Raw genomic sequence first — 115343 nt, 5'->3', positions numbered from 1 at the left:
CCTGGGGCGCATCCAGCTCCAGCAGGCGTTCATGAAGGCGTTCATCAACCAGGTCAAGGACGTGGGCGTCTTCAGCAGCCCCAAGAAACTCCTGGACCTCGCGGACGCCGGCACGAAGGCGATCACTCCCGACTCCGAGCTCGACTCCGTGAACGAGCTGATGGGCTTCGCCAAGGGGCTCAGCGCCCTGGGCGCCGAGGACGTCGACATGATCACGATGCCCGTGAAGTACGACCCGAACGACCCCAACCGCGTCATCCCGGTCGAGGCCGGCGCCGATCAGGTGTGGAGGGCGCTGAAGCGGGACAGGCCGATCCCCGCCTCCGCGGTCGAGGACTCGGCCGGCGACAAGGGCGGTGCCGCGTCCGTCGTGGGCAGCGAGTAGCCACTCGACTGCGCCCCGGTGCGAGAACCGGCGCGAAGAGACGCTCATACCCGCTCCAGCCCCCAGGAATACTTCCGCTCCCACCCCGGTTTTGGGAGATACGGCCAGTCCTGGCAGACTGGTACGTCGGCCCCGGTTCACGTACGAGCAATCCGCACGTGCGACCCGGTGCCCTCCCGAAACTAGGAGACACCTTGAAGCGCGACATCCACCCCGAGTACGTCGAGACCCAGGTCAGCTGCACCTGCGGTGCGTCGTTCACCACCCGTAGCACGATCCAGAGCGGCAACATCCGCGCCGAAGTCTGCTCCGAGTGCCACCCGTTCTACACGGGCAAGCAGAAGATCCTCGACACCGGTGGCCGTGTGGCCCGCTTCGAGGCCCGCTTCGGCAAGGCTGCTGCCAAGAAGTAGCGCGCCACTGCGCCGGCCCTCGGCCGTCCCCTTCCGCGGGGCGTCCGAGGCCGGCGCTTTGTCCGTTCTGAGCAGCCACCCACGCGTACTGAAACCAGGAGCCCCCGAATGTTCGAGGCGGTCGAGGAACTGATCGGCGAACACGCCGATCTCGAGAAGAAGCTCGCCGACCCTTCGGTCCACGCCGACCAGGGAGCCGCGCGCAAGCTGAACAAGCGCTACGCCGTGCTGACGCCCATCGTCGGCACGTACCGCTCCTGGAAGCAGACCGGTGAGGACATCGAGACCGCCCGTGAACTCGGCGCCGACGACCCGGACTTCGCCGCCGAGGTGAAGGTGCTGGAGAAGCAGCGCGAAGAGCTCACGGAGAAGCTGCGGCTGCTGCTGGTCCCGCGCGACCCCAGCGACGACAAGGACGTCATCCTCGAGGTCAAGGCGGGTGCGGGCGGCGACGAGTCCGCTCTGTTCGCCGGCGACCTGCTGCGCATGTACCTGCGCTACGCGGAGCGCGTCGGCTGGAAGACCGAGATCATCGACGCCACCGAGTCCGAGCTGGGCGGCTACAAGGACGTCCAGGTCGCCGTGAAGACCAAGGGCGGCCAGGGCGCGACCGAGCCCGGGCAGGGCGTCTGGGCGCGGCTGAAGTACGAGGGCGGGGTGCACCGCGTGCAGCGCGTGCCCGCGACCGAGTCCCAGGGCCGTATCCACACCTCCGCGGCCGGTGTGCTCGTCACGCCGGAGGCCGAGGAGATCGACGTCGAGATCCACGCCAACGACCTGCGTGTCGACGTCTACCGCTCGTCGGGGCCCGGCGGCCAGTCCGTCAACACCACCGACTCCGCGGTGCGCATCACGCACCTGCCGACCGGCATCGTCGCCTCCTGCCAGAACGAGAAGAGCCAGCTCCAGAACAAGGAGCAGGCCATGCGTATCCTGCGCTCCAGGCTGCTCGCCGCGGCGCAGGAGGAGGCCGAGAAGGAGGCCGCGGACGCCCGCCGCAGCCAGGTCCGCACGGTGGACCGTTCCGAGAAGATCCGGACGTACAACTTCCCGGAAAACCGGATCTCGGACCACCGGGTCGGCTTCAAGGCGTACAACTTGGACCAGGTGCTCGACGGAGAGCTGGACGCCGTGATCCAGGCTTGCGTCGACGCGGACTCCGCGGCGAAGCTCGCGGCCGCGCAGTAACCACCCCCTGCAGTGCTCGGAGGACCGACGTGCAGTCACACTCCGGGGGCCGACCCCCAGGCCCCCGCACCTTGCTGCTCGCCGAGGTGGCCCAGGCCACCCAGCGGCTGGCCGACGCCGGCGTGCCGTCGCCGCGCTTCGACGCGGAGGAGCTCGCCGCCTACGTCCACGGCGTGAAGCGGGGAGAGCTGCACAACGTCAAGGACGCGGACTTCGACGCCCGCTACTGGGAGGCCGTCGCCCGCCGCGAGGCGCGCGAGCCGCTCCAGCACATCACCGGGCGTGCCTTCTTCCGCTACCTGGAGCTGCAGGTCGGCCCCGGCGTCTTCGTGCCCCGGCCCGAGACCGAGTCGGTCGTCGGCTGGGCGATAGAGGCCGTGCGGGCCATGGACGTCGTCGAACCGCTGATCGTCGACCTGTGCAGTGGCTCCGGCGCCATCGCGCTGGCCATGGCGCAGGAGGTGCCGCGTTCGCGCGTGCACGCGGTGGAGCTGTCCGAGGACGCGCTGCAGTGGACCCGTAAGAACGCGGAAGGCTCCAGGGTCACCGTCCACCAGGGCGACGCGCTCTCGGCGCTCCCCGAGCTCGACGGCCAGGTCGACCTCGTCATCTCCAACCCGCCGTACATCCCGCTCACCGAGTGGGAGTACGTCGCGCCGGAAGCCCGCGACCACGACCCGCAGATGGCCCTGTTCTCCGGCGAGGACGGCCTCGACACCATCCGCGGCATCGAGCGCACCGCGCACCGGCTGCTGCGGCCCGGCGGGCTCGTCGTCATCGAGCACGCGGACACGCAGGGTGGTCAGGTGCCGTGGATCTTCAACGAGGAATCCGGCTGGGCCGACGCCGCCGACCACCCCGACCTGAACAAGCGGCCGCGGTTCGCGACCGCCCGCAAGGCAACGCCATGACCAGGTACACGCACGAGGAGGCCCGCTGATGGCTCGGCGATACGACTGCAACGACGCGACGGATCGCATCACCGGCCTGCGCGAGGCCGCATCCGCCGTCCGCCGCGGCGAGCTTGTCGTGCTGCCCACCGACACCGTCTACGGCATCGGTGCGGACGCCTTCACCTCCGAGGCCGTCGCGGACCTCCTCGACGCCAAGGGGCGCGGCCGCAACATGCCCACCCCTGTCCTCATCGGCTCCCCGAACACCCTGCACGGGCTGGTCACGGACTTCTCCGAGCAGGCGTGGGAGCTCGTCGACGCCTTCTGGCCTGGTGCGCTGACGCTGGTCACCAAGCACCAGCCGTCCCTGCAGTGGGACCTGGGGGACACCCGCGGAACCGTCGCCATCCGGATGCCGCTGCACCCCGTCGCCATCGAACTGCTCACCGAGGTCGGCCCCATGGCCGTCTCCAGCGCCAACCTGACGGGGCACCCCTCTCCCGAGGACTGTGACGCCGCGCAGGCGATGCTCGGCGACTCCGTCTCCGTCTACCTGGACGGCGGCCCCACCCCCGGGATCGTGCCGTCCTCGATCGTCGACGTCACGGGCAAGGTGCCGGTGCTGCTGCGAGAAGGAGCTCTCTCCGCGGACGAGCTGCGCAAGGTGGTACCAGACCTCGAGGTGGCCAATTGACCGCCCCGCAGGGGCGTGGCATAGCGGAAACCGGCAGTACGGCATCGACCTTCCGCATCCTCCACGTCAGCACCGGCAACGTCTGCCGCTCGCCCATCACGGAGCGGCTGACCCGCCATGCCCTGAGTGACCGCCTCGGCGATCCCCTCACGGGCGGCCTGATCGTGGAGAGCGCGGGCACCTGGGGCCACGAGGGCGCCCCCATGGAGGCCAACGCCGAGATCGTCCTCGCCGACTTCGGTGCGGACGCGAGCGGGTTCATGGGGCGCGAGCTGCTCGACGAGCACGTCATCCGCGCGGACCTGGTCCTCACCGCGACCCGCGATCACCGGGCGCAGGTCATCTCGATGGGCCACTCGGCGGGCCTGCGGACCTTCACCCTCAAGGAGTTCACCCGCCTCGTCCGGGCCATAGACCCGGCGACCCTCCCGGACCCCCGGGAGGACGGGGTGGTGGAGCGTGCGCGCGCGCTGGTGCGCGCGGCGGCGGCGCTACGCGGGTGGCTGCTCGCGCCGAGCCCGGACGCGGACGAGGTGTTCGACCCGTACGGTGCGCCGATCACGTTCTTCCGCTCGATCGGCGACGAGATCCACCAGGCGCTGGACCCGGTCGTCACAGCGCTGACGGGAGTCCCGGCGCGGCCGTGACACTGCGGTAGCCGCACTGCGGCACGGGGGATTGGTCCGCCGCAGGTCGCTCCCGCCACGCCCCGGACTCCCGCATACACCGCGCGTCGCCGACCGCACGGTTCTACATTGGAGGGGCCGCAGCACAGGTCCAAGGCCCGGAGCCGTCATGTCCGTCACCCGTGAAGAGCACGTGCAGTCGCCGGCAGCGCAAGCGCCCACCCACCCCGCCCCCGCCCCCTTCCTCGACGCGCTGCGCCGCCAGGACCCGCAGATCGCGGACATCCTTCTCGGCGAGGCCCAGCGGCAGGCCGGCTCGCTCCAGCTGATCGCCGCGGAGAACTTCACCTCGCCCGCGGTCCTCGCCGCCCTCGGCTCGCCGCTCGCCAACAAGTACGCGGAGGGCTATCCGGGTGCCCGCCACCACGGCGGCTGCGAACTCGTCGACGCCGCCGAGCGCATCGCGATCGAGCGCGCCACCGCGCTGTTCGGCGCCGAACACGCCAATGTGCAGCCCCACTCCGGCTCCTCCGCGGTCCTCGCGGCATACGCGGCGCTGCTGCGGCCCGGCGACACCGTGCTCGCCATGGGTCTTCCGTACGGCGGCCACCTCACGCACGGTTCGCCTGCGAACTTCTCCGGACGGTGGTTCGACTTCGTCGGCTACGGCGTGGACGCCGAGACCGGTCTGATCGACTATCACCAGGTGCGGCACCTGGCCCGTCAGCACCGGCCCAAGGCGATCGTCTGCGGGTCGATCTCGTACCCCCGCCACCTCGACTACGAGGAATTCCGTGACATCGCCGACGAGGTGGGCGCCTATCTGATCGCGGATGCCGCGCATCCCATCGGGCTGGTCGCCGGCGGCGCCGCGCCGAACCCCGTTCCGTTCGCGGACGTGGTCTGCGCCACCACCCACAAGGTGCTGCGCGGCCCGCGCGGCGGGATGATCCTGTGCGGCTCGGAGCTGGCCCGGCGGATCGACCGCGCGGTGTTCCCGTTCACGCAGGGCGGCGCGCAGATGCACACGATCGCCGCCAAGGCCGTCGCCTTCGGGGAGGCAGCGACCCCGGCGTTCACCGCGTACGCCCATCAGGTGGTCGCCAATGCGCGGGCGCTGGCGGAGGCGCTCGCGGCCGAGGGGTTCACGGTGGTGACGGGCGGCACGGACACCCACATCATCGGCGCGGACCCGGTCGGTTTCGGCGTCGACGGCAGGACGGCCCGCGGACGCCTCGCCGCGGCGGGCATGGTCCTGGACACATGCGCGCTGCCGTACGGGGACGGCCGCGGCATCAGGCTGGGCACCGCCGCCGTCACGACCCAGGGCATGGGCCGCCCGGAGATGATCCGGATCGCGTCCCTGTTCACGGCGGCGCTGCGCGACGAGCAGCAGGCGCGGGACATCCGCCGGCAGGTGCAGGAACTGGTCGGGGGATTCCCGCCGCTTCCGGGGTAGCCGCAGTGCTGTGGTGTGGTCGCGCAACCGTCCCCGGCCGCGGTGTGTCCTCAAGCATGTGGCCACCACAGCTAAGGTGTGGGGCTGAGATGGCCAGCGATTCCTGTGGGGCAGCCCGTGCGTGATTACCTGCTGACGCTCTGCGTCACGGCCGCGGTGACCTATCTGCTCACCGGGCCGGTGCGCAAATTCGCCATCGCCACCGGGGCGATGCCAGAGATCCGTGCACGGGACGTGCACCGCGAGCCGACGCCGAGACTCGGCGGCATCGCGATGTTCTTCGGCCTGTGCGCCGGGCTGCTGGTCGCCGATCATCTGGAGAACCTCAACAGCGTCTTCGAGCTGTCCAACGAGCCGCGTGCGCTGCTCTCCGGGGCCGCCCTGATCTGGATCATCGGCGTCCTGGACGACAAGTTCGAGATCGACGCGCTGATCAAACTCGGCGGCCAGATGATCGCGGCGGGTGTGATGGTCGTACAGGGTCTGACGATCCTGTGGATCCCCGTCCCCGGAGTCGGCACGGTCTCGCTGACCAGCTGGCAGGGCACGCTGCTGACCGTCGCCCTGGTCGTCATCACCATCAACGCGGTGAACTTCGTCGACGGCCTGGACGGTCTCGCCGCCGGCATGGTGTGCATCGCCGCCGCGGCGTTCTTCCTGTACGCGTACCGGATCTGGTTCAGCTACGGCATCGAGGCGGCGTCCCCCGCGACGCTGTTCACGGCGATCCTGATGGGCATGTGCCTGGGCTTCCTGCCCCACAACATGCACCCGGCCCGCATCTTCATGGGCGATTCCGGCTCGATGCTGATCGGGCTCGTGCTTGCGGCGGCCGCGATCTCCGTCACGGGCCAGGTCGACATGGACGCCCTCAAGATCTGGGAAGGCGGTGCGCGCGAAGCCACGCACGCGGCGCTGCCGGTCTTCATCCCGCTGCTGCTGCCGCTGACGATCATTGCGATCCCGGTCGCCGACCTGCTGCTGGCGATCGTCCGCCGTACCTGGAAGGGCCAGTCGCCGTTCGCCGCGGACCGTGGTCATCTGCACCACCGGCTACTGGAGATCGGGCACTCGCACAGCCGGGCCGTTCTGATCATGTACTTCTGGTCGGCGCTGATCGCGTTCGGTGTCGTCGCGTACTCGGTCCACTCGGTGATGTGGATCGTGCTGGCCGTCACCGGCCTGAGCGCCGTCGGCCTCGTCCTGCTGCTGCTGCCGCGCTTCAGCCCGCGCACCCCGGACTGGGCGGAGCGCTTCGTCCCGCCGCGCTACCGACGCCGCCGCCGCAGGGCGCAGGCGGCGCCCGCGCCCGGGCAGTCCGACGCGGCGTCCCCCGACTACGAGGACGAGCCCCGTGTGCCGGTCGGGGTGGGCGTCAGCGGAGTCAACGGCGCCACGGCCATCGGCCCCCGCTCGCGCTTCCCGGACCGGCACCAGGCCGACACACGGGACTGAGCGGGCTGAGCGAGTGGCGTCAACGCCGGCCGCCGGCGGCGCCCGCTTCCGAGTGGCAAGGAAGCGGGCTCCCGAACCGAATCGGCCGGATGCCGACGGGAAAATCGTGCATTAGCAGACATAGCGCCCGGTTGTCGTGCACACACGCGCGCGTTCACTCTCATGTGTGAGAGTTGGCACACCACTGGGTAAAGACCTCATCAAATAGTTTGTGATACCGTTCACGAGACCCGGAGACAGCGCCGAAGGACCGTAGTGCGACGGTCCGTTGGCCCCGAGACACATCTCGGACCGGGCCTACGCTCGTCCATGACGACACCACTGCCCCCACCATCAAGCGGAGCTGCCGCCATGCCGTCCAACGACGCACGCACTCTTCTCCTCGCCGCCGTACCCACCGCTGCTGCCGGCGCGATCGCCGCTGTGATCAGTGGTGTGGTCGCCGGTGGAAAGGGAGCGCTCGGCGCCGCTGTCGGCACCCTGGTGGTGATCCTCTTCATGGGGATGGGCATGCTGGTGCTCCAGCGGACGGCGAAGAGCTTTCCGCACCTGTTCCAGGCGATGGGGCTGATGCTCTACACGGCGCAGCTGCTGTTGCTTCTCGTCTTCATGATGGCGTTCGCGGACACCACGCTGTTCGACGCCAAGGCCTTCGCCTTCACGCTCCTCGCGGCGACCATCGTCTGGGTCACCGCGCAGGCACGTGCCTACATGAAGTCGAAGATCCTCTACGTTGATCCCGAGTCCGCCAAGGGTGACACCCCCGTGAAGACGGGCCCGGCGGCGTGAGGGGTAGGGGCGGGATAAATGGCCGTACGCCTTCCTGCTATCGTCCGGTGCCAACTGCGGCACTGCGGGCGCGGGCATCTGAGCTGACGCCTGTTCCATCGCGAGGCTCAACGCCTGACAGCCGCCCCCACATCCGAAACACCAGTCCAGTGCCGAACCGCGGCCGCGTGCCGCGCCGACACAACGAGGTTGCCGTACCTATGCGCCACGCTGAAGGAGCCCGCGGTGAGTGCTGACCCCCAGATGCTCGCCTTCGACGCAAGCTGCCAGATCTTCAGGGACTGTGGCTTCCCGGCGCCCGGGCTCCATTCCTTCCTGTTCAAGCCCATCTTCACCGTCGGCGGCTTCGAGTTCAACAAGCCCATGCTGCTGGCATTCCTCGCGACGATTGTCGTCGTCGGGTTCTTCTGGGCGGCGTTCAGCAAGCCGAAGCTGGTCCCCGGCAAGCTCCAGATGGTCGGCGAAGCCGGTTACGACTTCGTCCGCCGCGGGATCGTCTACGAGATCATGGGCAAGAAGGACGGCGAGAAGTACGTCCCGCTGATGGTCTCCCTGTTCTTCTTCATCTGGATCATGAACCTCTGGTCCGTGATCCCGCTCGCGCAGTTCCCGGTCACGTCGATCATCGCGTACCCGGCCGGCATGGCGATCCTGGTCTACGTGCTCTGGGTCGGCCTGACCTTCAAGACGCACGGGTTCGTCGGCGGCTGGAAGAACATCACGGGTTACGACAACTCGCTGGGCCCGGTCAAGTGGCTCGTCGCGTTCATCGACTTCTTCTCCAACCTGCTCATCCGGCCGTTCACCCACGCGGTCCGGCTCTTCGCGAACATGTTCGCGGGTCACATGCTGCTGGTGATGTTCACCCTCGCCACCTGGTACCTGCTGAACGGCATCGGCATCATCTACGCCGGTACCTCGTTCGTGATGGTCATCGCCATGACCGCTTTCGAGCTCTTCATCCAGGCTGTTCAGGCATACGTCTTCGTGCTCCTGGCCTGCAGCTACCTCCAGGGCGCGCTCGCCAAGAGCCACTGAGCGACCCGACACCCTGACCAACAGACGTCCGGTGGCCAACCCCCACCGGTCCGTGAAAGAGAAGGAAGAACTGGCATGTCCCAGACCCTTGCCGCCGTCACCGGCAACCTCGGCTCCATCGGTTACGGCCTTGCCGCGATCGGCCCCGGCGTCGGCGTCGGCATCATCTTCGGTAACGGCACCCAGGCCCTCGCCCGTCAGCCCGAGGCGGCAGGCCTGATCCGTACCAACCAGATCATGGGTTTCGCCTTCTGTGAGGCGCTTGCCCTCATCGGCATCGTCATGGGCTTCGTCTTCCGCCAGTAATCGTCGGACGACAGCCCAACCCCATTACGGAAGGCACTGATGTGAACCCTCTGGTTCAGCAGCTCGCGGCTGTGGAGGAGCAGAACCCGCTCGTTCCGCACCTCGACGAGCTCGTCATCGGCCTGATCGCCTTCGCTATCGTCTTCTTCTTCCTCGCGAAGAAGCTCCTCCCGAACATCAACAAGGTTCTGGAAGAGCGTCGTGAGGCCATCGAAGGCGGCATCGAGAAGGCCGATGCGGCCAAGATCGAGGCCGAGAGCGTCCTTGAGCAGTACAAGGCGCAGCTCGCCGAGGCCCGCCACGAGGCCGCTCGGCTGCGCCAGGAGGCCACCGAGCAGGGCACCGCGATCATCCAGGAGATGAAGGCGGAAGGCCAGCGGCAGCGTGAGGAGATCATCGCGGCCGGCCACGCCCAGATCGAGGCCGACCGCAAGGCCGCGGCCGCGGCGCTGCGTCAGGACGTGGGCAAGCTCGCCACCGACCTGGCCGGCAAGCTCGTCGGCGAGTCCCTCGAGGACAGCGCCCGGCAGAGCCGCACCATTGACCGCTTCCTCGACTCGCTCGAGGACGGCGCTTCGAAGGCCGAGGCCACCCGATGAACGGAGCCAGCCGCGAGGCGCTGGCCGCCGCGCACGAGTCGCTCGACGCGCTGATCGACAACACGTCGGTCGACGCGGCGAAGCTCGCCGGCGAGCTGGCCGCCGTCACCGCGCTGCTCGACCGTGAGGTGTCGCTGCGTCGGGTCCTGACCGACCCGGCGCAGGGCGGCGAGGCCAAGGCCGAGCTGGCCGGGCGCATCCTCGGTGGTCAGGTCGGCGGGGAGACCGCCGACCTGGTCAAGGGCATGGTCCGGTCCCGCTGGTCGCAGTCGCGCGACCTGGTTGACTCGATCGAGGAACTGGCGAACACCGCAGAGCTCGCCGCCGCGCAGAAGGCCGGTGTGCTCGACAACGTCGAGGACGAGCTGTTCCGGTTCGGCCGGATCCTGTCGTCCAGCACCGAGCTCCGGTCGGCGCTGACCAACCGGTCGGCCACGGCGTCCGCCAAGGGCGAGCTGCTGGGCGGTCTGCTCGGCGGCAAGGCCGAGCCGGTCACCGAGCGTCTGGTCGTCCGTCTCGTCACGCATCCGCGTGGACGTAGCCTGGAGGCGGGACTCGAGTCCCTGTCCAAGCTCGCCGCGGCGCGCCGGGACCGGATGGTCGCCGTCGTCACCTCCGCGGTGCCGCTGACCGAGGCGCAGAAGCAGCGTCTCGGCGCCGGTCTGGCGCGGATGTACGGCCGTGACATGCACCTCAATCTCGAAGTGGACCCCACGGTCCTCGGCGGGATCTCGGTGCGGGTCGGTGACGAGATCATCAACGGCACGATCGCGGAGCGTCTCGACGAGGCGCAGCGGCGCATCGCCGGCTGACAACGCCCGGCACAACTGAATTCGCAAGACCAGCGGCCCGGTTGGGTCGTGCAGAGATTGCAGAAGATTCCTGGGGGTCGGCCCCCAGACCCCCAAAGAAACTTCGGGCCCAACAAGGAGAGCAGGGAACCCAGATGGCGGAGCTCACGATCCGGCCGGAGGAGATCCGGGATGCGCTGGAGAACTTTGTCCAGTCGTACCAGCCGGACGCGGCCTCGCGCGAGGAGGTCGGCACGGTCAGCCTGGCCGGCGACGGTATCGCGAAGGTCGAGGGTCTTCCCTCGGCCATGGCGAACGAGCTGCTGAAGTTCGAGGACGGCACCCTCGGTCTCGCCCTCAACCTCGAGGAGCGCGAGATCGGTGCGATCGTCCTCGGCGAGTTCAACGGCATCGAGGAGGGTCAGCCGGTCACCCGCACCGGTGAGGTCCTCTCGGTCGGTGTCGGCGAGGGCTACCTGGGTCGCGTCGTCGACCCGCTCGGCAACCCGATCGACGGCCTCGGCGAGATCGCGACCGAGGGCCGCCGCGCCCTTGAACTGCAGGCCCCGGGCGTCATGGCCCGTAAGTCCGTGCACGAGCCCATGCAGACCGGCTACAAGGCCGTCGACGCGATGGTGCCGATCGGCCGCGGTCAGCGTCAGCTGATCATCGGCGACCGCCAGACGGGCAAGACCGCCCTGGCCGTCGACACGATCATCAACCAGCGCGACAACTGGCGTTCCGGCGACCCGAAGAAGCAGGTCCGCTGCATCTACGTCGCCATCGGCCAGAAGGGCTCGACCATCGCGTCCGTTCGCGGCGCCCTGGAAGAGGCCGGCGCGCTCGAGTACACGACGATCGTCGCCGCCCCGGCGTCCGACCCGGCCGGCTTCAAGTACCTCGCCCCGTACACCGGCTCGGCCATCGGCCAGCACTGGATGTACGACGGCAAGCACGTCCTCATCATCTTCGACGACCTCTCGAAGCAGGCCGACGCCTACCGCGCCGTGTCCCTGCTGCTGCGCCGCCCGCCGGGCCGTGAGGCCTACCCGGGTGACGTCTTCTACCTGCACTCGCGTCTGCTGGAGCGCTGCGCCAAGCTCTCCGACGACATGGGCGCCGGTTCGATGACGGGTCTGCCGATCGTCGAGACCAAGGCGAACGACGTGTCGGCGTTCATCCCGACCAACGTCATCTCCATCACCGACGGCCAGTGCTTCCTGGAGTCCGACCTGTTCAACGCCGGTCAGCGTCCGGCCCTGAACGTCGGTATCTCGGTCTCCCGTGTGGGTGGTTCCGCCCAGCACAAGGCCATGAAGCAGGTCTCCGGCCGTCTGCGTGTCGACCTCGCCCAGTACCGCGAGCTGGAGGCGTTCGCCGCCTTCGGTTCCGACCTGGACGCGGCCTCGAAGGCGCAGATGGAGCGCGGCAAGCGGATGGTGGAGCTGCTGAAGCAGGGCCAGTACCAGCCGATGCCCGTCGAGGAGCAGGTCGTCTCCGTCTGGGCCGGTACCACCGGCAAGATGGACGACGTCCCGGTCGCCGACATCCGTCGCTTCGAGTCCGAGCTGCTGGAGCACCTGCGCCGTGAGCGCAAGGAGCTTCTGACCAGCATCGCCGAGGGCGGCAAGATGTCGGACGACACCCTCCAGTCCGTCGCTGACGCCATCGCCGCGTTCAAGAAGCAGTTCGAGACCTCGGACGGCAAGCTTCTGGGCGAGGACGCTCCGGTCAGCACCGCCAAGTAGACGACGGAAGGGACCTGACTCATGGGAGCCCAGCTCCGGGTCTACAAGCGTCGCATCAAATCCGTCACCGCGACCAAGAAGATCACCAAGGCGATGGAGATGATCGCCGCCTCGCGCATCGTCAAGGCGCAGCGCCAGGTGGCGGCCTCCACGCCGTACGCGGCCGAGCTCACCCGTGCGGTGACCGCGGTGGCGACGGGGTCGACGACGAAGCACGCTCTGACCACCGAGGCGGAGAACCCGACCCGGGCCGCGATCCTGCTCATCACGAGCGACCGTGGTCTGGCCGGCGGATACTCCGCCAACGCCCTCAAGGCGGCGGAGCAGCTCACCGAGCGGCTCCGCGGCGAGGGCAAGGAGGTCGACGCCTACATCGTCGGCCGCAAGGGTGTGTCGTACTACGGCTTCCGTGAGCGCAAGGTCACGGAGTCGTGGACCGGCTTCACCGACAACCCGACATATGCGGACGCCAAGAAGGTCGCGGCCCCGCTGATCGCGGCGATCGAGAAGGACACGGCCGAGGGTGGTGTGGACGAGCTCCACATCGTCTTCACCGAGTTCGTCTCGATGCTGACGCAGACGCCGGTGCAGAACCGGCTGCTGCCCCTCAGCCTCGAGAAGGCTCAGCAGGAGACGGACACGAAGGGCGAGATCCTTCCGCTGTTCGACTTCGAGCCGTCGGCCGAGGACGTCCTCGACGCCCTGCTGCCGCGCTACGTCGAGAGCCGGATCTACAACGCGCTGCTCCAGGCGGCTGCCTCCAAGCACGCCGCCACCCGCCGCGCGATGAAGTCGGCGACCGACAACGCCGGAGAGCTCATCAAGAGCCTCTCCCGGCTTGCCAACGCGGCCCGCCAGGCCGAAATCACCCAGGAAATCAGCGAGATCGTCGGTGGCGCCAGCGCCCTGGCCGACGCGACCGCGGGGAGTGACAAGTAATGACGACCTCTGTTGAGACGGCCGTAGCCACGGGCCGCGTCGCCCGGGTCATCGGCCCGGTCGTCGACGTGGAGTTCCCCGTCGACGCGATGCCGGAGATCTACAACGCGCTGACCGTCCAGGTCGCCGACCCGGCCGAGGACGGCGCGCTCAAGACGCTGACCCTCGAGGTTGCCCAGCACCTGGGTGACGGCCTGGTCCGCGCGATCTCGATGCAGCCCACCGACGGTCTGGTCCGCCAGGCCCCGGTGACCGACACCGGCGACGGCATCACCGTCCCGGTCGGCGACTTCACCAAGGGCAAGGTGTTCAACACCCTCGGTGAGGTGCTGAACGTTCCCGAGGAGAACGCCAACATCGGCGAGCGGTGGCCCATTCACCGCAAGGCGCCCAACTTCGACCAGCTCGAGTCCAAGACCGAGATGTTCGAGACCGGCGTCAAGGTCATCGACCTGCTCACCCCGTACGTCAAGGGTGGAAAGATCGGTCTGTTCGGTGGTGCCGGTGTCGGCAAGACCGTGCTGATCCAGGAGATGATCTACCGCGTCGCCAACAACCACGACGGTGTGTCGGTGTTCGCGGGCGTCGGTGAGCGTACCCGTGAGGGCAACGACCTCATCGAGGAGATGTCGGAGTCCGGCGTCATCGACAAGACCGCGCTGGTCTTCGGTCAGATGGACGAGCCCCCGGGCACCCGTCTGCGCGTCGCCCTGGCCGGTCTGACCATGGCGGAGTACTTCCGCGATGTCCAGAAGCAGGACGTGCTCTTCTTCATCGACAACATCTTCCGGTACACCCAGGCCGGCTCTGAGGTGTCCACCCTGCTCGGCCGTATGCCGTCCGCGGTGGGTTACCAGCCGAACCTGGCCGACGAGATGGGTCTGCTGCAGGAGCGCATCACCTCGACGCGTGGTCACTCGATCACCTCGATGCAGGCGATCTACGTCCCCGCGGACGACCTGACCGACCCGGCCCCGGCCACCACCTTCGCCCACCTCGACGCGACGACGGTTCTCTCCCGTCCGATCTCCGAGAAGGGCATCTACCCGGCCGTGGACCCGCTGGACTCCACGTCCAGGATCCTGGACCCGCGCTACATCACGCAGGAGCACTACGACACCGCCACGCGTGTCAAGGGGATCCTGCAGAAGTACAAGGACCTCCAGGACATCATCGCGATTCTCGGTATCGACGAGCTGGGCGAGGAGGACAAGCTGGTTGTCCACCGTGCCCGTCGCGTGGAGCGCTTCCTGTCCCAGAACACCCACGTCGCCAAGCAGTTCACCGGCGTGGACGGCTCGGACGTGCCGCTCGACGAGTCGATCGCCGCGTTCAACGCGATCTGCAACGGTGAGTACGACCACTTCCCCGAGCAGGCGTTCTTCATGTGCGGTGGCATCGAGGACCTCAAGGCCAATGCCAAGGAGCTCGGCGTCTCCTGAGTCGGCCGACTCAGCCGTCGGGGGCGGGCGCGTCCCGCCCCCTTCGGCACACCGCTTGCTGTATCCCCCGGGGACGACCCCGGGACCCGGGCCGCGAGGCCCGGGGCGGGCCGGAGCGTTTCGGCGCTCCGGTCCCTACTAGACTTATGACCCAACACCCGGCTGAACCGCCGGGTGGTGACCCGAGGAGCCCACCTTGGCTGCTGAGCTGCACGTCGAGCTGGTCGCCGCGGACCGCAGTGTCTGGTCCGGCGAGGCCACCCTGGTCGTCGCGCGCACCACGTCCGGCGACATCGGCGTCATGCCCGGTCACCAGCCGCTTCTCGGTGTGCTGGAATCGGGCCCGGTGACCGTCCGTACGAGCGAGGGTGCAACCGTCGTCGCCGCTGTGCACGGTGGATTCATCTCGTTCGCGGACAACAAGCTGTCGCTGCTGGCGGAGATCGCCGAGCTGGCGGACGAGATCGACGTCCAGCGCGCCGAGCGTGCGCTGGAGCGCGCCAAGTCGGAGACGGACGCCGCCGCCGAGCGGCGCGCCGATGTCCGGCTGCGTGCGGTGGCGGTGCGCTAGCCGCACCCCGCGAATGGTTTGTCCCTCAGCCGCGGCCGGCCCGGATCTCCTCCGGGCCGTGCCGCGGCTGAGGCGATGCAGATGCATGTGATATTCGGTTACGGGACGAAGCGAGGAGGTCGGTGGAGATGTTCCTCGCTCTGCTTGTGAGCGGCTGCGTCGTGGGGCTGGTGGTGATCGGGCTCTTCGTCTTCGGGCTGCGCAGACGGCTGATCCAGCGTTCCGGGGGGACCTTCGACTGCAGCCTCCGGTGGGCCGTCCCGGAGGGACAGGACGCGTCCGGCAAGGGCTGGGTGTACGGGGTCGCCCGCTACAGCGGTGACCGGATCGGGTGGTTCCGGATCTTCTCGTACGCGCCCCGGCCCCGCCGTGTGCTCGAGCGCTCCGCGATCGAGGTGCTGGCCCGCCGCACTCCCGAGGGCGAGGAGGAGCTGGCGCTCCTGTCCGACGCCGTCGTCCTCGGCTGCGCACACCGCGGGACGCGCCTGGAGCTGGCGATGAGCGAGGACGCGCTGACCGGCTTCCTCGCCTGGCTGGAGGCGGCGCCACCCGGCCAGCGAGTCAATGTCGCGTAGCGGTGCATGACAAAGCCCGGGAGAGAACCTCTCCCGGGCTTCGTCCTCAGCGGGCGCGTGCGGTATCAGCGGGCCCGTGCTCTATCCGAGGCCGCTGTTGATCGCGCCGACCAGCTCTCCGTTCGTGGTGTCACCGCTGAACTCCCAGAAGAACGCGCCACCGAGTCCCTGGTTGTTCGCCCACGCCATCTTGGAGGTGACGGTCGCCGGGGTGTCGTAGCTCCACCAGTTGGTGCCGCAGTGGGCGTACGCGGTGCCCGCGATCGTCCCGGTGGCCGGGCAGCTGTTCTTGAGGACCTTGTAGTCCTCGATGCCCTGCTCGTACGTGCCGGCCGCCGGGCCGGTCGCCGTGCCACCCGGAGCGGACTGGGTCACGCCGGTCCAGCCGCGCCCGTAGAAGCCGATGCCCAGCAGCAGCTTCTTCGAGGGCACGCCCTTCGCCTTGAACTTGGCGATCGCCTCGGCCGAGTTGAAGCCGGCCTGCGGGATGCCCGAGTACGAGGTGAGCGGGGAGTGCGGGGCCGTCGGACCGTTCTTGGCCCAGGCGCCGAAGAAGTCGTACGTCATCACGTTGTACCAGTCGATGTACTGCGCGGCGCCGCCGTAGTCGGCAGCGTCGATCTTGCCGCCGGACGAGGCGTCCGCCGTGACGGCCGCGGTGACCAGGTTGTTCGCGCCGAACTCGGCGCGCATGGCCTGCATCATGTTCTTGAAGGCCGCGGGTCCGCTGGTGTCGCAGCTCAGACCGCAGGCGTTCGGGTACTCCCAGTCGAGGTCGATGCCGTCGAAGACATCGGCCCAGCGGGGGTCCTCGACCAGGTCGTAGCAGGACTGGGCGAAGGCGGCGGGGTTCGCCACGGCCTGACCGAAGCCGCCGGACCAGGTCCAGCCGCCGAACGACCACAGCACCTTGATGTGCGGGTACTTCGCCTTGAGCTTGCGCAACTGGTTGAAGTTGCCGCGCAGCGGCTGGTCCCAGGTGTCGGCGACGCCGTCGACGCTCTGGTCGGCGGTGTAGGCCTTGTCGTAGTCGGCGTAGGCGTCACCGATGGTGCACTTGCCGCCGCTGACGTTGCCGAAGGCGTAGTTGATGTGAGTGATCTTCGACGCGGAGCCGGAGGTCACCAGGTTCTTCACGTGGTAGTTGCGTCCGTAGACGCCCCATTCGGTGAAGTAGCCCAGCTTGACCTTGTCGCCCGGTCCCGGTCCGGGGTCCGTGTCGCCGCCGGTGGTGCGGACCGCCACGGCGCCGCTGACGGGGCCGGTCTGGTCGGCGGTGTCGCGTGCCTGGACCGTGTACGAGTAGTCGGTGCCGGCGGTCAGGCCCGTGTTGGTGTAGGTGGTGCCGGTGACGGTGGCCACCTTGGCGCCGTCGCGCAGGACGTCGTAGTTCTTGACGCCGTTGTCGTCGGCGGCCGCGCTCCAGGTGAGCTTGACCGAGGTGTCGGTGACGTCGGAGGCGGTGGGGGTGCCGGGGGCGGATGGCGCGTTGTCCCCGGGGACGCTGCCGCCGTCGCAGGAGGCGCCGTTGAGCTTGCAGCTGGAGGGCGAGCCGGGGCCGCTGCCGTTGAAGCCGAAGGAGACGGAGGCGCCGGGGGCGAGGGTGCCGTTCCAGCCGGTGTTCTTGGCGGTCCAGTGGTCACCTGAGCTGGTGACCGTGGCGTCCCAGGCCGAGGTGACGCGGGTGCCGGAGGGGAAGTCCCACTCGACGGTCCAGGAGTTGATCGTCGTGGTGCCGGTGTTCTTCACCGTCCACTTGCCCTCGAAGCCCGAACCCCAGTCCTGGGTCTTGGCATAGGTGGCGGTGGCGGAGGTGGCCGCCTGGGCGGGCGAGGCGAGGCCCACCATGGCGGCGAGGGGGAGCAGCAGCGCGGTCAGGCCCGCGGTGGCTCTGGATCTGAATCGGGTTCTCGTGCGGGGGGTTCGTTGCGCTTGGGTGCTCAACGATGCTCCTCGAGGTGAGTGCGGACATGTCAGGGGTGGTCCGTGCACTGGCGCGCTGCGGGGCTCACCGCAGCGTGCTCGGGAGATTAGGGTGGTCTGGACCAATCGTCAATAGGTCCAGACCAAAGCTGTCCCCTGGTGTCCGCTGGGGCGTCAGATGCCCAACTCCTGCGCCAGGACCGCCGCTTGCACCCTGCTGCGCAGCTCCAGCTTCCCCAGCAACCGGCTGACGTGCGTCTTCACCGTCGCCTCCGCCATCGACAGCCGCTGCGCGACCTCCGCGTTCGACAGTCCCTCCCCGAGGCACGAGAGAACCTCGCGCTCACGCCTCGTGAGGACCTCGAGGACCGCCGGATCCGGCGCGTCCGGAGACCGTACGGGCCTGGGCGCCGCGAACTCCGCGATCAGCCGTCGTGTGACGGCCGGAGCGATCAGCCCCTCCCCGCGTGCCACCGTGCGCACCGCTCGCAGCAGGTCGTGGGCGTCCGTGTTCTTCAGCAGAAAGCCCGAGGCCCCCGCCCGCAGTGCTCCGAAAACGTACTCGTCCAGGTCGAACGTGGTCAGCACCAGCACATCCGCGAGGCCTTCCGCCACCACCTGACGGGTGGCGGAGACGCCGTCCAGCCGCGGCATCTGCACGTCCATCAGCACCAGATCCGGACGCAGTTCGCGGGCCAGCCGGACCGCTTCCTCGCCGTCCCCGGCCTCCCCGACCACCTCGATCTCGGGGGCGCTGGCGAGGATCAGCACCAGGCCCGCCCGTACCGCGCTCTGGTCCTCCGCGACCAGGATCCGGATCCGGGGGGTGTGCGGGGTGTCCTGCGCGGCATCCGAGTGCACCGTCATGCCGAGGGCTCCTTGTCGTTCACCACGGGCAGCGCCGCCCGTACGCACCAGATCTTCTCGGGCCCGCCCGGCGGGCCCGCGGCCGGGCCGGCCGCGAACGACCCGTCCAGCAGCGCCACCCGCTCCTGCATCCCCACCAGCCCGGCGCCGGAGCCCGGGGCGCGCGGACCGGGACGCCGGCCGAACGGGCTGGTCACCGTCACCCGCAGCGCCCCGCCCACCCCGCCGGACACCTCGATCCGCACCTCGCCCGGCTCCGCGTGCTTGATCGCGTTGGTGAGCGATTCCTGCATGATGCGGTAGGCGGCGAGTTCCACGGGCGCGGGCAGCCGGCAGTCGTCGTCACGCGCGTCGTCGAGGGTGAACGTCAGCCCGCTCGCCGCGCCGTTCGTCCGGGCCTGCGCCACCAGCACGTCCAGACCCGCCAGTGCCGGGGCCGCCGCAGGCTCCGTGTCGCCGCTGCTGTCGCGCAGCAGCCCGATCAGCCGGCGCATCTCCGCGAGGCCTTCCACGCTGTTCTCGCGGATCACCGTCAGCGCCTGCTTCGTGGTCGCTGCGTCGTCGAGGGAGATCGCGGCCGTCGAGTGGATCGCGATCGCCGAGAGGTGATTGGCGACCATGTCGTGCAGCTCACGGGCCATCCGGGCACGCTCGGCCGCGATGGCCTGGGTGCGGTCCATCTCCGCAAGCAGCGCGGTCTGCTCAGCACGCAGCCTGGCCGCGATCGCCGCCTCGCGGTGGTTGCGCACGATGGCGCCGGTGGTGGCGGGGAAGAACGCGACGAGTGCGGTGACCACCCCGATCAGCAGCGCGATCGGATCCCGGAACCAGGCCAGGAACCCGATCGTCACCCCGATGGTGATCATCCCGGTGGTCACCGGGATACGCCGGGCGGAGGCGGGCGTGCCGTAGACCACGGCCGCGTACACGAGGTCCGCGAACATCAGCACCGTCGCGATGCTGCCGCGGGTGAGCTGGTCGGCGATCACGGCAACCGTGCCGACGAGCAGCGCGGTGCGCGGCATGGTCCGCCGGAGCAGTTCCAGGAACGCCGTCACCACGAGCGGCACCAGCGTCACCGGAGTCGGCAGCAGTGCGTGGTCGGGGCCCTGGCTGTGCAGCCCCAGCCCGTACAGCAGCAGGCCGCCGAGCAGACCGGCGACCGCCGCGAGGACGTCGTCGCGGTGGGGGCGGGGGAAGGTCACCCGTCCATCAAACACGGCGCCGCGGCCCGAGTGCCTCCGCGTACGGGATGAGCGTCTGTGACGACGATCAGTACACCCTCCCCCGGACTCCGTCCGGGGATCAAGGGCGGTGATGCGCCCCTCGTGGTGGAGGCGGGCGGCGCCCACGCCGAGCAGCGTGTTCAGCCCCCAGTCCACACCCAACGCGACTCGGCGGCCGGTGCGCTGAGCTTTCGGGACGGTGTGGGTGGGCGAGATCCGCCCGCACCTCGTTCCACACCTGCGCTGTGCGGTCGTCCGACGAGGCTGCACTACATCGAAGGATGCAGTGCCGGTTCGTCACCGGCGACGACGATTCGGCCCCCGGGGGCCGACACGCTGGAACCGTACGAAGGGAGAACAGTCGTGATCGTCGCGCTGATCGTGATCTGCGAGATCGGTTTCTGGGTGCTGCTCGCCGCGGGCCTCGCCGTCCGCTACCTGCTGAAGATGCCGAGGACCGGCGCAGCGCTGCTGCTGTGCGAACCACTGCTGGAGGTCGTGCTGCTCGTCGCCACCGCGATCGACCTCAAGAACGGCGCGGATCCGAGCTGGAAGCACGGCCTGGCCGCCGTCTACATCGGCTACACGGTCGGCCACGGCCATCGCACCGTCAAGTGGCTGGACGGCCATGCCGCGCACCGTTTCGGCGGCGCCCCGCCCCCGCCGAAGCCGCCGCGCCACGGCATGGCCCGCGCGGGGCACGAGGCCAAGATCTGGCTGGGCACTCTGGGGGCGGCGGCCGTCGCCACAGCACTGCTGCAGATCGCGATCTGGTATGTCGGCGACGACGGGCAGACCGCTTCGCTGCGGAGCTGGATGTACGCCGCCTGGCGCGCCGCCGGCATCCACGGCCTGATCGCGCTCTCGTACGCGATCTGGCCGAAGAAGGGTCCGGCGGAGGAGCCGGAACCGGAACCGGTCCGCGCGGAGCGTTAGCGCTCCCCGCCCGGCACCCACAGCACGTCTCCGACCTCCTTGTTCGCCACCCTGGCCAGAATGAACAGGAGGTCGGAGAGGCGGTTCAGATACGTCGCCGTCAGCGTGTTCATCGTCTCGCCGTGCACCTCCATGGCCGCCCAGGTCGAGCGCTCCGCCCGCCGCACGACCGTGCAGGCCTGGTGCAGCAGCGCGGCCCCCGGCGTACCGCCCGGAAGGATGAAGCTGCGCAGCTTCTCCAACTGCTCCAGAAAGTGGTCGCAGTCGGACTCCAGCTTGTCGATGTACGACTGCTCCACCCGCAGCGGCGGGTACTTCGGGTTCTCGACCACCGGCGTCGACAGGTCCGCGCCCACGTCGAACAGGTCGTTCTGCACGCGGACGAGGACCTTCACCACGGCCTCGTCGAGCTGCCCCAGGGCGATGGCCGTACCGATGACGGCATTGGCCTCGTTGGCGTCGGCGTACGCGGAGATGCGCAGATCGGTCTTGGCGGTCCGGCTCATGTCACCGAGAGCGGTGGTGCCCTGGTCGCCGGTACGGGTGTAGATACGCGTCAGATTGACCATGCTGCCAGCGTAGTTAAGCGCCGGCCCTGCGGAGGACACGTGTGCCGACCGTCACGGCCGGCGCCGCGAACCCGACGGCGACGAGCACGCCGTACAGCATCGTGGTGGTGGGGTACCCGCCGATGTACGCGTCCCGTACCGCGTCCACCGGACAGCGGAACGGCACCAGGCGCGAGAGCGCGTCGAGCCATCGCGGTGCGATGGCCACCGGCAGCATCGGACCGGACAGCAGCATCGGTGGCATGGCGAGCGCGTTGATCGCCGGTCCGAACTCCAGAGGGGTGCGCCGCGGAGGTCGACATGCTGCCGGACCTGGTGGCCGGTCAACTCTCCTGGAGCGCAGCACGGTCATGGGATGGTTCGGTAGGGAAGTGGTCAAGCAGTGCAAACCGGGGGAAGTGCCGCGCGAAGCCCTCGATCTCACCGACGAGATGGAGGGACCTGCCGGGGGAGAAGGCGCTCACCTATGCGGTCCGAGACGGCTGAGGGGCCGTCCCGGTGTGATGTCCGTCATCTGAGACGTGACGCGCATCTCTTCAGGGTCACAGAGGCACCTCACGGACGCTAATCTCCGCCAGAGAGCGCACATGTAAAGAGTCGTTAAGGACAGTCGTTAAGGAGTGCCGCAGTGGCCAGGAAGCTCGCTGTCATCGGGGCCGGACTCATGGGGTCCGGAATCGCGCAGGTCTCGGCCCAGGCGGGCTGGGACGTCGTCCTGCGTGACGTCACCGACGAGGCTCTGACCCGCGGCACGGACGGCATCAAGGCGTCCTACGACAAGTTCGTCTCCAAGGGGAAACTCGAAGCGGCCGACGCCGACGCCGCGTTGGCGCGCCTCACCACCACGACCGACCTGGACGCCGTCGCCGACGCCGACATCGTCGTCGAGGCGGTCTTCGAGAAGCTCGAGGTCAAGCACGAGATCTTCCGTACGCTCGACAAGCTCGTACGGGACGACGCCGTCCTCGCCTCCAACACCTCCGCCATCCCGATCACCAAGATCGCGGCCGTGACGGAGCGTCCGGAACGTGTCGTCGGCACGCACTTCTTCTCGCCCGTCCCGATGATGCAGCTCTGCGAGCTGGTGCGCGGCTACAAGACGAGCGACGAAACCCTCGCCACGGCACGCGAGTTCGCCGAGTCGGTCGGCAAGACCTGCATCGTCGTCAACCGCGACGTCGCCGGCTTCGTCACCACCCGTCTCATCTCCGCGCTCGTCGTCGAGGCGGCGAAGCTGTACGAGTCGGGTGTCGCGACCGCCGAGGACATCGACATCGCCTGCAAGCTCGGCTTCGGGCACGCCATGGGGCCGCTCGCCACCGCCGACCTGACGGGCGTGGACATCCTGCTGCACGCCACGAGCAACATCTACACGGAGTCCCAGGACGAGAAGTTCGCACCGCCGGAGCTGATGCGCCGGATGGTGGACGCCGGTGACATCGGCCGCAAGAGCGGGCAAGGCTTCTACAGGCACTGACGTCGGCACCGGCGTTATCGACCGGTTCGGCATCACCCACCGGGGTGAATTCGGTATCGGTTCGCTTACAAGTAGCAACCGCTCCGCCTACGCGGCAGTCAGTTGTTGCAAGACAGAGAAGAACAGTCAGTCGCACACAGCCGATACGGGGCCGGCACGGGGCACTGTAAGCACACTCGGGGAGCGCATATGCACATCAGGGGCGACCACGCCGAGCTGGTCGTCGGGGGCCGCCTCGACGTCCGCAGCGCGGCGGACGCCCGTACGGTCCTGCACTCGGCCGTCGACGACGGAGTCGGCGACCTGGTGCTCGACCTGACCCACCTCGACTCCTGGGACGCCACCGGGCTCGGGGTCATCATGGGCGCACACCGACGCGCCGGCAGATGCGGGCGCCGGCTGGTGCTCCGCGGCGTGCCGCCGCAGATGCAGCGACTGCTCGTGGCCACCCGGCTGCACCGCATCCTCGCCATCGAGGGAGGCCTCGCCGCGGAATCGCTTCCGCGCGTGTGACGCAGCGGTGTCCGTGGCCGTCTTGCACGGATGTGGCCCTGATGCACGGATGTCTGTGTCCGCGGCCGCGCGCAGCAGCGGTGAATCGTCCCGTCGGGTACGACCCGTGCACGAACGGGGCGAGCGGCGCAATCCTTCCGAGACCGTGACGTGAGGGACGGGCGGCACCCCGCAGGTTTCGCGATGCGGGGCGAGCGTCTAGGGTTCGATCGCCTGCCCTTTCGACGGACCCGTGAGGTGGGCTCCGGACCGAGGCGACAGGGCGTGCGGGAAGGCCGGGAGGGCACCTCACGCGGCTGTGCCACCAAGAGACAGTGATCTTGGCGGAGACAAGGCCGAGCGAACCGTATCTGGGGGCTTAGACCATGGACAACGACACTTTCGGCGAGGCCGCCGCCGGAAAGGCGCGACCGCCGCGCGACGCCATATCGGCGGACTTCGGGCCGTCCACGCCCTCGCCCGCGCGCACGGTCCGGCTCGTCTCCGGCGACCTCCTGCTCACCGTCAACCCCGTCGACGGCAGCGAGATCGAAGCCTGCCCGCCCGGACAGCAACCCGGCCGCCCGGCCCGGCGCAGCGCCGCGGAGCGCATCGAGCTCCAGCGCGCCGCGCAGCCGCCCGTACCTCCCGGCCCCGCCGCGCCCCGGCCTCCGTTGCTGGAACGCGACGAGGAACGTGAACGGCTGGTACGGCTCCTCGGCCGCGGACGCTCCGTCCGGCTCACCGGCTCCGCCGGCTCGGGCCGCAGCGCGCTGCTCGATGCCGTTGCCGCGGAGTGCGGCGACTTCGCACCCGACGGTGTCATACGCCTCAACGGCCACCTCCGTACGCCCGCGGAGCTGCTCCAGGAGCTGTTCACGGTCGTCTACGACGCTCCCGGCCACCGGCCCGACCGGAACGCCCTCGCCGGATTCGTCCGCGACATCGGAGCCATCGTCGTCCTCGACGACCTCGAATTCGGCGGTGCGTCCCTCGACGAGCTGCTCGACGCCGCACCCGAATGCGCCTTCCTCGTCGCCGCCACCCCGGACATCGCCGCGCCCACCGCCGACTCCCACCTCGAAGAGGTCTTCCTCGGCGGCCTCGGTCGCGCCGCCGCGCTCGATCTGCTCCAGCAGACCGTCGAGCGGCCGCTGACCGAGGAGGAGACCAACTGGGCGGGAGATCTCTGGTTCGAGTCCGAGGGCCTGCCGCTGCGCTTCGTCCAGGCGGCCGCTCTGCTGCGCCAGTGCGACGAGCTCCGCGCGGACCCGGAGGCCTTCGAGGAGTTCGCGCCCTTCGCGGCGGCGGGCGGCAAGGACGTACCCCTGCCGACGCTGGGGGAGGGGGCCGCGCCCGCATCTCTGCTCGCCTCCCGGCTCAGCGACTCCGCCCGCCAGACCCTGCGCTTCGCCGTCGCTCTCGGCGGCGAGGTCCCGAACCAGGCGCACCTGCCCGCCCTCGTCGGCGACACCCACGCCGACGCCTCGCTCGGCGAACTGATGGGCTGCGGGCTGCTCTCCCCGGCCGGCCCGCGCTACCGGCTGGCGCCCGGTGTGCTCGCGCAGCTCCGCGAGAAGGGCTATGACGAGGACGCCGTCGGCCGTGCCCACACCGCCGCGCAGCACTACACATGGTGGGCCGGGCACCCGTCCGTCACGCCCGAACGGGCCGTGGCGGAATCGGACGCTGTGCTCGCCGCGCTCAGCGCCCTCGTGCCGGGCCGCGAGGCCGGACACGCCAGCACCGCGGTCCTGCTCGCCCGCAGCGCCGCCCCCGCCTTCGCGGCCGGCCGCCGGTGGACGGCCTGGGAGCGCGCCCTGCGCGTCGGATCCGAGGCGGCCCGGATCTCGGGCGAGGTCGCGGAAGAGGCGTACTTCCACCACGAGTTGGGCGTCCTGGCCCTCTGCACCGGAAGCCTGGAGCGGGCCCGCGCCGAGCTCGAGGCGTCGATCGGCATGCGCGGCGCCCTCGCCGACAAGAACGGCACGGTCGCCGGACGCCGTGCCCTCGCCCTCGTCACCGACCGCGAGTCCGGCGTGGTCGCCCCCGTGGTGGAAGCGGGACCGGTGTCGCCGCCGAAGGGCGTACCGGCGCTGCCGCTGACGAAGCAGCTGCTGCGGAGCGGTTCCCCGGAATCGGCGTCCACCGCCGCCACGGTGGCGGGAGGGCAGGAGCCCTCGCCGGACGCCCCCGCCCGCCCGGCGGGCCGCCGTGCGGCCCTCCTCGGCAGTGCCCGCCGCAACCTCCTCGGCAGTGCCCGCCGCAACCTCCTCGGCGGTGCCCGCCGCAACCTCGTCGCCGCGGGCGCGGGCGCGCTGCTCGCCGCGGTCCTGGGCACGGTCGTCACGCTCGGCATGACCTCCGATCAGGAGGAGCCGGCCGACGACAACCTGCGCAACGGGCAGCCCGCGAACGAGGACGACGCCGGCGACGAGTGGACCTTCGACGATCCGGCGGCCGACACGACGGCCGACCCGGTCCAGGACAAGGACGACGACGAGAAGCAGAAGGCGCCGACGACACCGGGCGCGCCCCGTTCCTCGACGGACAACCCGGCGAAGCCGGGGGTACGGCCGGCGCCGAGCTCGTCGAGGCCGGGGAGTCCGTCGGACTCGGAGCCGCCGAAGCCGCCGACGCGGCCGACACCGTCGAAGTCCCCCTCGACCTCTTCGTCACCGTCGTCCTCAAGCCCGGACCCGACGCCGCCGAGCCCGCCCACGAGTCCGTCCTCCTCCCCTCCCGGGACCGATGGCCCGGAAGGCAGCGCTTCAGCGAGTGAGTCCAGCGAGGCATCCGTCACGAGCAGCGCCCCCGAGTCGTCGCCGTCGGTCATCTGAGACGCTGGGGTGGGTGGGGGTTGATTTCCCCCCACCCACCCCTTTCCTGAATCCCGACGGGACCTCGGGGCTGCCGCCCCGGCCCCCCACACGGCAGCTTCGCGCCCGAGCGGCACGGCGACGCTCCGAACAGGTGTCCCGCCGCGAGGCCGGCGCAGGACTGCCGACGCGCCGAGCGTGACCTCATGCTCCGCGGGGCCCAGCCCTGCGCCGCGCCCCGCGGGCCGAGCGCCGGGGCGGCCCTCAGGGGCACCCGTGGCTCAGAACAGGCGGAGTTTGTCGTCCTCGATGCCGCGCATCGCGTCGTAGTCGAGCACCACACACCCGATTCCGCGGTCCGTCGCGAGGACGCGGGCCTGCGGTTTGATCTCCTGCGCCGCGAAGACGCCCTTCACCGGGGCCAGGTGCGGGTCGCGGTTGAGGAGGTCAAGGTAGCGGGTGAGCTGTTCCACGCCGTCGATCTCGCCGCGGCGCTTGATCTCCACTGCCACCGTCGCGCCGTCGGCGTCCCGGCAGAGGATGTCCACCGGGCCGATGGCCGTGGGGTATTCGCGGCGGATCAGGCTGTATCCCTCGCCAAGTGTCTCGATCCGGTCGGCGAGCAGCTCCTGGAGGTGCGCTTCCACGCCGTCCTTGATGAGGCCGGGGTCCACGCCGAGCTCGTGGGACGAGTCGTGGAGGATTTCCTCCATCGTAATGATCAGTTTCTCGCCCGCTTTGTTCACGACGGTCCAGACGCTGTCGTCGCCTTCCTTCAACGTGCAGGGAGGGGACATCCAGTTCAGCGGTTTGTACGCCCTGTCGTCGGCGTGGATCGACACGCTGCCGTCCGCCTTGACCAGGATCAAACGGGGAGCGGAGGGCAGGTGGGCGGTGAGCCGGCCGGCGTAGTCCACGGAGCAGCGGGCGATGACAAGACGCATGGTCGGCAACGCTACTCGACACACGCCGCGCTGCGCGATTCGCCCCGGAAGCGCCCTTCGTTATTTGGCCGGTTGTGTTCCCAATCTCCTGGTGCGCTCAAGTCGGCGCACTTACCGTGGAAGCAGGAGGTTGTCGGCCGTGCACTCTGCGTCGCCGTACGGCATTGGTACGCCGCCGTTCGGTCCGCTTCCTCCTTCCCTGCCCGTAAGGCCCCGTTCTGCGGGGCCGCGAGAGGAGAACCCATGTCGCTCGACGTCTCACCGGTGCTGTTGGAACAGGCCGAGCGAGGCGAGGTCGACGAAGCAGCTTTCGTCGACTGCGTCCGGACCTCCCTGCCCTTCGCATGGGAGATGATCAGTTCTCTGGTGGCTCAGCTGAAGGTGGACGGCGGCGACTTCGCCGACAACCAGACGCCTCCGCCGGACGAGCAGGCACGTGGTCAGCTGCTGCGCGCGCTCGCGAGTGACGCGATTCGTGGTGCGCTTCAGCGGCACTTCGGAGTGCGTCTGGCATTCCAGAACTGCCACCGCGTCGCGGTGTTCCCGCTGGACTCCTCGGTCGACGAGCGGCTCGCCCGCTTCACCTCGATCCGGGGCCAGTTGCTCAATCAGTCGCCCGAACTGCGCGACTGCTGAAGCCTTCTGCTGCCGCTCCGCATCGCGGGAGGTGCAACTGATGTCGGAGCGGCGGCACCTGTCGGGACCCGTCTCGGACCATGGATCAGCCGAGCAGCGGCAGCACTTCGGTGCCCAGCCGCCGTACGTTCTCCTCGGTGGCGGCCAGATCGCCCGAGCCCTCCGCCAGCAGCGCGAAACGCGTGATACCGGTGCGCTCGGCGGTCGCCGCCAGCCTGTCCGCGGCCAGTTGCGGCGGCCCCACCGGGTGCAGGGAGCAGAGCAGCTCCGTGTACGCGACGGGGTCGCGCATGGCTCGGTGCCGTCCGTCGACCGTCACATGGGCGTCCAGGCCCTGCTTGAGCCAGGCCGGCATCGCCTTCACGAGGGTCTCCGTGGCCTCGTCGCGGCGGTCGGCGATCTGGGCGATGCCGGCGGACACATGCCCGGCGTCGGTGATCCTGTCGGGGCAGTGGCCCGCGGCGAGCGCATACGTACGCCACAGGGCGACGATGTCGGCCTTCTCCTCGTCGCCGCAGTGCATCCCCAGCAGCATCGGCAGCCCGCGCTCCGCCGCGAGCCGGACGCTCTTCGGGGACGTGCACGCGACGACGACCTCCGGGCCTCCCGGTGGTCCGTCGAGCAGCTCGTCGGGCCGGGGGACGACCGGCACCTCCCGGAAGGTGAACCGCTCGCCGTCCGCCCCGACCCGCTTCTCGCGCAGCCAACGCAGCAGCAGATCCAGGGATTCGGGGAAGCCCTGCTCGTACGCCGAGAGTCCCGCGCCGAACACCTCCAGGTCCACCCAGGGCCCGCCGCGCCCCACGCCGAGGGTGAACCGCCCACCGGACGTGAGATGCAGCAGCGCGGCCTGCTCGCCCAGCGCCACGGGATGCGCGCTCGGCAGGACGCTCACCGCCGTGCCGACGCGGATCCTGCGGGTGCGGCCCAGCAGCAGCGCCGCGAGCGTCACCGCGGACGGGCATACCCCGTACGGCACGAAGTGGTGCTCGGCCAGCCAGACGGCGTCGAGGCCCGAGGCCTCCGCGACTTCGGCAGAGCGCACCGCGCGGTGCAGTGCCTCCCCCGGCCCCTGGCCCGGAAACTGGGCTGCCAGTACGAAAGTTCCAACGCGCATCGCCTTCTGCCTCCTTGCGGCCGACGCGTCACTCCCCCTACCGGCAACAACGCTTGACACGTGCCAAAGGCACGGCCGAGCGCGAAGTTGTTGCGATTTTCCGGTAACTGGCCCTGATGCGTGACGCGGTTCCCGGCCAAGGGGACGAGTGCCCGGACTTGCGGCCCTTACGCTGGAAGGGCAACTGTCCGGACTTGCCCCATGAGGTGTCACGTGTCTCCGCGCCGCAACCGCCCCCGTGGCGGCGAGAAGCCGACCGAGCGAGCAGGCGAAGCCGCCGACCGGTACGGCGGCTTCGGACGCAGCGAGTCCTGGCAGGGCGAAGAGTGGTCGGTGCGCCACGTGGCCGGTGCAAGTGCTGCCGGCAAGAGGTACCGCTGCCCCGGGTGCGACCAGGAGATTCCCTCCGGCATGCCGCACGTGGTGGCATGGCCCGAGCACGGCGGGGTCGAGGACCGGCGCCACTGGCACCGGGCGTGCTGGAACGCGAAGGACCGCCGCACCTCGAAGGTGCAGCGGTCCAGGAACGCGCCCCGGTACTGAGGCGAGGGCGGTCAGACGTCGCGGCTGCTCATCGTCGCGTACGCCCCGCCGAGGGCCGCGAGCGAGAGCCCGAGCATGATCCACACGGATGTCCAGCCGAGCGGGCCGGACCCCCCTCCCGTGGCCTCGCCGTAGATGCCGATGAGCTGGCTCGGGATCGAGTAGGTGAAGAGGAAGTCGCGCACGCCGGACATGGAGTCGAACCCCAGCATGAAGAAGCCGGCCACCATGGGCATCAGCATCAGACCGAGCATGAGCGTGATCGCCCCGGCCGAGTGCCTGATCACCGCGCCGACCCCCAGGGCCAGCAGCCCGAGCGAGGCGATGTAGAGGCCCACGCCGACGGTTGCGCGCAACCACTCGTCACCCGTCGGCTCGCCTGCCTCCACCATCGCGTTCTGCATGACCGCCACGAGCCCGGCCGTCACGGTCGTGATGGCGAAGACCAGCAGGAAGAACACGGTCGCCTTGGCGGCCAGCACCCGGCCCCGGCTCGGGCAGGCCGTCAGCGTCGTGCGGATCATGCCGGTGCCGTACTCGGAGGAGATGGTGAGCACGCCCAGCGTCATCACGCAGACGGAGCCGGGCAGTATGCCGAAGAAGCCCATACCGAGCACGGACTCCTCGCCCAGTTCGGCCGATTCCCCCGCTGCGGAGACGAGCGCCGCGATGGCGAGGCCGAGACCGATCACGAGCACGATCATCACGCTCAGCGTCCACATCGTGGAGCGCACGGAGCGGATCTTCGTCCACTCGGAGGCGAGCGCGTCGCCGAAGTGGGCCCCGCGCACCGGGATCGGGGAGGCGTACGAACCGGGCTGCTGGTAGGGGGTGCTCATCGTGCGTCCTCGGGCTTGGTCAGGTCGGCGGGGGCGGCGGCCGGGGGAGCGGCGGGGGCATCCGGAGCGGAGGGCGCCGCGGGCGCCGCGTACGGGTTCTGGCCGGGCTGGGGCGGCGGCGGGGCGTAGAAGCCCTGCTGCGGCACATCGGGGATGTGCGGCTGCGGCGGGACGTGTCCCATCGGCGGCTGCTGCATCAGCCCCGACTTCTCGTCCGCGGTGGAGCGGTAGTCCACCGCGCCCTGCGTCATCCGCATGTACGCCTCCTCCAGAGAGGCCTGGTGCGGCGACAGCTCCCACAGCCGGACGTCCGCCTCGTGCGCGACGTCGCTGATGCGCGGCAGCGGCAGTCCGGTCACGCGCAGCGCGCCGTCGGGCTCGGACAGCACCTGGCCGCCCGCCTCCGCCAGTGCGGAGACGAGCTTCTCGCGCTGCTGCGGCTCGGTCTGCGGCGTCCGGACCCGGGCGAAGTCCGCCGAGTTGTGCGAGATGAAGTCCTTCACGCTCATGTCGGCCATGAGCTGGCCGCGGCCGATCACGATCAGGTGGTCGGCGGTCAGCGCCATCTCGCTCATCAGGTGCGAGGAGACGAAGACCGTCCGGCCCTCGGATGCCAGCTGCTTCATGAGGTTGCGGACCCAGAGGATCCCCTCGGGGTCGAGGCCGTTGACCGGCTCGTCGAAGAGCAGCACCTTCGGGTCACCCAGCAGCGCGGCGGCGATGCCGAGCCGCTGCCCCATCCCGAGTGAGAAGCCCTTGGACCGCTTGCGGGCGACTTCGTGCAGGCCGACGACTCCGAGCACCTCGTCGACCCGGCGCGCCGGGATGCCGGAGAGCTGCGCCAGCGACAGCAGATGGTTGCGGGCGCTGCGTCCGCCGTGCACGGCCTTGGCATCGAGCAGGGCGCCGACCTGGCGGGGCGCGTTCGGCAGCTGCCGGTAGGGGCGGCCGTCGATCGTCACCTGACCCGACGTCGGACGGTCCAGGCCGAGGATCATGCGCATCGTGGTGGACTTGCCGGCGCCGTTGGGGCCGAGGAAGCCGGTCACGGCACCCGGCCGCACCTGGAAGGAAAGGTTGTACACGGCCGTCTTGGCGCCGTAGCGCTTCGTCAGGCCGACTGCCTCGATCATTCTCCAGCCCCATCGACTTTCGGGTCGTCGGGGCACAGGCGGTGCAGCCGTACGCCCCCGTAAGTCCTAGGAGGATAACCGGGGGACGGCGGTTGCGGCCAAGGCGTAACGATGGGGCCTCGGTCACGGCCGGCCGTGACCGGCCCGTCGGACGCGGTCCCGGCTGCGCGCCGGGATTGCCGTGAAGAGCGCCGCAGAGGCCTTGGGGGCGCGGCATTTGATTGTTCTCCGATCCATGGGTACGTTGATGATCAGCCGGGTGCTGACCACACCCCGCGAGTCCAGGGGGAAATTCTCAGCCGTGCGGACGCTTCCGCACGGCGTTCTTTGTGCGTACCGCTCTGTGCGGGTGCCGCATGTCGAATTCGTGGTTCGCCTCATCCGTCCGCGACGGATGCGCAGGCCTGCCCGAGAAAGCCTCATGGGCGGATCGATCCGCAGAAGCGCTCCGCTTCGTTCTGAGAAGGAATCCGGCTGCCTTGAAGCCTACGTTCAAAATATCCACGGGGACCCTCGCTCTCGCGCTTTCCACTTCGCTGCTGGCCGCCGCGACCCCCGCGGTCGCCGCGGACTCCCCCGCGCCGTCGCACGCCGCGGCCGCCGTCGTCGAAAGGGCCACCGGCACCGGCGATCTGGCCGGCCGCCCCTCCGATGAGTCGGGGGGCGCCTTCAGGACCGCCGTTCCGGTGGGCGAGGGCGGCTCCGTCACCGTCGCCGCGCCCGGCAAGGCCAATGGTTCTGTCGAGGTCCGCGGCCCCGAGGGCAGCACGCTCGGCCTCGGCCTGCCCGTCACCGAGAGCGTCTCCGGTGTCCTGGCCGGCAGTGGAACCGTCGTCTACCCGGATGCCGCCGTGGCCACGGATGTCGCGGTGCAGGCCACGAACACCGGCGCCGTACGCGCTCTGGTGACTCTCAAGGACCGGACGGCCTCGACCACGCAGCGCTTCGACCTGGACCTGCCCGACGGAGCAGAGCTCGTCCCGGACGGCGAGGGCGGCTTCCAGATCGTGCAGGGCGGCGAGGGGGAAGACGGCGGACGTGCCATCGGCGCCATCGACGCCCCGTGGGCCAAGGATGCCCGGGGTGAATCCGTTCCCACGCATTACACACTCGACGGCGACACCCTGGTGCAGACCGTCGAAACCGATGATTCGACCGCCTTTCCCGTGGTCGCGGACCCCCGGATCTCCATGGGATGGGGTGTTTACATCAGCATGTGGGGGCGGGAGCTGAAAATCATCGCTCCCATGGTCGGATTCGGCGTGGAAGTCGGCCTCGCCTACATCTGCGGAAAGGCACGTCTGCTTCTTGGCACCGTCTGTGGTCTGGCTGTCGGTGGAAAGGTCTTCTTCCCGACTCTTGAAGCTTCCAAGAAGCTGAAGGACAAGACCTGCTACCAGAACAAGTTCGGTTCGAAGCGCAAGACATGGACCGTGGTGAACGCCAAGCAGTGCAAGTGACGTCCGTACACGGGTGGCAGGTGACGGTGGGGCCGGGGGACACTCACCGGCCCCACCGTCACCAGCGCCCTACGCGTCGCGCTTCTTCAGCACCAGGTAGCCGCCCAGCAGCGCCGCCACCACCCACAGCAGCATGATGCCGAGACCGCCCCACGGACCGTACGGGGACTCGCCGCTGTTCATGGCGTTGGGAACGACCTGCATGATCTTCGAGCCGGCCTGGTCCGGGAAGTAGCGCGCGACGTCCTTCGCGCCGGGAACCGCGGAGAGGATCTGCGAGACCAGGAAGAAGAACGGCATCAGGATGCCGAGCGACAGCATCGAGCTGCGCAGCATCGCGGCAACGCCCATCGAGAAGATCGCGATGAGGCCCATGTAGAGCCCGCCGCCGACCACGGCCCGCAGGACGTTCTCCTCGCCGATCGTCGTGCGGTGCTCGCCGAGCAGCGCCTGGCCGAGGAAGAAGGTGAGGAAGCTGGTCGCCATCCCGACCACCAGCGCCAGCAGCCCCGCCACCGCGATCTTGCTGAAGAGGAAGGTCGCGCGCTGCGGCACCGCGGCGAGTGAGGTGCGGATCATGCCGGAGCTGTACTCGGTGCCGACGACGAGAACACCGAAGACGACCATCGCCAGCTGCCCGAGCACCATCCCGGAGAAGCTGATGAGTGTCGGGTCGAAGGTCAGCCGCTCGGCGTCGGGCAGATCGCCGAACGTCGCGTTCATCAGCGCGCACAGCGCGGCGCTCATCGCGACCGTCACGGCGAGCGCGCTGATCAGGGTCCAGCGCGTCGAGGAGACCGTACGGATCTTGGTCCACTCGGACCGGAGAACGGCGGGTACGGATGCCATCGGTCAGGCTCCCTTGTCGCGCGGGGCCCACTGCGGGGCGTCGTGGCCGGACTGCGGGGCGCCCCCGCCGGGCGGTGGGGCGGCCACGCCGGGCGGTGGGGCCTGCGGTGGCGCGGCCTGGTCCGTGGAGTGCGCGTGGTACTCCACGGCACCGGCGGTCATCTGCATGAACGCCTCCTCGAGCGAGGCGCGTTGGGAGCTGAGCTCGTGCAGCACGATCCGGTGCTCCGCGGCCAGCTCGCCGAGCTGCTCCGTCGTCGCGCCGTCGACCTCCAGGGTGCCGCTGCCGGTCTCGACGGGCGTCATGCCCGCCCCGTGCAGCACATCGCGCAGCTGTTCCTGCTGGGGCGAGCGCAGCCGCACGTAACTGCGGGAGTTCTGCTGGATGAAATCGGCCATCGACGTGTCGGCAAGCAGCTTCCCCTGGCCGATAACAATCAAGTGTTCGGCGGTCAGAGCCATTTCGCTCATCAGATGGGACGAGACGAAGATCGTTCTTCCCTGTTGGGCGAGGGTCTTCATCAGATTGCGGATCCAGTGAATTCCCTCGGGGTCCAGACCATTGACGGGCTCGTCGAACATCAGGATCTCCGGATCGCCGAGCAGCGCCGACGCGATTCCCAGTCGCTGCCCCATGCCCATCGAGAAACCCTTGGACTTCTTCCTCGCCACCGCCGTCAGCCCCACCACGTCGAGGACTTCGGCGACCCGGTGCTCCGGGATGCGGTTCGCCTGGGCGAGGCAGAGAAGGTTGTTGTACGCGCTGCGGCCGCCGTGCATCGCCTTGGCGTCCAGCAGCGCGCCGATGTACTTCAGCGGCTCGTCCAGATCGCGGTAGTGCCTGCCGTCGATCCTGACCGTGCCGCTGGTGGGATTGTCGAGATCGAGCATCATCCGCATCGTCGTCGACTTGCCCGCCCCGTTGGGGCCGAGGAAGCCGGTCACCACACCAGGGCGGACCTTGAAGGAGAGCTGGTCGACGGCGACCTTGCGGCCGAAGTGTTTGGTGAGGCCCTCAAGCTCGATCATGCGTTCACGCTACGGGTGGCCACAGGCGCCCGCCACCGGGTTTACCCAAGGAAAAGTGTCGGTTCCGCATCGGGACGACACCCGGGCACCGGCAGGGTGACAACGCACTGGTGCCCGGTGCCTGAAAGGCACCGGGCACCGGGGGACCGATGTCCGAGGAGGCGTCAGCGGGACTGCTGGGCCGGGACTCCGCGGGAGATCGGCTCGTCGTCGGCGGGCGTGCCCGCCGCTGCCACCGCGGCACCGGTCAGCGTCGCCAGCATCTCGCGGACGTTGGTCAGCTGGGCGTTGATCGAGTCGCGGCGGTTGGTGAGCGCCGCCAGCTCGCGCTCCGATTCGCTGCGGATGCGGTCGGCCTTCGCGGTCGCGTCGGCGACGATGTCCTCCGCCTGGCGCTGCGCGGTCTCCACCGTCTGACGGGCACGGCGCTCCGCGTCCGTACGCAGCTTCTCGGCCTCGAGGCGCAGCTGCTCGGCGCGGTGCTCGATCTCCGCCAGGCGCTTCTCCGCCTTCGCCTGACGCGAAGCCAGGTCCCGCTCCGACTGCTCGCGGCGCTTGGCCAGGTTGGTCTCGAAGTCCGCGGCGGCCTGGGCGGCCTTGGCGCGGGTCTCCTCGAAGAGTGCGTCCGCCTCCTCACGCTTGGACTGCGCGTCCTTCTGCGCCTCGCTGCGCAGCGCCTGGGCCTCGCCCTGGGCCTTCTCGACGATACGGACGCCCTCGTCCTCGGCCTTGGCCTTGCGCTCCGCAGCGAACGACTCGGCGTCGTTGCGGACCTGCTGGGCGGCGGACTCGGCGAGCTCACGGTGCTGCTCGGCCGCGCGACGGGCCTCTTCGCGCAGGTCCTTCGCTTCCTCCTCGGCGAGACGGAGGATCTTCTCGACGCGTGCACCAAGGCCGGCGTACGACGGCTCCGCGTCGTTGACCTGGGCCTGGGCGTTCTGCGTCTCGAGGTGGAGCTCCTCGATGCGCTTTTCCAGAGCAGTGATTCGGGCCAGAGCACTATCACGGTCGGCGACGAGTTTGGTAATGCGGTCATCCACCTGACCGCGGTCGTAACCACGCCGCACGAGCTCGAAGCCGAAGGGGGAGGAAGTGTCGCTCATGGGGTTCCTGTCGAATGAGACCGGTGAGGTGTTAGAGGGAATCCTAGGGGCCGAAGCGGCGTGTCATCGAGCGGATGCCCGTTTGATCTGGAGAATGTCCAACCTTTTGAGTGGCTAGCCGTCGGAGGACTTGCCACTCGAACGTGTAACACCTGCTGACGCCCCGGCCTTGACACCCCCGGTGGAGCCGTTGTTGCCGGAGTTCTTGCCTCCGGCAGGTGCCTCGAACGACTCCAAGGCCTCGAGCACGTCCTGGACACGGGAAATCTCCGCCTGGATGTCCTCGCGCCTGCGCACCAGCACATCGAGCTCCCGCTGGCCCTCGTCGACCGTGCGCCCGGCCTCCTGGTCGGCCTCCGCCTTCGCGCGCTCCCCCTCGCGGATCAGCTCGGCCTTCTTCTGCTCGGCCTCCTTCAGGAGACCCTCCGCCTTCTTCACGGCGGCGATCCTGACCTTGCTCGCTTCCGAGTTGGCCTCCGACAGCAGCTCCTTGGCCTTCGCCGCAGCCTCTGCCCGCTGCTCTTCCGCCGCCTTGACCAGGGAGTCGACCCGCTCGCCGGCGGTCTTCATCTGCTCCGCCGTCTCCCGGCGCGCCCGCTCGTGGAGTTCCTCGACCTCGCTCTCGACCCGGGCCCGCAGCTCCTCGCCGCGCTCCCTTATGGCCGTCGCGTCCCTGCGCGCACCGATGAGCAGCTCGTCGGCATCCGTACGGGCTTTCTCCACCAGCGAGTTGCCCTCGACCGCGGCCTCCGCGACCAGCCGCTCCGCCTCCTTGCGGGCGGCGCCCACCATCGTGTCCGCCTGCTCCTCGGCCTCGGTGGCGGCGCGCAGCGCCTCCTCCTGGGCCTTGGCGACGAGCTGGTCGGCCTGCTCCGCGGCGTCCGCGCGACGCTTGGCGGCCGCCTCGCGCGCCTCGTCGAGCAGCCGGTCGGCCTCCGCGCGGGCCTCGGACCGCAGCTGCTCGGCCGCCGTCTCGGTCTCCGCCCGGTGCCGCTCGGCCTCCGCCCGGATGCGCTCGGCCGCCTGCTGCGCGGAGCCCACCGTCTCCGCGGCTTCGGCACGCAGCCGTTCGGCGTCGCTGTTGGCCTCCGTCCGCAGTCGCTCCGCGTGCGCGGCCGCCTCCGCCGCGATCCGCTCGGCCTCGCTCGTCGCTTCGCCGATCAGCTGGTCGGCCTGGGCCGCGGCGTCGGCACGCCGCTTGTCCGCGGCCTGGCGAGCCTCGTCCAGCACCTGCTCGCGGTCGGCACGTACGGCCGCCCGCATCTGCTCGATCTCGGCCTCGCCGTCCACCTTGATCTGCTCGGCCTCGGTGAGCAGCCGCGTCGCGTCGGCGTCCGCCGATGCGCGCAGCTCGGCCGCCTCGGTGCGCAGCCGCTCGCTCTCGCTCGTGGCCTCACCCATCAGCAGGTCCGCCTGCGTGGCCGCCTCCGAACGGATCCGGTTGGCGTCGTCGCGCGCCTCGGCGCGGGTCCGTGAGGCGTCCTGCTCGGCGGACGCGACGGCGTCCGACGCCTCCGTGCGCATCCGCTGCACGTACTCGGCGGTGTCCGCCCGCAGCCGGTCCGCCTCGTCGATCGCCTCTGCGACGGTCCGCTCGGCGAGCGACTGCGCGGCTTCCGTCTCCTCCTGGGCCCTGGCCCGCAGCCGGCCGACGTCCTCCGCGGCCCGCTCCCGCTCCGCGTACGCGTCGGCGCGGACCCGGTCCGCCTCCTCCTGCGCCTCGGTCCTGGTGCGCTCCGCCGAGTGCTCCGCGGCGCTGCGCAGTCCGGCGATCTCCTGCTCGGCCTGCTCCTGCAGACCCGTGACGGAGTCCCGGACCTGCTGGGCGGTCTGCTCGGCGGTGGACACCATCTCTGTGGCGCGGCGGTCGGCCTCCTCGACCAGCCGCTGCGCCTCGGTCTGCGCCTCCTCGACCCGCTTGCGGGCCGAGGCGAGCAGCTCCTCACTCTGCTCGCGCGCCCGCTCGCGCTCCTGGCCGGCCTCGGTGCGCGCGGAGTCGAGGGTCTCCTCCGCCTCCCGGCGGCGGCGGACCGCCTCCTCCTGAGCGGCGGCCAGCGCCTCCGCGGCCTCCGCACCCACGCGTTCCGCCGCGGCCGTCGCCTCGGCCCGTACCCGGTCGGCGGTCTCCTGGGCCTCGTTCCTGAGCCGCTCGGCCTCCGTGGCCGCATCGCTGTGCAGCCGTACGGCGGCGGCCTCCGCCTCCGCGCGGGTCGCCGACGCGTCGGCGGCGGCCTCGTCCCGCAGCCGGTCCGCCTCCTGCTCGGCCTGCTCCTGGAGCGCGCGCAGCCGCTCGCCGGCCTCGCCGCGCAGCCGCTCGGTCTCCTCCGCCGCCTCGCGACGGATCCGCTCGCCCTCCGCGCGTGCCTCGGCCAGACCCTCGTCCGCAGCGGCGAGGCGGGTCTCCGCCTCGGTGTGAAGACGGGTCAGCTCGTCCGCGGCCTCGGCCTGGCGTGCCGCTATGCCGCGCTCGGTCTCCTCGCGGAGTTCGGCCGCGGCCGCCTCGGCGGCCGCGGCTACACTCTCGGCCTGCTCCTCGGCCTCCGCGCGCAGCCGGTCGGCCTCCGCGCGGGTGCGCTCCAGCGTCTCCTCGGCCTGCTTGCGCAGGGTCGTGGCGCGCTCTATGGCCTCCGTGCGGACCTTCTCGCTGTCGGCGGTGGCCTTCGACCGCAGCTCGTCGGCGTCGGTGCGCGCCTTGGTGAGCAGTTCCTCCGCGGTGCGCGCCGCTTCCTCGATCTGCTGGACGGCCTCGCGGCGCGCCTCGCCGCGGATCCGCTCGCCCTCGGCGACCGCCTCCGCGCGCAACTGTTCGGCCTCGCCGCGCAGCCGGCGCGCCTCCTCCTGCAGTTCGACCGTCTTGGCGCGGTACTCCTTGGTGTCGTCCTTGGCCGCGCCCTTGAGCTGGTCGGCCTGCTCGGCGGCCTCGCCGCGCAGCCGGTCCGCCTCTGCCTCGGCCTCGCGCCTGATCCGCTCGGCCTCCTCGCTCGCCGCGCGCGTGGTGGCCTTGGCGTCCTCCGACGCCTTGGTCAGCACCTCTTCCGCGGTACGGGCGGCCTTCGCGAGCGCCGCCGCCGAGTCCTCCGCGGCAGCCGTACGCGCCTTCTCCGTCGCGGCCTCGACGAGCTTCTCCGTCTCGGCGCGGGCGTCCGCGAGCGCCTGCTCGGCTTCCGCCTTGAGCGTCTCGGACTCCTTGGTCGCCTCCGCGACCAGCCGGGCGATCTCCGCCTTGGCCGTACGGGTGCGCTGCTCGTTGACCGACTCGGCCGACGACAGCTGCTTGGCGGCCGACTCCTTCGCCTCGGTGAGCAGCTTCTCCGCCTCCGCGCGGGCCTCGCGCAGCTTCTCCTCGGCCTCCTGCATCCGCTGCTGGGCGGCGCGACTGAGCTCCGCGGCCTGCTGGCGGGCCTGGTCGGACTCGGCAGAGGTGGAGGAACGCAGCTGCTCCGCGTGAGTGGTCGCCTCCTGCGCCTGGCTGGAGGCGGCGTTCAGCAGCCGCTCGGCGTCCTTGCGGGCGCGCAGCAGGATCGCTTCGGCCTCGGCACGGGTGGTTTCCGCCTCGCTGCCGAGCCGCCTGCGGGCCTCCTCGGCGATCCGGGCGGCCTCCGCGCGGGCGGCGGCGAGGGACTGCTCGGCCTCGGCGCGGGACTCGTCCAGCAGCCGCTGGGCCTGCGACTCGGTACGGGCACGCAGCTGCTCGGCCCAGGCGACGTTCTCGTTGACGTGCGACTCGACGGTCTGGCGGCGCTCCGCGAGCTCCTGGTCGAGGCGCTGCCTGCGCTGGACGGCCTCCGTGTGCAGCTCGGCCTGGAGCCTGGCCTGGTGCTCCGCGTGCTCCTGAAGGATGCGCTGCGTCTGTGCCCGGGCCTCGCGGAGCTCACGCTCGGCGTCCTGGCGCAGCTGGTCCGCCTGGATCTGGGCGTTACGGAGCAACTGCTCGGCCTGGTAGCCGATGTCGGCGCTGTCGTAGGCAGGACGGGAGGCGAGATTGCGGCGGGCCTCGTGGAGCTTGGCGCGCAATACCTCGACCTGGTAGCCGAGGTCCTCGGCATGCTGGACGGCCTTCTCCCGCGCTTTCTTCAGCCGATCCATCTCGGCCTCGAAGCGCGAAAGGTGGTCGTCGTCAGCTCGGTGGCTCTCCTGGCGTTCGTAGCCCCGCACTGCGCGGTCCCATCCGTCCCCTGGTCGCAACTGTCTCCAAACGAGCACCGTTCGCCGGCGAACGGCCCCCCGGGGAATGGTGACAGATCAACGACGGAGACGCGGCACGGCCCCGACCCGGCCCCGGCCCGGAACGGCCCACTCTACCGGGCCGGGAATCCTCGGGTCAGTGGTCCGTTGCAGAGGTGACGAGTTCGGTGAGTACGCCGTGGCAGTCCTTGGGGTGGAGGAAGGTGATGCGGGAGCCCATCGAACCGATACGCGGTTCGTCGTACAGGACGCGGACGCCCTTGCCGCGGATGTCCTGCGCGTCCGCGTCCACGTCGGCGGTGCCGAAGGCGATGTGGTGGACGCCCTCACCGTTCTTGGCCAGCCACTTTCCCACCGCGGAGTCCTCGCGGGTGGGCTCCAGGAGCTGGAGGTAGGAGGCGCCGCCGTCGGACGTCTCATTGATCTTGAGCATGGCTTCCCGTACTCCCTGCTCCTCGTTGACCTCGGAGTGGAACACCTCGAAGCCGTACGTGGCCCGGTAGAACTCGACAGTCTTGTCGAGGTCGAAGCAGGCGATCCCGATGTGGTCGATTCGCGTCAGCATTCGACCAGTGCAGCGCCTGAAGGGTGGTTACGCAACGTGCGCGCGATCACACCGGTCGGCCGGTGACCCGGAGCCGTACCGCTCAGTACATTTGAGTAAACCCTCGTTCACTCCTCAGCTGCGGCTGAAAGGGGATCGTCCTCATGTCAGGAACGACCGGTAACACCTCCGTGATCGTCGCGGGCGCTCGCACGCCCATGGGCCGCCTGCTCGGCTCGCTCAAGTCCTTCTCCGGCGCCGACCTCGGCGGCTTCGCCATCAAGGCCGCGCTCGACCGGGCCGGGATCGGCGGCGATCAGGTGCAGTACGTGATCATGGGCCAGGTGCTCCAGGCCGGGGCGGGGCAGATCCCGGCGCGCCAGGCCGCGGTCAAGGGCGGCATCCCGATGAACGTCCCCGCGCTCACCATCAACAAGGTCTGCCTGTCCGGCCTCGACGCCATCGCGCTCGCCGACCAGCTGATCCGCGCCGGCGAGTTCGACATCGTCGTCGCCGGCGGCCAGGAGTCCATGACCAACGCGCCGCACCTGCTGCCGAAGTCGCGCGAGGGCTACAAGTACGGCGCCGTCGAGATGCTCGACGCCATGGCGCACGACGGCCTGACCGACTCCTTCGAGAACGTCGCCATGGGCGAGTCGACGGAGAGGCACAACACCCGTCTCGGCATCCCGCGCGACGTCCAGGACGAGATCGCCGCGCTGTCCCACCAGCGGGCCGCGGCCGCGCAGAAGAACGGCCTCTTCGAGGCGGAGATCACGCCCGTCGAGATCCCGCAGCGCAAGGGCGACCCGATCCTCTTCTCGAAGGACGAGGGCATCCGGGCCGAGACGACCGTCGAGTCGCTCGGCAAGCTGCGTCCCGCGTTCTCCAAGGACGGCACGATCACCGCCGGCACCTCCTCGCAGATCTCGGACGGCGCCGCCGCCGTGGTCGTGATGAGCAAGGCCAAGGCCGAGGAGCTGGGCCTCGAGTGGATCGCCGAGATCGGCGCCCACGGCAATGTGGCCGGACCGGACAACTCGCTGCAGTCGCAGCCGTCCAACGCCGTACAGCACGCCCTGAAGAAGGAGGGCCTCGGCGTCGAGGACCTCGACCTCATCGAGATCAACGAGGCGTTCGCGGCGGTCGCCCACCAGTCAATGAAGGACCTCGGCGTTACCCCGGAAAAGGTGAACGTGAACGGCGGCGCGATCGCGCTCGGCCACCCGATCGGTATGTCCGGCGCGCGCGTCGTGCTGCACCTGGCGCTGGAGCTCAAGCGCCGCGGCGGCGGCGTGGGCGCGGCGGCGCTGTGCGGCGGCGGCGGTCAGGGCGACGCATTGATCGTCCGCGTCCCGGGCAAGTAGTCCTGAAGAGAATCGGAGCAGCACGATGGTGGACGTCCCCCAACTGGTCGCCCAGGCACGTGAGGGCAAGCCACGGGCCGTGGCCCGGCTGATCTCACTCGTCGAGGGGGCGTCCCCGCAGCTCCGGGAGGTCATGGCGGCGCTCGCCCCGCTGACCGGCGGCGCGTACGTCGTCGGCCTGACCGGGTCGCCGGGCGTCGGCAAGTCCACCTCCACCTCCGCGCTCGTCTCCGCCTACCGCAAGGCCGGCAAGCGGGTCGGCGTCCTGGCCGTCGACCCGTCCTCGCCCTTCTCGGGCGGGGCGCTGCTCGGAGACCGGGTCCGCATGTCGGAGCACGCCTCCGACCCCGGCGTCTACATCCGCTCCATGGCCACCCGCGGCCACCTCGGCGGCCTGGCCTGGGCCGCGCCGCAGGCGATCCGCGTCCTGGACGCGGCCGGCTGCGACGTGGTCCTGGTCGAGACCGTGGGCGTCGGCCAGTCGGAGGTGGAGATCGCCTCCCAGGCCGACACGTCCGTGGTGCTCCTCGCGCCCGGCATGGGCGACGGCATCCAGGCGGCGAAGGCGGGCATCCTCGAGATCGGCGACGTGTACGTCGTGAACAAGGCCGACAGGGACGGGGCCGACGCCACGGCCCGAGAGCTCAACCACATGCTGGGCCTCGGCGAGTCCCGCGGTCCGGGCGACTGGCGCCCGCCGATCGTCAAGACGGTCGCGGCGCGCGGCGAGGGCGTCGACGAGGTCGTCGAGGCGCTCGAGAAGCACCGGGCGTGGATGGAGGAGCACGGCGTGCTTGCCGAACGCCGGGTGCGCCGGGCGGCGACGGAGGTCGAGACGATCGCGGTCACGGCCCTGCGCGAGCGCATCGCGGACCTCCACGGCGACCGCCGCCTGGGCTCGCTGGCGGAACGCATCGTGGCGGGCGAGCTGGACCCGTACCGGGCGGCGGACGAACTGGTGACGGGGCTGACGGAGTCGTAGCGGGGGCCGGGGGGCTCACCCGGAGTCGTAGCGGGGGCCGGGGCGGCCCACCCGGAGTTGCTGGACGTGCCGGGGCGGTGGAGGACACCGTACGGCTTCAGCAGGTGGCCGCCGGCCTGCTGCTGCCGGCCCGTCTGGACGCGGGGGAGCGGCCGGGTGCGCACCGTGTGGACCCGGCAGTCCTGCTCCGCGAGGAGGTGGCCCAGCGTGCGGGCGACCGGCTCCCGGTCGAGGTGACGGCGGCGGAGGGCCTTGAAGTGGTCGGGTCGCGAGGCCGGTTGGCCCGGGTGGTGGGCAATCTGCCCGACAACGCCCAGCGGCACGCGGCCACTTCGGTCACCGCCTCCGTGTGGCCGGAGGCCTACCGGATCGTGCCGGCCGTCGCGGACGACGGGTCGGGTGTGCCGGAGCAGGCGCGTGGGCGCATCTTCGAACGGTTCGTACGGCTCGATGACGCCCCGCAGCCGTGACGAGTGCGCCGGCCCGGCCGTGGCCATCGCCCGCGATGTGGCGCGCCGTCACGGCGGCACTCTCACGCTGGCCCGCTCGGCGTACGGCGGGGCGCTGTTCGAGCTCACCCTGCCCCAGGCGCCGCGGGAAGGGTCTTGAGGGCCCGCTCCGGCAGGGGCCGCAGGTCGCGGTGCGCGGTCGTACGCCCCCGTCACCGTCGTGTGACAGGGGGCCGTATCCGGACGTCCGGCGCGGACTCAGAGCTTGCCGCGGCGACCGCGCAGGTGCTCCGCGACGGGCGTCAGCGACTCCCGCAGATCGGCGAGCGCGTCCGGGGTCAGCAGGTCGATGAAGTGCTTGCGGACGGAGGCGACGTGGTGCGGCGCCACCTTCTGCATGGTGGCTACGCCCTCGTCGGTCAGCACGGCGTACAGTCCACGCCGGTCGGACTCGCAGTTCTCCCGCCGGACGAGCCCGGCGCTCTCCATGCGGGTGACCTGGTGCGAGAGGCGGCTCTTGGACTGCAGCGTGGCAGTGGCGAGGTCGCTCATCCGCATCCGCCGGTCCGCGGACTCGGAGAGGTTGACCAGGATCTCGTAGTCGTTGTTGGTCAGGCCGAACGGCTGGAGGTCCTTCTCGAGCTGGTGCATCAGCAGCTTGTTGACTTCCAGATGCGTGCGCCATGTGCACTGCTCGTCATCGGTCAGCCAGCGAGTGGCCGTCTCGGTCTCCATATATGGATTCTACCTAAGAAGTTGAAAAGCGGACGAAGTCGGGGGGTGTGACGCCTGGCACCCGCGCACCAGGGGGTGCACAGGGGCGCAGACGTTCGACGTCACACTCCGCAGACTACCGCTCACAGCCCGAAGCGACGCTGGAGGTCCCCTAGCTGGCCGGGAAGGCGCGGTGAGGATCCGTGCTGGCCGGCGGCGCCGGCCGACCCGTGCCCGCCCGGAACGCCCGGCTCCGCACCGGCCAGTCCGGTCGCCTGTTCCGGCATCAGCGCCTCGGTCGACTGCAGCAGCACCGTGCCCGCGCCGACGAACTCGAACTGGTGCTCCTCGCCCGACGCCCCGCCGATCCCGGTCAGCGACCGCATCCCGCCCATGACGCCCGTCATATAGCCGTGGTCGTAGTGGTGGCAGGGCGAGGGGCAGTCCGCCCAGCCCACCAGGGCCTGGGGATCCACCCGGATCGGGGGCTCCATGAAGACCACGGGACCGTTCGACGCGGCGACGAACTTGCCCGTTCCGATCAGGGTCAGAAAGCCCGGCACGATCGACTGCTTGAGCGCCAGTGTGGGCTGGTATGCCAGCAGATTGCCGGCCCGGATCGTGAGGTTCCCCTCGTCGAGGTCGAAGGAGTTCACGTCGAAGGCGCGGTCCGCGAGCAGCATCTTGCCGCTGCCCTCCGCCACCACCCAGTCGCTCGCGTGCAGCGGCGAATGGAACGAGGTCCGCATCAGCCGGTCGAGGCGGCCGTGGCCGATTCCGTTGAAGTCGATGCGCCCGTAGTAGGCGATCATCTTGCCCTTCTGCAGGAACCACTGGGAGCCCTTGAGCTCCACGCAGAAGGTGTACGCGTTGACGTTGTCGTCGCTGGGCAGCGTCGTCGGGTCGAAACTCCCCAGGGGCCCAGCGGCCCCGGGGATACCCCATGCGGGCGTGCTCACAGTTTCTCCTCCGACGCCTGGACGTACACCGCACCGCTGCCGCTGAGCTCCAGCTGGAACGCCTCGCCGGAGCCGCGCCCCACCATGTCGCGCCAGCCGAGCGCCGTGGAGAGCTTGTTGCGTACGTCGCCGTGGTGGGCGACATACGCCTGGGGGTCCACATGGACCGGCCGGGAGGGGGTGATCGGCAGCTCGATCACCCCGCCGTGCGCCATCACCGCGACCGCGCCGTGTCCCTTGAGGGTCGTGGTGAACAGGCCCTGGCCCGTTACCTGACCGCGCACCATGCCCATGACCCCGCCCTGGGAGCCCATGAACATCGTGCCCTGCTGCAGGGTCCCGTCGAAGGCCAGCAGCCGGTCGGCCTCGACGTGGAGGGTGTCGCCGGTGAGCTGGATGACCTGGATGTGGTGGCCGCCGTGGCCGAACATCACCGTGCCGTTCCCCTCGACGGTCATCAGCGGCGCCGCCTCGTTCGCCACGCGGCGGCCGATCATCGACGCCAGCCCGCCCTGGCCGCCGGTGATGTTCGGCGTGAAGCTGACCTGGCCCTTGTACGCGAGCATCGCGCCACGCTGGCTGAACATCTTCTGGCCGGGCATCACGGTCGCCTCGACCATCTTGGAGTTGATCTCGCGGAAAGGCATCAGACATCCCCTCCTACGGTGTTGCGCTCGCTCGGCTGCACGTAGACCAGCCCGTCGCCCTCGAAGCGGATCTGGAAGGCCTCGCCGCCGCCCTCGCCCAGGAAGGTGCGGAACGTCACCCCGGACTGGAAGTCCTGCCGCAGGTTGCCCTGGTGGGCGATGTACGCGCCGGGGTCGACGGACAGCGGGTACTGGGGCGTCACCCGCAGCACCACCGCCGTCCCATCCGACATGATCGCCGCCTGGCCGGTGCCCTCGACGGTGGTCGTGAACAGACCGTTGCCCGTCGCGCCCCCGCGCAGCCCGGTGAAGGTCGTGCCGGTGCGCAGCCCGCCGTCGGTGCACAGCAGGTTGCTCGACTCGACGTAGAGCTTGTCGCCGTGCAACTGCACGAGGTTGATCTCGCTCGCACGGTCCGCGAAGTAGCAGGTGCCCTGCCCCTTCACCTCCATCATGGTCATCTGCTCGCCGGTGAGCCGGCGGGTGACCATCCCGCGGATGCCCTCACCGCCGCCGGACATCTTCTTGAAGGCCATCTGGCCGTCGTAAGCGACCATCGACCCGTTCTTCGCTCTGACGGCGTCGCCGGTCATGTCGACCGCGAGCACTTTGCTCCCCTGGAGCCGGAACGTTGCCACGGGCAGACGTTATCCGGTGATTCCGACCCCGAACAGCGTCCTCGGGGATGATCCGGACCCTGACAAAGAGTTCGCAAAGTGGCCTGCCACAATGGTTCGCGAGCTTGTGCATGTGTTCACAAGATCCGTGCCCCCTGCCCATCCCCTCACCACCGAAGGTGACCCGTGGACATCAAGACCGCCTCCTCCCTGCACCGCCTCCGCCTCGTCTCCGCGCCGGAGGCAGTCTCGTTCCTCGTGCTGCTCGTCTGCTCGGTGCTCAAGCGCACCACGGACTTCAACGCGGTCCCGGTCATGGGTGCGATCCACGGTCTGCTCTTCGTCCTGTACGTGCTCTTCTGGCTGGACGCCTGGAACCGCACCAGGTGGGACCTGAAGACCGCGGCCCTGTACTTCGTCCTCTCGGTCCTCCCCTTCGGTGGCTTCTTCGCCGAGCGCAAGCTCAAGCGCGAGGCCGACGACGCCGTCATCGCCTCCCGCGCCCGCGGCGAGAACGTGGTGGACGCGTGATCGTCGCCTTCTCCGTCACGCCCCTCGGTGTCGGCGAGGACGTGGGCGAGTACGTCGCCGACGCGGTCCGTGTCGTACGCGAATCCGGACTCCCGAACCGCACCGACGCGATGTTCACGTCGGTCGAGGGCGACTGGGAGGAAGTGATGGACGTGGTCAGGCGCGCCGTCGCCGCCGTGGAGGCCCGCGCCCCGCGCGTGTCGCTCGTCCTCAAGGCGGATATCAGGCCCGCTGTCACGGACGGCCTCACCTCGAAGGTCGACACGGTCGAACGCCACCTCGCGGGCTGAACGACACGGACCCGATCGGGGCCGTCGTTCACCCCTGCGTGCCCCGCCGTTCCTGCCTGCCCCGCGCCAGGGCGTGCGCGCCGTCGAGCAGTTCGGACAGGTGCGTGCCGAAGGTCCGGTCGGCCTCGTCGACCTCGAAGTCGAAGACGTCCAGCGCGAAGCCGTCCGCCCGGTCGACCCCGGCCCGCCGCAGCGGCTCGACCAGCTGCTGCGGCTGCTCGATCCGGCCCGGGGCGCCCGCGCCCACGTAGACCATGGTGTTCGTCCGGCTCTTCAGCACGTCGACGGCTTCGGAGAGCAGCCGGTAGCGCTCGTCGTGATGCCGCGCGGGAATGCAGCCGTCCGCGATCTGCGGTACGGCGTCCGGCTCCAGCACGACGAGCGCGCGTGCGTCGCGCAGGGCTTCCCCGAAGCGGGCGATCCAGTGGCGGTAGGCATTCGCGTCCTTCGCGCTGCCGGCCGCGGGGGCGCCGCAGCCACGCCGCGGGAGGTTGTCCGCGACGAACACCGCGGTCCGGCCGGCCTTCCGCGCGCCCGCCACGGCGCGCCGGATATCGGGCACCGGGTCGTCACCACGCGGCCGCACCGCTGTGGGGTGTGGGGGGAGCCGGTGCGGAACCCTCGCGCCGGCCGTCCCACTCCCCGCCGACCCGGCTTCTGCCCGGCCGGGGACGGGCGGGGCCTCGCCCGGCGCCGCCTCCCTATGCGCCGAGGGGCCTGCGGGCGGCCCCGGTGACGGGACACAGCAGGCGGCGCACAGGGCCGCCAGGGCGACTGCGGCGAGCCTGACCGGGAACCTCTCGGCGGTGCGTCTGACCCGGAATCCGACGGCGGTGCGTCCGGCAGGGGATCTGCGGCCGGACATACGCAAGGTGCCCCCTCGGGCGGTGGTCGAAGAACGGAGCCGGTCAATCCTGGCACAGCGGACAGGGCCCGCCGGGCTGGGCCGAACGGTTGAACGACCGAAGTGCGAGACAGGGCTGACCAGCATGTGACCAGTCGGTAAGGTCGGTGCCGTGCCGAAGCCGCTCAGCCTTCCCTTCGACCCCATCGCCCGCGCCGACGAACTCTGGCAGCAGCGATGGGGACCCGTGCCCTCGATGGCAGCGATCACCTCGATCATGCGCGCGCACCAGATCCTGCTCGCCGAGGTCGACGCCGTCGTCAAGCCGTACGGACTGACCTTCGCCCGCTACGAGGCGCTGGTCCTGCTGACCTTCTCCAAGGCGGGCGAGCTGCCGATGTCCAAGATCGGCGAGCGGCTGATGGTGCACCCGACCTCGGTGACGAACACCGTGGACCGGCTGGTGAAGTCCGGTCTCGTCGCCAAGCGCCCCAACCCGAACGACGGCCGTGGCACGCTGGCCTCCATCACGGAGAAGGGCCGGGAGGTCGTGGAGGCGGCCACCCGCGACCTGATGGCGATGGACTTCGGCCTCGGTGCGTACGACGCGGAGGAGTGCGCGGAGATTTTCGCGATGCTGCGTCCGCTGCGGGTCGCGGCGGCGGATTTCGAGGAGAAGTAGGTCACCCGACCCGCAGGAAGATCGCCCCTTGCGCCCGGTTACGCTCGACGCCATGAAAGCGAATGTGCTCGTCCGTTACCGGGTGATGGCGTACGTCACCGCTGTCTGGCTGCTCGTCTTCACCGCGGCGATCGTCGCCAAGTACGGCTTCGACACCGGCGACACCATGCTGATCTCGCAGATCCACGGTGTGCTCTTCATCATCTACGTCGTCTTCGCGTTCGATCTGGGCTCCAAGGCGAAGTGGCCGTTCGGCAGGCTGCTGTGGGTGCTGGCCGCCGGCTGCATCCCGTTCGCCTCGTTCTTCGTCGAGCCGAAGGTCACGCGCGAGGCGCGGGCGCTGATCACGGACGGCGCGGCCCCGGCGACGGCCGACGCGTAGAACGCGAAAGCGCGACGGCCCCACGCGTAGGACGCGCACAGGTCACGGCAGCGCGTAGGACACGAAAGCGTCGCGGATCCGGCTCGCGGCGCTTTGCCATCGACATTTACTAGGACGTCCTAGTAAATTCGAGTGTATGGACGCTGACGCGATCGAGGAAGGCCGCCGACGCTGGCAGGCCCGGTACGACAAGGCCCGCAAGCGGGACGCAGACTTCACCACGCTCTCGGGCGACCCCGTCGAGCCGGTCTACGGCCCACGGCCCGGAGACCACTACGAGGGCTTCGAGCGCATCGGATGGCCCGGGGAGTACCCCTTCACCCGCGGGCTGCACCCGACGGGCTACCGGGGCCGCACCTGGACCATCCGCCAGTTCGCCGGCTTCGGCAACGCCGAGCAGACCAACGAGCGCTACAAGATGATCCTGGCCGCCGGCGGCGGAGGACTCTCCGTCGCCTTCGACATGCCGACCCTCATGGGCCGCGACTCCGACGACCCCCGCTCGCTCGGCGAGGTCGGCCACTGCGGTGTCGCCATCGACTCCGCCGCCGACATGGAGGTCCTGTTCAAGGACATCCCCCTCGGCGACGTGACGACCTCGATGACGATCTCCGGCCCGGCCGTGCCGGTCTTCTGCATGTACCTGGTCGCCGCCGAGCGCCAAGGGGTCGACCCGGCCGTGCTCAACGGCACGCTGCAGACCGACATCTTCAAGGAGTACATCGCGCAGAAGGAGTGGCTCTTCCAGCCCGAGCCGCATCTGCGTCTGATCGGCGACCTGATGGAGCACTGCGCCGCCGGCATCCCCGCGTACAAGCCGCTGTCGGTCTCCGGCTACCACATCCGTGAGGCGGGCGCGACGGCCGCGCAGGAGCTCGCGTACACCCTCGCCGACGGCTTCGGCTACGTCGAGCTGGGGCTGTCCCGCGGCCTCGACGTCGACACCTTCGCGTCCAGGCTGTCCTTCTTCTTCGACGCGCACCTCGACTTCTTCGAGGAGATCGCCAAGTTCCGCGCCGCGCGCCGGATCTGGGCCCGCTGGATGAAGGAGGTGTACGGGGCGAAGACCGACAAGGCCCAGTGGCTGCGCTTCCACACCCAGACCGCCGGCGTCTCGCTCACCGCCCAGCAGCCGTACAACAACGTCGTGCGCACAGCGGTCGAGGCGCTGTCGGCAGTCCTCGGCGGCACCAACTCCCTGCACACCAACGCCCTCGACGAGACCCTCGCCCTGCCGAGCGAGCAGGCCGCCGAGATCGCCCTGCGCACGCAGCAGGTGCTGATGGAGGAGACCGGCGTCGCAGGCGTCGCCGATCCGCTGGGCGGTTCGTGGTACGTCGAGCAGCTCACCGACCGCATCGAGGCCGACGCCGAGAAGATCTTCGAACAGATCAGGGAGCGCGGCCGCCGCGCCCACCCGGACGGCCGGCACTCCATCGGCCCGATCACCTCGGGCATCCTGCGCGGCATCGAGGACGGCTGGTTCACCGGCGAGATCGCCGAATCGGCCTTCCGCTACCAGCAGTCCCTGGAGAAGGGCGACAAGAAGGTCGTCGGCGTCAACGTCGCGACCGGCTCGGTCACCGGCGATCTGGAGATCCTGCGGGTCAGCCACGAGGTCGAGCGCGAGCAGGTGCGCGTGCTGGCCGACCGCAAGGCCGGCCGTGACGACGCGCTCGTACGGTCCTCGCTGAACAAGATGCTCGCCGCCGCGCGGGACGGCTCCAACATGATCGGCCCGATGCTCGACGCCGTACGGGCGGAGGCCACCCTGGGCGAGATCTGCGACGCCCTGCGCGACGAGTGGGGCATCTACACGGAGCCGCCCGGCTTCTGAGCCACTGACGGTCAGGTGGACAGGGAGCCGAGCCCCGACACCAGCAGAACCGTGAAGCGGCGCGCCCACTCGGCGTCCACCGGCTCGGCGCTCACCAGCGCACGGTGGACCACGGCGCCCGCGACCACATCGAAGATCAGGTCCGTGTTGCGGGCCGCCGCGTCGGGGTCGTCCTCGTACGGCAGCTCGCCGCGGGCCTGAGCGCGTTCCCGGCCCTCGATGACCAGGCGCTTCTGCCGGTCGACGATGGCTGAACGGATCCGGTCCCGCAGCGCCTCGTCCCGGGTGGACTCCGCGACGACGCCCATCAGCGCGGTCTTGGTCTCCGGGAGCTGCAGCAGCTCGGCGAACTGCAGGACCACGCCCTCCACATCGGCGACGAGGCTGCCGCGATCGGGGAGTTCCAGTGCGTCGAAGAGGACGGCGACGGCGTCGACGACCAGTTCGTTCTTGCTCGCCCAGCGCCGGTACAGCGTGGTTTTGGCGACCCCCGCGCGCGTGGCCACGTCCCCCATCGTCAGCCTGGACCAGCCCAGCTCCACGAGGGAGGCGCGGGTCGCCTCCAGGATGGCGGCATCGGCCTCGACGCTGCGGGGCCGTCCCGTGCGTCCGGTACGTCCCGAACACAGGGCTTCGGGGTGGGTGCTGCTGGACATGGACGCGACCATACCCGCCAGTAAGTAGAAAAGCGGCTGTGAGGCAGCTCACCGCAGAACCCCTCACGCCACCGGCCCTGCACAGATACGCTACGACCTGTAGCGAAAGCCATGGCCGGGCTCGTCGCGACAGCCACAAGGCGCCGAGGTGGGGACCCGGCGCCGACTTTTTCACATGGGCGCGCGGAAGGGGGAGGATGTACGCATGCAGCCTAGGAACATGTCCATGAGCGGCGTCGTCGACCTCGCCGCGGTGAAGGCGGCCAACGAGGCCAAGGTGAAGGCGGAGCAGGCGAGGGCCGAATCCGCCCGTCAGGGTGGTGGCGGTGCCGTGTCCCCCGCCGCCCTGGTGATCGACACCGACGAGGCGAACTTCGAGCGTGACGTCCTCCAGCGCTCCACCGAGGTCCCGGTCGTCATCGACTTCTGGGCCGAGTGGTGCGAGCCGTGCAAGCAGCTCGGCCCGCTGCTGGAGCGCCTCGCCACCGAGTACAACGGCCGTTTCGTCCTCGCCAAGGTCGACGTCGACGCCAACCAGATGCTGATGCAACAGTTCGGGATCCAGGGCATCCCCGCGGTCTTCGCGGTGGTGGCCGGCCAGGCGCTGCCCCTCTTCCAGGGAGCGGCCCCCGAGGCCCAGATCCGTCAGACGCTGGACCAGCTCGTGCAGGTGGCCGAGGAGCGCTTCGGCCTGACCGGCATCGCGGTCGACCCCGATGCGTCGGGTGACGCCGCAGAGCCGCAGCCCGTGCCGGCCGGCCCGTACGACGCTCTTCTCGAAGCCGCCGTCCAGGCCCTGGACGCGGGCGACTTCGCCGGGGCCGTCCAGGCGTACCGGAACGTCCTCTCCGACGACCCGGGCAACACAGAGGCGAAGCTCGGCCTCGCGCAGGCCGAACTGCTTCGCCGTGTGCAGGGCATGGATCAGCAGAAGGTCCGCCAGGCGGCGGCCGGGAACCCTGTCGACGCCACCGCGCAGATGGCCGCCGCCGACCTGGACCTGGTGGGCGGCCATGTCGAGGACGCGTTCGGCCGGCTCGTCGAGACGGTGCGGCGGGCGGCGGGCGACGAGCGGGACGCCGCCCGGGTGCGGCTGCTGGAGCTCTTCGAGGTGGTCGGTCCGGACGACCCGCGGGTGACGGCGGCGCGGCAGGCGCTGGCGCGAGTCCTGTTCTGAGCCCTTGACGGGACTTCGCTGAGCCCTTGACGGCGCCTCATGGACGCCGCATTGACAGTGATTCTGACAAGGGTGTCCTGAAAGTCTCCTTCTGGCGGATTACGGCGGTGGCGCTGATGAGGCGTCACCGCCGTTTTGGCGACACAGTGACAAAATGCTGACGGTCTTTACCAAAACTTGGTAAACGCGGTGAGGGTTACTCGGAGTACAGCAAGGCGCTGATTCTGTCCCCTTATCGGAGCCTATCTCCCGTTCTGGAAACGCTACCGGTGGCACCCTGTGTGCTCGCCCGGCATCACGCGGTCGTGACCTGGTTATCGGGCCGTTACTAGCCAGTAACGAACCCCCTTGTGTCCCAGCCAGGAATGGACAACGATCGGCGACGCTCGGTCCGAAAACGCACCAGCCCGGCCTCCAGCCGCGCCCGCGCCTTCGGGTCCCCACCGAGCCGACCGGCGGCAGTGGCGCCGGTCGCGGACAGGGGGGTTCCTGCCACAGAACGGCAGGGCCTGTCCGGCAGGTTGTGCGTGATGAGTCAGGCGCGACCAGTGGTTGTCGCTCGGGGGTGATCGCCGGTGTTTTTCGGACGCACAGCGCGCCTGAAAGTACAGGCGCTCTCCTTCCCGAGGACGTAGCACTTCTCCCATCCCAGGACGGGCCCGAGGGTCCGGACCGGAGATGTACGTCCGAGAAGGAGGAAAGTCATGGAGTCTCTGGCTCGTGGTGGAACCAGATGGAAGCGGTTCGCCCTGGTCATGGTGCCGAGCGTGGCCGCGACGGCCGCGATAGGCGTCGGTCTGGCACAGGGGGCGCTCGCTGCGTCCTTCGCTGTGTCGGGCCAGGAGTTCAAGGTCAAGGCCGGTCACCTTGTTGGCAACGGGTTCGCGCAGTACGGCGGCGTGGACATGGGGTACGCAAAGGTCAAGGAAGGCGACGAGAAGGCCCTGCGGCCTGTCGCCATCTCGACGTTCAAGAACGCCACGATCGAGAACATGTGCCAGTCGGTGGTGACCGACGTCCCGCTGCTGGGAAAGGTCACCCTGCGCCTCGAGGCCGGCACGGAAAAGGGTAAGCCGGTTGTAGCCGAGAACCTGTATCTCGACGTCACCGACCTGAAGGCCGATGCCACGTTCGAGGACATCGAGATCGGCGTCGCGGCCAAGGACACTGACAACCCGAGCAGCAGCCCCTCCGGGCTTGCCGGTCGGGGTCCTGCGGTCAAGGACCTGGACAGGATCAACCAGAACGGCTTCGCCCAGCAGGCCCGCAAGGCCACGCTGGACAACGTCGAGCAGAAGGCCTGGGCGACCACGGCCGCTTCCTTCAAGCTCAGCGGTCTGAGCATGAAGCTCCTGAGGGGCGACGGCGGCCCCGACATCGAGTGTTACTGACGTAGCGCCGTCATGGCGGGCGGGTGAACCCGAACGGCTTCGCCCGCCCGTCTCTTCACACCAGCAACGCCAGTTCCAGGGAGCTGTTTTCCATGAGCGCCGAGTCTGCAGTGTCACAGGACCGGGACGAGCACTTCACCCGCGTCCTTCGGCGGAACTTCCGAATTTGGCGGGGGCAGCGGCCCTTCTGGGCAGGCCTGTTCACTCTGCTCGGCGGAATCCCCATCGCCTACTTCCCGTACGCGAGCTTCCAGCTCGGCCAGATGACGCTCTCGATGTCGACGACCGGTGGCGCCGGGTCGCTGATCATCGGCGTACTTCTGGTCACACTCGGCCTCACGATGTGGTTCCAGGCAGTCGCCAGGGTCTTCGCGGGTGTCGCATCGATTCTGCTGGCACTGGTCTCCATCCCGGTCTCCAATCTGGGCGGCTTCCTGATGGGCTTCCTGCTGGCTCTCATCGGCGGCGCGATGGCGCTCTCCTGGGTGCCGGCCAAGACCTCGAAGCGGGTTCCGGCAGCCGCGGTGGCCGAGACGGAATCCCCGGCCGCGGGCCCGGTCGACGCCAGGGAGACCGACACCCCGGCCGTACCGGAGCAGTGGGACGGCTACGGCACGGACACTCACGAGACATCCATCGAAGGCAACGGCGGGAGGAACAGTGCCGGGTGACGTGACACCACCGCTGACCGCGGACGCGGGCGGCGGCGGCTCGCGGCAGAGAAAAGGGCCGCGGCACGCCGCCCCGAGGAAGTCCCTGCTGGCCAAGATGCAGCTGCCCGCGAGCAAGGCGATAGCCCTGGCCGCGATGCCCACCGCTGTGTTCGTCGGTATGGGTCTCACCCCCAAGCTCGCGCTGGCCGACGACAAGGAGATCCCTTTCGCGCCGGGTCCGTGTGTGACCCGCTCGGACGAGCCGTCGGAGTCGGCGTCTCCGTCCGCGTCGGAGTCGAAGAAGCCGTCGGAGTCGCCCTCGCCGACGGACACGGCGGAGCCGTCGCCGAGTGCTACGTCCGGATCCGGTGACGAGGCGCAGGAGCCGAAGCCGGCCGAGAGCCCGTCCGCCTCCGCGGCGGGAGAGACACCGGAGGCACCTGCGCCGGAACCGTCGGCGAGCGAGACGAAGAACCCGCTGGACCCGCTGGGCGTGGGCGACAAGCTCAAGGACTTCGTCGACGGCGTCGGCGACGCGCTCCAGGGCGAGCCCGCAGAGACGCCGTCGCCGAGCGAGACGGCGACCGAGCCGGCCGAGGAGCCGTCGGAGAAGCCTTCCGAGACACCTGCGGACAAGCCTGCCGAGAAGCCCGCCGACGCGGTCGACGAGACCGTCGACAAGACCAAGGAAGCGATCAAGGACGCGGCGGCCAAGGCCGGTGCCGAGGTCGAAGAGCTGGACGAGGACGTCAAGGGACTCGACCCCGTCAAGGACGAGGACATTCCCGAAGGCGCCAAGCCGCGCTTCCCGTGCCCGACCGCCGACCCGGAGGCCCTGGCGGCCGCCGAGCTCGAGCCGGGCATCCCGTTGCTCCCGGACGACCCGTGGATCCTCGAGAGCTCACTGCTCACGCTGAAAGGTCTGGACTACCACGGCATCGTCGAGGTGAAGACCGGCAGCGGCAAGATCAAGAAGGTCCTGAAGTTCACCGTGGAAAAGGGCGTGGACATCAAGGACCTGCACCAGCTCACGGTCGGCCCGAACGGCACGACCGGGCACGTCAAGGCGCGTGCGGGCTCGACCTCCACCATGACCGACGGCACCGTGACGATGTACACGGAGGAGCTGAAGGGCAACCTCTTCGGCATCATCCCTGTCACGTTCAGCCCGGAGACCCCGCCGCCGCTGAACGTCTCCGCCGCCTTCTTCACCAACGTGAAGGTCACCCAGGCCGGCCAGTTCGGCGGGACGCTGACGGTCCCCGGCCTGCACAACTACTTCACCGGCGGCAACGCCTGAAACCCAGGACCACCGGGAGCCGCGAAAAAGGCTGTGGGCCGCACCCGTTCAGGGGGTGCGGCCCACAGTCGTCACCGGGCGGCGGCCAACGGAGAGCCGGTGCGCGAGTGAGGGGAACATGGCGGCCATGACAGAGCTGGGGTGAGGCGGAGTTTGCTCCCCGACGCGCCCACCGCCCAGCTGCCTTGTCGTTGAAGCCCGCTGCGCTGAAGCACAGCAGCCGCGTGCGTGTGGTGTCGTAGCGCCCCGATCGTGTGATCAAGTCGCGTGCGTGCTCCAGGCGTTGGATGCGGGTGGCGCCCATCTCGTCGTTCCACTTCGCCTCGCCTCGCCTCGCCTCGCCTCGCCTCGCCGACGGCCGGCAGAGCCGGCTTGCCGCTGCCTTCAGGTATCCCGACGGCCGCGACATCGACCTCCTGGCCCTCCTTGCGCTCCAACCGGCAAAGTGTGTAAAGGAGTTGATGTACCGGCCCGGGACGGCGGGACGGCATCGAACGAAAACGGGCGGCCTGACGACCCCGAAGGGTCGGCAGGCCGCCCGTGCAGCGGACGGCTCGACGCGTCAGGCGCGCGACTCCCCGCCCAGGTGGTGCACCCGCACCATGTTCGTCGTACCCGGGACCCCCGGAGGGGAGCCGGCCGTGATGATCATGACATCGCCCGCGTTGTAGCGCTGGAGCTTCAGCAGCTCGGCGTCCACCAGGTCGACCATCGCGTCCGTCGTTCCCACGAACGGCACCAGGAAGGACTCCACGCCCCAGCTCAGCGTCAGCTGGTTGCGGGTGGACGGGTCGGTGGTGAAGGCGAGGATCTGCTGCTCGGCGCGGTAGCGGGAGAGGCGGCGGGCCGTGTCGCCGGACTGGGTGAAGGCGATCAGGGCCTTGCCACCCAGGAAGTCCGCGATCTCGGCGGCCGCGCGGGCGACAGAGCCGCCCTGGGTGCGTGGCTTCTTGCCCGGGACGAGGGGCTGGAGCCCCTTGGAGAGGAGCTCCTCCTCGGCCGCGGCGACGATCTTCGACATCGTCTTGACCGTCTCGATCGGGTACGCGCCGACCGACGACTCCGCCGACAGCATGACCGCGTCCGCCCCGTCGAGGATCGCGTTGGCGACGTCGGACGCCTCGGCGCGCGTGGGGCGGGAGTTGGTGATCATCGACTCCATCATCTGGGTCGCCACGATCACCGGCTTGGCGTTGCGGCGGCACATCTCGATGAGGCGTTTCTGCACCATCGGCACCCTCTCGAGGGGGTACTCGACGGCCAGGTCGCCGCGCGCCACCATGACCGCGTCGAACGCCGCGACGACGTCCGCCATGTTCTCGACGGCCTGCGGCTTCTCCACCTTGGCGATGACGGGTACCCGGCGGCCCTCCTCGTCCATCACCTTGTGGACGTCCTTTACGTCGGCCGCGTCCCGGACGAAGGAGAGGGCGACCATGTCGCAGCCCATCCGCAGTGCGAAGCGGAGGTCCTCGACGTCCTTCTCGGACAGGGCGGGGACGTTGACCGCCGCGCCGGGCAGGTTGATGCCCTTGTGGTCGGAGATGACGCCGCCCTCGACGACGATCGTCTTGACCCGCGAGCCGTCGACCTCGACGACGCGCAGTTCGACGTTGCCGTCGTTGATCAGGATCTGGTCACCCTTGGAGACATCGCCGGGCAGGCCCTTGTACGTGGTCCCGCAGATCGACTTGTCGCCGGGGACGTCTTCGGTGGTGATGGTGAACTCGTCACCCCGGACGAGCTCGACCGGGCCCTCGGCGAAGGTCTCCAGGCGGATCTTGGGTCCCTGGAGGTCGGCGAGCACGCCCACGGCGCGTCCGGTGTCGGCCGATGCCTTGCGGACGCGGTGGTACCGCTCCTCGTGATCGGCATGGGTCCCGTGGCTGAAGTTGAAGCGGGCCACGTTCATACCGGCCTCGATGAGCGCTTTCAGCTGCTCATAGGAGTCGACGGCGGGGCCCAGTGTGCAGACGATTTTGGAACGGCGCATAAGGCGGATCCTATCGGTTTGTTTCTCTGCGGAATATTCCGTCTGGTGGAATGTACAAATGGGCGCCGGTCCGCTCAGGCGTTCATCAATTCACTTCACCAGCTCGAAGGTCTGTCGCGCGATCTCAAGCTCCTCGTCCGTCGGCACCACGGCCACCGCGACCCGCGCGTACTCCGGTGAAATCAGCCGCGCCTCGCCCGACCGCACGGCGTTGAGGTCTGCGTCCACCGTCAGTCCCAGCTCCTCCAGGCCCGCGATGGCGGCCTCCCGCACCGGTGCCGCGTTCTCCCCCACGCCCGCCGTGAACGCCACCGCGTCGACCCGGCCGAGCACCGCGTAATAGGCGCCGATGTACTTCTTCAACCGGTGGACGTAAATGTCGAAGGCCAGCCGCGCCCGCTCGTCGCCTTCGTCGATCCGGCGGCGGATCTCCCGCATGTCGTTGTCCCCGCACAGGCCCACCAGCCCGCTCTTCTTGTTGAGCAGCGCGTCGATCTCGTCCGTGCTCATTCCGGCGACCCGCTCGAGGTGGAACGTCACCGCCGGGTCGATGTCACCGGAACGCGTACCCATCACGAGGCCCTCCAAGGGCGTCAGCCCCATCGAGGTCTCCACGCACCGGCCGCCGGTCACCGCGGAGGCGGACGCGCCGTTGCCGAGGTGGAGCACGATGACGTTCACCTCCGAGGGGTCCTTGCCGAGCAGGGCCGCGGTGGCCCGCGAGACGTAGGCGTGCGAGGTGCCGTGGAAGCCGTAGCGGCGGATACGGTGCGCGTCGGCGGTCTCGATGTCGATGGCGTACCGGGCGGCCGCCTCCGGCATCGTGGTGTGGAAGGCGGTGTCGAAGACCGCGACCTGCGGCAGGTCCGGCCGCAGCGTCCGGGCCGTGCGGATACCGGTGATGTTCGCCGGGTTGTGCAGCGGTGCGACCGGTACGAGCCGCTCCACCTCCGCGAGCACCTCCTCGGTGATCACGGTCGGGGCGCTGAATTTCAGACCGCCGTGCACCACCCGGTGGCCGATCGCGGCCAGCTCGGGTGAGTCCAGCCCGAGTCCGTCCTGCGCCAGTTCCTCGGAGACCGCCTTCAGTGCCGCGTCGTGGTCGGCGATCGGGCCGGTGCGTTCGCGCTGCTGCGCGCCGCCGCCCCCAAGCGGGGTGTGCACCAGGCGCGACGTGACCTCGCCGATCCGCTCGACCAGGCCGACCGCGAGCCGCGTGGCGTCCCGCATGTCGAGCAACTGGTACTTCACCGACGAGGAGCCCGAGTTGAGGACGAGGACACGGGTGGGGGGAACGGCGGCGGTCATGCGGGGAGCTCCTCACCCTGGGACTGGGCCTGGATAGCGGTGATGGCGACCGTGTTCACGATGTCGCTGACCAGCGCGCCGCGCGACAGGTCGTTGACGGGCTTGCGCAGACCCTGCATCACCGGTCCGACCGCCACCGCGCCGGCCGAGCGCTGCACTGCCTTGTACGTGTTGTTGCCGGTGTTCAGGTCCGGGAAGATCAGGACCGACGCGCGGCCTGCCACTTCGGAGTCCGGCAGCTTCGTGGCCGCCACCGACGGCTCGACCGCCGCGTCGTACTGGATCGGACCCTCGATGTGCAGATCCGGACGGGACTCGCGGACCAGCTTGGTCGCCTCCCGCACCTTGTCCACGTCCGCGCCCGACCCGGACGTGCCCGTCGAGTACGACAGCATCGCGATCCGCGGCTCCACGCCGAAGCGGGCGGCCGTCGCCGCCGACTGGACGGCGATGTCGGCGAGTTGCTCGGCGTTCGGGTCCGGGTTGACCGCGCAGTCGCCGTAGACGAGCACCCGGTCGGCCAGGCACATGAAGAACACGGACGAGACGATCGCGGCTTCCGGCTTCGCCCTCCCGTCTCCCACCGCCGCCCTGCCGGTCGTGCTCCGCACGGCGCCTTTGGCTCTTATGATCTCGAAGGCGGGGCGGATGGTGGCCGCGGTGGAGTGCACCGAGCCCGACACCATGCCGTCGGCCAGGCCCTCGTCGACCATCAGGGTGCCGAAGTAGTTCACGTCCGACACCACGTCGTACGCCAGCTCGACCGTGACGCCCTTGTGGGCCCGCAGTCCCGCGTAGCGCTCGGCGAACCGCTGGCGCAGTTCCGAGGTCGCCGGGTCGATCAGCTGTGCGGCCGACAGGTCGATGCCGAGGTCGGCGGCCTTCTTGCGGATCACCTCGGTGTCGCCGAGGAGCGTCAGGTCGCACACGTTCCGGCGGATCAGCACGTCCGCGGCGCGCAGCACGCGCTCCTCCGTGCCTTCGGGCAGCACCACGCGGCGGCGCTCGGCGCGGGCCTGCTCCAGCAGCTTGTGTTCGAACATCATGGGGGTGACCCGGCCGCTGCGGGCCACCGCGAGGCGGGCCAGCAAGTCGGCGGCGTCCACATGACGCTCGAAGACGCCGAGCGCGGTCTCCGCCTTGCGCGGTGTGGACGCGTTCAACTTCCCTTCGAGGGTGAACAGTTCAGCCGCCGTGGGGAAGCTGAGGCCCGGGACGGAGACCACCGGCGTGCCGGGCGCGAGCCGGGCGGCGAGGGTGAGGACCTCCTCGCTCGGGCGCTCGTTCAGCGTCAGGACCACTCCGGCGATGGGCGGGGTGCCGGCCGAGTGAGCCGCGAGGGCGCCCACGACCAGATCCGCACGGTCGCCCGGCGTGACCACGAGACAGCCGGGTGTCAGCGCGTTCAGCAGGTTCGGCAGCATCGCGCCGCCCAAGACGAAGTCCAGGGCGTCGCGCGCGAGGCCGGAGTCGTCGCCGAGGAGCACCGTGCCGCCGAGGGCGTGCGTGATCTGGGCGACCGTGGGCGCGGCGAGCGCGGGCTCGTCGGGAAGCACATAGCAGGGGACCGGCAGGCGGGCCGTGAGCCGCTCGGCTATGCCCGCGCGCTCGGCGGGGGCCACCCGGTTGGCGACCATGGCGAGGACGTCGCAGCCCAGGCCCTCGTAGGCGCGGAACGCGTTGCGCGTCTCCGCCCGTACGGCCTCCGGGCTCTGGCCCTTGCCGCCGACCACCGCGATCACGGAGGCGCCGAACTCGTTGGCCAGCCGGGCGTTGAGCGCCAACTCGTCGGGGAGCTGGGTGGCGGCGTAGTCCGTGCCGAGGACCAGGACGACCTCGTACTCCCTGGCCACCGTCAGAAACCGCTCCACCAGCTGCGAGACCAGCTCGTCGGTGCCCTTCTCGGCCTGGAGCGCGGCTGCCTCGTAGTAGTCCATGCCGTAGACCGTCGCCGGGTCCTGGGAGAGCCGGTAGCGCGCACGCAGCAGTTCGAAGAGGCGGTCGGGGCCGTCGTGGACGAGGGGGCGGAAGACGCCCACCCGGTCCACCTGGCGGGTCAGAAGCTCCATGACCCCCAGCTCGACCACCTGCCGTCCGTCTCCGCGGTCGATCCCGGTCACGTACACGCTGCGCGTCACGCGTGCTCTCCGTCCATGTCCATGAGGTCCATGCCGTGGCGTACCACTGCTCTGCCGAGTGCTCCGCCGTACGGGACGGCGGAGCCAGGGCCTGCCCGGCCCCGGGGGCGTGCGGAAAAACCGCTCGTGGGCGGCATAGCCCTCTTGACAATACCTCTGCCGCTGGATAAGGCGCCCGCCGGGCAGGGCAGGGGCGCGAGACGGGCAGGAGGGGGGCGCGAGAGGGGTACAACAGGGCGGTTGCAGGGCGCGGAGCAGCAGGGAGCGCGGCGGCTCCCGGGCCCGTGGGACAATCGGACCTGAGCTCACATGTTCCGCTGACGAGCAGGAGACACAGCACGATGCGCATCGGAGTTCTCACCGCAGGCGGCGACTGCCCGGGTCTGAACGCAGTGATCCGCTCGGTCGTGCACCGTGCCATGACGGGTCACGGCGACGAAGTCATCGGTTTCGAGGACGGGTTCAAGGGCCTCCTCGACGGCCACTACCGCCCGCTCGACCTCAACGCGGTCAGCGGCATCCTCGCCCGGGGCGGCACGATTCTCGGCTCGGCGCGCCTGGAGCGCGGCCGGCTGCGCGAAGCGGCCGAGAACGCGGCGGAGTTGGCGAAGCAGTACGGCCTCGACGCGCTCATCCCGATCGGTGGCGAAGGCACGCTCACCGCGTCCCGGATGCTGTCCGACGCGGGGATGCCCGTCGTCGGCGTCCCCAAGACCATCGACAACGACATCTCCTCCACCGACCGCACCTTCGGCTTCGACACCGCCGTCATGGTCGCCACCGAGGCCATCGACCGCCTCAAGACCACCGCGGAGTCGCACCAGCGGGTCATGGTCGTCGAGGTGATGGGCCGGCACGCCGGCTGGATCGCCCTCGAGTCCGGGATGGCGGGCGGCGCGCACGGCATCTGCCTGCCCGAGCGGCCGTTCGAGGTGGGCGACCTGGTCAAGATGGTCGAGGAGCGCTTCGCCCGCGGCAAGAAGTTCGCGGTCATCTGCGTCGCGGAGGGCGCGCACCCGGCGGAGGGTTCCATGGAGTACGCCAAGGGCGAGATCGACCAGTTCGGCCACGAGCGCTTCCAGGGCATCGGCAACCGGCTCGCCGCCGAGCTGGAGCGCCGGCTCGGCAAGGAGGCAAAGCCGGTCATCCTCGGCCATGTGCAGCGCGGTGGCACGCCGACCGCGTACGACCGGGTGCTCGCGACGCGCTTCGGGTGGCATGCGGTGGAGGCTGCGCACCGGGGGGAGTTCGGCATGATGGCCGCCTTGCACGGGACGAACGTGGAGATGGTGCCGCTGGCCGGTGCGGTCACCCGGCTGAAGACCGTCCCGGAGAACCGGATGTTCGAGGCGGAGTCCGTCTTCTGACCGGACCGGCCGGGCCGGACTTCGCCGCCGGCCGGCCGGAAGCTTGGCCGAGTGGCCTTGATCGTCCTCCTGTGGCCGATCAGGGCCACTCGGTTCTTCCCCGCCGTTGGACGGCGCAGGCCACGCTCCACAGCGAGATGCGTGCGGGTGTGCAGGCGGCCGGCCACGAGGGCAGGTGCAGAGATATGGCTGCGGCCTGCATCGACGACGGCGCGGGGCTGCTGTTCTCGTTCGGCCGGCGGCGGTCCGGGGATGCCGGTCAGCGACGGGCGAGCTCCCAGAAGTGATCCACGATGCGCTCCAGGAACTCCCGACCCGCGCCCCCGGTGTCCTCCGACGCGGCGCCCCAGCTGAGCGTGGCGACCATGCGGGACTGGTACTCGGTGTGCAGTTGCTGGAGCACGTCCTGGAGCTGGTGGCGCGGCATGGGAACCATCTTGCCCACCGGCCGCACGTACGCGTGCCAGCGCGAGGTCACCGCGTCGCGCAGCAGCTCGGCCAGCTCCTCGTCCCGGCCGGTCGCCGCAAGCAGATCACGGGGCGAGAGACCGAGCACCTCGGCGAGGGCGGCGGTCTGCCGCTCGTTCCCCCGCCATCTGCCCGAATCCTCCATCCGCTGGTAGGCGGAGAAGTCGACTCCCACCCGGCGGGCGAGCTCGTCGCTCGCGAGGCCGCGTGCGATCCGGTGCTCGCGCAGGCTCGTCGCGGCGGACAGCAGCTCACCGGGGGAGCACCACAACACGCCTGCCAGGGCGGTCAGTTCGCGTGAGTCGGGTACGGCGAGGCCACGCTCCCAGGCCGCGACCGTGTCCGGCGTGACGTGCAGCCCGTACTGGGCCCGCAGCCCGTACGCCACATGTCCGGGTGCCATCCCCAACGCCTCGCGCAGTCGGCGCGCGGCGGGGGCGTTGAAGGGAGGGGAGGGGTTGTGCTGCACCCGCACAACGTAGGGGTGGACGGCCACCGCTGACTACGGTGCGTACACACAAAGCCACGGTTCGTGGAATCATCCTAGTTGATCACTCATTGGGGCCGTCCGGACGGTTACCGGACGGTTTTCCGGCCTCGTGGAGTCGCCGCCGAATCGTCCGAGCGGGGCAGGTCCACCTTCATCCGTCGCAGACGGGCCCGTGCAGAATGCGCCTACCCGGACGCGCTTCCGTCCGCGTGGGGCCGCCTGAGTGAAGGCCGTGCCGCCTCAGCGGAGCGTGCTGATCCAGCGGTACTGGAGCTCGGGCCGGCCGATCTGGCCGTACTGAGGAGAGCGTGCCGCGCGTCCGGCGGTGACGAGATGCTCCAGATAACGGCGCGCCGTGATACGCGAGATGCCGACCGCCGCGGCGGCCTCCGTCGCGGTCAGACCTTCCGCGGACTCGCGCAGGGTCCGCGTGACCGCCTCGAGGGTCGGGCCGCTGAGGCCCTTCGGGAGCGAGGTGGTGGTACGGGGAGTGCGCAGCGTCGCGAGTGCACGGTCGACCTCGTCCTGGCCGCTCGCCTCACCGGCCGTGGCACGGAACTCGGCGTAACGGGTGAGCCGGTCGCGCAGGGTGGCGAAGGTGAACGGCTTCAGGACGTACTGCACGACCCCGAGCGACACGCCCTCACGGACGATCGTGAGATCGCGGGCGGAGGTGACGGCGATGACGTCGGCGGAGTGACCGGCCGCGCGCAGGGACCGTACGAGCGCCAGGCCGTGACCGTCGGGGAGGTACAGGTCGAGCAGCAGCAGGTCCACGTCGGTGCGCTCCAGGGCGCGTACGGCCTCCGCGCGGGAGTGCGCGATCCCGGCGACCGTGAATCCGCCGACGCGCCCGACGTAGAGGGCGTGGGCGTCGGCGGCGACGGGATCGTCCTCGACGACGAGGACTCTGATCGTCATACGGAAACCTCCGCGGGGTGCAGCGGCAGCCGTACGGTGAACTCCGCGCCGCCGTCCGGGCCGTGGTCGAGCAGTATGGTGCCGCGTCCCCGGTGCACGGCCTGCTGCACCAGCGCGAGCCCGAGCCCGCGGCCGGCGCCGTGCGTGGACCAGCCGCGGTGGAACACCTGCTCGGTGTCGGCGGCCCCGACACCGGCACCGCTGTCTCCGACGCGCAGCAGCAGCTCGCCGTTCTCGACCCGCGCGGTCACGGTCACCCGCCCGCGCCCGCCGCGTGCGGGGGCGGGCGGCGCGGCCGGCGCGTGGCCGGTGTCCGGGGCTTTCGGCCGCGGCGCACTCGGAGCGCCGCCGTCCGACCCCTCCGCACCCTCCGCGGTGGCGGGCGTGACCGCCACCGCATCGGACGCCGCGTCGACCGCGTTGTCGACCAGATTGCCCAGGATCGTCACCAGATCCCGGGAGGGGAGCGAGCGGGGGATCACGCCGTCGTCGATGCGGCTGTCCTCCGCGAGGACCAGTTCCACTCCGCGTTCGTTCGCCTGGGCCGCCTTGCCGAGGAGCAGGGCCGCCAGTACCGGTTCGCCGACCGCGTCGACGACACGGTCGGTCAGGGCCTGGGCCAGCTCCAGTTCGGCCGTGGCGAAGACGATCGCCTCGTCCGCGCGGCCCAGCTCGATCAGCGAGACGACCGTGTGGAGCCGGTTGGCGGCCTCGTGCGCCTGGGACCGCAGGGCCCGTGTGAAGCCCCGCTCCGAGTCCAGCTCTCCCGAGAGCGCCTGCAGCTCCGTGTGGTCGCGCAGGGTCACCACCGTGCCGCGCTGCTCGCCGCCCACGACCGGCTGGGTGTTCACGACGACGACCCGGTCCGCGCTCAGATGCACCTCGTCGACCCGGGGCTCCGACGCCAGCAGCGCCCCCGTCAGCGGCCGCGGCAGGCCGAGGTCGGCGACATGGCGGCCCACGGCGTCCTCGTCGAGGCCGAGCAGCTCACGCGCGCCGTCGTTGGCGAGCGCGATCCGCCGGCCGCCGTCGAGCATCACGAGCCCTTCGCGCACCGCGTGCAGCGCGGCCTCGTGGTAGTCGTGCATCCGCCCCAGCTCGGCCGCGTTCATCCCATGCGTGTGCCGTCGCAGCCGGGCGTTGATGACGTATGTGCCGACGCCGCCGAGCGCCAGCGCCGCACCGGCCATGACGATCAGCGCGGTGACCTGTTCCCGTACCTGCTGGGTGATCTCGTCGACGGTGATGCCGGCGCTGACGATCGCGACGACCTTCCCGCCGTCGTACACCGGCGCCACCGTGCGCACCGACAGCCCGAGCGTCCCGACGTACTGCTCGCTGAAGATCCGGCCGCGCAGAGCGGGCTTGATATGGCCGAGATATGTCCGTCCGATCCGGTCGGGCTCCGGATGCGTCCAGCGCCGGCCCTGCGGGTCCATGACCACGACGAAGTCCATGCCGGCGTCCCTGCGCAGCGACTCGGCGTACGGCTGGAGCGCTGCCGACGGATCGGCGGAGTTCACCGCCTCGACGACCGACGGCGAGCGCGCGGCGGCCGCCGCTGCGGCCCGTGACTGCAGGCGCGCGCTCTCCTCGGCCTGCGACCGGTCCGTGACGTACGCGAAGAGCGCGCAGCCCGCCACGATCGCGGCGACCAGCACCACCTGCATGGCGAAAAGCTGGCCCGCGAGGCTGCGGGGACGGGGAATGCGCATGCGCCCAGTCTGCCCGGCCGGATCTGTATGCCGGATTTGTATGAACGAAAGGAACGCAAGGGTGACCGGCGTCACGTGCCGGTGGATAGTCGCTGAGATCCATCGGGACGTGGACGGCATTCGAACGAGGAGGCACCCCGTGGCCACTACAGCCGCAGGCAAGCGGGACCGTACCCATTATCTGTATCTGGCAGTCATCGGCGCGGTGGTGCTCGGCATCATCGTCGGCTTCGCCGCCCCGGGGGTCGCCGTCGAGCTCAAGCCCCTCGGCACGGGCTTCGTGAACCTCATCAAGATGATGATCTCGCCGGTGATCTTCTGCACGATCGTGCTGGGCATCGGCTCCGTGCGCAAGGCCGCCAAGGTCGGCGCCGTCGGCGGACTGGCGCTCGGATACTTCCTGGTCATGTCGACTGTCGCCCTCGCCATCGGCCTGCTCGTCGGCAACCTGCTGGAGCCGGGCTCCGGCCTCCACCTCACCGACGCTGCGCGTGAGGCCGGTGCCGAGCAGGCGTCCGGCGGCGGTGAGAGCACCGCGGAGTTCCTGCTCGGGATCATCCCGACCACGCTGGTCTCCGCCTTCACCGGCGGCGAGGTCCTGCAGACGCTGCTCGTCGCCCTGCTGGCAGGTTTCGCACTCCAGGCCATGGGCTCGTCCGGTGAGCCGGTGCTGCGCGGCATCGGGCACATCCAGCGTCTCGTCTTCCGCATCCTCGCCATGATCATGTGGGCCGCGCCGATCGGCGCGTTCGGCGCCATCGCGGCGGTGGTCGGCGAGACCGGTCTGGACGCCCTGAAGTCGCTCGCCGTCATCATGATCGGCTTCTACGTCACCTGCGCCCTGTTCGTCTTCGTGGTGCTGGGCCTGATGCTGCGCCTGATCGCCGGCGTGAACCTGTTCTCGCTGCTGAAGTACCTGGGCCGCGAGTTCCTGCTGATCCTCTCCACATCTTCTTCGGAGTCCGCGCTGCCGCGGCTGATCGCGAAGATGGAGCACATGGGCGTGAGCAAGCCGGTCGTCGGCATCACCGTCCCCACCGGCTACTCCTTCAACCTGGACGGCACCGCGATCTACCTGACGATGGCCTCGCTGTTCATCGCCAACGCGACGGGCGCGCCGCTGAGCGCCGGCGAGCAGATCTCCCTCCTCGTGTTCATGATCATTGCCTCGAAGGGTGCGGCGGGCGTCACCGGAGCGGGTCTGGCGACGCTCGCGGGCGGCCTGCAGTCGCACCGACCCGAGCTGGTCGACGGCGTCGGCCTGATCGTCGGCATCGACCGCTTCATGAGCGAGGCGCGCGCCCTGACGAACTTCGCGGGCAACGCCGTGGCGACGGTGCTGGTCGGAACCTGGACCAAGGAGATCGACAAGGAGCGGGTCACGCAGGTGCTCGCCGGCAAGGTCCCCTTCGACGAGAAGACGCTGGTCGACGACCACGCACCGCACGACGGCGGTGCCGGCGGCGAGGACGCCGTCGTCCCGCAGCCGCGGGACGACGAGCGGGAGCCCGTGAAGGTCTGACCCCCGCAGACCTTCCTCCGAAGCGCGTGTGCCGGACCCGTTCCGCGGGTCCGGCACACGCCGCTTTCCTGGGCGGCCGCCCCCTGCCTCGACGTCGGCGTCAGGGAATACCGTGTTCGACGGGGGCGAGCCGGTGGAGTCGATGGTGGGCGCCCGTCCCAAGCGCAGGCTGCCGCAGGAGCCGGAGGACGTGCTGACCACCGGATCCCGGACACGGCCCGCCGGGTGAGCACGTCACGGCTCGACCGCGTCACCGCTCGTGCCGCGTCACCGCTCGAGCGTGAGGCGGAGCCGGCTCTGGTGGACGTTGACGGCCGCGATCCGGACCTCGACGGCCTCGCCGGTCCGCAGCGTGCGGCCGGCGAGGTCGTCGTTGTGCAGTAGTCCCTCGACGCCGTCCGCGACGCGGACGAACACACCGAACGGCACCTCCTTGGTGACCGTGCCGCGCAGCATCTCGCCGATCCGGGTGCGTGCCAGTTCGCGCAGCGGGTCCGGGTGGAGGTCCTTGAGCGACAGTGAGACCCGCTCGCGGCCGTCCCGGTCCGGCATGTCGACACCGAGGACCGTGAAGGCCAGTTCCTGGCCCTCGTGGACCACGTCGGTCGGGAAGTCGATACGGCTCCAGGACACCTCGGGGATGTTCACGATCGCTTCCACGCCGCCGAGTTCGACGAAGGTGACGCCGAAGCTCGCGATGGCGGAGACCACGCCGGTCACCACGTCGCCCCGTACGAGTCCGCGCAGGAAGGCCTGCCGCTCGTCGCCGCGCAGCGTGAGCAGCTCGCGGGCGTCGGCCCGCGCGGGCTCGCTCAGCAGCGGCCGCCACGCGGTGAACAGCCGAAGCAGCGCTCCGCCGTGCTCGGCCCGGATGCCGGCGTTGACCACGGTCAGATCGAGTTCGTTGGCGGCCGTCAGTTCCGCGAAGTCCTGCCGCTGCCGGAGCGACGGCGTGAAGGTCCTGCCCGTGAAGCGGTCACGGAAGGCGGCGTCGTCCCGTGCCAGGGTGCGGTACGAGGAGCCGCGGTCGCAGCTCGCGTAGAAGTGCACGAGCTCCTCGGCTTCACTGCCGATGACCGCGGCGAGTTCGTCGCGACGCGTGTGCGGCAGGAGTGATGTCGCAAAGCCGTCCGTTCCGTAGAACGCGTGGCACAGCCCTGCCAGCTGCAGCGCCGGGCGTGCTCCCCAGCGGGCGAGCCGTTCGCGCACGCGTTCCAGGTGGGCGAGCAGCGTGCCGCCGGGGTGGGGCAGCTTGTCCGCGTCGTGGGCGCGGAGCAGATCCAGGGCGCGGTGTGCGGTGCCGGTCATGTCCCCCCTGCCGTCGCCCCCTGTGCGGCCGGGCCTCCCGGCGGGGTTCGGGGGCAAACAAATACCCCGGACCGAATTGACGGCCGGGGTGATTCTCTGCGTATATTAGTGGTTTCCGTATTCGCGGATTGCTTGCGTACGGAGAAGTTCAATAAACGCATCCTATCGCGTCTGGAGCTGAATTGTCAACCGAGGAATTGCAGCGGGAACAGCAATTCGTCTCCCTCGTCCATGAGCGGCTCGATCAGCTCAGGGCGGAGGCCGAAGCCACCCTGAACGCCACGATCGCGCAGGTCGGGACCGGTCGGCAGGCGCGCGTCGAGCGGGACGTCGGGGTGGTGGAGCACTCCGCGTCGCTCGCCGCACTGAATGCCGCGGACTCCGGACTCTGTTTCGGACGCATCGACCGGCGCGACGGAGTGACCCATCACATCGGGCGTACCGGAATCCGCCGGGACGACGCCGAGCGCACTCCGCTGCTCATCGACTGGCGTGCCCCCGTCGCGCGGCCGTTCTATCTCGCCACCGGCTACGAACCGATGGGGCTGCGCCGGCGGCGCCACATCACCACGCAGGGCCGGACCGTCACGGCGCTGCACGACGAGATCATGGATCTCGCCGACACCACCCGCACCGGCTACGAGTCGCACGACGCCGACGAGGTGCTGTTCGCCGCACTCAACAGCGCACGCACCGGCCGCATGGGCGACATCGTGTCGACGATCCAGGCGGAGCAGGACCGGATCATCCGTGCCCCGCAGCGCGGTGTGCTCGTCGTTGAGGGCGGGCCCGGGACGGGCAAGACCGCGGTCGCGCTGCACCGGGCCGCCTATCTGCTGTACGCGCACAGGGAGCAGCTCGCCAAGCGCGCCGTGCTGATCGTCGGGCCCAATCCCGCCTTCCTCGGCTACATCGGTGAGGTGCTGCCTTCGCTCGGCGAGACCGGCGTGCTGCTGTCGACGGTCGGCGAGCTGTTCCCCGGAGTGCACGCCACCGGCACCGACAGCCCCGCCGCGGCGGCCCTCAAGGGGCGGGCCGAGATGGCCGACGTGCTCGCCAGGGCCGTACGCGAACGTCAGCAGGTGCCCGACAAGGACGCGCCGCTCGTCGTCCCGCACGACGACGGAGACCTCGTCATCGACTGGGCCATGGCCGTCGAGGCACGGCACAAGGCCCGCGAGACCGGGCTGCCGCACAATCTCGCCCGGCCGTACTTCGTGTTCCGGATCATCGACGATCTGACCACCCAGCTCGCCGACCGGATCGGCGCCGACCCGTACGGCGGCCCCAACTTCCTCGGCCCCGACGACATCGCGCAGTTGGGCAAGGGCGTCGCCGCCAGCGCCGATGTGCACTCCGCGATCGCCGCACTGTGGCCACCGCTCACCCCGCAGGAGTTCCTCGCGGACTACCTGGCGGAGCCGACGCATCTGCCGGAGGAGGAAGCCGGGCTCGTCCGGCGCCCCGCCGGCCCGTGGACGCCCGCCGATGTCGCCCTTCTCGACGAGGTGGCCGAACTCCTCGGCGAGGACGACTCCGCTGCCCGCGCCGCCGCCGAGGCCGAGCGCGCGCGGCAGATCGCGTATGCGCAGGGCGTGCTCGAGGTCTCGTACGCCTCCCGGACGTACGAGTTCGAGGACAGGCACGACGAGGAGTCGGAGGTGCTCGCCGCGCACGACATCATCGACGCGGAGCGGATGGCCGAGCGCCACGAGGAGGCCGACCACCGCAGTGCCGCGGAACGCGCCGCCGCCGACCGGACCTGGGCCTTCGGGCACATCATCGTCGACGAGGCGCAGGAGCTCTCCGCGATGGCCTGGCGACTGCTGATGCGGCGCTGCCCGACCCGGTCGATGACGCTGGTCGGCGACCCGGCGCAGACCGGGGACGCGGCGGGCTGCGCCTCATGGCAGGAGATCCTCGAGCCCTACGTCGGTGACCGCTTCGAGCACACCCGTCTCGCGGTCAACTACCGCACGCCCGCCGAGATCATGGAGCTGGCGGCCGAGGTGCGGCGCAGCGAGGACCCGGCGTTCCAGCCGCCGCGTTCGGTGCGGTCCACGGGTGTCGAGCCGTGGGAGGTGACCGTGGATCCGGCGGAGCTGGCGTCCACGGTCACCGCCCGGGTCGCCGACGCCCCGCGGGAGGGCCGGATCGCGGTGATCGCACCGAACACACTGCACGCCGCGCTCGCGGAGGCGCTGCCGGAGGTCTCCGCCACGGGCGAGCCGGACCTGACCCGGCCGGTCGTCCTGCTCGACCCGAGGTCCGCCAAGGGGCTCGAGTTCGACACCGTGATCGTGGCCGAGCCGGAGCTGATCCGCTCCGGCTCGGCCAACGGCGTCAACGACCTCTATGTGGCGTACACCAGGGCGACGCAGCGCCTCGGTGTGGTGCGCACCTGATGCCCGCCTGAACGGTGAAGCGGGCCGGCGCAGAGGCGTCCGGCCCGCTTCCTTCCAGCCGGCTCAGACCGGGCGGAACCAGATCGTCGCCAGCGGCGGCAGCGTCGGGGCGATCGACGTGCGCCGGCCGTGCGACTCCACCTGCTCAGCCTTCAGCGGATCGGCGTTGAGCACGCCGGAGCCGCCGAAGCGCTCCTCGTCGGTGTTGAGGACCTCCGTCCACGCCGTGACCGACTCCGGCACGCCCAGGCGGAAGTCGTACCGCACCACCGGCGAGAAGTTGCTCACGGCCAGCAGCGGGCGCCCCTCCTTGTCGAAGCGCAGGAAGGCGAAGACGTTGTCCTCCCAGGCCCCGCCGTCCACCCAGTCGAAGCCCTCCGGCTCGGTGTCCCGCTGCCACAGGGCGGGGGCGCCGCCGTAGACGGTGTTCAGCTCGCGCACCAGGTCACGCACTCCGCGATGGTCCGGCTCCGCCGCGTACGACGGGTCGAGCAGCCACCAGTCGGGGCCATGGCCTTCCGACCACTCGGCGCCCTGCGCGAACTCCTGCCCCATGAACAGCAGTTGCTTGCCGGGGTGTGCCCACATGAAGCCCAAGTAGGCGCGGTGGTTGGCGCGCTGCTGCCACCAGTCGCCCGGCATCTTGCTCACCAGCGCCCGTTTGCCGTGCACGACCTCGTCGTGCGAGATGGGCAGGACGTAGTTCTCGCTGTACGCGTACACCATCGAGAACGTCATCTCGTTGTGGTGGTACTTGCGGTGCACCGGCTCCTTCGACACGTACTGGAGCGAGTCGTGCATCCAGCCCATGTTCCATTTCAGGCCGAAGCCGAGACCACCGTGGTGCGTCGGGCGGGTCACGCCGTTCCACGCCGTGGACTCCTCGGCGATCGTGACCACCCCCGGATTGCGCCGGTAGACGGTGGCGTTCATCTCCTGCAGGAAGCCGACCGCGTCCAGGTTCTCCCGGCCGCCGTGCTCGTTAGGCGACCACTGGCCGTCCTCGCGGGAGTAGTCGAGGTAGAGCATCGAGGCGACCGCGTCGACCCGCAGCCCGTCGATGTGGAACTCCTCGCACCAGTAGGTCGCATTCGCCACCAGGAAATTCCGGACCTCCTTGCGTCCGTAGTCGAACTCGAGGGTGCCCCAGTCCGGATGCGCCGCCCGCGCCGGATCGCTGTGCTCGTACAGCGGGCGGCCGTCGAACTCGGCCAGCGCCCAGTCGTCGCGCGGGAAGTGCGCGGGCACCCAGTCCACGAGCACGCCGATGCCGGCCCGGTGCAGGCTGTCCACGAGGTGGCGGAAGTCGTCCGGCGTGCCCATGCGGGAGGTCGGCGCGTAGAAGCCGGTCACCTGGTAGCCCCAGGAGCCGCCGAAGGGATGCTCGGCGACCGGCATGAACTCCACATGGGTGAAGCCGAGGTCCTTCACATATTTCGGCAACTGCACGGCGAGTTGACGATAGGTCAGTCCAGGGCGCCAGGACGGAAGATGCAGCTCGTAGACCGACAGCGGCGCCTCGTGGAGCGGCCGGTCGCCGCGGTGCGCCATCCACTCCTGGTCGCCCCACTCGTGGCGCGACTCGGTCACGATCGACGCGTTGGCGGGCGGCACCTCGGTGCGCCGGGCCATCGGGTCGGCGCGCTGGGTGTGCGAACCGTCGGGGCGGGTGATCTCGAACTTGTAGAGCGAGCCCTCGCCGATGCCCGGCAGGAACAGCTCCCACACGCCCGTCGCGCCGAGCGAGCGCATCGGGAAGCCCGAGCCGTCCCAGTAGTTGAAGTCGCCGACGACCCGCACGCCTTGCGCGTTCGGCGCCCAGAGCGTGAACCGCGTGCCGGTGACGCCCTGGTGAGTCACCGGGTGCGCGCCCAGCGCCTTCCACAACTCCTCGTGCCTGCCCTCGCCGATCAGATACAGGTCGAGCTCGCCGAGAGCGGGCAGGAAGCGGTACGGGTCCTCGACCTCGAACCCGTCCTCGTGGCCCTCGTAGGTGACGAGAAGCCGGTAGTCGGGGGCGGTGCGCAGGGGAAGAACACCGGAGAAGAGGCCGTCGCCTTCGCTGTTCAGCTCGGCGCGCAGCCCCTTGGCGACGACGGTGACGGACAGGGCGTGGGGGCGCAGCACGCGCATCTGGATGCCGCCGCGCACCGAGTGGGCGCCGAGCAGGGCGTGCGGGTCGTGGTGGCTGCCGCTGAGGAGGCGGCCCCGGTCGTCGTCGCCCAGGGGCTTCGCCGCGCGGACTCCGCGCCCGTCGCGCGGTCGCGGCGCGGCGGCCCGCTGGGCGCGGGTGGCCTTGCCGGAGCCGAAGCCGGCGCTGGAGCCGGAGCCTGCGTCGCTGCCGGTGGGGCCGGGGCGGGCCGCGGCCGGTGCCACTGGTTCGTTGGTCCCGCCGGGTGCGCCGCCGGGCCCGCCCGTGGGGGCCGTACCGCCCGTCCGCCGCCCGGTGGCGGCGCCGGGCCTGGACGGGGCAGGACGGGCCTTCTGCTCCGCCGCCGCGTCCGTCGCCTCGGCGGGTGTCGTGGCCGGGCGGCTCGCGCCGAGGTCGGCCCGGGGTGTCGCGGACCCGACGAGGGCACGGACAGCCCCTTCGGGCGCGGCGGTCGTGCCCGCCGGCTTGGCGGCCGCGGCCATGTCCGTGTCCGAGGCGGCCGGTTCGCCCGTCGCCGCCTCCTGCTCGCTCGCACCCGCGGGCTCCGGCACGGTCACGTCCGCTCCGGTGCTCGAGGGTCGGCCCGTCGGCTTCCCGGCGCCGGAGGGCTTCCGGGCGCCGGAGGCCTTCCGGGCCGGGGCGTCCGCGTCCGTGCCCGCGGCTGCCGGGGTGGCCGGCGTCTCGGTCGGTGTCGTCTCGGTCGTCGGCTGCGGCACATCCGGTTCGGAGGGGTTACGGGAGGAGCGGCGGGGGGTCACGGATCGGCCTCCTAGGGCGACGGTGGCGACAGCGGGGGAAGCGGTGCTGAGTCAGTCGAGCGCGGCGAGCCGTTCGATCGCGGCCATCGGCACCGGCAGCCAGTCGGGCCGGTGCCTGGCCTCGTAGACGACCTCGTAGACCGCTTTGTCGGTCTCGTAGGCGCGGAGCAGCTCCGGCTCCTCGCGCGGGTCGTCGCCGCCGGCCGCGGCGTAGCCGTCGCAGTAGGCGTCCCGGCACCGCTCCGCCCACGCCGGATTCCACGGGCGGTGCGTGCGGGCCGCGTAGTCGAACGAGCGGAGCATGCCCGCGACGTCACGGACGGTCGGCTGCGGCCTGCATCGTTCGGTGAGCGGCCTGGCCGGCTCGCCCTCGAAGTCGATGACGGACCAGGGGGTGTCTTTCGGGCCTCGCAGTATCTGGCCGAGATGCAGGTCGCCGTGGACCCGCTGGGCCGCCCAGGTCCGCCCGCGTCTGCCGAGCGCCGCGACGGCGTCGAAGGCGGAGCGCAGCCGCGGTCCGTACGGCATCAGCGCGGGCACCGCCTGCGCGGCCGCGTCCAGCCGCCCGCCCATCGCCGCCGCGAGCTGCTCGGTCCGAGGTCCGTTCAGTTTCACGGTCGGCAGGGCGTCGGCGAGCGCCGTGTGCACCTCGGCGGTGACGCGTCCCAGCGCATGGGCCTCGCCGAGGAAGGACCGGCCGCAGGCCAGCGCCTCCAGCGCGAGGACCCATCCGTCGCGCGAGCCGGGCAGGAAGGGCTGGAGCACGCCCAGGGTGAAAGGTTCCGGCGCGGTCGTCTCGTACCAGGCGACGGGCACGGGCACCCGCTCGCACCCGGCGCGGGCGAGGGCGAGCGGCAGCTCCAGGTCGGGATTGGGGCCGGGATGGATACGGCGGAAGAGCTTGAGGATGTACGCATCGCCGTAGATGAGCGAGGAGTTGGACTGCTCGGCGTCCAGCGGCCGGGCCGGCAGCTCCCCGGGGATGTCGGGCGCGCCGTCGAAGCGGTCGAAGCGCAGCGGTCCGAGCGACCCGGGGGTGCGCAGCCGTTCCAGGAGCAGTGCGGCGAGCCGTGGATCGCGGGTTCCTTCGTACACGGTCCGTCCGGCGAGCGGGCCCTCGGTGAGGTGTCCGATCAACGCGGGGGCCAGCGCGGGCGGCAGGGTTTCGCGTACGCCGATGAGGAGTTGGTAGCAGTCGGCGGACCGCGCGGGCATGTCCCGCTGGCGCACCCGTACGAGCAGGTGCAGCAGCCCCGGACCCGGTCCGTTCAGGGGCAGCAGTTCCGTCGCGGAGACGGGTGTGAAACCGGCGACCGCGCACCCCTTGCCCGCGAACCAGCGCTGCCCTGGCAGCCATTGGTGCAGCAGGGGGGCGAGCGACTGGAGCAGGCCGAGCGGAGTCCGGGTGGATGCAGCCTCCGACATGGGCATCGCGTCCTTTCCCCGGGTACACCACGAATGCGCAAAGTGTCCCGGATTGCAGCTGTGGCTGTCCGGCGGCGCGCGGGGATGAAGGGGGGAGTGCCCGATGCGGGGCGGTGGAAACCGCCCCGCCGGAGTAGGGGGCGCCTTTCGGACCGGTTCTGTTCCCTTCGTGGACACTTCAGGCTGAGAGCGCGGTGGCCTTCGCGTCCTTGCGCAGACGGAACCAGTAGAAGCCGTGACCTGCGAGGGTGAGCAGATACGGCCATTGACCGATCGGCGGGAACCGCACTCCGCCGATGAGTTCCACCGGATGCCGTCCACTGAAGGTCCGCAGATCGAGCTCCGTGGGCTGCGCAAAGCGCGAGAAGTTGTGGACGCACAGGACCAGGTCGTCCTTGTACTCGCGCAGGAACGCCAGCACCGCCGGGTTGGACGACGGCAGTTCCGTGTACGAGCCAAGCCCGAAGGCCGGATTCTGCTTACGGATCTCGATCATCCGCCGGGTCCAGTGCAGCAACGACGACGGCGACGACATCGACGCCTCGACGTTGGTGACCTGGTAGCCGTAGACCGGGTCCATGATGGTCGGCAGGTACAGCCGCCCCGGGTCGCAGGACGAGAAGCCCGCGTTGCGGTCCGGGGTCCACTGCATCGGGGTGCGGACCGCGTCCCGGTCGCCGAGCCAGATGTTGTCGCCCATCCCGATCTCGTCCCCGTAGTAGAGGATCGGGGAGCCGGGCAGCGACAGCAGCAGCGCGGTGAACAGCTCGATCTGGTTGCGGTCGTTGTCCAGCAGGGGGGCGAGCCGCCGGCGGATGCCGATATTGGCGCGCATCCGCGGGTCCTTGGCGTACTCGGCGTACATGTAGTCGCGCTCTTCGTCCGTGACCATCTCGAGCGTCAGCTCGTCGTGGTTGCGCAGGAAGATGCCCCACTGGCAGCTCTTGGGGATGGACGGCGTCTTGGCCAGGATTTCCGAGACCGGGTAGCGGGACTCGCGCCGTACGGCCATGAAGATCCGCGGCATCACCGGGAAGTGGAACGCCATGTGGCACTCGTCGCCGCCGACCGCGTAGTCGCCGAAGTAGTCGACGACGTCCTCCGGCCACTGGTTGGCCTCCGCGAGCAGCACGGTGTCCGGGTAGTGGGTGTCGATCTCCTTGCGGACCCGCTTCAGGAAGGAGTGGGTGCGGGGGAGGTTCTCGCAGTTGGTGCCCTCCTCCTGGTACAGGTACGGCACGGCGTCCAGCCGGAAGCCGTCGATGCCCAGGTCCAGCCAGAACCGCAGCGCGGAGATGATCTCCTCCTGCACTGCCGGGTTCTCGTAGTTGAGATCCGGCTGGTGGGAGAAGAAGCGGTGCCAGTAGTACTGCTTGCGCACCGGGTCGAAGGTCCAGTTCGACGCCTCGGTGTCGACGAAGATGATCCGGGCGTCCTGGTACTGCTTGTCGTCGTCGGCCCAGATGTAGTAGTCGCCGTACGGGCCGTCCGGGTCGCTGCGCGACTGGAGGAACCACGGGTGCTGGTCGCTGGTGTGGTTCATGACGAAGTCGATGATGACGCGCATGCCGCGCTGGTGGGCGGCGTCGACGAACTCGACGAAGTCGGCGAGGTCACCGAACTCGGGCAGCACCGAGGTGTAGTCGGCGACGTCGTAACCGCCGTCCCGCAGCGGGGACTTGAAGAACGGCGGCAACCACAGGCAGTCCACGCCCAGCCATTGCAGATAGTCCAGCTTGGCGGTGATGCCCTTGAGGTCGCCCACGCCGTCGCCGTTGCTGTCCTGGAAGGAGCGGACCAGGACCTCGTAGAAGACGGCGCGCTTGAACCAGTCGGGGTCGCGGTCGCGCGCCGGGGTGTCCTCGAACGTGTCGTGGACGGGCTCATTCACGATCATGATGTGGGTGACCCTCCGGTCTGCTGGGACGGTCGCAGGGTGAGGACGTGCGCGGGCGCGATGCCCGGCTCGAGGCGCACATAGTTGGCCCTGCCCCAGTGATAGGTCTCGCCGGTGAGCTCGTCGCGCACCGGTACGGTCCCGCCCCCTGCGAGACCGAGTTGCGGCATGTCCAACGAGACCGTGGCCTCCTGGGTGTGGTGGGGGTCGAGGTTCGCCACGACCAGGACGACGTCCGATCCACAGCGTTTGGAGTAGGCGATCACCCGGTCGTTGTCCACATGGTGGAAGTGGATGTCGCGCAGCTGCTGGAGGGCGGGATGGCGGCGCCTGATCCGGTTGAGGGCGGTGATCAGCGGCGAGATCGTACGGCCCTCGCGCTCCGCCGACTCCCAGTCCCGCGGGCGCAGTTCGTACTTCTCCGAGTGCCGGTACTCCTCGCTGCCGGGCCGGAGCGGCACGTTCTCGCAGAGCTCGTAGCCCGCGTACACGCCCCAGGAGGGCGACATGGTCGCGGCGAGCACCGCCCGCACCTCGTAGGCGGGCCGGCCGCCCTCCTGGAGGTAGGCGTGCAGGATGTCCGGGGTGTTCACGAAGAAGTTCGGCCGCATGTACGACGCCGCGTCGCCGGAGAGCTCGGTGACGTACTCGGTGAGTTCGTGCTTCGTGTTGCGCCAGGTGAAGTACGTGTACGACTGCTGGAAGCCGATCGCGCCCAGGGTGTGCATCATCGCCGGCCTGGTGAACGCCTCCGCCAGGAAGATGACATCGGGGTCGCTGCCGTTGATCTCCGCGATCACTTTCTCCCAGAAGACGACCGGTTTGGTGTGCGGGTTGTCGACGCGGAAGATCCGCACGCCGTGGCCCATCCAGAACCGCAGCACCCGCACCGTCTCGCGGACCAGCCCGGGCATGTCCGCGTCGAACGCGACCGGGTAGATGTCCTGGTACTTCTTCGGCGGGTTCTCCGCGTACGCGATGGTGCCGTCGGCCCGGTGGTGGAACCACTCCGGGTGCTCCTTCACCCACGGGTGGTCGGGGGAGCACTGCAGCGCGAAGTCGAGCGCGACCTCCATGCGCAGCGAGCGGGCGGCCGTCACGAAGTGGTCGAAGTCGGCGAGCGTGCCGAGGTCGGGGTGGATCGCGTCGTGTCCGCCGAAAGCGGAGCCGATCGCCCAGGGCACGCCGACGTCGTCGGGGCCCGCTTCGAGGGAGTTGTCGCGGCCCTTGCGGTGGGTGGTGCCGATGGGGTGGACCGGGGGGAGGTAGACCACGTCGAAGCCCATCGCCGCGACGGCGGGCAGCCGTTCGGCGGCGGTGCGGAAGGTGCCAGAGACCGGCGGTTCGCCCTCCTTGACGACGGCGCCCTCCGAGCGGGGGAACAGCTCGTACCAGGAGCCGTAGAGCGCCCGCCTGCGCTCCACCTGGAGAGGCAGTGGCGGCGAGGCGCTGACCAGCTCGCGCAGCGGATGGCACGAGAGCGCCGCGTCGGCGTCGGGTGCGAGTGCCGCGGCGAGCCGGTCCGCGGCAGGCCGGGACGTGTCGCGCAGCGCGTCGACGGCGGCGAGCACGGCCTCCCGGCCGTCTTTCTTGGGCACCCCGGCAGCGGCGCGCTCGTAGAGCTCGGCGCCCTCGGCCAGGACGAGTTCGGTGTCGATCCCCGCGGGGATCTTGATGCAGGCGTTGTGCCGCCAGGTGGCCACGGGATCGCTCCAGGCCTCGACGGTGTACGTCCAGTGACCTTCGGTGGCGGGGGTGACCTCCGCTCCCCAGCGGTCGGTGCCGGGGGCTAGTTCCCGCATGGGGGTGAAGGGGCCGGGGCGGTCCTTCGGGTCGTGCAGCACGACGTTTGCGGCTACGGCGTCATGGCCCTCGCGGAAGACCGTGGCGGTGACCTGGAAGGTCTCACCCGCCACGGCTTTCGCGGGCCTTCTGCCGCAGTCGACGAGTGGGCGTACGTCCAGGACGGGGATGCGACCGATGAGCGAGTTCACGACATCACCTGAGGGCTGTGCGGGCAGATTGGCTGGAGCGGATTGTCCTCGTTTGTGCTGGGTGGGTCTCATATGACGGCTTTTTATTTGTATCTGCTGAGTCGGTGACTGGCGGGCTGAGGGCATGTCCGCTCCTGTCCGCGTTCACTCGGGTGGACGGTAAGGAAGCCGATCGGGTGGTGCTTGCCTGCGTACCGGAGGAGCCTTCCCACGCTCTTCGGGTGACCAATCCGGTGATGTGTTAACTACTAGGACGTAGGGGGTCGCACAAGACACAAGAAGAGAGACCGGCCCGCCACGAGGGCGGAACCGGTCGCTCCTGACGGGCGCTCACATGCCGGTCACACCCGTGCGCCCGCCGGACCCCCGTGCGCCGTGGTCCTGGCGGGCCCCGGGGCCGATACTTTCTGAAATGACGGAAAAGGACGCACCGTCCTGCGTCCGCTCGGATGTGTACCTCCCCTGCGAAGGTGAACTTGTGAAGGCCATTCGTCGATTCACCGTCCGCCCCGTCCTCCCCGAACCGCTCGGGCCGCTCAGCGATCTCGCGCGCAATCTGCGCTGGTCCTGGCACACCGAGACCCGAGAGCTCTTCCAGACCGTCGATCCCGAGGGGTGGCAGGCGGTCGGCGGCGACCCCGTACGCCTTCTCGGGAACGTGTCGGCCGCCCGTATGGCCGAACTGGCCAAGGACCGCCGTTTCCTGCGCAGAGTCGCCGCCGCGGCCGACGACCTGGACGACTATCTGCACGGCCGCAGGTGGTACCAGGCCAACAGCGGCCAGGGGGGCACCGACACCCCCGAGTTCCCCACCGCCATCGCCTACTTCTCGCCCGAGTTCGGTGTCACCGCCGCCCTGCCGCAGTACTCCGGCGGCCTCGGCATCCTCGCCGGCGACCACCTCAAGGCGGCCAGCGACCTCGGCGTACCGCTGATCGGTGTCGGACTGCTCTACCGGCACGGCTACTTCCGCCAGTCGCTGTCCCGCGACGGCTGGCAGCAGGAGCACTACCCCGTACTCGACCCGAACGAGCTGCCGGTGAGCCTGCTGCGCGAGGCCGGCGGGTCCCCGGCCAGGGTGTCCCTCGCCCTGCCCGGCGGCCGCTCGCTGCACGCGCACATCTGGGTCGCGCACGTCGGCCGCGTACCGCTGCTGATGCTCGACTCCGACGTCGAGGAGAACGGGCCCGGCGCACGCGATGTCACCGACCGGCTCTACGGCGGCGGCAGCGAGCACCGGCTGCTGCAGGAGATGCTGCTCGGCATCGGCGGCGTGCGTGCGGTCCGGGCGTACTGCCGGCTCACCGGACGCTCCGCGCCCGAGGTGTTCCACACCAACGAGGGCCACGCCGGATTCCTCGGCCTCGAACGCATCCGCGAACTGGGCGAACCGCCCGAGCACGGCGGCGCCGGCCTCGGCTTCGACGCCGCGCTCGAGGCGGTACGCGCCGGGACCGTGTTCACCACCCACACCCCCGTGCCCGCCGGAATCGACCGCTTCGACCGCGAACTGGTCGCCCGCCACTTCGCGGAAGGCGCGGAGCTGCCCGGCGTACCGGTCGACAAGGTGCTGCAACTCGGCATGGAGTCCTACCCGGGCGGCGAGCCCGACCTCTTCAACATGGCCGTGATGGGCCTGCGGCTCGCCCAGCGTGCCAACGGCGTCTCCGAGCTCCACGGGGCCGTCAGCCGCAGCATGTTCAGCGGTCTCTGGCCGGGCTTCGACGCCTCGGAGGTGCCCATCACCTCCGTCACCAACGGAGTGCACGCACCCACCTGGGTGGCCCCCGAGGTGTTCCGCCTCGGCGCGCGCCAGATCGGCACCGGCCGGGCGGAGGACGCCCTGTCCGTGGGCGGTTCCAAGCGCTGGGACTCCGTCGCCAACATCCCCGACGCCGACATCTGGGAGCTGCGCCGCTCGCTGCGCGAGCAGTTGGTCCACGAGGTGCGCGACCGGCTCCGTGCCTCCTGGCGCCAGCGCGGCGCGGGCGCTGCCGAACTGGGCTGGATCGACGGGGTGCTGGACCCGGAGGTGCTCACCATCGGTTTCGCCCGCCGGGTGCCCTCGTACAAACGTCTCACCCTGATGCTGCGCGACCGGGAACGGCTGACGGAGCTGCTGCTGCACCCCACCCAGCCGATCCAGATCGTCGTCGCGGGCAAGGCGCATCCCGCGGACGACGGCGGCAAGCGGCTGGTGCGGGAGCTGGTGCGCTTCGCGGACGACCTGCGGGTGCGCCACCGCATCGTCTTCCTGCCGGACTACGGCATGGCGATGGCGAAGAAGCTCTACCCGGGCTGCGACGTCTGGCTGAACAACCCGCTGCGTCCCCTCGAGGCGTGCGGGACCAGCGGCATGAAGGCCGCGCTGAACGGTGCCCTCAACCTCTCCGTCCTCGACGGCTGGTGGGACGAGTGGTACCAGCCGGACTTCGGCTGGGCCATCCCCACCGCCGACGGCGCGTCCACCGACGAGGACCGCCGCGACGAGCTGGAGGCGGCGGCGCTCTACTCGCTGATCGAGGAACGGGTCGCCCCGCGGTTCTACGACCGGGGCGCCGGCGGACTGCCCGACCGCTGGATCGAGATGGTCCGCCGCACCCTGACCACGCTCGGCCCCAAGGTGCTCGCCGGCCGCATGGTGCGCGAGTACGTGGAGCGGCTGTACGCCCCCGCCGCGCAGGCGCACCGTGCCCTGGACGCCACCAGTGCCCAGGAACTGGCCGCCTGGAAGGCCCGGGTGCGCGCCGCCTGGCGGCAGGTGGCCGTCGACCACGTGGAGGCCGTCGACCAGGACGCCGCCGCCGGCTCGGCGACGGCGGGCCTCGGCGCCACGCTCACGCTGCGCGTGCAGGCGGCGCTCGGCGAACTGCAGCCGGAGGACGTGGAGGTGCAGGTGGTCGCGGGCCGCGTCGACTCCGACGACACCATCCGCGACGCCCAGAGTTTCCCGCTGAAGCCGGCGAGCGGCCCGGACATGGAGGGCCGCTGGGTCTACGAGGGGCCGCTCGCCCTGGACCGCACGGGCCCGTTCGGCTACACGGTCCGTATCCTGCCCGCGCACCGGCTGATCCCGGCGGGCGCGGACCTGGGTCTTGTCGCGGCGCCGACGGAGACCACCGGGGAGGACGCGGGAGTCCTGATGCGCTGACCGTTCCTCACCTCGTTCCGCCCCCTGCCCGGACGACCGGGCAGGGGGCGTCTTCTTTCATGACGCGAACTCGTTGTCTCGACGTGCCCATGGGATGCCCTTGGTTTCTGCACGCACCGTTTTCGACCTGGGCCCCGGTAACTCGGCGGGCAAGAAGGCCGCCGCCGAGCGGCAGAAGCAGGCCACGGCACAGCCGTCCGCGTCGGCGAAGGCCCCGCGGAGCGGTGCCGGACCGCTGGCCGGGCCGCGGGCGACGGTACCGGGGGACGCCTCCGGGGCCGCCGCGTCCGGGGCGGGCACGGAGACCGGTCAGGCGGCAGCGGCACCACGATCGCCGACACGGCCTCGGGCTACGGCAGGTCCCTGACGCTCACCGGAGGTGCCTCGCCGGTCGACGGCGAGATCGTCCTGGACGGTGTCGACGGCGCCGCCACGACGGCGGGCCCCTGGTGGATGACTCCGGCTCGTTCACGGTGACCACGGCTGTGCGCCTGGACGGTGCGAAGTTGGCGGCCAAGGCCATCGGCTACACGGGTCAGGTGCTCGGCCGGCGCACTGCGGACGGTTCGGCGTGGGGCTTCTGGTTCCAGCTGACGGGTAAGGACACCGTGCTCAACGAGGAAACCCTGGAAGAGAGCGTCATTCCGGTCGGCAAGTGGCACTTCGGCCGGCTGAACGCCGACGGAACGTTCTCCTCGGTCGTCTCCGACGAGGTCGCCGCCATGGACAGCCTGGTCCGGCTGACCGGCACGTTCGACGCACAGACCGGGATGATCAGCCTGTACCTGGGCCACGACCATAACGGTGAGGCGGCGGCGTTCAACGCCAAGGCCGGTGCGGGTGACTTCGCGAATCGGCAAGGGCTTCACTTCGGGCGGGGTGGAAGCACTACCTGCCTGCGGGGATCGCCGAAGTGCGCGTCTGGGCAGGCGCGATGGCCGGTCCGGCGCAGGTCGGGGCGATCGTGGGCGACTGACGGCTGACGTCTGAAGGCCGCGTCTGTGGTGCATGTGTGGGCGGCGCTCGGCGAGCGCCGCCCACACCGCGTCCTGAGTGATGCGCTCGGCAGGCGAGCGACAAGAGGAGAATCGGCCATTGTCTTGACGAGGACATGAAGCTGACGTTGACTCATCGCTTGTTGTGATCACGGACCCGGGAGGGCGGGCCGTCCGGTCGATCCTCCGGAGGCGTCAAGTCCTCCCCGGCTCCTCGGACTTCTCTGAGCAGGGACGGACCACATGCCACGCGGCACACCACCGGATGCGGCAAGAACGCCGAGCAGAGCGATAAGACGGACGAGCGGGGTGTGGCGCCCCGCGGGCAGGCTGCTGCTCACCTCGCTCGCCCTCGCTCTGACGGTTCCCATCGGTCTCTCTCCGGTCGCGTCGGCAGCGACGGAGAGCGGCGGTCTGGGGCGCCCCGACGTGCCCGAGCAACGGGTCAGCAAGGTCAAGGCGGTCGACGGACCTGGCGCCAAGAAGGCCCGGGAGAAGGTCGCCCGTGACAAGAAGGCCAACGCCGAGCAGGCCGGACGGGCCTTGCAGGAGCAGCGTGCCGCCGCCTGGCCCGAAGCCGGCAGCGCCGCGCTGGCACTGAAGCCGTCCGGCGTGACGAAGGCGGCCCCCGGCGGGCTGCCGGTGTCATTGGCCCCTGGGGCCGACGGCAAGGACCGCATGCCAGCCGGCGCCGAAGCGAAGCTCACCGTCCTCGACCGCAGGACCGCCGACCGGCTCGGCATCACCGGCGTGCTGCTGACCGCGCAGGCGGACGCCGCGGGCAGCGCCGCGGTGAGCGTCGACTACAGCGCCTTCGCCTCTGCCCTGGGCGGCGGCTGGGCCGGGCGGCTGCACCTCGTGCAGCTGCCCGCCTGCGCCCTGACCACGCCCGAGAAGGCCGAGTGCCGTGAGCAGACCCCGCTCGCATCGCAGAACGACAGCCGGAAGCAGACCGTCACTGCGCAGCTCGTCCTGAAGGACACCCGGGCCTCCCGCGGTCTCACCACTCAGCTCACCACCGGCGCCCCTCGCGCCTCCTCCTCCTCCGGTACGACGGTCATGGCGCTGACCGCCACCGGTGCGGGCGACGGCGAGTCGCCCGACGGCAGCGGCGACTACTCGGCCACCGGACTGTCGGCGTCCTCGTCCTGGGAGGCGGGCGGCAGCTCCGGCTCCTTCACCTGGTCGTACGACTTCACCATGCCCCCGGCGGCCGCCGGCCCGGCGCCCGAGCTCTCCCTCGCGTACGACTCCGGAAGCGTTGACGGCCGCACGGCCGCGACCAACAACCAGGGCAGCGCGATCGGCGAGGGCTTCGCGATCAACGAGTCGTACATCGAGCGCAGCTACGGCAGCTGTGACGACGACGGCCACGACGAGCTCAACGACCGCTGCTGGAAGTTCGACAACGCCAGCCTGGTGCTGAACGGCAAGGCGACCCGGCTGGTCAAGGACGACACCTCCGGGCAGTGGCGGCTCCAGGGCGACGACGCCTCGAAGGTGACCCGCTCGACGAGCTCCACCAACGAGAACGGCGACAACGACGGTGAGTACTGGACCGTCGTCACCGGCGACGGGACGAAGTACGTTTTCGGTCTCAACAAGCTGGAGGGTGCCGGCACCGAGCGCACCAACTCGACCTGGACCGTGCCGGTCTTCGGCGACGATCCCGGAGAACCCGGCTACTCCTCCGGCACGACCTTCGCAGGCCGGTCGATGACGCAGGCCTGGCGGTGGAACCTCGACTACGTCGAGGACGCCCGGGGCAACGCGGCGACCTACTGGTACACGAAGGAGACGAACCACTACAAGAAGAACAAGGCCACGACGGCCAACGCCGCCTACACTCGAGGCGGTTACCTGAAGGAGATCAAGTACGGCCTGCGCAAGGGCGCGCTCTTCACCGACGCGGCCGACGCGAAGGTCACCTTCGGCCACGCCGAGCGCTGCACCGTCGCGGACTGCACGTCGCTGACGAAGGAGACCGCCGACAACTGGCCGGACGTCCCGTTCGACACCATCTGCACCAGTGGTGACAGCGAGTGTCTGGGCACGGGCCCCGCATTCTTCTCGCGCAAGCGGCTCACCGGCATCAACACGTTCTCCTGGAACGCCGCCACCAGCTCGTACGACGCGGTGGACTCCTGGGCCCTGACCCAGAAGTATCTCGACGGCGGCGACATAGGCGACACCTCCGACCACACCCTGACACTCCAGTCGGTCAAGCGGACCGCCAAGGCGGGCACGGCCATCGGGATGGACCCGATCTCGTTCACGTACCAGATGCGTCCGAATCGAGTGGACGGTACGGACGACATCCTGCCGCTGAACCGTCCCCGTGTCTCGACCATCACCTCGGAGACAGGCGCGATCACCACGGTCACCCTGTCCGCGGCGGAGTGCGTACGCAGCCAGGTCATCGACGCCGCGGAGGACACCAACACCCGCAGTTGCTTCCCGCAGTACTGGAACGTCAACGGATCCCCCACCGCGTCCGTGGACTGGTTCCACAAGTACCGTGTCCTCGCTGTGAGCACCTCGGACCCGGCCGGCCAGAACGACGGCCTGGAGCAGGAGTACGTCTACAGCGGCGCCGCCTGGCGCCGCAGCGATTCGCCGTTCACCCCCAAGGACGAGCGGACCTGGTCCGACTGGCGCGGCTACCGCCAGGTCACCGTCTACAACGGCGCGCTGAACACCACCCGTTCCAAGACGGTCTCCCTCTACCTGCAGGGCATGCACGGCGACAAGAAGAAGGACGGCACCACCACGTCGGTGAGTGTCGCCCCGCTGACCAGCCCGGACCTCGGGCTCGCGTCCCTCATGGACAGCGACCAGTACGCCGGGCAGCTGCGCCAGCGGGTGACGTACGAAGGTGCCACCCCCGTCTCGGCGGAGGCCAACGAGCCCTGGTCGCAGGAGACCGCCCGACAGACCCAGCCGGACGCCGCCGACGCGGTGGCCCGCTACGTCCGTACGGCGAAGACCACCGATTACACCTATCTCACCGCGTCCGAGAGCTGGCGCTCCCGGACGGTGCAGACGGGGTACGACGCCTACGGACTGCCCTACCGGGTCGACGACCTCGGCGACAATGCCAGGACCGGCGACGAGACGTGCACCCGCACCTGGTACGCCCGCAACACCACCACGGGCATCACGGGTCTCGCCTCACGCACCCGCACCGTCGCCGAGGAGTGCGACGTCGCGGACTCAGGTCTCGACCTGCCCGTGGACTCTTCCCGCCGTGGTGACGTCCTGTCCGACGTTGCCGTGGCCTTCGACGGTGCGGCCTGGTCGACGACGATGTCACCGCAGAAGGGCTTGGCGACCTGGACGGGCCGCGCCAAGGGGTACAGCGCCGCCGACGCCCCCGTCTGGCAGACCGTCTCCTCCACCGACCACGACGCGCTCGGCCGGCCGCTTTCCGTCACCGACGCCGCCGGCGGGACCAGTTCGACCGCCTACACCCCGGTGGGGGCGGGCCCGCTGACCAAGACCGTCGTCACCGACCCCAAGGGGTTCAGGAAGATCAGCTTCATCGATCCGCGGCGCGGTCAGGCCAACCGGATCTACGACGCCAACCTGAAGAAGACCGAACTGTCCTACGACGCCCTGGGCCGCCTCACCGACGTCTGGCTGCCCAACCGGAACAAGGCCGCGGGCTACAGCCCCAGCCAGAAGTTCCGGTACTTCCTCAGCAACACCAAGGCGTCCTGGGTGTCGACGGCCACGCTCAAGGCCGACGGCGAGACCTACAACACCACCTATGCGATCCACGACGCGCTGCTGCGCAAGCTGCAGGACCAGGCGCCGACCCCGCAGGGCGGCCGGCTGCTGACCGACACCCGCTACGACTCCCGGGGCCTCGCCTACGAGACCTACTCCGACATCTTCGACACCACCGCGGCACCGAACGGCACGTACACCCGCGCCGAGTACGGCGAGGCGCCCACCCAGACGGAGACCGTCTACGACGGCGCCGAGCGGGCCACCACCAGCACGCTGTACGTGTACGGCGTGAAGAAGTGGTCGACCAGCACCACGTACACCGGTGACTCCACCGCCACCACGGCCGTGCAGGGCGGAACGGCGGAACGCACGATCACCGATGCCCGCGGCCGTACGACCGAGCGCCGCGAGTACGCGGGAGTGGAGCCGGCAGACCCCGCCTACGGCAACGGACCGGGGACGCCGTACACCTCGACGAAGTTCACCTACACCCTCGACGACAAGAAGGAGTCGGTCACCGGACCCGACGGCGCGCGGTGGAACAGCGGCTACGACCTGAACGGCCGAATGGTGTCCGCCGACGACCCGGACAAGGGGACGTCCACACTCGAGTACGACGACCTCGACCGGGTGATCAAGGCGACGGACGCGCGGGGCCGCAGCGTCCTCACCGAGTACGACGCGCTCGGCCGGCGCCTCGGGACCTGGTCCGGTGAGAAGACGGACGCCAAGCAGCTGACGTCCTACACCTACGACACCCTGCTCAAGGGGGAGCCCGCGTCCAGCACCCGCTACGTCGGGGGCAGGACGGGCCTGGCGTACACGAAGTCGGTCACCGCCTACGACAGCCTCAACCGGGCGACCGGCACTCGGCTCCAACTGCCCGCCGCCGATCCGCTGGTCGAGGCGGGGGCCCCTGCCGTCGTCGACCTGGCCAGCTTCTACCGCATCGACGGCACACTGGGGAGCAGCACGCAGCCCGCGCTGGGCGGCCTCCCCGAAGAGGTCGTCGAGTACGGCTACACCAGCCTCGGCCAGGTCACCTCGATCGGGGGCTCCACCGGCTACCTGCTCGACGCCGACTACTCGGCGCTCGGCAAGGCCCAGCAGTACGTACTGGGCACCGGAAACACCGAGGCCTTCAAGAAGACGTACGTCACCAACACGTACGAGGAGGGCACCGGTCGGCTGACCCGCAGCCACGTCACAGACCAGACCCACCCGTACATGCTGCAGGACCTCAACTACACCTACGACCAGGCGGGGAACCTCACCTCCATAGCCGACCCCACGAACCTGGGCGGCACGAGCAGTGCCGAGACCCAGTGCTTCGCCTACGACGGTCACCGCCGCCTCACCGAAGCCTGGACCCCGGCCTCGCAGAAGTGCGGGGACGCGCGCAGCTCGAGTGCCCTGGGCGGGCCCGACCCGTACTGGACCAGCTACACGTACAACACGGCGGGCCGGCGCACCGGCGAGACCCGGCACAGCGCGGCGGGCGACACCACCACCACGTACTGCTACAAGGCCGGCCAGTCGCACGCCCTGGCCGGGACGAGCACCAGCGGCAACTGCACCTCCCCCGACCGCTCCTACGCGTACGACGCGACCGGCAACACCACCAGTTGGCCCGGCACTTCGGGAACCCAGGGCATCGACTGGTCCGACGAAGGAAAGATCGCGCGACTGACCGAGGGGTCGAAGGCGACCGAGTACCTCTATGACGCTGACGGCGAGCTGCTGATCCGTGGCACCACGGGTGGCGAGCGCGTCCTGTACGCCGGCGGCACCGAGCTGCACCTCAAGGCGGACGGCACCACCTGGGCCCAGCGCTCCTACGGCGCCGGTGACCTGCAGGTGGCCGTCCGCACCAACCGGACGGGCAGCAACAAGCTCCACTACCTGGCACGTGACCACCACGGCACGTCGACGCTCACCGTCGGCTCGGACAGCACGCAGCCGTTCGTCAAGCGCCGGATGACCGCCTTCGGCGTCCCGCGGGGCACCGAAGGCGGCGGTGAGTGGCCGGACGACAAGGCGTTCCTGGGCAAGACCCACGACGCGACGACCGGTCTCACTCATGTCGGAGCGCGCCAGTACGACGCCGGCATCGGGCAGTTCCTCAGCATCGACCCGATCCTGAGCACGAATCAGCAGCAGTCGATGAACGGCTACGCGTACGCCAACAACAACCCGACGACCTTCTCGGACCCCAGCGGGCTCGCGGTGCCGGAATGCGTGCAGGCTCCGGTCGTGATCAAGTGCCGCGGCGGCATCCCGGTCAGCCAGAAGAAGCCGGAGACCAAGCCGAGCAGCGGCTCCGACAACCGCGCGTGCCGGTGCGGCAAGAGGCCTCCGCTCGTCGACAGCAAGGGCAGGCCCACCGGACTGCACACCAGCGGTGGCACCGGCGGCCGCCGCAACATCACACTGCCGTCCACGCCCGCCCCGTCCGGCTGGCTCCCGGTCGCCCCGCCGGACCCGGGCCCGCCGAAGAAGGTGGAGCCCGAGAAGGGGTGGTTCGACCAGGTACTCGACGTGGTCGGCATCGGGACGGAGTCGAACACCTGGGGACTCTGCGGCGGAGTCTCCGGAGGGGCCGTCCTGATGGGATCCCTCGAGGTCTGTGTCCTCGTGGGCAGGAACGCCGAGGGTGACTGGGACCTCGGTGTGAGCGGCTCGCCCGCGATCTCCGGGATCGGCGGTGGCCTCTCGGGCGACGTCACCGTCCTCACCAGCAACGCGGACTCGCTGGACCAACTCCGCGGGTGGGGCTGGGACAAGGAGATCTCCGGCCACTACGGGATAGGTGCCTTGGTGGCCCATGAGAACGGCATCAATCTCGACGGCTCGCTCGTGCGCAACAGCAAGGGCGAGGCGGTGTGGGCCGGGCAGGGAGGCGGCGGCGTCGGCATCGAGGGAGGCGTGGAAACCGGGCTCAACTACACTTGGGGCTGCTCCTTCGGACTGGGCTGCAGCTGAAATCGGCGGCGCGGGTCCCGTTGCCCTCCGGTCCCCGGGAGCGGGGCCCGCGCCGTCACCGACGGAACACCGATGAAAGGATCACCGCCGTGCGCGTCGTCCCCCTCCTCCTCGGCCTGGGCTGTCTGCTGTTCGGACTGGCTTTGGTGAGGAACCATCGCGGGGTCACCGACCGGATGCTGCGGTCCCCCGTGAACCTGGCCCCCGGTTCGCAGCAGAGCGACTGGGTCTTCCGCGCCGTGGGGTGGATGGCCGTCGTGATCGGCTCGCTGTTCACCCTCTTCGGCATCGTCTTCCTGGTGTTCGCGTAAGTGGGCGTCCTGAACACGCTCACCCTGGTGTTCTTCCTGCTGTTCGGGACCGTGTGCCTCTGCGCCGGAGCACTGGCGGTCCGCAGGCGACCGGGGCCGCCGTTCCTCAAGCTCGTGGGCGCTCTGTGGATCGTCATCGGAGTGCTGGTGCTCGCCTTCTGCGCGGGCTTCCTCCTCCGCTGACACCGTGCGCCGCCCGGGAGGACGGCGGCAGGGAGACCGAGACGTGCTGCCTCCAGGTGCCCGACGGTCTCCACGCCGAGGTCCACGACGCTTCCGAGGCTCACCCGCTGATGGCGCTTCCGCCTGGCGATGCGACGGGCGGCCGGAGTCTGCCGCTGGTCGATGTGCTGATGGTGAAGTGGGGCGTCTGGTGACCGCGAGGGCCCGGGGAAACTCGTCCGGGCGGAGCTCTCGCGTACGCAGCATCGGTGCGTGGCCGCCGACGACGCGGGTGCGGCCCGGCGCAGGGGGCGCCCCGCTGCGTGTCGCGCGGCCAGTGCGCGGCCGCCGACCCCGCTCAGTGGTCGGGGAGCAGGGCCCAGAAGTGGTCGACGATCTCGTCGATGTAGCGCCGTCCGTCCTCGCCGGACGCCGTGCTGCCGCCGGCCCGGCTGAGGGTGGCTGCCAGGAGTGTCTGGTAGTCCTGGTGCATGGCGCGCAGGGGGTCCTTCAGGTCGCGGCGCTCGATGGCGACCAGGTTGGCGATGGCGCGGATGTGGGCCTGCCAGCGGGTGGAGACCGCCTCGGTGAGGAGGCGGGCCAATTCGTTCTCGAGTCCGGTGATGGCGATGAAGTCGCGTGGGGGAAGCCCGAGTACCTCTCCGAGCGCGGCGGACTGCCGCTTGTCGCCGGTCCATAGGCCGGTCTCTTCCATGTGGTGGTAGGCGTCGAGCGTCAGGCCCGTGGCACGTGCGACGTCCTCGACGGGAAGGCCGCGGGCGAGGCGGTGTTCGCGCAGGGTCCGGGCATGGCCCATGAGTTCACCGGGGGCGCACCACAAGGCGCCGGCCAGGGCGGTGAGTTCGTCGGCGGTGGGCAGGGCCGTGCCGCGTTCCCACGCCGCGACGTGGTCGGGGGTGATGTGGGTCATGCCGTAGGAGGCGCGCATGCCGTAGGCGACGTGGCCGTGGGCCATCCCGAGTTTCTCGCGCAGAGTGCGGGCGGCGCGCGCGTTGAAGGGGAGGGGTGGATGCACGGTGCGAGAGTAGGTAGTTACTCGCCGCTACTCCATGGCCGCTGTCGCCTGCATCCCGTTATGCGGGATAGGTCGGCGGGGATTTCGTAGGAAGCCACAGGGGTCCTCCACGGGTCAGTTCCCGTTCGCTACGGCCTGGGTGTGTACTGCGCCGCGCCACGTATGATCCGCTCGCGAGGTGCCGCATGTGTGTTCGCACAACAGTCGTCGACGCTCTTTCCCAGCGGTGCCGTCCCCCTTCTCTCCCCTCTCTGTAGGCCCAGGAGGCGCCGTCATGCAGAACAGCGCGACCAGTGCGACCAGCCCGGCCGACGCGCCGCCCACCGGAACCGGCGGCCCGCTCGACCGGTTCTTCGGCATCACCGAACGTGGCTCGACATACGGCCGGGAGATACGCGGCGGCTTCGCCACGTTCTTCACCATGGCGTACATCCTCGTGCTCAACCCGATCATCCTGAGCAGCGCCAAGGACAAGTTCGGCGAGCAGCTGGATGCCGGTCAACTGGCCACCGTCACGGCGCTGGTGGCCGCGGTCATGACCGTGATCATGGGAGTGGGCGGCAATCTGCCGCTCGCCCTGGCCGCGGGCCTGGGCATCAACGCCGTCGTGGCCTTCCAGGTCGCCCCTCTGATGGGCTGGGACGACGCGATGGGCCTCATCGTGCTGGAAGGCCTGCTGATCTGCGTGCTGGTGGTGACCGGTCTGCGCGAGGCCGTCATGCACGCCATCCCGCAACCCCTCAAGCAAGCCATCAGCGTCGGCATCGGCCTGTTCATCGCGTTCATCGGGTTCGTGGACGCCGGGTTCGTCACCCGTATCCCGGACGCCGCGAACACCACCGTGCCCGTGCAGCTCGGCACCGGTGCGCTCACCGGCTGGCCCATGCTCGTCTTCTGCCTCGGCGTGCTCCTGACGATCGTGCTCCTCGCGCGCAAGGTCAAGGGCGCCATCCTCATCAGCATCGTCCTGATGACGGTCGTCGCCGTCGTCGTCAACGCGCTGGCGGACGTCAAGTCCTGGGGCCTTACCTCGCCCTCGCTGCCTGACAAGCCGTTCGCCGCGCCCGACTTCGCCCTGCTGGGCAACTTCGACCTGTTCGGCTCGTTCGGCCAGGTCAGCGTGCTGACCGTGGTCCTGCTCGTCTTCACCCTGGTCCTGTCCGACTTCTTCGACACGATGGGCACCGTCGTCGGTGTCACCGCCGAGGCCGGGCTCCTCGACGAGCGGGGTCAGGTCCCCGGCCTGGGCCGCGTTCTCCTCATCGACGGTGCTGCCGCCGTCGCCGGCGGCGCCGCCTCCTCTTCGTCCGCCACCACGTACATCGAGTCCGCCGCGGGTGTCGGTGAAGGTGCGCGTACCGGCTTCGCCAACCTCGTCACCGGCGGTCTTTTCGCTCTCGCCCTCTTCCTCGCCCCCGTGCTGACGATCGTGCCCCTCCAGGCCGCGGCCCCGGCCCTCGTCGCCGTCGGTTTTCTGATGATGACCCAGGTCAGGCACATCGACTGGGACCGCTACGACGTCGCCGTCCCCGCCTTCCTGACCATCGTCGTCATGCCGTTCACCTACTCCATCACCAACGGCATCGGCGCCGGCTTCATCGCCTACGTGGTCATCAAGGCGTGCCTGGGCAAGGCCCGTGAGGTGCACTGGCTGCTCTGGGGCACCGCGGCGCTCTTCCTCGTCTACTTCGCCATCGACCCGCTGGAGCAGCTCCTCGGCATCAAGTAGCCGCACGGCAGAGCCTGTTACGGGCTCAGCGAGGCCGGTTCTCCTCGTTGTCCACGTAGGTCACGACCGCCTTGGACGCGAGGCGGCCGTCCGCGAGCCGTCGTTCGGACCGGACTTGAGGGCTACGGAACCGGCCGGGACGGCCCCCCGGGGCCAGGTCGGTGACATGCTCCCGGGGCCGGGGCCGGGGCCGGGGCCGGGGCCGGGTCCGGTGTCTGCGCATGCCCCCACCTTGCCGAACGGCCCACGGCTCGGGCCCTGGACGACAGTGGGGGCGCATACGTCCCCCTACTGCTGCTGCGCGTCGAGGAAGGGCGCAAGCTTCTCGGTGATGTGCTGCTCGGTGGCGTCCTTGGTCAGACCGAGGCCTGACAGGGGGCCTGTGCCGTTCTCCGCCTCCAGCAGGGCGAGCAGGATGTGCTCCGTGCCGATGTAGTTGTGGCCGAGCCGCAGCGCCTCGCGGAAGGTGAGTTCGAGCGCCTTGCGGGCCCTCGAGTCGTACGGGACGACCTCGGGTAGTTCCTCCGACGGGGCGGGCAGCGCCGTCGTGGCGGAGCCGCGGACCATGTCGAGGGTCACGCCCTGCGCGGTGATCGCGTCGGCTGCGAGGCCCTCGGGCTCGGCGAGCAGGCCGAGTGCGAGGTGCTCCGGGCCCACCTGGACGTTCCCGGCGGAGCGGGCCTCGTTCTGGGCAGCCATGACGGCGTTCCGCGCCCGGGGGGTGAAGCGCCCGAAGCCCTGACTGGGGTCGAGGCCGAGCGGCTGGTCGGACTCCTTGGTGACAAAACGCTTCTGGACGGCCTGCTTGGAAACGCCCATGGAACGGCCGATGTCGGTCCAGGAGGCGCCCGAGCGCCGCGCCTGGTCCACGAAGTGGCCGATGAGGTGGTCGGCGATGTCGCCGAGGTGGTCGGCGGCGATGACGGCGTCGGAGAGCTGGGCGAGCGCGTCGGTGTGCGCCTTCTTGATGGCGTCGATCAGATCGTCGAGCCGGACGGGATGAGTCATGCGGACTGGATCTGTCATGCGACAACCTTAGGTTGACGATCGGGGAATCGTCAACCTAAGGTTGTCGTTATCGGTGCCGACCGGTGAGCCCCGCCTCGTACGCCAGGATCGCCGACCGCACCCGGTCCTGAGCCCCAGGCGCCCGAGCGCGGCGCCGACATGGGCCTTCTCGGTCCCCTCGGCGACGCACGGGCGCGCAGCGATCTCCGCGTTCGACAGGCCGGCCCCGACGAGCGCCACCACAACATCCCGTTCCCGGCCGGTCAGTGGCTCCAGCGCGGCCTTCGCCTCCGCGGTCCGCGACAGATCATGGCTCCGCCGTCGGCCGGCAGGACGTGGACGGGAGCGTGGTGCTCGGTGTCGGGCTCGATCATGCGGCCGGCCTGGACATCGCCTCGGTCCCGGCGGTCCCGTCGATCCCCTCGGTCCCGTCAGTCCCGGCGGATCAGTTCCGGGTCGATCCGACGGCCCACCAGAGGGAGGGTCGCCACTGCCGCCACCGCCACCACGCCCGCCGCCGCCGACCCGAGCACCGGAACGCCGGCCAGATCCCACTGCACGTCGCCGCCCGCGGTGATCAGGTAGCAGGACTCGGCCAGCTTGCCCAGCACCAGCGCAAGCGCCAGACCGATGGCCAGCGGCACCACGACCTGCACGCACTGGACGGCCCGCATGGTGCGGGGCCGTGCTCCCAGCAGCGTGACCGCCATGACCTGGGGACGGCGTTCCACCGCCCGGTCTGTGACGGAGACGACGAAGGCCGCCGCGCCGATGGCCAGGCCCATGATCATGCCCAGCGCGAGCAGGGTCTCGATCACCGAGATCTGCTGGAGCCCCTGGATGTTGATCCCGATCGGGTCGATGTCCACGGTCGGGGCGACGGCCCCGATGCCGTCGAGGACCGAGCGCACGGCGTCCGGGTCCGAGCTGCTGGTCAGCACGAGCCGGGCGGAGTCGGGGCGTGCGCCGTCGCGCAGCATGGACGGCGGGACGAGCAGGGCGGCCGAACCGACCGCGGAGGGGTTGTGCGCACGGAACACGATCGTCTCCGACGGCAGGGTGACGTCGAGCTGCCCGCCTGTGGCCCTATCCGGCCCGTCCATCCTGTAGTTGAACGTGGCGCCGGGCACGACACCCGGATCCTGGCTGGAGTTGGGGTCCGTGAGACGCAACACCTTCCCGTCCACGCAGCCCTCCGACTGCCGCACCAGGCGCGCCAGTTGTTCGCACGTGGCGACGAGCGCGGTGGCCTGCGAGACCGGCGCGTCGGAGTCCGACTCGAGGTCCACCCACGACTCCATGGTCAGGGCGGCGGCCCGTACCCCGGGGACATCGGCCAGTTCCCGCTGCTGCCGCGCGTCGATCCCGGACAGCGGCAGCGCGTAGTCCTGCGCCGGACCCGACGGGCGGGTGACCTGCTCCAGCTGGATCAGCACCCCCTGGGCCAGCGACGCGGCGAAGACCAGTGTCACCAGACCGGTCACCACCCTCATGGTGCTGCCGGGCTCCACCTCGTTGCGCCGCATCGCAAGACCGAGCGTGAGGGACTTCGTGGACCGTGCGACCCGGCGCGCGACGGCGTACGAGATCAGCGGCAGTGTCTTGATCAGCCCGATCCCGGTCAGGAGCACCCCGGCCAGGATCAGCGGCGCGTTGAGACCCAGGTTCGACGACGGCCGGCCCACGAGGTCGGTCGCGCAGTATCCGCACACGATGCCGAGGCCGGTCACCAGCAGCAGGCCACCCCACTTCGAGGGGGGCCTCGGTACGGCGCTGCGCCGTACTGCCAGCGGAGTGGCCGCGGCGTCACGTCCGCCGGCCCGTCCGGCGAACCACGCCAGTGCCGGGCAGCCGATCAGACAGACGGCCGCCGTCGTCACGGACAGCGCGCCGTCCTGCGGGTACCACCGCAGGCTGGGCAGACCGGTCCGGGACATCACCTGGTTGAGCAGCCAGTACTCGCCGAGTCCGAGAAGCGCGCCGATCAGCGCCGCGGCCACCGTCTCCGCCGCGTTGACCCGCCGGGTTCCCTTGGCGCTCAGCCCGAGCAGGCGCAGTGAGGCGAGACGCCGGGCTCGGCCGGCCGCGGAGAGCCTGGCGCACACCGTAAGGAAGATGGCGAGCGGCAACAGGACCAGAGTGCCCAGGGCGAAGCGCAGGTTGGTGAGGGTGGAGGGCTCGACGGCCGGGAACGGCGCGTAGTCGTATCCGAAGCCCTCCAGGGCTCGGCCCTCGCCGCCGATCCGGTCCGGGGTGGTGCCGACGTAGGCGAACAGTTCGTCGGGGTGGGCGAGGCCTGCCGCGCCGATGGTGCCCGCGATCTCGCCGGGCAGACGCCCCTTGACACCGGGCTGTTCCCGCAGCAGGGCGCGCACCCGCGGGGAGACGAACACCTCGCCTGAGCGGGGAAGTTCGTCCAGCCCGGGCGGTGCCGGCACCGAAGGCCGGCCGGCGTCCGTGCCCGGGGCGATGAACACGCGGGTGAAAGGCTGAGAGCCGTACGGATCAGAACGCTGGAGCACCTGGGGTGCGGCCGCCTCCTGGGCGGATGAAGTCCGCGGCTCGCGGGCGGCGGCACGGCCGTCGTGCGCGTCGAGGATCGCGGGAACGGTGAGGACGAGGGCGAGGCAGCAGACGCCGACTGAACCACCCGCCGCCATCAGCAGGAAACGGATGCGGTTGCCTCGGCCTGCCTTGAACAGCAACCGCAGGCCGAGCAGGAACTCCCTCACACCGCCCCCTCGGCCGAGATACGACCGTCGGTCATCGTGTAGTGGCTGTCGGCCTGCGCCGCCACGGCGGGGTCGTGGGTCACCAGGACGACCGCGGTGCCCTGGGACCTGGCCAGATCGAGGAACTCCTTGAGAACGGCGTCGGCGTTGGCACTGTCCAGGGAGCCGGTCGGCTCGTCCGCGAACACGACCGCCGGGCGGTGGACCAGCGCGCGCGCGACGGCCACGCGCTGACACTGTCCGCCCGACACCTGGGAGGGCCGCCGCTCGCGCAGTCCGGCGAGCCCGAGCCGTTCCAGGACCTCGCCCGCAGCCGTGAGCGCCGGCTTCTTGCGCATCCCGGCCAGGCGCAACGGCAGGGCGGTGTTCTCCTCCACGGTCAGTTCGGGCAGCAACTCGCCGTACTGGAAGACGAATCCGAAGCGCTCACGGCGCAACGCGCTGATCTCCTCGTCGTCGAGGCCGCCGAGCGTGCGCCCCTCGAACCGCACTTCTCCGCGCTCGGCGGGCAGCACGCCCGCCAGACAGTAGAGCAGCGAGGACTTCCCCGAACCGCTCTGGCCGGTGATAACGGCCACCTCACCGCGGTCGACGGTGAGATGGGCGCCGCGCACGGCCGGGTGGGTGCCGTAGGAGAGGTCGACTCCTACGGCGGAAAGTATTGACGTGCTGATGGCTTCCCCCTAGAAGCAAGCGGGCCCAGGTGTGCACCCCTGGGCCCGGCATCGTGCTGTGGTACTGCCTACTTCTTGTAGTGCTTGGTCGGTGAGCAGTTGTCGGGGTTGAAGGACCCCTTGTCACGGCACACGCGGATGTAGGCGTCGTCGGTGTAGCGCTGCGGCGCGGCCCAGTTGAGCTTGTTCAGGAAGACGGACTTCTTCTGGGTCCCGTTGTAGCGGCTCCAGCTGTAGCCCTCGACCTTCACCTGCACGTAGACGTTGTGCCCGTCACCGTGGTCGGTGTCCTTGAGGTTGCCCTTCCATTCGAACGCGCCGTGCTTCGTGCCCGCCGGGTGGAAGGTGTACTGGCCGCTGTTGAACTCCGCGCCCCCGGTTGTGAGCCTCGGAATGGTCTTCCACGACGCGGCGACCGCAGAGGTCGCTCCGGCGAGGAAGAGGCCGGCGGTGAGGACGCCGATGGCCAACTTGCGCATTTGTTCTCCCGTTTGTTGTGCATGCCCTGGTGGTCGTGTTGCTTTCAGGACGGCAGTGAAGTTACCGGGAGGTAGTGCCTGTGTGATCGAAATATCGGGCGCCGTGCCCGTTCCGGCCGTGTATGGGGCCTGGTTCTTTACCTGCGCATGGCTTCCGCTTGAGGCCGTGTTGATCATGGAACGTGGAAGGGCGCTGCCCGGGAGCCTTTGCGGCGTCCCTGGGCAGCGCCCCAGTTCATGAGTGGTGCGTCGGCTCGAGCGGCTCAGTGGGTCAGAAGGTGAGCTTCACGCTGTTGATGTAGCCGGTGTCCCAGCGGGCCACGTCCTGCACCCGCAGCTTCCACGTGCCGTTGGCGGTCTCGCTCGAGGCATTGACCGTGTAGGTCTCCTTGACGTCGTTCGCCGAGTCCGAACCGCTGGAGTTCTTCAGGCGGTACGCGGTGCCGTCCGGGGCGAGCAGGTCGATGACCAGGTCACCACGCCAGGTGTGGACGATGTCCACACCGATCTTCAGGGCGGACGGGGCGTTGCCCGTGCGGCCGGTGACGTTGACCGAGGAGGTCACGGCGGCGCCGTTGTCCGGGATGGACACGTCGGCCGTGTTCTCGAAGACCGTGCCGTCGCCCGGGTCGCCGCCGTCGTCGGGGCGGGAGCCGACGTTGATGCCGGCCCAGGCGTCGGTCACGGCCTTGACCTCGGCGCTGGTCGCGCCGTAGAGCTCGGTCGCCACCGCGAGGGTGCCGGTGCGGGCGCCCGCGTAGTCGGTGCGCGAGTTGAACTTGGTGGTGAGGGCCTTGTACCAGATCAGCGCGGCCTTCTCGCGGCCGATACCGGTCACCGGCAGGCCGTCGGAGGTCGGCGAGTCATAGCTGACGCCGTTGATCGTCTTGGCGCCGCTGCCCTCGGAGAGCAGGTAGAACCAGTGGTTCGCCGGGCCCGAGGAGTAGTGGACGTCGACGTTGCCGATGCCGGAGTACCAGTAGTCCTTGGACGCGCCGTCCTTGCTGGGCTTGTCCATGTAGCGCAGCGGCGTGCCGTTGCCCCGGATGTCGATCTTCTCGCCGACGAGGTAGTCGCCCACGTCCTGGGAGTTGTTCGCGTGGAACTCGACCGCGGCGGCGAAGATGTCGCTGGTCGCCTCGTTGAGGCCGCCGGACTCTCCGCTGTAGATGAGGCCCGCGGTGTTGGAGGTGACGCCGTGCGTCATCTCGTGCGCGGCCACGTCGATGGACGTCAGCGGCTTGCTGTTGCCCGAGCCGTCGCCGTACGTCATGCAGAAGCAGCTGTCCTGCCAGAACGCGTTGACGTAGTTGTTGCCGTAGTGGACGCGGGAGTACGCGCCGACACCGTCGCCGCGGATGCCGCTGCGGCCGTGCACGTTCTTGTAGTAGTCCCAGGTGAGGGCCGCGCCGTAGTGGGCGTCGGCGCCCGCGGTCTCCATGTTCGACGGCGTGCCGTTGCCCCAGATGTCGTCCGGGCCGGAGAAGAGCGTGCCGCTGCCCGACGTGCCGCGGTTGAGGTTGTTCGTCTTGTGGTTGCCGCGGGTGGTGTCGGTGAGCGTGTACGACGGGGCCGTGCCGAGGGTGACCTGGCCGCTGTACTGGGTGTTGCCGGTGCCGTTGTGGACGGCCTGCCACTCGAAGAGCTTCTCGCCGGTGGCGGCGTCGGTGACCACGTGCAGCTCGTTCGGGGTCCCGTCGTGCTGGAGGCCGCCGACCACGGTCTCGTAGGCGAGGGTGGGGCTGCCCGTGCCCATCCAGACGACCTTGCGGGGCGCCTGCTCGGCCTTGGCCGACTTCGAACCCTCGGCCTTGGCGGCGCCGAGGGCCTGCTTCTCCGCCGTGGCCGGCGCGACGTCGGCGCGGGTGCCGACGTTCTTCAGCGCGGCGCGGGAGGCCTTGGTGACCGCCTCGGTCGCGCCCGACGCGGACTCGGCGACCACGAGGTCGCCGCCGAGGACCGGCAGCCCTTCGTAGGTCCGCTCGTAGCGCGTGTGCGTCGTGCCGTCGCGGTCCTGGGTGACGTCCCGGACGACGAGCTTCTCCTTGGCCGTCAGGCCGAGTTCCTTCGCGGTGGCGGCCGTCGTCGCGGACGCCTCGCGTATCAGCTCCGCCCGCTGGGCGGGTGTCAGGTTCTTGGGCAGGGCGCCGGGATCGGCCTTGCCCGCCTTCGCCGCGGCGGGGGCCTCGGGCTGGGCCGCGACGGACGTTCCGGTCTGGAAGCCGACCGCGAGGAGCGCGGCGGTTGCGATGAGGGCTCCGGTCGCGGTGGCGCGCCGGTGATGCGTGGGTCTCACGCGGACTCCTTCTGCGAGGGGGGTACCGGTCGGCTGGGTGGGCCGGCCGGGCAGAGCATGCGGAGCGGTAGTGCGTGGATGCGTGCGGAGCAGTAATGCGTGGGTCGTGGGAAGACTCGCAGGAGTGAACATGTTCTGTCAGGAGCGCGACAAAAAGTTGGCCGGAATTCGTCCGTTGCCCGAAAGGTCATGTTCGTTAAGCGGACGTTTCGCGGATCGTTGCCCGGGCGGGCTCCGGTATTCGTCCGGGGCTGCCCGGAAAGCGAGCGGAAGGCCACCGGAATCTCTGCATCTGTGAACCCGAGCCACCCCTAGGCCGGCCTTCCGGTTCCATCGGCCGCGCCGGGTGTGGCTCATTCCGTACCGGCGTGACTCAGCCCACCACGCTGTCCCGCCACGCCCGGTGCAGCCCCGCGAAACGCCCCTGGCCGCCGATCAGTTCGCCCGGCGCACCGTCCTCGACGATCCGCCCGTGCTCCATCACCAGCACCCGGTCCGCGATCTCGACCGTCGACAACCGGTGCGCGATCACCACAGCCGTACGGCCCCGGAGCACGGTGTCCATCGCCCGCTGCACCGCCCGCTCGCCGGGGATGTCCAGCGAACTCGTCGCCTCGTCCAGGATCAGCACCGCGGGGTCGGCGAGCAGCGCACGGGCGAACGCCACCAACTGCCGCTGCCCCGCCGAGATCCGCCCGCCGCGCTTGCGGACATCCGTGTCGTAGCCCTCGGGCAGCGCGGCGATGAAATCGTGTGCCCCGATCGCCTTGGCGGCCTGCTCGACGTCCGAACGGGACGCGTCCGGCCGCCCGATCGCGATGTTCTCCGCGACCGTCCCCGAGAACAGGAACGCCTCCTGGGTCACCATCACCACCCCCCGGCGCAGATCGGGCACCGCCAGATCACGCAGATCGGTGCCGTCGAGCAGCACCCGGCCCTCGGTGGGGTCGTAGAAGCGAGCCAGCAGCTTGGCCAGGGTGGACTTGCCGGCACCCGTCGACCCGACGACGGCGACAATCTGACCGGCCGGGATCGTCAGGTCGAAGCGGGGCAGCACCTCCCCGCCCGTGCGGTAGGCGAAGGAGACCTGCTCGAACACGACCTCACGGCCCGGGCTGCCGAGGGCCCGTACCGGCAGCTCACACGGCTCGCGCGCCTCGGGCACCGTCGGTCGCTGCGCCAGCAGACCCGCGATCTTCTCCAGCGACGCGGCCGCCGACTGGTAGGAGTTGAGGAACATGCCGAGCCGGTCGATCGGGTCGTACAACCGCCGCAGATACAGCACGGCCGCCGCCAGCACACCCAGCGCCAGCGTCCCCTGTGCCACCCGGTACGCGCCCCACAGGACCATCGCGGCGACCGCCGTGTTGGCGACGAGCCGGGAGCCCACCACATAGCGGGCCATCTCCAGCAGCGCGTCGCCGTTGCTGCGCTCGTGGCGGTGGTTGAGCACCTCGAACTCCGCGTCGTTGGCGCGCTCGCGCCGGAAGGCGCGCACCGGCCGGATGCCGTTCATCGTCTCCGCGAACTTCACGATGACCGCCGCGATCGCCGTGGAGCGGTTCATGAACACGGCCTTGGCGCGCCGTTGGTAGAGCCGGACCAGCAGGTAGAGCGGGATGAACGACAGGACGGCCGTACCGCCGATCCCGACGTCCAGCCAGAGCAGCATCGCCGAGATGTACACGAAGGCGAGCACGACGCCGATCAGCTCCTGCAGGCCTTCGCTCAGCAGTTCGCGCAGCGACTCGACATCGGTGGTCGAGCGGGAGATGAGCCGGCCGGAGGTGTACCGCTCGTGGAAGTCGACGCTCAACGCCTGCGCGTGGCGGAAGATACGGCCGCGCAGATCCAGCAGCACGTCCTGGTTCACACGGGCGGAGGCACGGATGAAGGCGTACTGGAGCGTTCCCGCGGCCACCGCGCACGACGCGTACCCGATGCCGACGGCGACCAGGGGTCCGTAGTCGTGGCCGCGGAACGCCGGCACGCCGTGGTCGATGGCGTACGCGACGAGGAGCGGGCCTGCCTGCACGGCCGCCTGCTGCAGCAGGAGTAGCACCGCGGCGAGCGCGACACGGGCACGGCGGGGCGCGAGGAGGGAGCGCAGCAGGGCGCCGGTCGCACCGTCGGGGGCGGGCAGGGCGTCCCGGTCGAACGGGTCGTCGGCCGCTGGGCCGGGAGCTTCTGAGCGCCCGTCCGGGGCGGGGCTCTCTGGGGACGCGTCCGGGGCGGGGGGCGCGGCCGAGTCGTCCGCGGCGGCCGGCGCGCGAACGCCCGCGGAGCGCGGGGCTGCGGTGCCAGACACCGGGGGGTCGGCCTTCGCGCCCACTCCCGCGCCCGCGGAGCGCGGGGGTGCGGCGTCGGGCACAAGCGGCTCCTGACCGGCCGGTCCGGTCACGGCGACGCCGTCCGAGGAGCCGGATCCGGCCACCGGGTCCGCTGCCGAGTCGGCCGTCGAACCAGTCGTCACTGTGCTGTCCCTTCCACTCCCGCGCTCCTCCCGGGGGCCGCTCGGCCGCCGGGCTCCCCATCGGCCGCCGGCTTCTGCGCGCCGCTCGGCACAAGGGGCGCCTCCGGGCCGCCGGGCCCTTCCGCGCCGGACATCAGCCATGCGTACTCCGTGTTCGCACGCAGCAGTTCGTGGTGCGTTCCCACCGCCGCGATACGCCCCTTCGACAGCAGCGCGACCCGGTCGGCCAGCATCACCGTCGACGGCCGGTGTGCCACCACCAGAGCGGTGGTCCCCTCCAGAACCCGGCGCAGCGCCGCCTCCACGAGCGCCTCCGTGTGCACGTCGAGCGCCGAGAGCGGGTCGTCCAGCACCAGGAAGCGGGGTCGCCCGACGACGGCGCGGGCGAGCGCGAGTCGCTGGCGCTGGCCGCCGGACAGGCTCAGGCCCTGCTCGCCCACCTGGGTGGCCGCGCCGTGCGGCAGCGCGTCCACGAAGCCCGCCTGCGCGATGTCGAGCGAGCGGCGCAGCTCGGCCTCGTCGGCGTCGCCATGAGCAGCCATCAGGACGTTCTCGCCGACGCTCGCGGAGAACAGCGTCGGCTCCTCGAACGCCACCGACACCAGCTCGCGCAGCCGCTCGCGGGGCATGGCGGTGATGTCCTGCCCGTCGAGGGTGATCCGCCCGCCGGTCGGCTCGTGCAGCCGCGGTACGAGCGCGGTGAGCGTGGTCTTGCCGCTGCCCGTCCCGCCGACGAGGGCCATCGTCTCGCCCGGACGGACGTGCAGGTCGATCCGGTCGAGGACGGGCGCGGTGTCCGCGGGTGCGTCCGGGTAGCGGAACTCGACTCCGTCGAAGCGCAGCCCGCCGGCCTCTGCGGGCGTTCCACCGGTCAGGGCCTCGGCGTCTTCGTACGTCTCACGCTCCTCTTCCGCGTCCAGCACCTCGAAGTACCGGTCCGCGGCCGTCGCCGCCTCCTGGCTCATGGCAAGCAGGAAGCCGATCGAGTCCACCGGCCAGCGCAGCGCCAACGCCGTCGACAGGAACGCCACGAGCGTGCCCGCCGACAGCTCGCCGTCCGCGACCTGGACCGTACCCAGCACCAGCGCGGCCCCGATGGCCAGTTCGGGGATGATCGTGATCAGCGCCCAGACGCTGCCCAGCAGCCGGGCCTTGCCGAGCTCCGTGCCGCGCAGCCGCTCCGACAGGCCGCGGAACGCCTCGGCCTGGCTGCGGTGCCGGCCGAAGCCCTTGATGATGCGGATGCCGAGGACGCTCTCCTCGACGACCGTCGTCAGATCGCCGACCTGGTCCTGGGCCTTTCGGGCGACGAGGGAGTACCGCGCCTCGAAGAGGGAGCAGACCACGACCAGCGGCACGACGGGAGCCAGCAGGACCAGCCCCAGCGTCCACTCCTGGCCGAGCAGGATCACGAACCCGACGAGGATCGTTGTCCCGTTGACGAGCAGGAACGTCAGTGGGAAGGCCAGGAACATCCGCAGCAGCATCAGGTCGGTGGTGCCGCGCGAGAGCAACTGGCCCGAGGCCCACCGGTCGTGGAAGGCCACCGGCAGACGCTGCAGGTGCCGGAAGAGATCCGCCCGCATGGCCGCCTCGACACCCGCGAGCGGCCGGGCCACCAGCCAACGCCGGAAGCCGAACAGAACGGCCTCCGCGATGCCCAGCAACAGCAGGACCAGCGCGCCGAACCAGACGCCGCCCGGGTCCCCGCCGGCGACGGGCCCGTCGACGATCCACTTCAGCACCAGCGGGATGACCAGGCTGAGACAGGAGGCCACGACGGCGACAAGAGCCGCGCTGAACAGGCGCGTACGGACCGGGCGCACGTACGGCCACAGCCGCAGGAGCGAACGCGTGGCGGAGCGGTCCCTGGTATCGGAAGGTGGTGTGGGCATCAGGTGCGAGCCTACGGTTCACCACTGACAGCGCTCATGTGGTTTTCCGCCAGGCGGCGCACCTTCGGCCCGGGGCCGGGTGACGGGCCGAGCGGAGTGGACGAGCTCACCACCCGGCTGGACCCGCGCGCCCGCAGGGACCCTGGCAACTGATCGAGGAGGTCAGGGACTCGGGCGTCATGGACCTGCGCATGCCCGGCGGTGGGGGAGTGGCGGCCATCGCCGAGCCGGCCCGCCGCGGCGCCCGCGCCAAGGTGCTGGTCCTCACACCTACGACACGGACTCCGACACCCTGCCCGCCATCGAGGCCGGCGCCACGGGTACCTCCTCAAGGACGCGCCCCGCGACGAACTGTTCACGGCGGTGCGGGCCGCCGCAGACGGCCGTACCGTGCTCTCCCCGGCGGTCGCCTCCCGTCTCGTCTCGCATGTCCGCACCCCCGCCGCGCCCGGCAAGGAGTCGCTCTCCGCCCGCGAGCGGGAGGTGCTCGAGCTGGTCGCCGAAGGCACGTCCAACCGGGAGATCGCGGCGGAGCTGTTCATCAGCGAGGCCACGGTCAAGACCCACCTCACGCCCATCTTCGGCAAGCTCGGCGCCAGGGACCGGGCGGCGGCCGTCGCCTGCGCCCGGGGCGTCCTCGGCTCACCGGACTCAGCGCGCGACCCGCAGCAGCAGCACCGAACGGCCGGGCACCCGCACCACCGAACCCCCCTCGTGCACCGTGCCCGGCGGCGAGGCCTGATCCTCCAGCGAGGTGTCCACCACCAGCTCGTACTCCTGCGCCCACGGAGCGCCCGGCAGCCGGAAGTCCGCCGGTTCGCCGGCCGCGTGCAGGATCGTCAGGAAGCTGTCGTCGGTGACCTGCTCCCCGTGTGCGTCCCGGCCGGGGATGTCCCGCCCGGACAGATACAGCGCGAGGATCGCCGACGGGGCGTACCAGTCGCCTTCGGTCATCTCCCTGCCCTGCGGGGTGAACCACGCCAGGTCGCGCAGTCCGTCCGGCGCCTGCGGACGGCCGGAGAAGAAGGCGCGTCTGCGCAGCACCGGATGACGGTGGCGCAGTGCCAGCAGCCGGCGGGTGAGCTCCAGCAGGCCGCCGGCCCCCGGCTCGTCGATCAGCGACCAGTCCAGCCAGCTGGTCTTGTTGTCCTGGCAGTAGGCGTTGTTGCTGCCGCCCTGTGTCCGGCCCATCTCGTCGCCGGCGACCAGCATCGGAACGCCCGTCGACAGCAGCAGGGTGGTCAGCAGATTGCGCACCTGCCTGCGGCGCAGAGCGTTGATGCCGGGGTCGTCCGTCCCGCCCTCCGCCCCGCAGTTCCAGGACCGGTTGTCGTTGGTGCCGTCGCGGTTGCCCTCCCCGTTGGCCTCGTTGTGCTTCTGCTGGTAGCTGACCAGGTCGCGCAGGGTGAAGCCGTCGTGCGCGGTGATGAAGTTGATGGACGCGTACGGCCGCCTGCCGCCCCAGGCATAGAGGTCGCTGGAGCCCGACAGCCGGTAGCCGAGATCGCGTACGTCGGGCAGGGCGCCGCGCCAGAAGTCCCGCACGGCGTCGCGGTAGCGGTCGTTCCATTCCGCCCACAGCGGTGGAAAAGCGCCCACCTGGTATCCGCCGTCGCCCACGTCCCAGGGTTCGGCGATCAGTTTCACCCGCCGCAGCACCGGGTCCTGGGCGATGACGGCCAGAAAGGGGGACAGCATGTCGACGTCGTGCATCGAGCGGGCGAGCGCCGCGGCCAGGTCGAAACGGAATCCGTCGACGCCCATCTCGGTCACCCAGTAGCGCAGCGAATCGGTGATCAGCCGAAGTACATGGGGCTGCACCACGTGCAGTGTGTTGCCGCAGCCGGTGTAGTCCGCGTATCTGCGGGCATCCGCCTGCAGGCGGTAGTAGCCGCGGTTGTCGATCCCGCGCAGGGACAGCATCGGCCCCAACTCGCTCGCTTCCGCAGTGTGGTTGTACACCACGTCGAGAATGACCTCGATGCCTGCGGCGTGCAGCGCCCGGACCATCCGCTTGAACTCGCCGACCTGCTGCCCGGCCGTGCCCGACGCCGCGTAGGCCGCGTGCGGGGCGAAGTAGCCGATGGAGTTGTAGCCCCAGTAATTGACGAGCCCCCGGCGCAGCAGATGGTCCTCGTGCGCGAACTGGTGCACCGGCAGCAGCTCGACCGCCGTCACCCCGAGCCGTACCAGATGCTCGATCGCCGCGGGGTGGGCGAGCCCCGCGTACGTGCCCCGCAGCTTCTCTGGGATGCCCGGATGCAGCTTGGTGAACCCCCGTACGTGCAGCTCGTAGATGACCGAGTCCGCCCAGGGGGTCTTGGGACGGCGGTCGTCCATCCACTCGTCGCCGTCGGCGTCGTCATGGACGACCACCCCCTTGGGCACGTACGGGGCGGAGTCCCGGTCGTCGCGCACCGTGTCGGCGACATGCTGGTCGGGCCAGTCCCGCACATGCCCGTACACCTGCGCGGGCAGCGCGAAGTCCCCGTCGACCGCGCGGGCGTACGGATCGAGCAGCAGCTTCGCCTGATTCCAGCGCGCCCCCGTCCACGGGTCCCACCGGCCGTGCACCCGGTAGCCGTACCGCCGACCGGGGCCGACGCCGGGCACGAAGCTGTGCCAGATCTCGTGCGTCAGCTCGGTGAGCGGCAGCCGGGTCTCCGTGCCGGACGCGTCGAACAGGCACAGCTCCACTCCTTCCGCCCCACCCGCCCACAGCGCGAAGTTGGTCCCCGCGACACCGTCCGGGCCGACCCGGAACCGTGCGCCCAGGGGCGTGGGCGATCCCGGCCACACCGGTGGTCTGCAGACCTCCGCCTCCGGGCGGTGGCAGGCCGCGCCGGCCACCGCCGAACGGGTGCCGGGCGGCTCGCCCGGCACCTCCTCCCGCACCGTCTCCTGCTCGGCTGCGCTCGACACCTGCCGGCCTCCCGCGGCTCGTCGGGCCCTGCTTGAGGTGCTCCCAGGCCCGGGGCCTTCGGTGGAGCACCGTTCGCGGCGTCCCGGCCGCGTCACCCCATGCCTGGTCCTCCCACCATTTCTGCCCGCGCCGCACTCGTCCCAACATCGCCTGCCGTTCACGTTGCCCCAGGCGGGTCGTTGCCCAGGGTGGGCCGCTGTCGTTGGTCGGTATGTGAGACATGTACTGAAGCGGGCGGGGCGCGGCGCGGCCGTCGCCCTGGCAGGAGCAGGACTGATCGCGGGACTCGTCGGCTGTACCGGCAAAACGCCCGGCGTCGGTGACAAACCGGGGGCGCGGGCATCCGGGGACACGATCAAAGTGACGCCGAAGGACGGGGCGAAGAAGGTGCGCCCGGACGACATCCTCGAGGTCCGTCTGACCGCCGGCCGGCTGGAGCGGGTCGAGGTCACGCGGATCGAGAACGCCACGAGGACCGCCGTCAAGGGCCGGATCTCCGAGGACGGGCTGCACTGGAAACCCAAGGAGGGCACCCGGCTGAAGCTCGCCGCCAAGTACAGCGTGGACGTGGTGGCACGCGACGGGCACGGCCGCAGGGCGGCGCGCCACACCACCTTCACGACCCTGGTTCCCGATCACCGGTTCGTCGGCTACGTCCAGCCGGAGAACCGCTCGACCGTTGGCACCGGGATGATCGTCTCCGTCGGGTTCAACCAGGCGATCGAGAACCGCGCCGCCGTCGAACGCGCGATCCGCATCACCTCCGATCCGCCGGTGGAGGTCGTGGGCCACTGGTTCGGCAACGAGCGGATCGACTTCCGGCCCCGTGACTACTGGAAGCCCGGCACCGAGGTCACTGTCGACATGCGGCTGCGCGAAGTCGAGGCGTTGCCCGGTGTCTACGGCCTCCAGAGCAAGACCATCTCCTTCACCGTCGGCCGCTCCCAGGTCTCCCACGTGGACGCGCAGGCGCGCACCATGAAGGTCGTACGGGACGGCAAGCCGCTGGCGACCGTGCCCATCACCGCCGGGGCACGCAAGCACCCGACGTACAACGGCAAGATGGTCGTCATGGAGATGCACGAGGTGACGCGGATGAACGGCGCGACCGTCGGCTTCACGAAGAAGAACGGCAAGAGCGAGTACGACATCAAGGACGTGCCGCACGCGATCCGGCTGACGACGTCCGGCACCTTCCTGCACGGCAACTACTGGACGAACCCCAAAATCTTCGGCACGAAGAACGTCTCGCACGGCTGTGTGGGGCTGCGGGACGACAAGGGCGGCAGCAGTGAGTCCCCGGGCGGCTGGTTCTTCGACCGGACCCTGATCGGCGACGTCGTGGAGGTCGTCAACTCCAAGGACCGGACGGTCGAGCCGGACAACGGCCTCAGTGGCTGGAACCTCGACTGGCAGGCGTGGAAGGCCGGTTCCGCACTGGGCTGACCCGGCGCCCTCACCGACTGGCACGACCTGTACCGCGGGCCGATGCCACCGCCAAGCGGCCCTGGCAGAGTCCGATGGACGAGTTGGGACTGAACGGTGACATTGGGGGGCACATCTGACGACGTGCGGTGTGATTATCTATCGCCGTGCGTGCGTGAGGTGCGCGGGGGTGCGGGCGTGGCGATGCCAGGCCGTGCGAGGGGAGAACACGACTGTGAACGGGCAGCCGATATCGGGGGCATCGGCCGGAACCGGACGCGGGCGCGGGGGCGCCGTGCTGTCCGCTCTGGTGGTGGGGGCGATGCTGGTGCTGACGGCCTGCGGGGGCGGGGGCTCCGACAAGGGCGGCGACACCGGGCCGGGCCGTAAGGACGGCGGCGGGAAGGTCGAGAACGCGGCCTCCCAGGCGGTGGTGACCATTACGCCGAAGGACGGCGCCGACGCGGTCGAGACCAGTGGCGCGCTCAAGGTCACGGCGGCCAAGGGCAAGCTGACGACGGTCAGCGTGCAGGACGACAAGGGCACCGAGATCAAGGGGAAGATCGCGGCGGACGGCGCGAGCTGGCAGCCGTTGCAGCATCTGGCGGGCTCCACCAAGTACAAGGTGCACGCCGTCGCCGAGGACGCCGACGGCCGCGAGTCGGCCAAGGACACCACCTTCACCACGCTGGTGCCCAAGAACACCTTCATCGGCCACTACACGCCGGAGGACGGTTCGACCGTGGGCGTCGGCATGCCGGTCTCCATCAACTTCACCCGCGGCATCACGGACCCGGAGGCCGTCGAGAAGGCGATCGAGGTGACGGCGGAGCCCTCCGTTCCGATCGAGGGCCACTGGTTCGGCAACGACCGCCTGGACTTCCGTCCCGAGAAGTACTGGGCCTCCGGCACCAAGGTGACCGTGAAGCTCAACCTGGACGGCGTCGAGGGCCGCCCCGGTGTCTACGGCAAGCAGGCCAAGACCGTCTCGTTCACCATCGGCCGCAGCCAGGTCTCCACCGTCGACGCGAGCGCCAAGACGATGAAGGTCGTACGCGACGGCAAGGAGATCAAGAACATCCCGATCACCGCGGGCGCGCCGTCGACCACGACGTACAACGGGCAGATGGTCATCAGCGAGAAGTACAAGGTGACCCGGATGAACGGTGCGACCGTCGGCTTCGGCGGCGAGTACGACATCAAGGACGTGCCGCACGCGATGCGGCTGTCCACCTCGGGCACCTTCATCCACGGCAACTACTGGGCCTCGCCGGGGACCTTCGGCTCGGCCAACGTCAGCCACGGCTGCGTCGGGCTGCGCGATGTGCGCGGCGCCTACGACAAGAACACCCCGTCCGCCTGGTTCTTCAACAACTCGATCATCGGCGACGTCGTGATCGTGAAGAACTCCAAGGACAAGCAGATCGCCCCGCACAACGGCCTGAACGGCTGGAACCTGTCCTGGGAGGAGTGGACGAAGTAGGACGCCCCCGCAGGGGCCCGGTGCTGTGAGCAACAGCACCGGGCCCCTGCGTGTTAACGGGTACTAACCTTCGCCCATGACCGTTTCACTCGAAGTCTCCGAAGGCGTCGGCACCATCAGGCTCGACCGCCCCCCGATGAACGCCCTCGACATCGCCGTCCAGGACCGGCTGCGCGAGCTCGCGGAGGAGGCGACCCGCCGCGAGGATGTACGGGCCGTGATCCTCTACGGCGGCGAGAAGGTGTTCGCGGCAGGCGCGGACATCAAGGAGATGCAGGCCATGGACCACACGGCGATGGTCGTGCGCTCCCGTGGACTGCAGGAGTCCTTCACCGCCGTCGCACGTATCCCCAAGCCCGTCGTCGCGGCCGTCACCGGATACGCGCTCGGCGGCGGCTGCGAGCTCGCGCTCTGCGCCGACTACCGGATCGCCGCCGACAACGCCAAGCTCGGCCAGCCGGAAATCCTGCTGGGCCTGATCCCGGGCGCCGGTGGCACCCAGCGGCTGTCCCGGCTGATCGGCCCGTCCCGCGCCAAGGACCTGATCTTCACCGGCCGTATGGTGAAGGCCGACGAGGCGCTCTCCCTCGGCCTGGTGGACCGCGTCGTCCCGGCCGCCGAGGTGTACGAGCAGGCGCACACATGGGCCTCGGCGCTCGCCAAGGGCCCCGCGCTGGCGCTGCGCGCCGCGAAGGAGTCGGTGGACACCGGTCTGGAGACGGACATCGAGACCGGTCTCGCGGTGGAACGCAACTGGTTCGCGGGGCTGTTCGCCACGGAGGACCGGGAGCGCGGCATGCGCAGCTTCGTCGAGGAGGGTCCGGGCAAGGCCAAGTTCCTCTGATCCCTCGGCCGGCCGGCCCCGCTCCGTCGAGGGCCGCGGGCCTGCTCGGCCGGGCCGGCCGCCGCGTCCGGCCCTGGTTACCTGTGCGTACCGCACGTTTGGGAGGTGACAACGGTGACTGCCGGGCGCCTGGCCGCGCGTGACAACGTCACTCCTGTCACCGACCGAGGGAGTGTGCGTGAACAAGGGGTACGCGGTCTTCTGCGACGCCGACCGGCACTTCTACGACGCGCCGCACCGCCTGGCGTTCGCAGAGAAGACCGCTGACGGCTCCCTGTACGAGGCGGCGCGGCTGCCGGTACCCGAGGGATGGCTCAGCCACCGCACGGGCGACTGGCTTGCCCTGCGGCCCGTGGAGCAGGCGCTGCCGTCCCAGGGCTGGAAGATCCATGTCTCCGCCTCCCTCGGCAACGCGGAGTCGGTGCTCACCAAGGTCCGGACGTACTGCCTGGCGCACGAGGTGGCGTTCAAGTTCGTCCCGAGCCGCTACCTGCTGCACCAGCGCAACGCCAAGTACGCCGACCGGGCGGCGAGCGGCAAGTTCATCACGGTCTACCCGGCGGACGAGGCCCGGTGCGGACGGATCGCGGGCGACCTCGCCGCGCTGCTCGACGGCGAGCCGGGTCCGTACATCCTCAGCGATCTGCGCTGGGGCGCGGGGCCGGTGCACCTGCGCTACGGGAGCTTCACCCGCCGCCACTGCTACGACGAGCAGGGCGAGCTGCGCCCCGCGATCGAGAACGGTGCTGGCGCGCTGGTGCCCGACCCGCGCGAGCCGGTGTTCCGAATACCCGAGTGGATCACACCGCCCGACTGTCTGCGGCCCCATCTCGAGGCCCGCGGCGCGGTGGCCGTCACGGACCTGCCGTACGCCATCGACAAGGCGCTGCACTTCTCCAACGGCGGCGGCGTCTACGAGGCACACCACAAGGACACCGGCACGCGGGTCGTACTCAAGGAGGCCCGCCCGTACGCCGGCCTCGCCGCCGACGGCGCCGACGCGGTGACCCGCCTGGACCGGGAACACCAGGCGCTGCGGCAACTGTCGGGACTCGCCTGCACACCGGAGGTCCTGGACAGCTTCGTGCTGGGCGAGCACCACTTCCTCGCGCTGGAGCATGTGGCGGGTCGGCCGCTCAACTCCTTCTTCGCCCGCAGACACCCGCTGATCGACGCGGATCCGTCGCCCGAACGGCTGGACGAATACACGCGATGGGCGATGCGGATGCACGGCCTGGTCGAACAGGCGGTGGCCGACGTCCACGCACGCGGAGTGGTCTTCAACGATCTGCATCTGTTCAACATCATGGTTGCCGAGGACGAGGAGTCCGTCGTCCTGCTCGACTTCGAAGCGGCACGCCCCGCGGAGGAGCGCGGTCGGCAGATCGTCGCCCACCCGGCGTTCGTCGCACCCGCCGACCGGCGCGGCATCGACGTCGACCGCTACGCGCTGGCCTGCCTGCGGATCGCCCTGTTCCTGCCGCTCACCAGCCTGCTCGCCGTCGATCGGGACAAGGCGGCACACCTGGCCGACCTCGCGGCACGGTACTTCCCGGTGCCCCGCGACTTCCTCGACGAGGCCGTACGGGAGATCGGACGCGACCCGGCCGGCGACCGGCTCCACGCACCGGCGCAAGGACCTGGCCGGTTCCTTCCCGTGGAACCGGACGACTGGCCGCGCAGCCGTGACTCGATGGCCGAGGCGATCCTCGCGTCGGCGACCCCGGAGCGCGAGGACCGGTACTTCCCCGGCGACATCGCACAGTTCGCGACCGCGGGCGGCGGAGCGAGCTTCGGCCACGGCACCGCCGGAGTGCTCCACGCCCTCCGCGAGAGCGGCTCCCCGGCCTGCCCCGCCGCCGAGGAGTGGCTGCTGCGCCACGCCAAGGCACCCGACTCGGGCACTCCGCTCGGTTTCTACGACGGCCTCGCCGGCATCGCCTGGACCCTTCACCGGCTGGGCCACACAGGCCCTGCCATGGGACTCGCCCACCGGATCCTCGAACAGGACTGGTCGGCGCTCTCACCCGACCTGCACAGCGGCACGGCCGGAATCGGCCTCGCCTTCGACGCACTCGCCGCCGCCACCGGGGACACGACCCTGCACGACGCCGCCCTCCACTGCGCGGAACTGACTGCCCGCCCCGTCCCGGCCGGCACCGGGACCGGGCGGAGCGCACGGCGCACCGGGCTGCTGCACGGATCCGCGGGCCGAGCGCTGCTCTTCGTACGGCTGCACGAACGCATCGGGGACACCGCGCTGCTCGACCTCGCGGCCGAGGCGCTGAGCGACGATCTGTCCCGGTGCGTACACGGTGCCGCCGGCACCCTTCAGGTGGACGAGGGCTGGCGCACGATGCCCTACCTGGGAGCGGGCAGCGCCGGTATCGGCATGGTGCTCGACGACTACGCAGCCCACCGCCGCGACGACACCTTCGACCGGGCACGCCGCGAGATCGTGCGGGCCGCGCAGGCCACGTTCTACGCACAGCCCGGACTCTTGCGCGGCGCCGCCGGCATGGTCCTGCACCTCGCGCGCACCACCACGGGCGGCCCCGGTACCACAGCAAAGGACGTACGCCGTCAGGTCCGTTCGCTGGCCTGGCACGCCATGTCCTACGAAGGCCGACTGGCCTTTCCCGGTGAGCAGATGATGCGGCTGTCGATGGACCTGTCCACCGGCACGGCCGGCTGCCTGCTGGCGCTGGCGGCGGCGCTCGGCGACCGCCCGGCGCAGCTGCCGTTCCTGCCGCCGCTGCACCGCCCCCAAGAACCGGCCCCGTCACGGGGTCGTCAGTAACACCGTCCCCAACAGAGAGGAAAAGATCATGACCCTGCTCGACCTGCAGTCGATGGAGACCCCGAAGGAAGAGGCCATCGGCGACGTCGAGACCGGCAGCCGCGCCAGCCTGCTGCTCTGCGGCGACAGCAGCCTCAGCGTGACCACCTGCAACTGATCCGGCGCGGCTCCGCGAGCGGCGGCAGTCGCGGCGGAGTCCCGGGGGGGGGGGGGGGGGGGGGGGGGGGGGGGGGGGGGGGGAGGGGAGAGGGGGGGGGGGAGAGGGGGGAGGG

89 protein-coding genes and 4 pseudogenes (1 of these 93 cut by a window edge) are annotated in these 115343 nt (G+C 70.3%); 53 read left to right on the top strand and 40 right to left on the bottom strand.

From position 1 onward, the window contains the following. The 18 genes from ACZ4SA_RS20910 to ACZ4SA_RS20825 form a co-directional block, all read left to right on the top strand. Positions 1 to 385, top strand: the 3' end of a protein-coding gene (locus tag ACZ4SA_RS20910; protein WP_468276589.1) for an LCP family protein. Its footprint begins 725 nt before the window's first position; 385 of the gene's 1110 nt are visible here — the last part of the coding sequence; its start codon lies beyond the left edge, outside the window; it ends in the stop codon at positions 383 to 385. 194 nt (positions 386 to 579) lie between these two features. Then, positions 580 to 798 (top strand): 50S ribosomal protein L31, encoded by a 219-nt coding sequence (gene rpmE / locus ACZ4SA_RS20905; protein ID WP_468276586.1) that lies wholly within the window; start codon positions 580 to 582, stop codon positions 796 to 798. A gap of 108 nt (positions 799 to 906) precedes the next feature. Beyond that, positions 907 to 1986, top strand: a complete 1080-nt coding sequence (gene prfA / locus ACZ4SA_RS20900; RefSeq protein ID WP_468276584.1) for a peptide chain release factor 1 — start codon at positions 907 to 909, stop codon at positions 1984 to 1986. Positions 1987 to 2015: 29 nt separating this feature from the next. Further along, positions 2016 to 2897 carry a peptide chain release factor N(5)-glutamine methyltransferase gene (gene prmC, locus ACZ4SA_RS20895; RefSeq protein ID WP_468276582.1) on the top strand — a complete coding sequence of 294 codons (882 nt, stop codon included), beginning with the start codon at positions 2016 to 2018 and terminating at the stop codon, positions 2895 to 2897. 28 nt (positions 2898 to 2925) lie between these two features. Next, positions 2926 to 3573, top strand: coding sequence for an L-threonylcarbamoyladenylate synthase (locus ACZ4SA_RS20890; RefSeq protein WP_468276579.1), 648 nt, complete (start codon positions 2926 to 2928; stop codon positions 3571 to 3573). Continuing rightward, positions 3570 to 4220 (top strand): arsenate reductase/protein-tyrosine-phosphatase family protein, encoded by a 651-nt coding sequence (locus ACZ4SA_RS20885; RefSeq protein ID WP_356631855.1) that lies wholly within the window; start codon positions 3570 to 3572, stop codon positions 4218 to 4220. Before ACZ4SA_RS20890 ends, ACZ4SA_RS20885 begins: the two co-directional genes overlap by 4 nt. 148 nt (positions 4221 to 4368) lie before the next feature. Further along, on the top strand, positions 4369 to 5658 hold the full coding sequence (locus ACZ4SA_RS20880) for a serine hydroxymethyltransferase (RefSeq protein WP_468276577.1): 1290 nt from the start codon (positions 4369 to 4371) through the stop codon (positions 5656 to 5658). A 117-nt stretch (positions 5659 to 5775) separates the two neighbouring features. Next, positions 5776 to 7113 carry an MraY family glycosyltransferase gene (locus ACZ4SA_RS20875; protein WP_468276575.1) on the top strand — a complete coding sequence of 446 codons (1338 nt, stop codon included), beginning with the start codon at positions 5776 to 5778 and terminating at the stop codon, positions 7111 to 7113. A gap of 351 nt (positions 7114 to 7464) precedes the next feature. Next, positions 7465 to 7902, top strand: coding sequence for a hypothetical protein (locus tag ACZ4SA_RS20870; RefSeq protein ID WP_468276573.1), 438 nt, complete (start codon positions 7465 to 7467; stop codon positions 7900 to 7902). 225 nt (positions 7903 to 8127) lie between these two features. Beyond that, positions 8128 to 8940, top strand: a complete 813-nt coding sequence (atpB, locus tag ACZ4SA_RS20865; RefSeq protein WP_468276570.1) for a F0F1 ATP synthase subunit A — start codon at positions 8128 to 8130, stop codon at positions 8938 to 8940. A gap of 75 nt (positions 8941 to 9015) precedes the next feature. Then, entirely contained in the window at positions 9016 to 9246 is a 231-nt protein-coding gene (gene atpE / locus ACZ4SA_RS20860; RefSeq protein ID WP_328396363.1) for an ATP synthase F0 subunit C, read from the top strand. A 41-nt stretch (positions 9247 to 9287) separates the two neighbouring features. Beyond that, positions 9288 to 9845, top strand: a complete 558-nt coding sequence (locus tag ACZ4SA_RS20855) for a F0F1 ATP synthase subunit B (protein WP_468276567.1) — start codon at positions 9288 to 9290, stop codon at positions 9843 to 9845. Continuing rightward, positions 9842 to 10657: a F0F1 ATP synthase subunit delta gene (locus tag ACZ4SA_RS20850; protein WP_468276565.1), complete on the top strand. Its 816-nt coding sequence runs from the start codon at positions 9842 to 9844 to the stop codon at positions 10655 to 10657. Before ACZ4SA_RS20855 ends, ACZ4SA_RS20850 begins: the two co-directional genes overlap by 4 nt. 134 nt (positions 10658 to 10791) lie before the next feature. Next, positions 10792 to 12384 carry a F0F1 ATP synthase subunit alpha gene (gene atpA / locus ACZ4SA_RS20845; protein WP_468276562.1) on the top strand — a complete coding sequence of 531 codons (1593 nt, stop codon included), beginning with the start codon at positions 10792 to 10794 and terminating at the stop codon, positions 12382 to 12384. Positions 12385 to 12405: 21 nt separating this feature from the next. Then, positions 12406 to 13323, top strand: coding sequence for a F0F1 ATP synthase subunit gamma (locus ACZ4SA_RS20840; protein WP_468276559.1), 918 nt, complete (start codon positions 12406 to 12408; stop codon positions 13321 to 13323). Further along, complete coding sequence (atpD, locus tag ACZ4SA_RS20835) at positions 13323 to 14765, top strand: F0F1 ATP synthase subunit beta (protein WP_468276557.1); 1443 nt, start codon at positions 13323 to 13325, stop codon at positions 14763 to 14765. The genes ACZ4SA_RS20840 and atpD overlap by 1 nt, the downstream gene beginning before the upstream one ends. A 196-nt stretch (positions 14766 to 14961) precedes the next feature. Further along, the gene (locus ACZ4SA_RS20830; protein WP_468276555.1) at positions 14962 to 15336 is read left to right on the top strand and encodes a F0F1 ATP synthase subunit epsilon; all 375 of its coding nucleotides are present in this window, start codon (positions 14962 to 14964) and stop codon (positions 15334 to 15336) included. A 128-nt stretch (positions 15337 to 15464) separates the two neighbouring features. Then, positions 15465 to 15911 carry a DUF2550 domain-containing protein gene (locus tag ACZ4SA_RS20825; RefSeq protein ID WP_468276552.1) on the top strand — a complete coding sequence of 149 codons (447 nt, stop codon included), beginning with the start codon at positions 15465 to 15467 and terminating at the stop codon, positions 15909 to 15911. Between the two features lie 81 nt (positions 15912 to 15992). On the opposite strand, the gene ACZ4SA_RS20820 is transcribed toward ACZ4SA_RS20825, so the two are convergent. The 3 genes from ACZ4SA_RS20820 to ACZ4SA_RS20810 form a co-directional block, all read right to left on the bottom strand. After that, a complete protein-coding gene (locus tag ACZ4SA_RS20820; RefSeq protein WP_468276612.1) occupies positions 15993 to 17759 on the bottom strand; it encodes a glycosyl hydrolase family 18 protein in 1767 nt (588 codons plus the stop codon). 249 nt (positions 17760 to 18008) lie between these two features. After that, positions 18009 to 18701 carry a response regulator gene (locus ACZ4SA_RS20815; protein ID WP_468276549.1) on the bottom strand — a complete coding sequence of 231 codons (693 nt, stop codon included), beginning with the start codon at positions 18699 to 18701 and terminating at the stop codon, positions 18009 to 18011. After that, positions 18698 to 19906, bottom strand: a complete 1209-nt coding sequence (locus ACZ4SA_RS20810; protein ID WP_468276547.1) for a sensor histidine kinase — start codon at positions 19904 to 19906, stop codon at positions 18698 to 18700. The genes ACZ4SA_RS20815 and ACZ4SA_RS20810 overlap by 4 nt, the downstream gene beginning before the upstream one ends. 384 nt (positions 19907 to 20290) lie before the next feature. On the opposite strand from ACZ4SA_RS20810, the gene ACZ4SA_RS20805 reads away from it, so the two are divergent. Further along, the gene (locus ACZ4SA_RS20805) at positions 20291 to 20863 is read left to right on the top strand and encodes a hypothetical protein (RefSeq protein ID WP_468276544.1); all 573 of its coding nucleotides are present in this window, start codon (positions 20291 to 20293) and stop codon (positions 20861 to 20863) included. On the opposite strand, the gene ACZ4SA_RS20800 is transcribed toward ACZ4SA_RS20805, so the two are convergent. After that, positions 20860 to 21432: a cob(I)yrinic acid a,c-diamide adenosyltransferase gene (locus tag ACZ4SA_RS20800; protein WP_468276542.1), complete on the bottom strand. Its 573-nt coding sequence runs from the start codon at positions 21430 to 21432 to the stop codon at positions 20860 to 20862. The genes ACZ4SA_RS20805 and ACZ4SA_RS20800 overlap by 4 nt on opposite strands. 13 nt (positions 21433 to 21445) lie before the next feature. Next, positions 21446 to 21718 (bottom strand): annotated as a pseudogene (locus tag ACZ4SA_RS20795) (ABC transporter permease); the annotation flags it as partial. Positions 21719 to 22060: 342 nt separating this feature from the next. Here ACZ4SA_RS20795 and ACZ4SA_RS20790 point away from each other — a divergent pair. The 3 genes from ACZ4SA_RS20790 to ACZ4SA_RS20780 all read left to right on the top strand — a co-directional run bounded on the left by ACZ4SA_RS20790 (position 22061) and on the right by ACZ4SA_RS20780 (position 26241). Beyond that, positions 22061 to 22909, top strand: coding sequence for a 3-hydroxyacyl-CoA dehydrogenase family protein (locus tag ACZ4SA_RS20790; protein WP_468276540.1), 849 nt, complete (start codon positions 22061 to 22063; stop codon positions 22907 to 22909). A gap of 189 nt (positions 22910 to 23098) precedes the next feature. Further along, entirely contained in the window at positions 23099 to 23422 is a 324-nt protein-coding gene (locus ACZ4SA_RS20785; RefSeq protein WP_177147608.1) for an STAS domain-containing protein, read from the top strand. Positions 23423 to 23787: 365 nt separating this feature from the next. Next, positions 23788 to 26241: an ATP-binding protein gene (locus tag ACZ4SA_RS20780; RefSeq protein WP_468276537.1), complete on the top strand. Its 2454-nt coding sequence runs from the start codon at positions 23788 to 23790 to the stop codon at positions 26239 to 26241. Between the two features lie 260 nt (positions 26242 to 26501). Here ACZ4SA_RS20780 and nucS read toward each other — a convergent pair whose 3' ends face one another. Further along, positions 26502 to 27164 (bottom strand): endonuclease NucS, encoded by a 663-nt coding sequence (gene nucS / locus ACZ4SA_RS20775; RefSeq protein WP_403856043.1) that lies wholly within the window; start codon positions 27162 to 27164, stop codon positions 26502 to 26504. Positions 27165 to 27407: 243 nt separating this feature from the next. Between nucS and ACZ4SA_RS20770 the strand changes: the two genes are divergently transcribed. Next, a complete protein-coding gene (locus ACZ4SA_RS20770) occupies positions 27408 to 27800 on the top strand; it encodes an SCO5389 family protein (RefSeq protein WP_468276535.1) in 393 nt (130 codons plus the stop codon). Positions 27801 to 27885: 85 nt separating this feature from the next. Here the strand turns inward: ACZ4SA_RS20770 and ACZ4SA_RS20765 are convergent, their stop codons facing one another. Continuing rightward, the gene (locus tag ACZ4SA_RS20765) at positions 27886 to 28917 is read right to left on the bottom strand and encodes an LLM class flavin-dependent oxidoreductase (protein WP_468276532.1); all 1032 of its coding nucleotides are present in this window, start codon (positions 28915 to 28917) and stop codon (positions 27886 to 27888) included. A 213-nt stretch (positions 28918 to 29130) separates the two neighbouring features. Here ACZ4SA_RS20765 and ACZ4SA_RS20760 point away from each other — a divergent pair, with 213 nt between their 5' ends. Continuing rightward, on the top strand, positions 29131 to 29460 hold the full coding sequence (locus ACZ4SA_RS20760) for an ATP/GTP-binding protein (RefSeq protein ID WP_468276529.1): 330 nt from the start codon (positions 29131 to 29133) through the stop codon (positions 29458 to 29460). An 11-nt stretch (positions 29461 to 29471) separates the two neighbouring features. Here the strand turns inward: ACZ4SA_RS20760 and ACZ4SA_RS20755 are convergent, their stop codons facing one another. Both ACZ4SA_RS20755 and ACZ4SA_RS20750 read right to left on the bottom strand, forming a co-directional pair. After that, positions 29472 to 30299 (bottom strand): ABC transporter permease, encoded by an 828-nt coding sequence (locus ACZ4SA_RS20755; protein WP_468276527.1) that lies wholly within the window; start codon positions 30297 to 30299, stop codon positions 29472 to 29474. Next, entirely contained in the window at positions 30296 to 31432 is a 1137-nt protein-coding gene (locus ACZ4SA_RS20750; RefSeq protein ID WP_468276524.1) for an ABC transporter ATP-binding protein, read from the bottom strand. The genes ACZ4SA_RS20755 and ACZ4SA_RS20750 overlap by 4 nt, the downstream gene beginning before the upstream one ends. Before the next feature lie 479 nt (positions 31433 to 31911). Here ACZ4SA_RS20750 and ACZ4SA_RS20745 point away from each other — a divergent pair, with 479 nt between their 5' ends. Next, on the top strand, positions 31912 to 32892 hold the full coding sequence (locus tag ACZ4SA_RS20745; RefSeq protein WP_468276521.1) for a hypothetical protein: 981 nt from the start codon (positions 31912 to 31914) through the stop codon (positions 32890 to 32892). 69 nt (positions 32893 to 32961) lie between these two features. Here the strand turns inward: ACZ4SA_RS20745 and ACZ4SA_RS20740 are convergent, their stop codons facing one another. The 5 genes from ACZ4SA_RS20740 to mce all read right to left on the bottom strand — a co-directional run bounded on the left by ACZ4SA_RS20740 (position 32962) and on the right by mce (position 40623). Beyond that, positions 32962 to 33741 carry an ABC transporter permease gene (locus tag ACZ4SA_RS20740; protein WP_468276518.1) on the bottom strand — a complete coding sequence of 260 codons (780 nt, stop codon included), beginning with the start codon at positions 33739 to 33741 and terminating at the stop codon, positions 32962 to 32964. A gap of 3 nt (positions 33742 to 33744) precedes the next feature. Next, positions 33745 to 34770, bottom strand: a complete 1026-nt coding sequence (locus ACZ4SA_RS20735; protein ID WP_468276515.1) for an ABC transporter ATP-binding protein — start codon at positions 34768 to 34770, stop codon at positions 33745 to 33747. Positions 34771 to 34934: 164 nt separating this feature from the next. Further along, positions 34935 to 35873: a cellulose-binding protein gene (locus tag ACZ4SA_RS20730; RefSeq protein ID WP_468276512.1), complete on the bottom strand. Its 939-nt coding sequence runs from the start codon at positions 35871 to 35873 to the stop codon at positions 34935 to 34937. 114 nt (positions 35874 to 35987) lie between these two features. After that, complete coding sequence (gene scy, locus ACZ4SA_RS20725; RefSeq protein ID WP_468276509.1) at positions 35988 to 40028, bottom strand: polarized growth protein Scy; 4041 nt, start codon at positions 40026 to 40028, stop codon at positions 35988 to 35990. Between the two features lie 166 nt (positions 40029 to 40194). Continuing rightward, positions 40195 to 40623, bottom strand: a complete 429-nt coding sequence (mce, locus tag ACZ4SA_RS20720; protein ID WP_468276506.1) for a methylmalonyl-CoA epimerase — start codon at positions 40621 to 40623, stop codon at positions 40195 to 40197. A 143-nt stretch (positions 40624 to 40766) separates the two neighbouring features. Here mce and ACZ4SA_RS20715 point away from each other — a divergent pair, with 143 nt between their 5' ends. The 3 genes and pseudogenes from ACZ4SA_RS20715 to ACZ4SA_RS20705 all read left to right on the top strand — a co-directional run. Then, positions 40767 to 41969 (top strand): acetyl-CoA C-acetyltransferase, encoded by a 1203-nt coding sequence (locus ACZ4SA_RS20715; protein WP_468276503.1) that lies wholly within the window; start codon positions 40767 to 40769, stop codon positions 41967 to 41969. A gap of 25 nt (positions 41970 to 41994) precedes the next feature. After that, positions 41995 to 42951, top strand: coding sequence for a methylmalonyl Co-A mutase-associated GTPase MeaB (gene meaB, locus ACZ4SA_RS20710; RefSeq protein ID WP_356630740.1), 957 nt, complete (start codon positions 41995 to 41997; stop codon positions 42949 to 42951). Continuing rightward, positions 42952 to 43560, top strand: a pseudogene (locus tag ACZ4SA_RS20705) (ATP-binding protein); the annotation flags it as partial. A 98-nt stretch (positions 43561 to 43658) separates the two neighbouring features. Here the strand turns inward: ACZ4SA_RS20705 and ACZ4SA_RS20700 are convergent. From ACZ4SA_RS20700 to ACZ4SA_RS20685, 4 genes are all read right to left on the bottom strand, one after another. Next, a complete protein-coding gene (locus tag ACZ4SA_RS20700; RefSeq protein WP_468276500.1) occupies positions 43659 to 44135 on the bottom strand; it encodes a MarR family winged helix-turn-helix transcriptional regulator in 477 nt (158 codons plus the stop codon). Positions 44136 to 44257: 122 nt separating this feature from the next. After that, on the bottom strand, positions 44258 to 45073 hold the full coding sequence (locus ACZ4SA_RS20695) for an AIM24 family protein (protein ID WP_468276497.1): 816 nt from the start codon (positions 45071 to 45073) through the stop codon (positions 44258 to 44260). Then, the gene (locus tag ACZ4SA_RS20690; protein ID WP_468276495.1) at positions 45070 to 45720 is read right to left on the bottom strand and encodes an AIM24 family protein; all 651 of its coding nucleotides are present in this window, start codon (positions 45718 to 45720) and stop codon (positions 45070 to 45072) included. Before ACZ4SA_RS20690 ends, ACZ4SA_RS20695 begins: the two co-directional genes overlap by 4 nt. Then, positions 45720 to 46358 carry an AIM24 family protein gene (locus ACZ4SA_RS20685; RefSeq protein ID WP_468276492.1) on the bottom strand — a complete coding sequence of 213 codons (639 nt, stop codon included), beginning with the start codon at positions 46356 to 46358 and terminating at the stop codon, positions 45720 to 45722. The genes ACZ4SA_RS20690 and ACZ4SA_RS20685 overlap by 1 nt, the downstream gene beginning before the upstream one ends. 165 nt (positions 46359 to 46523) lie before the next feature. Between ACZ4SA_RS20685 and ACZ4SA_RS20680 the strand changes: the two genes are divergently transcribed. Beyond that, positions 46524 to 46868 carry a DUF3817 domain-containing protein gene (locus ACZ4SA_RS20680; RefSeq protein WP_468276489.1) on the top strand — a complete coding sequence of 115 codons (345 nt, stop codon included), beginning with the start codon at positions 46524 to 46526 and terminating at the stop codon, positions 46866 to 46868. Next, positions 46865 to 47158, top strand: coding sequence for an MTH1187 family thiamine-binding protein (locus ACZ4SA_RS20675; RefSeq protein ID WP_468276487.1), 294 nt, complete (start codon positions 46865 to 46867; stop codon positions 47156 to 47158). Before ACZ4SA_RS20680 ends, ACZ4SA_RS20675 begins: the two co-directional genes overlap by 4 nt. Positions 47159 to 47186: 28 nt before the next feature. Here ACZ4SA_RS20675 and ACZ4SA_RS20670 read toward each other — a convergent pair whose 3' ends face one another. Further along, the gene (locus ACZ4SA_RS20670; protein WP_468276484.1) at positions 47187 to 47720 is read right to left on the bottom strand and encodes a glycoside hydrolase family 6 protein; all 534 of its coding nucleotides are present in this window, start codon (positions 47718 to 47720) and stop codon (positions 47187 to 47189) included. 454 nt (positions 47721 to 48174) lie between these two features. Here ACZ4SA_RS20670 and ACZ4SA_RS20665 point away from each other — a divergent pair, with 454 nt between their 5' ends. The 3 genes from ACZ4SA_RS20665 (at position 48175) to ACZ4SA_RS20655 (ending at position 50903) form a co-directional block, all read left to right on the top strand. Continuing rightward, entirely contained in the window at positions 48175 to 48684 is a 510-nt protein-coding gene (locus ACZ4SA_RS20665) for a MarR family winged helix-turn-helix transcriptional regulator (RefSeq protein WP_468276480.1), read from the top strand. Between the two features lie 52 nt (positions 48685 to 48736). Continuing rightward, the gene (locus ACZ4SA_RS20660; RefSeq protein WP_468276477.1) at positions 48737 to 49066 is read left to right on the top strand and encodes a DUF3817 domain-containing protein; all 330 of its coding nucleotides are present in this window, start codon (positions 48737 to 48739) and stop codon (positions 49064 to 49066) included. Between the two features lie 136 nt (positions 49067 to 49202). Beyond that, positions 49203 to 50903: an acyl-CoA mutase large subunit family protein gene (locus ACZ4SA_RS20655; protein ID WP_468276475.1), complete on the top strand. Its 1701-nt coding sequence runs from the start codon at positions 49203 to 49205 to the stop codon at positions 50901 to 50903. A gap of 11 nt (positions 50904 to 50914) precedes the next feature. Here ACZ4SA_RS20655 and ACZ4SA_RS20650 read toward each other — a convergent pair whose 3' ends face one another. Further along, entirely contained in the window at positions 50915 to 51571 is a 657-nt protein-coding gene (locus ACZ4SA_RS20650) for a TetR/AcrR family transcriptional regulator (RefSeq protein ID WP_468276472.1), read from the bottom strand. Between the two features lie 193 nt (positions 51572 to 51764). On the opposite strand from ACZ4SA_RS20650, the gene ACZ4SA_RS20645 reads away from it, so the two are divergent. The 4 genes from ACZ4SA_RS20645 (at position 51765) to ACZ4SA_RS20630 (ending at position 56080) form a co-directional block, all read left to right on the top strand. After that, on the top strand, positions 51765 to 52736 hold the full coding sequence (locus ACZ4SA_RS20645; RefSeq protein ID WP_468276469.1) for a tetratricopeptide repeat protein: 972 nt from the start codon (positions 51765 to 51767) through the stop codon (positions 52734 to 52736). Between the two features lie 704 nt (positions 52737 to 53440). Next, entirely contained in the window at positions 53441 to 54127 is a 687-nt protein-coding gene (locus tag ACZ4SA_RS20640; RefSeq protein ID WP_468276466.1) for a DUF6230 family protein, read from the top strand. A 92-nt stretch (positions 54128 to 54219) separates the two neighbouring features. Further along, entirely contained in the window at positions 54220 to 54798 is a 579-nt protein-coding gene (locus tag ACZ4SA_RS20635; RefSeq protein WP_468276464.1) for a DUF6114 domain-containing protein, read from the top strand. Further along, on the top strand, positions 54788 to 56080 hold the full coding sequence (locus ACZ4SA_RS20630) for a hypothetical protein (protein WP_468276461.1): 1293 nt from the start codon (positions 54788 to 54790) through the stop codon (positions 56078 to 56080). The genes ACZ4SA_RS20635 and ACZ4SA_RS20630 overlap by 11 nt, the downstream gene beginning before the upstream one ends. Positions 56081 to 56642: 562 nt before the next feature. On the opposite strand, the gene pyk is transcribed toward ACZ4SA_RS20630, so the two are convergent. The 3 genes from pyk to pta form a co-directional block, all read right to left on the bottom strand. Next, the gene (gene pyk, locus ACZ4SA_RS20625; RefSeq protein ID WP_468276459.1) at positions 56643 to 58073 is read right to left on the bottom strand and encodes a pyruvate kinase; all 1431 of its coding nucleotides are present in this window, start codon (positions 58071 to 58073) and stop codon (positions 56643 to 56645) included. 90 nt (positions 58074 to 58163) lie between these two features. Continuing rightward, a complete protein-coding gene (locus ACZ4SA_RS20620) occupies positions 58164 to 59381 on the bottom strand; it encodes an acetate kinase (RefSeq protein ID WP_468276457.1) in 1218 nt (405 codons plus the stop codon). Then, on the bottom strand, positions 59378 to 61519 hold the full coding sequence (gene pta, locus ACZ4SA_RS20615) for a phosphate acetyltransferase (RefSeq protein ID WP_468276454.1): 2142 nt from the start codon (positions 61517 to 61519) through the stop codon (positions 59378 to 59380). The genes ACZ4SA_RS20620 and pta overlap by 4 nt, the downstream gene beginning before the upstream one ends. 341 nt (positions 61520 to 61860) lie before the next feature. Here pta and ACZ4SA_RS20610 point away from each other — a divergent pair, with 341 nt between their 5' ends. Next, complete coding sequence (locus ACZ4SA_RS20610; RefSeq protein ID WP_468276451.1) at positions 61861 to 62886, top strand: ATP-dependent 6-phosphofructokinase; 1026 nt, start codon at positions 61861 to 61863, stop codon at positions 62884 to 62886. A gap of 259 nt (positions 62887 to 63145) precedes the next feature. Here ACZ4SA_RS20610 and ACZ4SA_RS20605 read toward each other — a convergent pair whose 3' ends face one another. From ACZ4SA_RS20605 to ACZ4SA_RS20595, 3 genes are all read right to left on the bottom strand, one after another. After that, a complete protein-coding gene (locus ACZ4SA_RS20605) occupies positions 63146 to 63757 on the bottom strand; it encodes a helix-turn-helix domain-containing protein (RefSeq protein WP_468276609.1) in 612 nt (203 codons plus the stop codon). A gap of 327 nt (positions 63758 to 64084) precedes the next feature. Continuing rightward, complete coding sequence (locus ACZ4SA_RS20600; RefSeq protein ID WP_468276447.1) at positions 64085 to 64765, bottom strand: response regulator; 681 nt, start codon at positions 64763 to 64765, stop codon at positions 64085 to 64087. Next, positions 64762 to 66480: a sensor histidine kinase gene (locus ACZ4SA_RS20595; protein WP_468276444.1), complete on the bottom strand. Its 1719-nt coding sequence runs from the start codon at positions 66478 to 66480 to the stop codon at positions 64762 to 64764. The genes ACZ4SA_RS20600 and ACZ4SA_RS20595 overlap by 4 nt, the downstream gene beginning before the upstream one ends. Positions 66481 to 66619: 139 nt before the next feature. Between ACZ4SA_RS20595 and ACZ4SA_RS20590 the strand changes: the two genes are divergently transcribed. Further along, positions 66620 to 68002, top strand: coding sequence for a cation:dicarboxylate symporter family transporter (locus tag ACZ4SA_RS20590; RefSeq protein WP_468276441.1), 1383 nt, complete (start codon positions 66620 to 66622; stop codon positions 68000 to 68002). 267 nt (positions 68003 to 68269) lie between these two features. On the opposite strand, the gene ACZ4SA_RS20585 is transcribed toward ACZ4SA_RS20590, so the two are convergent. Further along, positions 68270 to 69310: a DUF6817 domain-containing protein gene (locus tag ACZ4SA_RS20585; RefSeq protein ID WP_468276439.1), complete on the bottom strand. Its 1041-nt coding sequence runs from the start codon at positions 69308 to 69310 to the stop codon at positions 68270 to 68272. Positions 69311 to 69492: 182 nt separating this feature from the next. Here ACZ4SA_RS20585 and ACZ4SA_RS20580 point away from each other — a divergent pair, with 182 nt between their 5' ends. Then, on the top strand, positions 69493 to 71715 hold the full coding sequence (locus ACZ4SA_RS20580) for a HelD family protein (protein WP_468276437.1): 2223 nt from the start codon (positions 69493 to 69495) through the stop codon (positions 71713 to 71715). A gap of 63 nt (positions 71716 to 71778) precedes the next feature. Here ACZ4SA_RS20580 and glgB read toward each other — a convergent pair whose 3' ends face one another. The 4 genes from glgB to ACZ4SA_RS20560 all read right to left on the bottom strand — a co-directional run bounded on the left by glgB (position 71779) and on the right by ACZ4SA_RS20560 (position 80013). Continuing rightward, positions 71779 to 74625 (bottom strand): 1,4-alpha-glucan branching enzyme, encoded by a 2847-nt coding sequence (gene glgB / locus ACZ4SA_RS20575; protein ID WP_468276434.1) that lies wholly within the window; start codon positions 74623 to 74625, stop codon positions 71779 to 71781. A gap of 51 nt (positions 74626 to 74676) precedes the next feature. Next, positions 74677 to 76050 (bottom strand): maltokinase N-terminal cap-like domain-containing protein, encoded by a 1374-nt coding sequence (locus tag ACZ4SA_RS20570; protein WP_468276431.1) that lies wholly within the window; start codon positions 76048 to 76050, stop codon positions 74677 to 74679. A 178-nt stretch (positions 76051 to 76228) separates the two neighbouring features. Then, positions 76229 to 77947 (bottom strand): maltose alpha-D-glucosyltransferase, encoded by a 1719-nt coding sequence (gene treS / locus ACZ4SA_RS20565; protein WP_468276428.1) that lies wholly within the window; start codon positions 77945 to 77947, stop codon positions 76229 to 76231. Beyond that, on the bottom strand, positions 77944 to 80013 hold the full coding sequence (locus ACZ4SA_RS20560) for an alpha-1,4-glucan--maltose-1-phosphate maltosyltransferase (RefSeq protein ID WP_468276425.1): 2070 nt from the start codon (positions 80011 to 80013) through the stop codon (positions 77944 to 77946). Before ACZ4SA_RS20560 ends, treS begins: the two co-directional genes overlap by 4 nt. A 406-nt stretch (positions 80014 to 80419) precedes the next feature. On the opposite strand from ACZ4SA_RS20560, the gene glgP reads away from it, so the two are divergent. The 6 genes and pseudogenes from glgP (at position 80420) to ACZ4SA_RS20530 (ending at position 91489) form a co-directional block, all read left to right on the top strand. Then, positions 80420 to 83092, top strand: a complete 2673-nt coding sequence (glgP, locus tag ACZ4SA_RS20555; protein WP_468276422.1) for an alpha-glucan family phosphorylase — start codon at positions 80420 to 80422, stop codon at positions 83090 to 83092. 315 nt (positions 83093 to 83407) lie between these two features. Next, a pseudogene (locus tag ACZ4SA_RS20550) lies at positions 83408 to 84068 on the top strand (LamG domain-containing protein); the annotation flags it as partial. 262 nt (positions 84069 to 84330) lie between these two features. Next, positions 84331 to 90801, top strand: coding sequence for an RHS repeat domain-containing protein (locus ACZ4SA_RS20545; protein ID WP_468276420.1), 6471 nt, complete (start codon positions 84331 to 84333; stop codon positions 90799 to 90801). An 89-nt stretch (positions 90802 to 90890) separates the two neighbouring features. After that, a complete protein-coding gene (locus ACZ4SA_RS20540) occupies positions 90891 to 91112 on the top strand; it encodes a hypothetical protein (protein WP_468276417.1) in 222 nt (73 codons plus the stop codon). Beyond that, on the top strand, positions 91113 to 91295 hold the full coding sequence (locus tag ACZ4SA_RS20535; RefSeq protein ID WP_468276414.1) for a hypothetical protein: 183 nt from the start codon (positions 91113 to 91115) through the stop codon (positions 91293 to 91295). Between the two features lie 56 nt (positions 91296 to 91351). After that, complete coding sequence (locus tag ACZ4SA_RS20530; protein ID WP_468276411.1) at positions 91352 to 91489, top strand: hypothetical protein; 138 nt, start codon at positions 91352 to 91354, stop codon at positions 91487 to 91489. 143 nt (positions 91490 to 91632) lie between these two features. Here the strand turns inward: ACZ4SA_RS20530 and ACZ4SA_RS20525 are convergent, their stop codons facing one another. Beyond that, positions 91633 to 92310, bottom strand: coding sequence for a helix-turn-helix transcriptional regulator (locus ACZ4SA_RS20525; RefSeq protein WP_468276409.1), 678 nt, complete (start codon positions 92308 to 92310; stop codon positions 91633 to 91635). Positions 92311 to 92584: 274 nt separating this feature from the next. Between ACZ4SA_RS20525 and ACZ4SA_RS20520 the strand changes: the two genes are divergently transcribed. After that, on the top strand, positions 92585 to 94039 hold the full coding sequence (locus ACZ4SA_RS20520) for an NCS2 family permease (protein ID WP_468276406.1): 1455 nt from the start codon (positions 92585 to 92587) through the stop codon (positions 94037 to 94039). 288 nt (positions 94040 to 94327) lie between these two features. Here the strand turns inward: ACZ4SA_RS20520 and ACZ4SA_RS20515 are convergent, their stop codons facing one another. The 7 genes from ACZ4SA_RS20515 to ACZ4SA_RS20485 all read right to left on the bottom strand — a co-directional run bounded on the left by ACZ4SA_RS20515 (position 94328) and on the right by ACZ4SA_RS20485 (position 105596). Continuing rightward, positions 94328 to 95065, bottom strand: coding sequence for a Clp protease N-terminal domain-containing protein (locus tag ACZ4SA_RS20515; protein ID WP_468276403.1), 738 nt, complete (start codon positions 95063 to 95065; stop codon positions 94328 to 94330). Positions 95066 to 95478: 413 nt separating this feature from the next. Then, a complete protein-coding gene (locus ACZ4SA_RS20510) occupies positions 95479 to 97779 on the bottom strand; it encodes an ABC transporter permease (protein ID WP_468276400.1) in 2301 nt (766 codons plus the stop codon). Then, positions 97776 to 98393 (bottom strand): ABC transporter ATP-binding protein, encoded by a 618-nt coding sequence (locus ACZ4SA_RS20505; protein WP_468276397.1) that lies wholly within the window; start codon positions 98391 to 98393, stop codon positions 97776 to 97778. The genes ACZ4SA_RS20510 and ACZ4SA_RS20505 overlap by 4 nt, the downstream gene beginning before the upstream one ends. Positions 98394 to 98521: 128 nt before the next feature. After that, positions 98522 to 98932: a hypothetical protein gene (locus ACZ4SA_RS20500; protein WP_468276395.1), complete on the bottom strand. Its 411-nt coding sequence runs from the start codon at positions 98930 to 98932 to the stop codon at positions 98522 to 98524. Between the two features lie 271 nt (positions 98933 to 99203). Further along, complete coding sequence (locus ACZ4SA_RS20495) at positions 99204 to 101228, bottom strand: M4 family metallopeptidase (RefSeq protein WP_468276393.1); 2025 nt, start codon at positions 101226 to 101228, stop codon at positions 99204 to 99206. Between the two features lie 373 nt (positions 101229 to 101601). Beyond that, the gene (locus ACZ4SA_RS20490; protein WP_468276607.1) at positions 101602 to 103536 is read right to left on the bottom strand and encodes an ABC transporter ATP-binding protein; all 1935 of its coding nucleotides are present in this window, start codon (positions 103534 to 103536) and stop codon (positions 101602 to 101604) included. 161 nt (positions 103537 to 103697) lie between these two features. Continuing rightward, entirely contained in the window at positions 103698 to 105596 is a 1899-nt protein-coding gene (locus ACZ4SA_RS20485) for an ABC transporter ATP-binding protein (RefSeq protein ID WP_468276391.1), read from the bottom strand. Between the two features lie 167 nt (positions 105597 to 105763). On the opposite strand from ACZ4SA_RS20485, the pseudogene ACZ4SA_RS20480 reads away from it, so the two are divergent. Beyond that, positions 105764 to 106238: pseudogene (locus tag ACZ4SA_RS20480) on the top strand (LuxR C-terminal-related transcriptional regulator); the annotation flags it as partial. Positions 106239 to 106247: 9 nt separating this feature from the next. Here ACZ4SA_RS20480 and glgX read toward each other — a convergent pair. Beyond that, positions 106248 to 108518, bottom strand: a complete 2271-nt coding sequence (gene glgX / locus ACZ4SA_RS20475; protein WP_468276389.1) for a glycogen debranching protein GlgX — start codon at positions 108516 to 108518, stop codon at positions 106248 to 106250. Positions 108519 to 108732: 214 nt separating this feature from the next. Here glgX and ACZ4SA_RS20470 point away from each other — a divergent pair, with 214 nt between their 5' ends. The 5 genes from ACZ4SA_RS20470 to ramS all read left to right on the top strand — a co-directional run bounded on the left by ACZ4SA_RS20470 (position 108733) and on the right by ramS (position 115228). Next, positions 108733 to 109965 (top strand): L,D-transpeptidase, encoded by a 1233-nt coding sequence (locus ACZ4SA_RS20470; protein WP_468276386.1) that lies wholly within the window; start codon positions 108733 to 108735, stop codon positions 109963 to 109965. Between the two features lie 214 nt (positions 109966 to 110179). Beyond that, on the top strand, positions 110180 to 111427 hold the full coding sequence (locus tag ACZ4SA_RS20465; RefSeq protein WP_468276384.1) for a L,D-transpeptidase: 1248 nt from the start codon (positions 110180 to 110182) through the stop codon (positions 111425 to 111427). A gap of 76 nt (positions 111428 to 111503) precedes the next feature. Next, positions 111504 to 112271, top strand: a complete 768-nt coding sequence (locus ACZ4SA_RS20460; protein WP_468276381.1) for an enoyl-CoA hydratase/isomerase family protein — start codon at positions 111504 to 111506, stop codon at positions 112269 to 112271. 178 nt (positions 112272 to 112449) lie between these two features. After that, complete coding sequence (gene lanKC, locus ACZ4SA_RS20455) at positions 112450 to 115071, top strand: class III lanthionine synthetase LanKC (protein ID WP_468276379.1); 2622 nt, start codon at positions 112450 to 112452, stop codon at positions 115069 to 115071. A 28-nt stretch (positions 115072 to 115099) separates the two neighbouring features. Beyond that, positions 115100 to 115228, top strand: a complete 129-nt coding sequence (ramS, locus tag ACZ4SA_RS20450; RefSeq protein ID WP_053556909.1) for a mycelium formation morphogenetic lantipeptide SapB — start codon at positions 115100 to 115102, stop codon at positions 115226 to 115228. Positions 115229 to 115343: the final 115 nt, after the last annotated feature.

Source organism: Streptomyces sp. NPDC027962 (assembly GCF_055566095.1).
Note: the sequence above shows the minus strand (reverse complement) of the source record. Positions and strands in the feature narration are given on the sequence as shown.

Bases quoted from the DNA above. Each gene is read 5' to 3' on its own strand.
- prfA (WP_468276584.1), top strand. From the start codon at position 907: ATGTTCGAGGCGGTCGAGGAACTGATCGGCGAACACGCCGATCTCGAG.
- ACZ4SA_RS20890 (WP_468276579.1), top strand. From the start codon at position 2,926: ATGGCTCGGCGATACGACTGCAACGACGCGACGGATCGCATCACCGGC.
- ACZ4SA_RS20880 (WP_468276577.1), top strand. From the start codon at position 4,369: ATGTCCGTCACCCGTGAAGAGCACGTGCAGTCGCCGGCAGCGCAAGCG.
- ACZ4SA_RS20870 (WP_468276573.1), top strand. From the start codon at position 7,465: ATGCCGTCCAACGACGCACGCACTCTTCTCCTCGCCGCCGTACCCACC.
- atpE (WP_328396363.1), top strand. From the start codon at position 9,016: ATGTCCCAGACCCTTGCCGCCGTCACCGGCAACCTCGGCTCCATCGGT.
- ACZ4SA_RS20850 (WP_468276565.1), top strand. From the start codon at position 9,842: ATGAACGGAGCCAGCCGCGAGGCGCTGGCCGCCGCGCACGAGTCGCTC.
- atpA (WP_468276562.1), top strand. From the start codon at position 10,792: ATGGCGGAGCTCACGATCCGGCCGGAGGAGATCCGGGATGCGCTGGAG.
- ACZ4SA_RS20840 (WP_468276559.1), top strand. From the start codon at position 12,406: ATGGGAGCCCAGCTCCGGGTCTACAAGCGTCGCATCAAATCCGTCACC.
- atpD (WP_468276557.1), top strand. From the start codon at position 13,323: ATGACGACCTCTGTTGAGACGGCCGTAGCCACGGGCCGCGTCGCCCGG.
- ACZ4SA_RS20825 (WP_468276552.1), top strand. From the start codon at position 15,465: ATGTTCCTCGCTCTGCTTGTGAGCGGCTGCGTCGTGGGGCTGGTGGTG.
- ACZ4SA_RS20820 (WP_468276612.1), bottom strand. From the start codon at position 17,759: ATGGTGGGCCTCGCCTCGCCCGCCCAGGCGGCCACCTCCGCCACCGCC.
- ACZ4SA_RS20815 (WP_468276549.1), bottom strand. From the start codon at position 18,701: ATGACGGTGCACTCGGATGCCGCGCAGGACACCCCGCACACCCCCCGG.
- ACZ4SA_RS20800 (WP_468276542.1), bottom strand. From the start codon at position 21,432: ATGGTCAATCTGACGCGTATCTACACCCGTACCGGCGACCAGGGCACC.
- ACZ4SA_RS20785 (WP_177147608.1), top strand. From the start codon at position 23,099: ATGCACATCAGGGGCGACCACGCCGAGCTGGTCGTCGGGGGCCGCCTC.
- ACZ4SA_RS20780 (WP_468276537.1), top strand. From the start codon at position 23,788: ATGGACAACGACACTTTCGGCGAGGCCGCCGCCGGAAAGGCGCGACCG.
- nucS (WP_403856043.1), bottom strand. From the start codon at position 27,164: ATGCGTCTTGTCATCGCCCGCTGCTCCGTGGACTACGCCGGCCGGCTC.
- ACZ4SA_RS20770 (WP_468276535.1), top strand. From the start codon at position 27,408: ATGTCGCTCGACGTCTCACCGGTGCTGTTGGAACAGGCCGAGCGAGGC.
- ACZ4SA_RS20765 (WP_468276532.1), bottom strand. From the start codon at position 28,917: ATGCGCGTTGGAACTTTCGTACTGGCAGCCCAGTTTCCGGGCCAGGGG.
- ACZ4SA_RS20755 (WP_468276527.1), bottom strand. From the start codon at position 30,299: ATGAGCACCCCCTACCAGCAGCCCGGTTCGTACGCCTCCCCGATCCCG.
- ACZ4SA_RS20750 (WP_468276524.1), bottom strand. From the start codon at position 31,432: ATGATCGAGGCAGTCGGCCTGACGAAGCGCTACGGCGCCAAGACGGCC.
- ACZ4SA_RS20740 (WP_468276518.1), bottom strand. From the start codon at position 33,741: ATGGCATCCGTACCCGCCGTTCTCCGGTCCGAGTGGACCAAGATCCGT.
- ACZ4SA_RS20735 (WP_468276515.1), bottom strand. From the start codon at position 34,770: ATGATCGAGCTTGAGGGCCTCACCAAACACTTCGGCCGCAAGGTCGCC.
- ACZ4SA_RS20730 (WP_468276512.1), bottom strand. From the start codon at position 35,873: ATGAGCGACACTTCCTCCCCCTTCGGCTTCGAGCTCGTGCGGCGTGGT.
- mce (WP_468276506.1), bottom strand. From the start codon at position 40,623: ATGCTGACGCGAATCGACCACATCGGGATCGCCTGCTTCGACCTCGAC.
- ACZ4SA_RS20715 (WP_468276503.1), top strand. From the start codon at position 40,767: ATGTCAGGAACGACCGGTAACACCTCCGTGATCGTCGCGGGCGCTCGC.
- meaB (WP_356630740.1), top strand. From the start codon at position 41,995: ATGGTGGACGTCCCCCAACTGGTCGCCCAGGCACGTGAGGGCAAGCCA.
- ACZ4SA_RS20700 (WP_468276500.1), bottom strand. From the start codon at position 44,135: ATGGAGACCGAGACGGCCACTCGCTGGCTGACCGATGACGAGCAGTGC.
- ACZ4SA_RS20690 (WP_468276495.1), bottom strand. From the start codon at position 45,720: ATGCCTTTCCGCGAGATCAACTCCAAGATGGTCGAGGCGACCGTGATG.
- ACZ4SA_RS20660 (WP_468276477.1), top strand. From the start codon at position 48,737: ATGAAAGCGAATGTGCTCGTCCGTTACCGGGTGATGGCGTACGTCACC.
- ACZ4SA_RS20655 (WP_468276475.1), top strand. From the start codon at position 49,203: ATGGACGCTGACGCGATCGAGGAAGGCCGCCGACGCTGGCAGGCCCGG.
- ACZ4SA_RS20650 (WP_468276472.1), bottom strand. From the start codon at position 51,571: ATGGTCGCGTCCATGTCCAGCAGCACCCACCCCGAAGCCCTGTGTTCG.
- ACZ4SA_RS20645 (WP_468276469.1), top strand. From the start codon at position 51,765: ATGCAGCCTAGGAACATGTCCATGAGCGGCGTCGTCGACCTCGCCGCG.
- ACZ4SA_RS20640 (WP_468276466.1), top strand. From the start codon at position 53,441: ATGGAGTCTCTGGCTCGTGGTGGAACCAGATGGAAGCGGTTCGCCCTG.
- ACZ4SA_RS20635 (WP_468276464.1), top strand. From the start codon at position 54,220: ATGAGCGCCGAGTCTGCAGTGTCACAGGACCGGGACGAGCACTTCACC.
- pyk (WP_468276459.1), bottom strand. From the start codon at position 58,073: ATGCGCCGTTCCAAAATCGTCTGCACACTGGGCCCCGCCGTCGACTCC.
- ACZ4SA_RS20620 (WP_468276457.1), bottom strand. From the start codon at position 59,381: ATGACCGCCGCCGTTCCCCCCACCCGTGTCCTCGTCCTCAACTCGGGC.
- ACZ4SA_RS20610 (WP_468276451.1), top strand. From the start codon at position 61,861: ATGCGCATCGGAGTTCTCACCGCAGGCGGCGACTGCCCGGGTCTGAAC.
- ACZ4SA_RS20605 (WP_468276609.1), bottom strand. From the start codon at position 63,757: ATGGCACCCGGACATGTGGCGTACGGGCTGCGGGCCCAGTACGGGCTG.
- ACZ4SA_RS20600 (WP_468276447.1), bottom strand. From the start codon at position 64,765: ATGACGATCAGAGTCCTCGTCGTCGAGGACGATCCCGTCGCCGCCGAC.
- ACZ4SA_RS20595 (WP_468276444.1), bottom strand. From the start codon at position 66,480: ATGCGCATTCCCCGTCCCCGCAGCCTCGCGGGCCAGCTTTTCGCCATG.
- ACZ4SA_RS20585 (WP_468276439.1), bottom strand. From the start codon at position 69,310: ATGACCGGCACCGCACACCGCGCCCTGGATCTGCTCCGCGCCCACGAC.
- ACZ4SA_RS20570 (WP_468276431.1), bottom strand. From the start codon at position 76,050: ATGTCGGAGGCTGCATCCACCCGGACTCCGCTCGGCCTGCTCCAGTCG.
- treS (WP_468276428.1), bottom strand. From the start codon at position 77,947: ATGATCGTGAATGAGCCCGTCCACGACACGTTCGAGGACACCCCGGCG.
- ACZ4SA_RS20560 (WP_468276425.1), bottom strand. From the start codon at position 80,013: ATGAGACCCACCCAGCACAAACGAGGACAATCCGCTCCAGCCAATCTG.
- ACZ4SA_RS20545 (WP_468276420.1), top strand. From the start codon at position 84,331: ATGCCACGCGGCACACCACCGGATGCGGCAAGAACGCCGAGCAGAGCG.
- ACZ4SA_RS20520 (WP_468276406.1), top strand. From the start codon at position 92,585: ATGCAGAACAGCGCGACCAGTGCGACCAGCCCGGCCGACGCGCCGCCC.
- ACZ4SA_RS20515 (WP_468276403.1), bottom strand. From the start codon at position 95,065: ATGACAGATCCAGTCCGCATGACTCATCCCGTCCGGCTCGACGATCTG.
- ACZ4SA_RS20500 (WP_468276395.1), bottom strand. From the start codon at position 98,932: ATGCGCAAGTTGGCCATCGGCGTCCTCACCGCCGGCCTCTTCCTCGCC.
- ACZ4SA_RS20485 (WP_468276391.1), bottom strand. From the start codon at position 105,596: ATGCCCACACCACCTTCCGATACCAGGGACCGCTCCGCCACGCGTTCG.
- ACZ4SA_RS20460 (WP_468276381.1), top strand. From the start codon at position 111,504: ATGACCGTTTCACTCGAAGTCTCCGAAGGCGTCGGCACCATCAGGCTC.
- ramS (WP_053556909.1), top strand. From the start codon at position 115,100: ATGACCCTGCTCGACCTGCAGTCGATGGAGACCCCGAAGGAAGAGGCC.